Below are 113,012 nucleotides of genomic sequence, written 5' to 3' on the forward strand. Positions count from 1 at the left end.
ACAGCCTCGCACAGTCGAAGCGACATGGCGCAAGGCTGGTGAAATGCTCGACTGCTTCTCGCCAGCCGAATGCGCAAACTACCTCACAAACTCAGGATATGCTTCCGTATGAAAGCAGCAGGCTCTAATCAGGCGCTGTCGATCAGCTGCCTTATATAGTCGAGCTTCGTGACGACCGGCGGCGAGAGGATGAAGGGATAGGAATCCGGCTGTCCCATGCTGCGCTGGATGGAATTGATTGCCACGCTCAAGGGGATCCAGGCCTTGACGAGCTGTTCGGCGCTTTGAGCCTCGTAGGGATTGAAATCCACTTCCGCCGCCATGTCGTGATAGTGATAAGGGTCGATCGCCAGGCCGAAGGAACGCGCCGTTTCCAGCGTATCGACGATATGCAGATAATGCGCGAAGCATTCGGCAAAATCCTCCCACGGATGGGTGCTTGCATAGGCGCTGATGAAGCTCTCCTGCCAGTTCGCGGGCGGGCCGTTGTCGTAATGGGTCTGAAGCGCCGTGCCATAATCGGCGCGTTCATCGCCGAAGACGGCGCGAAAGCCATCGAACTGCCCGCGGTCGCGAACAAGCTTGTTCCAGATGAAATGGCCGGTCTCGTGGCGGAAGTGGCCCAGCAAGGTACGATACGGCTCGTTCATGGAGGTGCGCGTCTGTTCGCGCGTCACGTCATCCGCCTCAGCCGCACGAATAGCGATCAGCCCTTCCTCGTGGCCGGTCATGGCCGGGACGACGGTGCCGCCCTGCATTTCATCCTCGAGAAAATCGAACACCAGGCCACCATCCGGATCCTGCTGCCGATCGGGATGCGGCAAATTCCAGCGTAGCAGGGAATAGAATAGATGCCTCTGCGCCTGACCGATACGCCGCCAACGGTCTATACCCTGCTGCGTGCCGGTATTCGGTACCAGCCGATTATGACGGCAGGCGGCGCAATACGGCTGGGGATCATCGGCATCGACGAGCCAGTTGCAGATGTCGAGTTCGGCGTTCGCGCAGAAGCGCACATGCCGCTCGGGCTCGGAAACCGGATGCCATGTCACATCGTCTTCGACGTCGAGTGCATAGATCGCCAGACGGTTGGGAATGAAGCCGAGCTGGTGGCCGCAGCGGACACATTGCCTGTTGTCGAAATGGACGGGCTGACCGCAATGGTCGCAGGTGAAAAGCCGCATGCTCCCCTCGGAAAAGATAGATTGGCGAGAACAAAGAGCCCGCCACGTTTCCGTAACAGGCTCTTCCTCCCAACATCGCTGCTACAACGTCAATTCAGACGGAGCAGCGACCATGGATTGACAAATACAAACAGCCGGTCACATCCGGTCGACTGCGCCTTTGACCTTGTCCTTGGCCTTGCCAACGGCGGTCTGCATCTTGCCCTTGGCTTCCTGCGCAGCGCCCTTGGCGCGCATGCTCTTGTTGTTGGTCGCCTTGCCGGTCATCTGCTTGGCCTTGCCGGCGATTTCGTTCACCTTACCGGACACCTTGTCGGTCGTGCTGCTCATGTCTGACGCCTCCCTGGCTGGCACGGCGGAATTGCCGTTGCGCTACCGGGAAAACGTCGCACCTGCTATTTCGTTCCGAAACAGCACAAATCGGCTCAGCTATGGCCGGCGTGCGGCGACAGCATTGCGGGGTTGATGCCCATGAGCGCCAAGGCCCGATCATACTTGTTGTCGAGGCTGCGGTCGAAGATCAGTTCTTCGTTCGCCGGGCAGTTCAGCCAGCCATTATTGCCGATCTCCGCCTCGAGCTGACCGGCACCCCAGCCGGCATAGCCGAGCAGCATCGTCGCGCGCTTCGGACCGCTTCCCTTTGAAATGGCCCGAACGATATCGAGCGTCGCCGTCAGGCTGATATCGTCACTGACCGGAATGCTGCTGTCGCTGATGTAATCGTCGGAATGCAAAACGAAGCCACGCCCGCTTTCAACGGGACCGCCGGTCTGGATGGGAAAATCTCGCGCGCCTTGCGGAAGCACGATGGCATCGTCGTCCTTGATCATTTCGAGATGGAAGAGGACGTCGGTGAATGTCAGCTTCTGGGCGCGATTGATGACGAAACCCATGGCACCCGCATCGGAATGGGCACAGATATAGATCACCGTCCGGTGGAAATTGCGATCCTCCATGCCTGGCATGGCGATCAGGAACTGACCGTCAAGAAAACCTCTTTCGCGTCTATTCTTCAGCGTCGATAGGGACATCGTGCCTCCTGACCGCAGTCTGCACCTGCACCGCCTATAATCAAGATGGGGCAATGTCATAAATCAATCAACTGAAAATGATCATTTCCCTCTTCTGTTATGCTGGCTCCTGGCGGCCCGATCCATTAAATCCTTGTTTCATGATTGGAATAAGCACGCTTGCACGCCTGTCGGTATTGTTTGTCGCCACCCTATTCTCCGCCGCAACGGCCCATGCCGCCATGAGCGAATGGGTGGACAACCAAGGCGGACGCATGCGCCTGGTGGCGCTTGCGCCCGATGCGGAAGGGCATATCCGCGCCGCCCTGCAGATCGAACCGGAACCCGGCTGGATCACCTATTGGCGCGAGCCGGGCCAGGGCGGAATTCCGCCCCAGGTGACGCTGGCGCCCGATAGCGGCGTGACGCTGGAAAAGACCGGCTACCCCGTGCCGAAGCAGATCACCGTCGGCAATATCAAGGAGATCGGCTATGATGCGCCGGTGACCTTACCGCTCGATTTTCGCGTTACCGGCAAGGTACCGGCGAACCTCAAGCTGACCGCTTTCGTGGGTCTCTGCAAGGAGATCTGCATCCCCTTCCAGGCTGACTATTCATTGCCGCTGCCGGCGGGTGAGCAGCCGACATCGCATGAACTGGCCCTGCTGGATGCGGCGAAAGCACGGCTGCCGGAAACTCCTTCATCCGATTTCGCCATTCAAAGCCGCAAAATCTCCGCCGATGCTAAAAATCTTTCACTGCGCCTAACATTGCCGGAGGCAACCGGTGATGCGCCGACGATCTACGTGACGGGACCGTCCGGCTACGTGTTCTTCCAGCAAATGAATGCAAAGCGGGATGGGAGCAGCTTCTCGACCGATATCGAGATCGGCAAATTGCCGAAGAATTATGATCCGAAGGGCAAGAGTTGGGGCATTCTGGTCGTCGACGGCGACCGAGCGATGGAAACCACACTTGCGCTCGAATAGGCCGGACCTATAGTTTCCAGCATCCGCTTCAGATAATTGCCGGCGCAGCGGCGCCCCGAATTCACAACGCAAGGAGAGAACCATGTCCATCGCCATCGGCGACACGCTGCCTGCCGCCACCTTCAAGGAAAAGACCGCCGACGGCCCGGTCGAAATCAGCACCGAGCAATTGTTTGCCGGCAAGCGCGTCGTGCTCTTTGCCGTTCCCGGCGCCTTCACGCCCACCTGTTCGCTCAATCACCTGCCCGGCTATCTCGAGAATCGCGACACGATTCTCGCCAAGGGCGTCGATGACATCGCCGTGGTTGCCATCAATGACTGGCATGTCATGGGCGCCTGGGCGCAATCGTCCGGCGGTCTGGGCAAGATCCATTTCCTCGCCGACTGGGACGGCTCCTTCACCAAGGCGCTCGGCCTCGATGTCGACCTCTCCGCCGGCGGCCTCGGCATCCGCTCGAAGCGTTACTCCATGCTGGTGGAAGACGGCGTGGTGAAGACGCTCAACATCGAGGAAAACCCCGGCCAAGCCACGGTCTCGGGTGCTGCTGCGATGATCGAGCAGCTCTGATACTATTCAGATGGAAGAAGCAGAGCGTCTCAGAGGCGCTCTGCTTCATTCTTCTTCGTTGAAATGAGTATCGAAATCGCGATGTCCTTCGAGCACATTCAAAACCTCGAAAACATCATCAATATAGCGGAAGAAGATTACATAACCACGAAATGCAAAGCTGCGCATATCGTCTCTCAGCTCCGGCCGCAGGCGGCCCATTTGGCCCGGCAAAGCCGCAAGACTTGCGCACTTACGGCGCAGTTGCTCAGTAAATTTCAAAGCGACTTTTTGGCTGCCACTTTGGCGCGCTATATATACAAGAATATCAAGGATATTGCTTTGAGCATCGGCTGTATAACGAAGCCGAGCCACTTAATAGCCTTCTTTTGCCAGTTCAGCAGCCTTGGCTTCCAAAGCGGCACCGAGCTCCTCATCTGATATATCGCCTCCACGGGCGATCGATGCCTCCAGAGTATGCCGCAAAGCCGCTATTTTCGCCTCACGTTCCTCCACGAGCCGGAGACCTTCCCGTACAACTTCGCTGGCGGAGCTGTAACGTCCCTCTTCCACCGTTTTCTCCACGAATTTCTCCCAGCGCTCGCCGATAGAAACATTCATAGGCGCCTCCCTTATAGGCCGATCAAGTGACCAATAACAAATAATGCGCCATATATAGCATCAACGGCACAAAGCGCCAATTGCTGGTGCTCAACGAGCATCAATCTAGTCTCCGCCTCTTTTTTGCCGTATTTCATCGGCTACTGCGTGTAATGTTATTACATAATTGAAAGCCCCCAAAAAAATGCCTTTTGATCGTGATCCTTTTGCGCCGTCCCTTATGGGGCGCTCCGCCTTGACACGCCTTGCCTATGTCGCGATCGGCATTGCGGTGCTCTGGGCGGCGATCGGCTGGGCGGTGGCCTTGGCATGAACGATCTGATCCGGCTCAGCAATCTCACCGTCACTTATGAGCGTCACCCGGCCGTGCATCATATCTCGGGCGGATTTGCCGCAGGCAGCCTGACGGCGATTGCCGGGCCGAACGGGGCTGGCAAGTCGACGCTTCTGAAAGCGATCGTCGGCGAATTGCGGCCGGCGGAGGGCTCGATCGATCGCGGCGCGCTGACACGCAACGATTTCGGCTATCTGCCGCAGGCGGCCGATATGAACCGCCGCTTTCCGATTTCGGTTGCCGATACCGTCATGCTTGGCGCCTGGAAGAATGCCGGCGCTTTCGGCCAGTTTTCCCGAAAGGATGTCGAACGTGCGCGCGAGGCGCTCGGCATCGTCGGCCTGTCAGGCTTCGAAAACCGGCATATCGGCTCGCTTTCGGCCGGGCAGTTCCAGCGCGTGCTCTTTGCGCGGCTGCTGCTGCAGGACGCGCGCGTCATCCTGCTGGACGAACCCTTCACCGCGATCGATCAGCGCACGACTCGCGATCTTCTCGACCTCGTGCTCCGATGGAACCGGGAGGGACGCACTGTCATCGCCGTGCTGCACGATTTCGAGCAGGTGCGAACCTATTTCCCCGAAACGCTGCTGATCGCCCGCGAACTTGTGGGATGGGGCAACACGCAGGATATCATGAGCTCCTCAAACCTCATCAAGGCGCGCGCCATGGCCGAGCGCTGGGATGAAGAAGACGAAGCATGCCTGCCGGAAGAAGAGCATGACGACGGCCTGGTGAAGCGGGAGCCGGCCGAATGACCGTCTACGATATCTTCCTCGCACCTTTCGCGGATTATGGCTTCATGCGGCGCGCGCTGATTGCCTGCGTCTGCCTCGGCCTCGGCTCCGGGCCGATCGGCGTCTTCCTGATGCTCAGGCGCATGAGCCTGATGGGCGATGCCATGAGCCATGCCGTTCTGCCTGGAGCGGCCATCGGCTATCTCATTGCCGGCTCGCTGTCGCTGACGGCCATGGGGCTTGGCGGCCTTGTGGCCGGCCTTTCGGTGGCGCTGCTATCAGGCCTCGTCAGCCGCGTGACGGTGCTGCAGGAGGATGCGAGCTTTGCCAGCTTCTATCTCACCTCGCTGGCACTCGGCGTCCTCATCGTGTCGCTGCGCGGCTCCAACATCGATCTGCTGCATGTGCTCTTCGGCACCATTCTCGCAATCGATGCACCCGCCCTCTACCAGATCGGCGCGATTGCGACGGTAACGCTGCTCGCACTCGCCGTCATCTATCGGCCGCTGGTCATGGAATGCTTCGATCCCGGCTTTCTGCGCGCCGTCGGTGGGCGCGGACCGCTCTATCATTTCCTGTTCCTGCTGCTGGTCGTGCTCAATCTGGTCGCCAGCTTTCAGGCGCTCGGTACGCTGATGGCCGTCGGGCTGATGATGCTGCCGGCGGCCGTGGCGCAGCTCTGGTCGCGCAGCCTGCCCGCCATGATGGCGATCGCAACAGGCACGGCGATGGCTTCAGGCTATCTCGGCCTCATTGCCTCCTATCATCTCGAATTTGCATCAGGTCCGACCATCATCATCACCGCCAGCCTGATCTATGGCTTCTCCATTCTCTTCGCACCTTCGGGCCTTGCCCGGCGGTTCTTCCCCCGTCCCCATCTCCGGGGCTAATCCGAACAAGGAGACTTTCATGAAAAAACAGAGACTGCTTCTCTCTGCGGCAGCAACGGCCTTCGTCGCCTTCGCCGTCGCCGCGCCCGCCTCCGCCGAAACGCTCAATGTCGTCGCGTCCTTCACCGTGCTTGCCGATGTCGTCAAGCATGTCGGCGGCGACCACGTGAAAGTGTCGAGCCTCGTCGGCCCGAATGGCGATCCCCATGAATTCGAGCCCTCGCCGGCCGATGCCAAGACACTGAATGCCGCCAAGGTCGTCTTCGTCAGCGGCGAAGGCCTGGAGGGCTGGATGGACCGCCTGATCAGCGCCTCCGGCTACAAGGGAACGCCTGTTGTCACCTCCGATGGCGTCAACACGCGCACGATGGTCGACGACGGCAAGACGGTCACCGATCCGCATGTGTGGAACAGCCCGGTCAATGTGAAGATCTGGGTCGCCAATATCGAGAAGGCTCTGTCATCAGCCGATCCGGCCGACGCCGCCGATTTCAAGGCCAACGCCGAGCGCTATACAAAGGTGCTGACCGAGCTCGATGCCTATGCGCACGGCAAGTTCGACAAGATCCCGGAAGACCGCCGCAAGGTGCTGACCAGCCACGACGCCTTCGGATATTTCGGCCGCGAATACAAGGTCAGCTTCCTGTCGCCGCTCGGCGTTTCCACGGAAACGGAAGCATCGGCCGCAGAGGTCGCCAAGCTGATCGAGCAGATCAAGACCGAACACGTGAAGACCTATTTCTTCGAGAATTCGAACGATCCGCGCCTAGTCAAGCAGGTCGCCAAGGCCACCGGCGCCGAGCCCGGCGGCGAGCTTTATGTCGAATCGCTTTCCAAGACAAACGGGCCAGCTTCGACTTACGAAAAAATGTTCCGTTATAACGTTGATCAGCTCGCCGCAGCGATGGCGAAATCCAGCTGATCGACCGGAGCCGGTCGCAGGCATACCCCCTGCGACCGGCTCCTGGCAGTTTTAGAGATTGAAATCAAAGACCATCAGACCGGCCAGGCCGCCATCCGTGGACGATACGATCCGCTCGCCGACAGCGACATGATCGGGATGCACCAGATAGGCATCGCGCGCTTCGACACTTTCGAAGGTGACGACAAATCCATCGGCGAAACCGCCATGCAGGCCCTCGGGCGAGACGTTCGGCCCATATTTCACGTCGACAATGCCCGGAATGACCTTCTGCAAGGCCGCGACGGAATCGAAGAGCACCCTCTTCTCGTCCTGTGTCATGGCGGATTTGAGCCGAAGAAAAACGCAATGCAGGATCATAAGTCAATCTCCCTGGAAATCGGGAGCAGCATAGAGGGAAAGGGCAGCGGGGCAAGGCACCGATTCGCGAACATTGCGTTCCAGGTGACAGGGCGAATGGCAACGTATTCATCGCGAAGCATAGCTCACGCTGACAGATGGTATTTGGCCGTCACGGTTATCTCACGCGTCAATTCGGCAAGCCGATCGGCGGCGAGACGGCTCACCTGCCAATATAATGGAATGTCCAACGGGGTGTTGGGAATAAGTTCTATCAGGCGCCCGGCCTGCAGATGTTCCCGTACGAGCTGGATGGGATTCATGCCCCACCCCATGCCTGCAAGACTGGCATCGACGAAACCCTGGGTCGACGGCAGCCAGTGGCTCGGATAGGCAAAATCCTTTCCGAATGTCTGGCGTATCCACTGGCTTTGAAGCCTGTCCTTTTGGTTGAAGGTCAAGGCCGGCGCATTCATGATCGCTTCCGGCGTCACGCCCGCTTTAAAATACCGGGCAATGAAATCCGGGCTTGCAGTCGCATGATAGCGGAGCGCGCCAAGGGATGTGCGCCGGCATCCCTGGATCGGTTTTTCCAGGCCGGTGACGGCCGCAATCACCCGCCCCCGCTGCAGCCATTCGGCGGTATGATCCTGGTCATCGATGGCGATATTCAGCAGATAGGGAGAGCGCTTGGCAAAACCCGATATGGCCTCCACGAACCACGTCCCAAGGCTGTCGGCATTCGTGGCAATGTGAAGCGTTACTTTTTGCTTGGGCTCGCCCGGATCGATGAGGGCCGGCAGACGGTCGAACAGCTCGTCTTCCAGCATGCCGACATTTTCCATATGGCGGCAGAGCCATTCGCCCTTTTCCGTCGCGGTGCAGGGGTTGCCCCTGACGATCAAAACGACGCCGAGGCGCTCCTCAAGCTGTTTCACCCGCTGCGAGATGGCGGAGGGCGTCACGTTCAGAATGCCCGCGGCCTTTTCGAAGCTGCCGGTTTGCACGACCATGGAGACGGCACGGAGAGCGGAATAATCGAGCATGGCTTAGTTTTACTTAATCCGGGTTAGCAACATTAATTAGCCTAAATCGGCATATGGCGATACCGAAATGCTCATTCGTTTCGGAGCATTTCGCCAAGCATGAATTTTTCGATTTACCTGACAGGCCTCACGATGGGGCTCAGCCTGATTGTCGCTATCGGTGCGCAAAACGCCTTCGTCCTGCGCCAGGGCCTGCGCAACGAACATGTGTTCGCCGTTTGCCTTGCATGTGCCCTCTCCGATGCCGCGCTCATCGTGCTTGGGGTGACGAGCTTCCGCCAGATCGCCGCCCTCCTGCCCTGGCTCGATCCGGTCATGCGTTATGCGGGAGCGGCTTTCCTGATCTGGTATGGAGCCAAGAGCCTCTATTCCGCCTTGCGTTCGTCTGCGGTGCTGACTGCCGGAGAGGCGAAATCATCGAGCTTTCGCCAGACGCTTGCCATGTGCCTGGCGCTAACCTGGCTCAATCCGCATGTCTATCTCGACACCGTTGCCCTGCTTGGCACGATCTCGACCCGGTTTCCGGGGAACGAGGCTTCATTTGCGGTGGGTGCCATGACGGGCTCCTTCCTGTTCTTCTTTTCGCTCGGCTTTGGCGCGAGGTGGCTGAGGCCGATCTTCGCGAAACCCGCGTCCTGGCGCATTCTGGAAACGCTCATTGCTCTTACGATGTGGATGATCGCCACCAAGCTGCTGCGCGGAGTATGATTTCTGCGGCATATTCATGGACAGTCACACGGCGCTAAGCGTAGGACGATTTCAGCTTCTGCTTTTCGAGCGCTATCGCTGGTCGGAGCCTGACAGAGAAGGAAAACAATCGTGACACTCTTTACTGGCCTTTCGGCCTTTCCGATTACCCCGACCGATGCTTCCGGACACGTTGATATTGTAGTGCTCGTCCGCCTGCTCGAACGCATCCAACTGGCCGGCGTTGATTCCATCGGGTTGCTCGGCAGTACGGGCGGTTACGCCTTCCTGTCACGCGACGAGCGCCGGCGGGCTGTCCAGGCCGCAACAGCCAGCGTCGGCGGCAAGATCCCCGTCATCGTTGGGGTTGGAGCGCTGCGAACCGACGAAGCGCAGGCATTGGCGCGCGATGCCAAGGCGTCCGGTGCGGATGGGCTGCTGTTGGCCCCCGTATCCTATACTCCACTCACGGAGGAAGAGGTCTACCAGCACTTCGCAGCCGTCGCGGAGGCCGGCGAACTGCCGCTTTGCATCTACAACAATCCCGGCACAACAAAATTTACATTCAGCGATGGGCTGATTGCCCGCCTGGCAAAGGTGACGAATATCGTGGCGGTGAAGATGCCTCTGCCGCAAGGAGGCGATTTCGAGGGAGAGATAGGGCGTCTGCGCCAAGAAACGCCAAAGGGTTTCGCCATCGGCTATAGCGGCGATTGGGGAGCGGCGGCCGGGCTGCTGGCCGGTGCCGATGCCTGGTACAGCGTGGTCGCCGGCCTCCTGCCCGCCGAGGCGCTGGCGCTCACACAGGCTGCGCAAGCCGGCGATACCGCCGAAGCCGAACGTCTCGATCAGAAGTTTCAGCCGCTATGGAACCTATTCAAGGAGTTCGGCAGCTTCCGCGTCATGTATGCGATTGCCGAACTGCTCGATCTTTGCAGGATCGATCCGCCGCGTCCGATCCTGCCCTTGCCCGCCGCCGCGAAGCCGAGAGTGAGAAGCGCGCTCGATCACATTTTGGCATGATCGAGCTCTGTGCGACACGGCTAATCCGAGTTTGTCGCCGACGAGCTACTTCCTCTTGAAAGGCTCCATGCCCTTGCGCGCCAGCTCGTCGGCCCGTTCATTCTCCGGGTGTCCGGCATGGCCCTTGACCCAATGCAGCGTCACCTTGTGCCTGTTGTAAGCTTCGTCCAGCGCCTGCCACAGCTCGGCATTCTTCACAGGCTTCTTATCCGCAGTCTTCCAGCCGTTCTTCTTCCAGCCGAAAATCCACTTGGTGATGCCGTCCTTGACGTAAACGCTGTCGGTATAGAGATCGACCTCGCAAGGCGCTTTCAGAGCGCCGAGGGCTGAAATCGCCGCCATCAGCTCCATGCGGTTGTTGGTCGTATCCGCCTCGCCACCGGACAGTTCCTTCTCCACCTCGCCATAGCGAAGCACGGCGCCCCAGCCGCCTGGACCGGGATTGCCCGAGCAGGCGCCGTCGGTAAAAATATCGACGTGCTTCATGCCTTCAGCCCGTATTCGGCTGATGAGGCGATCTGGCGGTGGAAGCGCAGCTTGCGCAGATATTCGATCGGGTCTTTCTTGGTGACCATGGCGCCGGCCGGCGTCGTCAGCCAATCATAGAGCCGGGTCAGGAAGAAGCGCAGCGCCGAGCCGCGCGCAAGCGTCGGCAATGCCGCGATTTCTGTTGCACTCAGCGGCCGCACGCTCTGATATCCCTCAAGCAGCGCCATGCCCTTGGTGATGTTATAGGCGTGATCCTTCTCGAAGCACCAGGCATTGAGGCAGATCGAGACGTCATAGGCGAGCTGATCGTTGCAGGCAAAATAGAAATCGATCAGGCCGGAGAGCCTGTCACCCAGGAAGAAGACATTGTCCGGGAAAAGATCGGCATGAATAACGCCCTCGGGCAGATCCTTCGGCCAATGCTTTCCAAGGAAATCGAGTTCGCTGCGGATTTCGCCCTGCAGGCCGGATTCAACCTCGTCCGCACGCGCCTCGGACTTTTCCCAAAGCGCCTGCCAGCCCTCCAGCGAGAGCGCGTTCGGGCGGCGGATGTCGAAGCCCTCGCCGGCGATATGCATGGCGGCCAGCGCCTTGCCGACTTCGCGGCAATGATGCGCCTCCGGCTTGCGCAGCCACATGCCCTCAAGGAAGGAGATCAGGGCGGCAGGGCGGCCGGAGAGATGACCGAGCAAGGCGCCATCACGGCGCGGCAAGGGCAGCGGGCAGGACAGGCCGCGGCTCGCCAAGTGCTGCATCAGGCCCAGGAAGAATGGCAGGTCGCCCTTGTCGACGCGCTTCTCGTAAAGCGTCAGGATCAGCGGCTCGCGGCTCGTATGCAGCAGGAAGTTCGAATTCTCGACGCCTTCGGCAATGCCCTTGTAAGAGAGCAACTCGCCGACATCATATTCGGTTAGGAACCACTTCAAATCGTCTTCGGTAATATCGGTATAAACAGCCACGCACTATTCCCTGCTTGATACACGCCAGCCACCGTAGCCGCCCCGCCCTAGTGGTTCGAGACGGCCCTTTAGGCCTCCTCACCATGAGGGCTGATCTCCTTGGCGGCTGGCGTCGAAACTCTTGCCCCCTCATCCTGAGGTAATTTGCCGATGCAGCGTCCGCGCAAGCGGCAAGGCCTCGAAGGACGAGGTACGCCTTCTTCAATCCCCGTTGACGAAAGCCATGTCCGCCGTCGTCAGCTCGATACCGCGCAGCTCGCGATTGACGAGGAAATTCTCGGTTTCCTTCACAGTTTCAGCGAGCTCCACGACGGCATTGTAGCGGGCGCGGAAAGCTTCGATGATCTCGTTGACGATGACTTCTGGCGCAGATGCACCAGCGGACAGACCAACCGTTTTGATATCGCCGATATTGTCCCAGTCGATCTCCGAGGCACGCTGGACGAGGACGGATTTCTTCGCCCCTGCCCTGAGCGCGACTTCGACGAGGCGCTTGGAATTGGACGAATTCGGCGCGCCGACGACGATGAAGAGATCGCAGCCCGGAGCCGCCTCCTTCACCACTTCCTGGCGGTTGGTCGTGGCGTAGCAGATCGAATCGGCTGATGGTGCGGTGAGATTGGGGAAGCGCTCCTGCAGGCGCGCAATGACACCGGCGGTATCGTCGACCGAAAGCGTCGTCTGCGTGACGAAGCCGAGATTGTCGGGGTCGGCCGGCTGGTAGACGTCGGCATCCTCCACCGTCTCGATCAGCGACACGGTGCCCTCCGGCAGCTGGCCCATGGTGCCGATCACTTCCGGGTGGCCGGCATGACCAATCAGGACGACGTGGCGGCCGAGGCGATTGTGCCGCATGGCCTGCTTGTGCACCTTGGAAACCAGCGGACAGGTGGCATCGAGATAGAAAAGATTGCGCGCATCGGCATCGGCCGGCACGGATTTCGGCACGCCATGCGCCGAGAAGACGACAGGCTGGGCACGATGTTCGGCCGGGATTTCGTCCAGCTCCTCGACGAAGATGGCGCCCTTGGCCTCCAGCCCTTCGACGACATAGCGATTGTGCACGATCTCGTGGCGGACATAAACAGGCGCGCCATAGGCCTTCAGCGCCAGAACGACGATCTGGATGGCGCGGTCGACACCGGCACAGAAGCCGCGCGGCCCGCAAAGCCGGATGGTCAGGTCAGGTTTGGAAACGGCTATGTTCATGTCTCTTCCGAAATCCGCAAGCGATGGCTCAGCCAAAGATAGGTGCGCTCTGCCGCCTGCTCCATTTAGTCCGCACGATCTTGTCCAAAAACCACTGCGCACTTTTTGGGATCATGCTCTAGCCGAATATTCCATCGAATTGAAGCTATTCTATTGCATATCTCTACTGCAGGGCCTCTATTGTGAGGGTGCATCCGGATGGCGCTTGCGCCACCAGGATATCGCGACAATGGCAGCCAGCGCGACCGCCAGCCCATACCATGTCACCGCATATTGCAGATGATTGTTCGGCAGATCGATGAGGGTGACGCCGCCGACCGGCAGACCTTGGGGATTGGGCGTCTTGTCGGCATCGATGAAGAAAGGCAGCACCTGGTCCTTCGGCAAGCCGACGCTGGACGCCATGCTATCCAGATCCTTCCAGAAGAAGATGTTCTTGCCGAGATCATTATCCGGCATGCCGTCGGGCCGGCCGGTGAGTTTGGCGCGGGCAAGGCCAGTGACGGTCTGTTCGCCCGTAAGTTCGCCTCGCTCGCGCTTTTCGGGCTCCTTGGCCTCGGTGGGCACGAAGCCTCGATTGACGAAGACGTAGCGTCCATCGTCCAGCTGCAATGGCGTGTAGACATGAAAGCCGGGATCGCCGTCATAGGTAGCGAGGAAATGCCGCTCCTTGTCGTTGAGGTAATGGCCGGCGGCGGTCACCACGCGGTATTCGATATCGCCGCCGGAGGCAGCCATCGCCTCGATTGCCGATAGCGGCGCGGCCGGCGTGTCCTTGCGCGCGGCGATATCGGCCAGCAGGCCTTCCTTCCACTGCAGCCGCTCGACCTGCCAGGTGCCGAGCCCGATCAGGATGACGAGCGCAACGAACAGGAGCAATGCCTTGCCGATCTGCCACACGGGATTGGCGCGACGGGCCGGCATGCTTGACTCAGTCACGAGTGATGCGTCCTTCACTGGCATTGTTACGGTACTGCAGCGCGATCAGAATGCCCTTGCACCAGCGCAGGGAGAGTAGCGACAGGATGATGGTCAACGGCGCGAACAGCACGATATAGACCCAGATAGGCGGCGCATAATTGATCTGCGTCCACAGAACCAAGCCGATGACAATGAAACCGACGATCAGGATGACGAAGACGGCCGGGCCATCGCCGGCATCGGCGAAGGCGTAGTCGAGATCGCAGGCGGCGCAGCGCGGCTTCAGCGACAATAATCCATCGAAGAGCTTGCCCTGGCCGCAACGCGGACAACATCCCTGGATGCCGACTTTGAACGGATCGACGGGCGCAAAGAGAGCGCTGTCGCTATGCGGTGTCCCGTCGGGCGTCTTGTCTTGCTCTGAGTCCAAAGTTCTGTCTCTGTCGGCCTGTCATTGCGGGCGACCATGTGGATCTCGCCCCTGTCACCATCAGTAACCGCGATGCACGCATCCGTCCAATCGAAAAGCTCTGACATCCTCGTCATCGGTCTGGAAAACATGTCAAAAGGATTGAATTCATGGCAGTCAGCGAAGACACACCGCCCGGCCACATCGTCATTCTGAACGGTGCGCCGCGATCCGGAAAAAGCAGCATCGTCGAGCTTATTCAGGCTGAATTCGAAGGCGTGTGGGTCAATCTCGGGGTCGACGCCTATGTACGGCATGTCACGCCCCCGCGCTATCGCCCAGGCATCGGCTTGCGCCCCGGCGGCGAGCGGCCGGATCTCGAGCCGCTGGTTCAGCGCTTTTATGCCGCACTCTATGCATCGATCGCCGCACACAGCCGCATGGGGCTGAATGTCGTCGCCGAATTCGGCCATCACGACGCTTATTCGCAGCCGCTTGGCATCCTTGCCGATTGCGCCCGGCGACTGGCGGGGCTGCCCGCTTTGTTCGTCGGCGTGCGTTGCCCGCTCGATGTCGTGATGCAGCGGCGGCTGGCGGAAGGACCGGAAAGACAAGGAACTTATGTGAGGGTTGAGGCTGGCGTGCCCGCCCCCGCGCCGGTCGTTGCCTGGCAGGAGCAAGTGCATCGGCCCGGGATCTACGATCTGGAAATCGACACGTCCGTGAGCAGCCCCGAGGCCTGTGCTGAGCAAATCCGACGATTGCTCGCTAAAGGCCTGCCTCATCCGACGGCATTCGAGAAGATTGCTTCAAGGGATTGAGGACACAAAAACAAAAGGCGGACGTTAGCCGCCCGCCTTTTACTATCGAAAGATCGAAGCCGATCAGCCGGCCGCGACCGGCGCGCCCCAGCTGCCCCAGATATAGATGCAGAAAAACAGGAACAGCCAGACGACGTCGACGAAGTGCCAGTACCAGGCGGCCGCTTCGAAGCCGAAATGCTGCTTCGGCGTGAAATCGCCCCTGATGGCGCGGACCAGGCAGACCAGCAGGAAGATCGTACCGATCAGAACGTGGAAGCCGTGGAAGCCGGTCGCCATGAAGAAGGTCGCGCCATAGATCGAGTTCTTGAACGCGAAGGGTGCATGCGCATATTCGTAGGCCTGCACGCAGGAGAACAAAGCGCCGAGCAGGACCGTCAGCGTCAGGCCCTGGATCAGCCCCTTGCGGTCGCCATGCAGCAGCGCATGATGCGCCCAGGTGACCGTGGTACCCGACAGCAGCAGGATGATGGTGTTGTAGATCGGCAGGTGCCAGGGATCGAGAACCTCGACGCCCTTCGGCGGGAACTGGCCGCCGAGGAACGCCGTTCGCGAGGCCTGGATCGCCTCGTTCGGGAACAGACTGACGTCGAAATAGGCCCAGAACCAGGCGACGAAGAACATCACCTCGGAGGCAATGAACATGATCATGCCGTAGCGCAGATGCAGCGACACAACGCGGGTATGCGCGCCCGCATGCGCCTCCTTGATCGTATCGGCCCACCAGCCGTACATGACGTAGAGGATCACGGCGAGGCCGATGAAGAACAGCCAGGGCTGCGCCCAATTGATCCCGAACAGATGCACCGCGCCGCCATTGAGATAGCGCATGAAGCAGACACCGCCGAAGGTGATCACGAAGGCCCCGATGGCCGCGGTAATCGGCCAGGCGCTGGGCTCGATGATGTGATAATCGTGTTTTCTCTGATGCACTTCGGCCATATCAGCAATCCCCGAATAACTTTTCCCATATTGCTTCCGGTCAAACCGAAAGCACTCTCCATCAAAGTTTCTTTTCCACCGGCTTCGCAGCGCCGTCATTGGATGCCACGGGCTTAGCGCCCTCCCGCGGGTAGTAGGTGTAGGACAGTGTCAGCGCGTTGATCGTCTTGGTTTCCACGGCCTTGGTGATCTCGGGATCGACATAGAAAACCACCGACATCTCGCGCTTTTCCCCGGGCGCGAGATCCGTCTCATTGAAGCAGAAGCACTGGACCTTGTTAAAATAGACCCCGGCTTCCAGCGGCGAGACGTTGAAGATCGCCTGGCCGCGCTCCATCTTGTCCGACTTGTTCTCGATTTCGAACTTGACCTCGACCGTCTCGCCGATCTTCGGACTTACCGATTTCTGCAGCGGCTTGAAATCCCAGGGCAGACCGGGTGCGACATTGGCGTCGAAGGAAACCTGGATCTGCTTGTCGAGAATGAGGTTGGATACCTGCTCGACGCGCTGCGTCGTGCCGTTATAACCCGTCACCTGGCAGAACATGCGATAGAGCGGTACGGCAGCGGCGCACATGGCGCTCATGCCGACGACGAAGCTCAGGCACATGGCAACGATCATCCCGTTGCTACGGCCGCTGCTTCTCGTGCTCTTTGTGACCTCCCCCACCATCACGCCTCCTCAAACGTGTCCGGAGCCGACCTTGATGATGGTAATCGCGTAGAACAGCACCACCAGGCCAGCAAGCACCAGGCCGAGCGCTATATTGCGCCCGCGCCGCGATTTCCTCTGCGCTTCCGTGAGCTTAACCAGTTCGATCATAGCCAGCCTCCGACGCCGCCCGATATCGGCACGGCAACGAGACGGTCGATCAGCAACGCGGAAAAGATCGCGAAGAGATAGAAGATGGAAAAGCCGAAAAGCTTCTTTGCCGGCACCATCTTCACGTCGCCGTCGGCCATGCGCCAGACGGCGATGGAACAGTGTACGAAGACCGCACCCAGCAGCGCGGCGACGACGCCATAGCCCAGGCTCGCAAAGCCCATGAAGGCCGGGACGACGCCGACAATGGCCGTCAGAACGGCATAAACGACGATCTGATTCTTGGTCGTCGGAATACCAGCGACATTCGGCAGCATCGGCACGCCGACGGCCTCGTAGTCGCCCATCTTGAACAGCGCCAGCGCCCAGAAATGCGCCGGCGTCCACAGGAAGATGATGAGGAAAAGCACGATGCTCTCGATCGTCACGCTGCCGCTCACGCAAGCCCACCCGATGACGGGCGGAAAGGCGCCGGCCGCGCCGCCGATGACGATGTTCTGCGGCGTCGAACGCTTCAGCCACATCGTATAGACGACGGCATAGAAGAAAATGGTGAAGGCGAGGATGCCCGCAGAAAGCCAATTGATGGCAAGGCCGAGGATCACAACCGAGAAGCCCGACAGCACGAGCCCGTAGGCCAGCGCTTCCGATGGCTTGATGCGACCCGCAGGTATCGGCCGGCGCGCAGTTCGGCTCATCACGGCGTCGATATCGGCATCATACCACATGTTCAAAGCGCCGGAGGCGCCGGCACCGACGGCGATGCAGAGAATGGCGATGAAGCCGAGGACCGGATTGATGTGGCCGGGAGCCAGCACCAGACCGGTGAAAGCGGTGAAGACGACCAACGACATGACGCGCGGCTTCAAAAGCTCGAAATAATCGCGCGCACTCGCTTCCGACAGGCCGGTATCGCCTTGCTTTGCGAGCGCTTCGTGATTGTCGATGAGCGTCATTCTTTCTTCCAATTGTCAGTTGAGCCGGACGCCGTTTATCACGGCGTCCGGAAACAGGCTACTTGATGCGCGGCAGCTCTTCCCACTGGTGATGCGGCGGCGGCGACGAAAGCTGCCACTCGAGCGTGGTTGCGCCCTCGCCCCAGGGATTATCGCCTGCAACGCGCTTCTTCGAGAATGCATCTATAACGCCCCAGAAGAAGAAGCAAAGGCCGACGGCTGCGACATAGGAGCCGATGGAGGAGACGAAATTCCAGCCGGCATAGGCATCCGGATAGTCGATGTAGCGGCGTGGCATGCCCGCACGACCCAGGAAGTGCTGCGGGAAGAACACCATGTTCACACCGATGAAGGTGATCCAGAAGTGCCAGTTGCCGATCCGCTCATTGTACATGTAGCCGGTCATCTTCGGGAACCAGTAGTACCAGGCGGCAAAGATGGCGAAGACGGCGCCGAGCGACAGAACGTAGTGGAAGTGTGCCACAACGAAGTAGGTCGCATGCAATTCACGGTCGAGACCGGCATTGGCGAGCTGAACGCCGGTCACGCCGCCAAGCGTGAACAGGAAGATGAAGCCGAGCGCCCAGATCATCGGCGTGCGGAACTCGATCGAACCGCCCCACATCGTCGCGATCCAGGAGAAGATCTTCACGCCCGTCGGGACAGCAATAACCATCGTGGCGAACACGAAGTAACGCTGCGTGTCGAGCGAAAGGCCGGTCACATACATGTGGTGAGCCCAGACGACGAAGCCGACGGCGCCGATCGCAACCATGGCGTAGGCCATTCCGAGATAGCCGAAGATCGGCTTGCGCGAGAAGGTCGAGATGATGTGGCTGATCATGCCGAAGCCGGGCAGGATCAGGATGTAGACTTCCGGATGACCGAAGAACCAGAACAGGTGCTGGTAGAGCAGCGGGTCGCCGCCGCCTTCCGGCGAGAAGAAGGTCGTGCCGAAATTGCGGTCAGTCAGCAGCATGGTGATGGCGCCGGCCAGAACCGGCAGCGACAGCAGCAGCAGGAAGGCGGTGATCAGCACCGACCAGGCAAACAGCGGCATCTTGTGCAGCGTCATACCCGGCGCGCGCATGTTGAGGATCGTCGTGATGAAGTTGATCGCGCCGAGGATCGAGGAGGCACCCGCGATATGCAGCGCGAAGATGACCAGATCGATCGCCGGGCCGGGATGGCCGACCGTGCCGGACAGGGGTGCATACATCGTCCAGCCGCCGCCCGCGCCATAGGCGCCTGCCGGACCTTCGACGAACATCGAGAGGATGAGCAACAAGAAGGCCGGGACGAGAAGCCAGAACGAGATATTGTTGAGGCGCGGGAAGGCCATGTCAGGCGCGCCGATCATGATCGGCACCATCCAGTTGGCGAAACCGCCGATCATCGCCGGCATGACCATGAAGAAGATCATGATCAGCGCATGGGCGGTGACGAAGACATTGTACATCTGCTTGCCGCCATCAATGGCGGCATCGCCCGAAAAACCATAGACCATCGACGCCAGACCGCTGAAGATCTGAATGCCGGGCTCCTGCAATTCCATGCGGATGGCCACGGACAGGAGGAAGCCGATCACGCCCGCGAAAATCGCGAAGATCAGGTAAAGCGTGCCGATGTCCTTGTGATTCGTCGAATACAGCCAACGCTCGGCGAAGGTCGGCGTGTGCGCGTGATGATCGTCGTGCGCGTGCGCGTCTTGAAGATCGTGCGAGTGATCGTCGTGTGCCTTGGATCCAGCCATTGTTCCTATCCCTCTTACTTGGCCGTGTTTTCGGCGACCTTGACGGTCGTCGGTTCGTCGACGGCGGCCATCAGAGCCTTGTTCGCCTTGTTCAGATCAGTCGCGGCTGAGGCCAGCCACTGCTTGTACTGATCGTCGGAGACGACGCGGATGGCGATCGGCATGAAAGAGTGATCCTTGCCGCAAAGCTCGGAACACTGACCATAAAACAGGCCTTCACGGTCGGCCTTGAACCATGTTTCGTTTAGGCGGCCGGGAATGGCGTCGATCCTGACGCCGAAGGAAGGCATTGCGAAGGAATGAATGACGTCGGCCGGCGCGGCCGTGACGAGGACGCGGACGTTCTTGCCGACCGGCACAACCATTTCGTTGTCGACGGCGAGAAGCCGCGGATATTTCGACTTGTCGTCCTTGCCGGCGGCGGTGCGATCCTGGTCCTTCAGCATGAAGGAATCGAAAGCGACCGGCGTGGCGCCGCTGTTCTCATACTCGTAATTCCACTGCCACTGCGTCGCCGTCGCCTTGACGGTTACATCGGTCTGCTCCGGGAATGTCAGCTGATCGGTGAGAAGATTGAAGGAGGGAATGGCCAGAAAGAGAAGAACGAGGACCGGGCCGATGGTCCAGATGACTTCGATCAAGGTGTTGTGGCTCGTCCTGGACGGAACCGGGTTCCTGGAAGCCCGGAACTTCACCATGACCACCACCAGGAGGACGAGAACCAGCAGCGTGATCGGAATGATAAACCAAAGCGTGTATGCCTCAAACCAGCGGATTTGATGCATGTTGCCGGTCGCCGCCTGCTGCATACCGGTTTCCCAGGGTCTCGGCTGATCGGCATAACTGCCTGTCGCAAAAAGCAGACAGATCATAGCCGTCAGAGCCGCGTAAGCTCTTTTAATCACGATGTCTCTCCCTCCAGCGTTTGATCCCAGATCTTCCTCAAACGCAGTATCCCTACAATCCATTGCGCTTCAAACCACAGTTTGGGGTGCTCCGCAACAACTCAAGAGATTTGTTAGTGCGGCATTTTTGCGCGAATATCTCCCCCGATACCAGCCAGACATGGCAAGCATTTCATCATCATACGAAAAATTGCATGATGGTCCATGGCGCCACCGGGACAAAATGGAGTAGAGGTCGTATTTCCGCCGTAGTCGGTTGGAATCCAGCAGCCGGGGCTTTTCATTTGCCGGCCTGGGCTTCAACAATAGCGGCACTGATTCGAATCTAGAGGTTTCCATGGGTTTTCGTTCCCTCGCCCGGCTTTTGCTTGTTACCAGCAGCGTCGCTGCTGCAGCCGCGGCACCCGTATGGGCGCAGCAGGCACAACAGACCCAGCCGCCGGCGCAGCAGACCCAGCAGTTGCAGCCCGAACAGCAGGGCAAGCCGCAGCCGCATACGCAGCAGGTTCCCACGAGCCAGGTTCCGCAGCCGCCGGGCACCGTGCGTTCCAGCCACGGCGCATGGTCCGTCGTCTGCGACAAGCCGGCCGGCGCCTCGGCCGAGCAATGCGCGCTGATGCAGAACGTGATCGCCGAGGATCGTCCGGAAATCGGCCTTTCCGTCGTCGTGCTGAAGACGGCCGACCGCAAATCGAAGATCCTGCGCGTGCTTGCGCCGCTCGGCGTGCTGCTGCCGAACGGTCTGGGCCTCAATATCGACGGCAAGGATATCGGACGCGCCTATTTCGTGCGCTGCTTCTCCGATGGCTGCTATGCCGAGGTCGTGCTCGAGGACGAGTTGTTGAAGACGCTGCGCAGCGGCGCCACCGCAACCTTCATCGTCTTCCAGTCGCCGGAGGAAGGTATTGGTATTCCTGTGGACTTGAAGGGCTTCGCGGACGGTTACGACGCCCTTCCCTGATGGGATGGGCTTGCTCTTGCGCCATGCGAAGCCTACATCGGCTCTGAACGGAGCACATGACCCATGAATACCGATCTCCTTACTCTTTTCGATGCTGACGAAGCCAAGCTGCGCGGCATCGTCGCCGAAGCGCTGTCGGGCGCCGATGACGGCGAACTCTTCATCGAACATGTCCAGGCGGAATCGCTGACGTTCGACAATGGTCGGATGAAGGGCGGTAGCTTCAACACGGAACAGGGCTTCGGCCTTCGCGCCGTTGCCGGCGAGGCCGTGGGCTATGCCCATGCCGGGGATCTTTCGGAAGCCGCCCTGAAACGCGCCGCCGATGCCGTGCGCGCCGTCACTTCCGGCTATGCCGGCTCCTACGCGGCAGCTCCGCAGCGCACCAACAAGGTGCTTTATGGCGACGAAAACCCGATCGGCACGCCGAGCTTCGAGGAAAAGGCAAAGCTCCTGCAGAGGATCGACAGCTATCTGCGCGACAAGGACGACAAGGTGCGCCAGGTGACGGCATCGATCGCCGCGAGCTGGCAGGTGGTCGACATCCTTCGCGCCGACGGGCATCGCGTGCGCGATATCCGCCCGATGACGCGCATCAACATCTCTGTCATCGTCGGTGACGGCGACCGCCAGGAATCCGGCTCTTTCGGCACCGGCGGCCGCATCGGCTTCGGCGATTTCGTAACGCAGGACAATTGGCACCACGGCGCCGACGAGGCCCTGCGCCAGGCGCTGGTCAATCTCGAGGCGATCGAAGCCCCGGCAGGTACGATGGATGTCGTGCTCGGCTCCGGCTGGCCGGGCGTCATGCTGCACGAAGCCGTCGGGCACGGGCTGGAGGGCGATTTCAACCGCAAGAAGACATCGGCTTTCGCAGGACTGCTGGGCCAGGTGGTCGCCGCACCCGGCGTCACGGTCGTCGACGACGGCACGATCGAGAACCGCCGCGGCTCGATCACGGTAGACGACGAAGGCACGCCTTCGGCCTATAACGTGCTGATTGAGAACGGTAAGCTCGTCGGCTACATGCAAGACCGGCAGAATGCGCGGCTGATGGGCATGAAGGCGACCGGCAACGGCCGCCGCCAGGGCTACGCCCATACGCCGATGCCGCGTATGACCAATACCTACATGCTCGGCGGCGACAAGACGCCGGACGAGATCATCGCCTCGGTGAAGAAGGGCATCTATGCCGTCTCCTTCGGCGGCGGCCAGGTGGACATCACGTCGGGCAAATTCGTCTTCGGCTGCACCGAGGCCTATCTCATCGAGGACGGCAAGATCGGCGCGCCGATCAAGGGCGCCATGCTGATCGGCAACGGACCGGATGCCATGAAGCGCGTTTCGATGATCGGCAACGACACGAAGCTCGATACCGGCATCGGCAATTGCGGCAAGGCGGGCCAATGGGTGCCCGTCGGCGTCGGTCAGCCGCATCTGCGGATGGATCAGATCACGGTCGGCGGCACCAAGGCCTAAATCCGCCTTCCCTATTCGTGCGGGCGGAAGCGCCACTTCCGCTCGACAGCGGCATTGAGATCAAGGCCGTTGCGGTGTGCGAAGAGAAGGATATGGCCGAACACATCAGCCGTTTCATCCGCCAAAGCCGTTGCCAACTCTGATTCGCTCATGCCCTTGCGGCGTCCGCGGCCTGTAACCTTGTTCCAGATCTGGATCAATTCGCCCATTTCCTCCTGAAGCTTCAGGACGAACCAATCGTCGTCGCGTTCCAGGTCGTTATCGGCGGCATAGGTTGCCGAAGCCGCTTCGAATTGCTTCATCAGATCTGACAGCATCGATGTCGTTCCTCTTATGTTCTCAACATAGATGAACGATTCCTGCAAAAAAGTCGAGCCGGCGGAGGTTTGCCCCGCCGGCTCGCTTTTATCCAATTGGGACTCTGCTCAGCCCTTGCTCGGCAGCAGCATGCAATCGAAATCCTTGCGCTTCAGAGCGGAGCAGGCGGAATTCGCATCGTCACGGCTTGCGAAACCGACGAAGCGGGCGCGATAGACCGTGTTGCCGCCCTTGCCGACAGCTTCGGTATAGGGTGACGCATTGGCGAGCGCATTGCCGGCCCGGGACTTGGCTTCGGAGAGCAGATCCTTGGCGGCCTGGGCGGTCGGCGTTGCGGCAATCTGCACCTGCCAGCTGCCGGTCGCCGCCGCCGGCTTGTTGGCAACGAGGATCTCATCCATCGCAGCCGGGCGATCCATCGGCACGGTGACGTTCGAGGCCGCGGCGAATGCCATCGGCACGACCTCGACGCGCTTGCGTGCCGGCGTCGTCGTGGCCGTGGTCTGGGTATCGACATCGACCCCAACATCGTCGGAAGCGGAGGCCACTTCGACCTGCTGCGGAACCTTGCCGCCGCCGATACTTGCAACCAGCCGCGATGACGAAACGGAGGTTGCCTTCGGGATATTGCGATCCAGCAGCGATGCCATCAATGCGTCGCGACCGCGCGCTGTGGCGCCGCCCATGACGACACCGATCACCCGGCGATTGCCCTGGCGTACGGCGCTGACGAGATTGAAGCCGGAGGCATTGGTATAGCCGGTCTTGATCCCGTCCATGCCTTCGTAGCGGTACATCAGATTGTTGTGACCACGTACGCTGCGACCACGATAGTTGAAGCTCGTCTGCGAGAAGAGCCGGTATTCCTGGGGATAATTATTGATGAGCGCGACGGCCAGCGTCGACATATCGCGTGCCGTCGTCACCTGCTGCATGCTCGGAAGACCGGAAGCATTGACGAAAACGGTGCGGCGCATGCCGATTTCCCGCGCCTTCTGCGTCATCAGCCGGGCAAAGCCGCTTTCGCTGCCGCCGAGCGCTTCCGCCATGGCGGCTGCAGCGTCATTGGCGGACTTGATGATCATGCCGTCGACCGCTTCGCGGACAGTCACCGTGCTGCCGGGCTTCAGACCGAGCTTGGTCGGCGGCTTGGCGGCGGCGGCGCGCGATACAGGGATCCTTGTGTTCCAGCTCAGCTTGCCGCGATGGATCGCCTCGAAGGCCATGTACAAGGTCATCATTTTGGTCAGCGATGCCGGATGGTTGAGGTCATCGGCATTGCTCGATGCCAGTACCTTGCCGGTCTTCGCATCCATGATGAAATAGGCGCTGCCCGCAAAGCTCGCCGCAGGAGCGCTCAACAGCAAGACGGCCGCAGAGAGAGCCATCAGAAGTCTTTTCATAATTGTCCCCAACCGAAAGAATGCCCACACACCGCATCAATCCCTGTATGATTTTGCGACAAAAAACCTGATATCGGTGCGATATTGAGGCAACAGCCTCGATAGTTCTTCAATTTTGCCGTTCCTGGTAAAATAACCATTAACGCATTGGAAATTATGGCAAAGATTCAGTAAGGTTTAACGGGGATGCGCTACAGCGTTGACGTTGGTCAACCGGGTTAATCCGCATGGAACAGGGCATCAAGGTCCGCCTCAAGCGCACGATGATTTCCAGCGGGCTGGAGGCTGCCGCTATTCTGAAGGGTGCCGGCCTGATGCGCGATGTCGCGGGCCTCGGCGCCATCTTCGCCCTTCACCATGTCCGCCCTGCCCTTTCCCGCCGCTTTGCGCCCAATGCGCATCTCGAGGTTTCGCCCGATTTTCTCGACCGCGCGATCGCGCGGTTGAAAAAGGATGGCTATGAATTCATCGCGCTTGACGCTGTTCCATCACGGCTGGCGAATGCCGTGGGCAAACCGCCCTTCGTCGCCTTCACGCTCGACGACGGCAATCGGAACAACCTCGATCACGCCCTGCCGGTCTTCGCCCGTCACGATGCGCCCTTTACCGTCTTCGTCGCCCAGGGGCTCTCGGAGCGGACCCACAGCATATGGTGGGAAACGCTCGCAGAGCTGCTCGGCCGGCTGGATCGGCTGATATTCGATTTCGGAGCCGGCGAGGAATTCCTGCCGCTTGGCAAGGAGAGCCAGAAGCACATAGCATTTGCGCGCTTTGCCGCCTTGGTTCACGGCAACGACGAAAGCGAAGCCGTCCGCCGGATCGACGAGCTTGCGCGGCGCCACGACTTGGAACCGCTCGACATTGTCAACGCATCGATCATGGATCGGGGCGAACTAAGGCAACTCTCTCACCATCCCCTCGCATCGCTCGGCGCGCATACGGTGAGCCATCGTGGGCTGGCGAGGCTGCCCGAAGCGGAGGCAGCGGCGGAAATGGCGCTTTCGGCCGATTATATCGCCGATATCACCGGACAGCGGCCGATCTCGATCGCCTATCCCTACGGCACGCTTGAGGCCGTATCGCCGCGCGAAGGCAGGCTCGTGGCGGAACTCGGCTTTTCCGTCGGCGTCACGACGCGCCCCGGTACGATCATGCCGACGAATGGCACTACGCCCATGCTCCTGCCGCGGCTCTCGCTGAACGGCCATTACCAGAAGCCCCGCTACGCATCGGCGCTTGCCTCCGGCATCCCTATGCGATTGATGGGGCGCCGGGAAACGGCATAGGGCTCAAGGATACATCCGCACCTTCTGCCAAGCGCCTTCCGGCACTTCACGGCGAAACTCGATGCGATCGTGCAGACGGAACTGGCGATCGTGCCAGAACTCGATCGACAGCGGCCGGATGCGGAAACCGGACCAGTGGGACGGGCGCGGAATGTCGCCGATGGCATAGCGGGCGGTATATTCGGCAACCGCCTTTTCCAACGCAAAGCGGCCTTCGAGCGGGCGGGATTGCTTCGACGCCCAGGCGCCGATGCGGCTGCCGCGCGCCCTGGTCTTGAAATACTCATCCGCTTCCTGGTCGCTCACCACTTCAACCACACCGCGCAGGCGCACCTGGCGGCGCAGTGATTTCCAGTGGAAACACATGGCCGCTTTCTTGTGGTAAAGAATTTCTTGACCTTTCTGGCTTTCGAAGTTCGTATAGAAGACGAATCCGTCGCTATCAAAACCCTTCAGAAGAACCATGCGGACATTTGGCAATCCATCCTTATCCACCGTTGCCAAGGCGACCGCGTTCGGATCGTTCAGCTCCGTGGTCTCTGCTTCGCGCAGCCAAGACGCGAAAAGAGCGAAAGGTTCGTTCTGCTCTGTGAAGTCACCGGTTGTTAACTCGTTTTCCGACATATTAGTTCAAATACTCCGCAATTCCTAATAACCGCCGGCCCCTCTGGCTGGCCAAAAAACGCTCGGGTGGAAGTCATAGCAAAGTCGACCGTTCATACAAAGCGCAAGCTTGCAAAAGGCGTGACGATGGCTGTCGTCCTTGTCTCCCTTTTCACCCTTGGCGGCTGCGTCGGCGGCGGCATGGACTACCTAAGCTCGGCCAAGGTGGATCGCAGCGTATCGACGGGCACAGTGCCGACGGCGCCTGTAACCACGGACAGCATCTCCGACGAAACCACGGTGCGCAATGCCGTCACCTCGGCGGATCTCCACAAGCTCAACGGCCAATCCATCCCCTGGGCGAACGCTTCCACTGGCAGCGCCGGCGTCATCGACGCGATCGTCGAAAGCAATGCATCCGGCGTAGTTTGCCGCCAGTTCCGCACCAGCCGCCATTCCTATCAGGGCATCGCCAACTTTTCCGGCAGAACCTGCCTCGTCGGTCAGGGCGAATGGCAGCTGCTGAGTTTCCAACAGGCCGGCTGATCGCCTTTTCACCCTCTTTTCCCCGCGCCATCGACCCGGCCGTACGGCGGAATGATAGACCCATCATGCCGTTATGACTTCCTGGCATTCATCGTTAGCGATCGGCTAACCATGCGCCGAAATGGGAGCCGACGGTCCCCGTGCGGCTAACGCCTGATTAGCAACTCTTCCCGCAGGATCGGTTCATACGCGCATCGGCCATGCCTCCCTACCGGGAAGCAAGGCATGAAGCGCGATCAATTGGTGCTTTGCTTGGGATGCCGCGATGGGGCTTGGCATACCCATGAACAATGGCGGGAAAGATGCGCGATCCTTACAAGGTGTTGGGCGTTAAGCAGGATGCCGGAGCCGACGAAATCAAGGCTGCCTGGCGCAAACTGGCAAAATCGGTGCATCCGGATCACAATCAGGGCGATCCGACGGCGTCGGAGCGTTTCGCCGAAATCGGCCGCGCCTACGAGACGCTGAAGGATCCGCAGAAACGCAGCCGCTACGACCAGATCGCGCGCATGGCGGAAGCGAAAGGCCAGAGCCGGGAGCAGACGATCATGCAGCAGCGGCAGGCGGCGCGTGACGCTGCCGAGCGTGCCAAGGCCGCACGCGCCAATGCCGAGAAGATCATGGAGGAACTCGCCCGGGCGAATGCACGCAAGGCAGCCGCTTCCGCCGCATCCGACCAGCAGGCGGGCGCAAGCGAGTCACCTGAAGACGTTGTCGAACGCATTTTCGGGGTTAAGGCCGGCCGCACGCAGCAGAACCAGGCCGCAGCCGAGACGGTTGCGCAGCACGCCGAGAAGCAGCAGGAAGCCAACGCGGCCGCCGCGGAAGAACTGCCCGCGGAGGAGGAACTGCTGGCGACGGGAACCTCTGCCGCCGGTCCACGCTCCACCTTCGGCATTCTCGGTTCGCTCGTGCGCCGCTTTACCGGCGCCAATATCCAGGAGAAGCCACCGGAAAAGACGCCCGAGGTGGCCGCCGAAACCACCGTGACGCTCGACGACATGTTGAAGAGCCGCTGGATCACCGTTCCGCTGTCGGATGGCCGCGAGGCACGCTTCCAGGCGACGACGGATATCGCCAACGGCCAGGTGCTGCATCTGAAGGGTCAGGGACTGAAGCTGCAGGGCATGCTGCGTGGCGATGTCGCCATCACCGTCCATCTGTCGACCGACGGACGCTTCACACTCGACGGCAGCGATGTGCGCACGATATTGCCCGTCACCATAGAAAATGCGGTCCTCGGCTGCGAAACGACCGTCGAAGGGTTGAACGGGCCGGTCAGGATCACAGTGCCGGCCTGGTCCGGCTCGGATCAGGTCATTCGCATCTCCGGCGAAGGATTACCCGATGGCAATGGCGCAAAAGGTGATCTCGTCGTCGAATTGCGGCTGATGCTGTGGGAAAAACCTGACGATAAGGTCACGGATCTGATGCGCAGCATGCGCGAAGGGCTTTTCCTGTGAAATTTTGGTGACAACAGCACCCTTTGTTACGATCCCTAACAGTTGATGATCTTTACGATGCTTGAACAGGGGAACGGCCTATGCCATAGGCAGGATCATTCGAAAGTTCAAGGGAGCAGAATATGGCTCAATCCACTGGCCTCATGGCAGGCAAGCGCGGCGTCATCCTCGGCGTAGCAAACAACCGTTCGATAGCGTGGGGTATTGCCAAAGCCTGCTCGGATGCCGGAGCCGAAATCGCATTGACGTGGCAGGGCGACGCCCTCAAGAAGCGCGTCGAGCCGCTTGCTCAGGAACTCGGCGCCTTCATGGCAGGCCATTGCGACGTGACCGAACCGGCAACGATCGATGCGGTCATCGACACGCTGGAAGCGAAATGGGGCAAGATCGATTTCGTCGTGCACGCCATCGCCTTCTCAGACAAGGACGAGCTGACCGGCCGTTACCTCGATACCAGCCGCGACAACTTCACGAAGACGATGGACATCTCCGTCTATTCGTTCACGGCGGTTGCACAGCGCGCCGAGCGAATCATGAATGACGGCGGCTCGATGATCACCCTCACCTATTACGGTGCGGAGAAGGTCATGCCGCACTACAACGTCATGGGCGTTGCCAAGGCGGCTCTGGAAGCAAGCGTGCGCTATCTCGCCGTAGACCTCGGCGGCCGCGGCATTCGCGTCAATGCGATTTCGGCAGGCCCGATCAAGACGCTCGCAGCCTCGGGCATCGGTGACTTCCGCTACATCCTGAAGTGGAACGAGTACAACGCGCCACTGAAGCGGACTGTGACGATCGACGAGGTCGGCAACTCCGCCCTCTACCTTCTGTCCGACCTGTCAACGGCCGTCACCGGTGAAATCCACCATGTCGATTCCGGCTACCACACCGTCGGCATGAAGGCCGTGGACGCGCCTGACATTTCCGTCGCGAAGGACTGACCAACAGGAATCTGACCGTGTCGCCCATCCTCTATGTGATACGTCACGGTCAGACCGACTGGAATGCCGAGCGCCGCCTGCAGGGGCAGAAAGACATCGATCTCAATGCCATCGGCCGCGAACAGGCGCGGCAGAACGGCATCGATCTCGCCGAAATCCTCGCCTTCGAAAACCGGCCCTTCGATTTTATCGCCAGTCCCCTGCGCCGCACGCGCGAGACCATGGAGATCGCCAGGGACGCCATGGGCCTGCCGCCCAAGGACTACAGCACCGACGACAGGCTGGTCGAGCTGTCCTTCGGTGCCTGGGAAGGCTTCACCCTCAAGGAACTGAAGGCGACTGACCCCGATCGTCTTGCCGAGCGCAAGGCGAACAAATGGGATTTCATCCCGCCCGGCGATGATGCCGAAAGCTACGAAATCCTCTCCTGGCGCGTCGGCTCATGGCTGACATCCGTAGACCGGCCGACGGTCTGCGTCACGCATGGCGGCGTCATCCGTACGCTGTTCCGTCTGATCGGGGATGTCGAAAAGGAAGAGGCGGCGGAAATCCCGATCCATCAAGACCAGATCCTGAAAGTCGATCCGGAAATGAAGATTATCGGCTGGATGTAACGCTATTATCCGGTAGTTGCGACAACTTTTCCGGAATTCGGTAACGACGGCTCGTATTCAGTCGTCAAATGCCATCTTCGCCGCAGCCAGCAGAAGAACCGCCGGCCGACGAAGATTTATCGATAGTGCAGGTCGCTCGTTCAAAAACTCTGGAAGAGGGCTTGGCTCGCCAAGATGATTCAGCCGAAATCCTGCCCTGAGTAGGGTCGTTACATACGTTTCAACGGTACGATGGTATTTTTCGACACCATCGATGAACCATTTCGTATGGCGGATGCCTTCAGTTTGGTAATTGTCCAACGGCCAGTTGAGCGGATTGCCATCCGCATCCTTCGTCCAACCAACCGGATTTGCCGTACAGACGGGATGCTCCACGGAGAAGATGAACTGACCCTTGTTGGGAAGGCACGCATGCACACTCAGCACCATGGAAGCGTAGTCATTAACATAGTGAATGGCCATTGAGGAAACGACCAGGTCAAAACTTTCTGGAGGAAATGCGATTTCCTCAATCGAGCCGCAGAGGTATTCGATTTGAGAATCATTGGTGAGAACCCTCGCCTCTGCGATCATGTTCTCAGACACGTCCAATCCGGTGACCGAAGCGGCACCACACGATCTGGCATAGCGAGCAAAATCGCCAAAGCCGCATCCCATATCGAGGACGCGAAGCCCGGCGAGATCAGGGAGCGCCGCACGAAGAGCCGGGACCTCCAAAGCCCCATTTATGCCGGTGTCGTTCAGTCGGAGCTTCTTGTAACCTTCAAAGAAAATGGGCTCATTGTAAATATTCTGCGGCATGGCTCACCATGGGAAATTCGCTACCTAAAAGAGAATAGACTATTTCGGTATCGCCGCAATGATCGCCGTTGGAGCGAAGCAGTCGCCAGAGACACATCCAAAGCTGGAGGCATTTTCCGCTTGATTGCACCATTTTCGGTAACGAATTTCTTAAAATACTCTAAAAGCCGCGGGCGGCAATCACACGCTATTCACTGGACGATATCCAGATCATTGACGACGCGCTTGCCGTCGACTTCCGTATAGAAGACCACGACCTTCACGCCGGCCTGAAGGCCATTGAAATCGAAATCCTCCGGCACTTGATAGTTCTTGCCATCATCCAGGGTGATGCTGAAGTTCTTCGCATCGACCTTCTTGATCGTTGCCTCGACGTCGGCGCTTTCGGCAAAGCCTGCGACGGGCGCAAGCAGGCTTGCCGTGGCCAAAAGCGTCGCTACAAAAAAGCGCATGGTGGTTACCCTTCAGGTCGTTTTGATTGTGATTTCTTATGCGGCCTAGAAAACACGGCGAATATGGCGGAAGTTGCCCCCAATAGTGGCTTCGCTCGCCCAATTGGTGAATGTGCCGTCACAATCCACAGTGCGGATTAATCTTTGTTTACCATGCCGATGAACGGCGGAAGCCGGCGTCGAACGGCGCTTCCGTGGCAGCGAAAGAAAGATTTTGTCTTGCCGGCTTTTTGGCCCCTCCGGATAATCGAGGTCAAACCGGCCTCGATCATCCGGCATGGGAATCAAATAAGTAGAGCATGATGTCACCCGAAAACCGCTTACACTTTTCGGCATCATGCTCTATGAGTGGGCCGCAATTGCAAGAGACAAGACGCAGCCTGCCGGCAGGCTGCAGCAAACCGGTCATTTCCCATGTCGCACAATACATTCGGTCACCTTTTCCGCGTCACTACCTGGGGCGAAAGCCATGGTCCGGCGCTCGGCTGTGTCGTCGATGGCTGCCCTCCCGGCCTCCGCTTCAAGCTCGCAGACATCCAGGCCTGGCTCGACAAACGCAAGCCCGGACAATCGCGCTTCGTCACGCAGCGGCGCGAGGACGATCTCGTCAAGGTTCTCTCGGGCGTGATGATGGACGAGGACGGCGAGACGATGATCTCGACCGGCACGCCGATCTCGATGCTGATCGAGAATACCGACCAGCGCTCGAAGGATTATGGCGAGATCGCGCGGCGCTACCGGCCCGGCCATGCCGACTATACCTATGACGTCAAATACGGCATCCGCGACTATCGCGGCGGCGGGCGCTCGTCGGCGCGCGAGACAGCCGCACGCGTCGCGGCCGGCGGCATTGCCCGCCTCGTCGTGCCCGGCGTGACCATCCGCGGCGCGCTGGTGCAGATCGGCAAGCACAAGATCAACCGCGCCAACTGGGACTGGGCGCAGGTGGACCAGAATCCATTCTTTGTGCCCGATCCGGAAATCGTGCCGGTGTGGGAAGAATATCTCGACGGCATCCGCAAGGCCGGCTCCTCGATCGGCGCCGTGGTTGAAGTCGTGGCCGAAGGTGTGCCGGCGGGTCTCGGCGCCCCGATCTACGGCAAGCTCGACCAGGATATCGCCTCGCTGCTGATGTCGATCAACGCCGTCAAGGGCGTCGAAATCGGCGAAGGCTTCGCCTCCGCTGAACTCACAGGCGAGGAAAATGCCGATGCGATGCGCATGGGCAATGACGGCAAGCGCATCTTCCTGTCCAATCATGCCGGTGGCATACTAGGCGGCATTTCCACGGGCGAGCCGATCGTTGCGCGCTTCGCCATCAAGCCGACCTCCTCGATCCTGACGGAACGCCAGTCGATCGATGCCGACGGCAACAATGTCGATGTGCGCACCAAAGGCCGCCACGATCCGTGCGTCGGCATTCGCGCCGTGCCGATCGGCGAGGCAATGGTTGCCTGCGCCGTTGCCGACCACTATCTGAGGGATCGCGGCCAGACGGGCCAGCAGAGGTAGGAATTTCGAGATGTCTTACGACCAGAAGCGCGTTGTCGATGCCATCCGGGCTTTCGAGGCCGGCGAGATCGTCGTCGTCATGGACGATAACGACCGCGAAAACGAAGGCGACCTGATCGTTGCCGCCGTTCACTGCACGCCCGAAAAGATGGCCTTCATCGTCCGGCATACCTCCGGCATCGTCTGCACGCCGATGCCGCGCGAGGAAGCCAAGCGGCTCAACCTCAACGCCATGGTGGCGGAAAACGATTCCGCGCATACGACGGCCTTTACAGTCTCCGTCGATTTCAAGCACGGTACGACAACAGGCATTTCCGCCGACGACCGGACGTTGACGGTGCGCAACCTGGCCAACCCGAACATCGGCGCAAGCGATTTCGTCCGGCCCGGCCACATCTTTCCGCTCATTGCACGCGAAGGCGGCGTGCTGATGCGTTCTGGCCATACGGAAGCCGCGGTCGACCTCTGCAAGCTCGCCGGCCTGCCGCCGATCGGCGTCATCAGCGAGCTCGTCAATGACGACGGCACGGTGACGCGCGGCCAGCAGGTCGTCGAATTTGCCGAGCAGCACGGGTTGAAGCTTGTTTCCGTCGCCGATCTCATCGCCTATCGCCAGCGCAAGGAAACCCTGATCGAGCTCGGCACCAGCTTCGATATCGAGACGCCGTTCGGCAAGGCGCGCGCGCATACCTATTCCCTGCCCTGGGATCCGATGCAGCATCTCGCCGTCGTCTTCGGCGATATCCGCGACGGTGTCGACATCCCGGTGCGCCTGCATCCAGAAAGCGTCGCCGAGGATCTGTTCGGCAAGCGCCGTCCGGTCGATTTCTATATGAAGAAGATCGCCGAGGAAGGCCGCGGCATCATCGTCTATCTGCGCGAAGGCTCCGTCGGCGTCGGCCATTTCGACAATGGCCGCAAGGCGCGCCAGGCCGAACGCGAAAGCCATGCCGAGGCGCAGGCGCGCGACAGCGAGTGGTTGGAAATCGGCCTTGGCGCACAGATCCTCAAGGATCTCGGCGTCAGCTCGATCAAGCTGCTCACCAGCCGCGAGCGGCACTATGTCGGCCTCGAAGGCTTCGGCATCAAGATCGCCACGACGGAGATTTGCTGATTCCACCCTCCCCTTCAAGGGGGAGGTGATTGAAGCTGTCGGCCCTCAAACTCGGCTCATCTCCGCAACTTATGAATTTTGCGCCAGGCCGGGTCTGCCCGATTTCCCGTTGCGAGCCGCCCAGCTTCTAAGACGCAGCCCGTTGAGCTTGATGAAGCCTTCGGCATCCTGATGGTCGTAGATGCCCGAACCTTCCTCGAAGGTAACCAGATCCGCCGAATAGAGCGAATGGGGTGAGCTGCGTGCGATGACACTCGCCGACCCCTTGTAGAGCCTGACCGTCACCTCGCCGCTGACGTAAGTTTGGCTCACATCGATCAGCGCCTGCAGCATTTCGCGCTCCGGCGCATACCAGAAACCGTTATAGATGAGCTCCGCATAGCGGGGCATGATCTCGTCTTCAGGTGAGCAGCCGCGCGGTCGAGCGTGATCGACTCGATCCCGCGATGAGCTGCCAGCAAGATCGTGCCGCCCGGTGTCTCATAGACCCCGCGGGACTTCATGCCGACAAACCGGTTCTCGACCAGATCGAGCCGCCCCACTCCATGTCTGCCGCCAAGTTCGTTGAGCGCTGTCAGAAGGGCTGCCGGAGACAGCTTGTCGCCGTTGAGCGAAATCGCGTCGCCCTTCTCGAACCCAATGGTAATGACCTCCGGCAGGTCGGGTGCATCCATGGGATCGGCCGTGCGCTGATAGATATACTCGGGCGCGATATCGGCCGGGTCCTCCAGCACCTTGCCTTCGGTCGAGGTATGCAGCAAATTCGCATCGACCGAGAAGGGCGCCTCTCCTCGCTTGTCCTTGGGGACGGGTATCCGATGCCTTTCAGCGTAGTCGATAAGCTGCGTCCGGGACTGAATGTCCCATTCGCGCCATGGCGCGATGATCCCGATCGAGGGATCGAGCGCATTGGCGGTTAATTCGAAGCGGACCTGGTCGTTGCCCTTGCCGGTCGCTCCGTGGGCAATAGCGTCCGCGCCGACTTCCTGCGCAATGCTGACCAGATGCTTCGCAATCAGCGGACGGGCGATAGAGCTGCCAAGAAGATACTGGCCCTCGTAGAGCGTATTGGCGCGGAACATCGGGAAAACGAAGTCGCGCACGAATTCCTCGCGGACATCCACGATCCGGATATCCTTGATCCCAAGCATTTCAGCCTTCTTGCGTGCCGGTTCCAGCTCCTCGCCCTGGCCCAGATCGGCGGTGAAGGTTACGACTTCACATTTATAGGTCTCCTGCAGCCATTTCAGGATGATCGACGTGTCCAGACCGCCCGAGTAAGAGAGCACGATCTTCTTGAGCTTTTTCGGCATGAATGAGTTTCCATCTTCGCGTTGAACGGATGGAATGTTAGGCTAACTTGCGCGCAACGAGCTTGCGAAGAATGCAGGGAAGGTTCAGGAATTGGCATAAAATGCCAAATTCTACGGATTGAGAGGCCGAAAACGCCAATGAATTTAGACGATATTGACCGCCGCATCTTGCGAGTACTTCAACGAGATGGGCGTATTTCCAATGTGGAACTGGCGAAGGAGGTCGGGTTGTCGCCTTCACCCTGTCTTCGCAGAGTACGCCTGCTGGAGGAAGCAGGCGTCATCGACCGCTACGTTGCCGTGCTCGATCCGACAAAGGTCGGCGCCAGCCTTACGGTCTTTGCTCGTGTCTGGTTCAAAACACAGGATGCCGAGATAACGGTCCAGTTCGGTGAGGCAATCCGGCGCTTTCCGGAAGTGATGGAATGCTACCTCACGACCGGGGAATGCGATGCGATCCTGCGGATTGTCACCGCGGATCTACACAGCTATTGGCGCTTCCAGGCCGATTATCTGACACGCATTCCCAGCATTTTGAATGTCAAGACGGATGTGCCGATGGAAACGCTGAAGCAAAGCTTCGAGCTGCCGTTGAGATAAAGAATGGTGGGCTCCTCGAACCTCGTTTGCGAAACTGCCGCGAAGAGCGGAAATCCTGCATCCGCTTTTTCTTGCACGGCGACGACTTTTTCAGGCCGCCGAATTCCAAGTTCAAATTAGGGGTGGCTTCCCGACAGGAATTCTCGATCCAGCAGGCCCATCATGATGTCGTCGTGCCAGCTGCCGTTGACGTAGGCGGTCTCCCGCTCTCTTCCTTCGACAATAAAGCCGCATTTTTCATAAGCGCGGATGGCACGTTTGTTGTAGGCGAGCACGCGGATTCCGATGCGATGCAATCCCATCTCGCCGAAGGCATGGCCTAGCAGAAGCGTGATTGCTTCCGTGCCAAAGCCTTTGCTAAGCAAGGCTGGATTGTTGATACCGATTGCCATCGTCGCGCGCCTGTCCTGGCGATTGACGTTGTCCAATCTGATTTCGCCGGCAAAGACGCCATTGATTTCGATGACCCACGCATGCGGATGATCGGTGAGCCATTGCAGCCAACGGGCGGCGCCTTCCCGGGTAACGGGCTTCATGTCGTCCTTGTTTACGCCGTACATCTCCGCGATCTCGGCATGGCTCCCCAAGGCGAGACGCGTTTCCATATCGTCATTGCAAGGTAAGCGAATCTTGACATTCTTACCCACTAGAACGGCTGACAACAGCAAACCCTCCGCACTTTAAAGATATCCGTTTCGAGCCGACCCGATTTCTGCAAAACGCAGGAATTTTACGAAATGGCGGTCAGCTCTATGGCCATGTGAGGCCGAATACGCGAAGCCAATTATCATAGGCGAATTTTTGCAGGATCGGTTCATCGAACCCGCTTTTGCGCATGGCCTCCATGAGATGGGGCAAGCCGCTTGCATCCTTGATCTTACGAGGCATGACAGCCCCATCAAAATCCGATCCAAGAGCGACCCCATCCGTTCCAACCCGGGCAATGAGATAATCAATCTGACGAACAACGGCTTCAAGCGGGGTATCTTCCTCAAGATGGGCGTCCGCGCGAATGTCATTGACGGCCAAGTTCAACCCGACGACCCCGCCGGTATCGCGGATGGCATCCAATTGCCGATCGGTGAGGTTACGGGTCGACGGACATATGGCATGGGCGCAAACGTGCGTAGCCACCAGCGGAGCGGTGCTCAATGCCGCGACATCCCAAAATCCGCGCTCGTTCAGATGCGAAACATCGATCATTATCCCGAGTTCATTGCATCTTCTGACCAGGCTCTTTCCTAAATCGGTCAGTCCCGGTCCCGTATCGGGCGATCTCGGATAGGCGAACGGAACGCCATAGCCGAAGATATTCGGGCGGCTCCACACGATGCCCAGGGATCGAAGACCGACATTGTACAGGCTATCCAGATAGCCGAGATCGGGGTCGATGGCGTCGGCCCCTTCCATGTGAAGTACGATGGCAAAGGCGGCGTCATATCGTGCCGCTTCAATCTCGCTGACGCTCGTTGCAAGACGTATTTTATCACCCGAGCGCCCAATCAGCTTCCTTACGGCTGAAAGCTGCCCATCGATCTGCAGCCGAGCATGGTCGGGACGCACGGCTTCTGCATAGCGAACCTCATATCCATCGTCCGTGATCGTCAGATCATCCACCGGCTCATGCTCCGGCGAGGCATGCATCGCGAACAATCCGCCGGCCAAGCCTCCTTCGAGCGCTCGCGGAAGATCGAGATGCCCGGCCTCCGATCGAGCCAGAAAATCGCGGCCCTCAGGCCTATAATCCAGCATGAACTGGACCGCATCATTATGCCCGTCGAAGATCCGAATAGTGTCCATGCGATCGCAGTCCCCATAGGTCAGAGGCAGTTTCGCTTACGCGTCAAGGCAATTGGCTGTCGATCTCCCGAAAAGAAGGAGGCCGATCATCCCCGCCAGCCCTCGAGAAACACCACTTTCTCGACGCCGGCAAAGCGCGCGACACGCTCTAGCTCGGCTTCGAGCTTTTCCAATCGGCCTGCCGATGCCTTGATACCCGGTTCCAGCCACAGGCGTTTGACATCCAATGTTCCCGCCTTGCGGTCGGCCTTCATGTCGATCCGTCCGATCAGACGGTCTCCTTCCAGCAATGGGAAGACGTAATAGCCGTATTCGCGCTTCGGTTCCGGCACGAAAATCTCGATGCGGTAGAAGAAGCCGAACAGTCGTTCGGTGCGGTTGCGGTCGCGCAAGGTCGGATCGAAGGGGCTGAGAACGCGGATGCGCGCCGGCGCTTCCGCATAGTCGTCCAGCGTCGCATGGAAATCGAGGAAGGCAAAGGAAGGCCGCGGCTTACCGCCGCCGGCGGGTTCGATCAACACATCGATCAGTTCGTCCCGATGCGTCTCGACCCAGCTCTTTGCCTCTTGCGGTGTCACCAGATCCCAGAAGGCCGCGATTTCGCCCGACGTGGCAAAACCCAGGCGCTGCAATGCGCTGCGACAGGCCCAGTCGACGAATTCGTCATGTTCCACCTCCGGCTCGTGGAAATGGCTCGGCAGCACGCGTTCGACAAGGTCATAGACCTTCTGGAAATTGGTGCGGCCGGCGATGGCGAATTTGCCGGTGCGCCAGTAATATTCGAGCGCCGTCTTGTTCGGATGCCAGTTCCACCAGCCGCCGGAGACATGATCCTCCGCCTTGACCTCGCGGGCGGTGATCGCGCCGTTCTTCAGCACGCGCTCGTAGGTTTCCTCGAAAGCCGCCTCGAACCCCTCGCCGCGCCATTTGCGCCAACGTGCGATAATCGCCTCGTCCTCGCGGCGGAAGCGATGCTTCCAGTAGACGAAGAAGGCGCTCGGCAGGATGGAGGCATCATGAGTCCAGTTCTCGAACAGCGCACCATCCTTTTCCAGAAGCTCCGTCAGATGCTCGCGCCGATAGGTCTGGTTGCGCGAAAACAGGATCTGGTGATGGGCGCGCTCGACAGTCGAGATGCTGTCCACCTGCACGAAACCGATGTCGTGGATGAGCTGCAGCAGGCCCGCTTTGGTCAAGGCGCGGTTCGGCGGATTGGCAAGCCCCTGCTTGGCAAGGAACACGCGGCGGGCATCACGATTCGAGAGCAGATTCGTCATGGGCGGATCATAGGCATAAATTCCCATGCTTTCAAAGAGGCCCTGATTTGATAAATCGGCGCGATGCGCTATAGCTCCGCGATAGAGCAATTCCAGGAAAAGTGCGTAGCGGTTTTCCGTCCGGGATTGCGTGAAAACAACAGGCTGGAGCGGCACCGAGGTTCCGTGAAACGCTGAACCGCTCCAGCTTATCGAACAGGGAAACCGCTTGGATATCCGCTTCGACAATGCCGGCGTCGATTACGGCACGCGCACCGCGCTGTTTCCGCTGAGCCTGACGCTTCAGGAGCGTCGCATCGGAGTGATCGGCCTTAACGGTTCCGGCAAGACGACCTTCGCGCGGCTGATCAACGGGCTCGTCAAGCCGACGACGGGACGTGTCACCGTCAATGACCTCGATACGGTCGGCGACGCCGGCAAGGTCCTTGGCAAGGTCGGCTATATCTTCCAGTCGCCGCAGAACCAGATCATCCTGCCCATCGTGCGCGACGACATCGCCTTTGGGCTCAAGGCGCGCGGATACGGCAAGGCCGAGATCGAGGCGGCCGTCGAGGGCATTCTCAGCCGGTTCGGCGTCGGCCATCTTGGCGCGCGGCGGGCACACGAGCTTTCCGGCGGCGAATTGCAGATGGCGGCCCTTTGCTCAGTGCTGGTGACCGGCCCCGACATCCTCATTCTGGACGAGCCGACGAACCAGCTCGATCTGAAGAACCGGGCACTGGTGCAAAAGACCATCATGGGCCTGCCGGAAAGCACCATCGTCATCAGCCACGACCTGCCTCTGCTCGAGGATTTCGAGCGGGTACTGCTGTTCGACCAGGGCCGGCTCGTCGCCGACGCTCCCGCGGCGGAAGCGATCGCGCGCTACAGGGAGATGGCGGGCTGATGCAGACGCTGCATGTCGACGTCGATACCTGGCTGCACCGGCTCTCGCCGCGCGTGAAGCTCCTGGCACTCGCCGCACTTGGCATTCTGCTGTTTCTGACGAATTCTATTGCGGTGCTTGCCTGTGCAAACCTCATTGGCGCAGGGCTCTATTTCAGCACGGGCCTGCCGATCCCCAGCGCATTGATGCGGCTGCGGCCGATCCTGATCTCGATTGCCGTGCTGGCAATTTTCGCGGCCCTGGTCGGTCCGCTGCAGGCCGCAATCGTCACCGCGCTACGGCTGACGGCACTGGCGCTGTTTGCCGCCACGGTGACGGCGACGACATCGATGGCCGCTTTCATCGACGAGATCACCGCCCTTGCAATGCCGCTCGAAAAACTCGGCCTGCTCAAAGCCGCCGATATCGGGCTTGCGATCGGTCTCGTGATCCGTTTCGTGCCCGAGATTCTCGATCGTTACCGCGCGATCCGCGAGGCGCATGAGGCACGGGGAATCAAGATACGCCTGGCAACCACGCTCGCGCCGCTGATCATCCTGACGCTGCGCGATGCGGACAATATCGCGGCGGCGATTGACGCGCGCGGCATTCGGCGTCAATGAACATGGGTCTTTTCGAAGGAGCCGCCATGAATACCCGCGATCTCGTCCTCTCGGCGCTTTTTGCCGCCATCATCGTGGCACTCGGCCTCTTGCCGCCGATCCCGATCGGCATCATTCCCGTGCCGATCACCGCGCAGTCGCTCGGCGTCATGCTCGCCGGTGTCGTGCTCGGCGCCAAGCGCGGCACGATCGCGGTGCTGCTGGTCGTCGTGCTCGTCACCATTGGCCTGCCGGTGCTGTCGGGCGGGCGTGGCGGTCTTGCGGTGTTTGCCGGTCCGACGGCGGGCTTCTTCGTCGGCTGGATCTTCGCGGCCTTCGTCACCGGCTATTTCTCGGAGAGGCTGGTGAAGCCGGAGCAGAGCGGCCTCGTTCAGGGCACCGGCTTCTTCATCGCCGCCGTTATCGGCGGTGTAGTCGTGCTCTATGCGTTCGGTATCGCCTGGCTGGCCCTCAACATCGGCTTCAGCAAGGCGTTTCTGGGCTCCTTGGGCTTCGTGCCGGGCGATGTCATCAAGGCTGTCGTCGCAGCGCTCGTCGGCCGCGCCGTCATGGCCGGCTACCCGCTTCTGCCGCAGCGGAGCTGAAGCACATCGCGTAAAAGCGTGCAGCGGTTTTACGGTAACGACATGCGGCTAGCCCGGCTCAAGCCAGATATTTGTAGAGCCAGTCGCGCGTGTCTTCCGGCAGCGGCGCGGGATCATGTTCATCGCCACGAACCGCCAGCCAGAGAATTTCCACCTCCGCCGCCAGCTCGTTGCCGGTCTCGACCATGACGACGAAGCCGATCGACTTGCCGCCGATCTTGTTGACGCTGATCGAGAAGCGGGCGAGATCGTCGTAGTGCAACGCCCGGTGCAGCGAACAGGATGCCTTCCTGGCGATATAGAGAGGCTCATCGTCGACCAGCGGCCGCGTGCGCCAGAAATTCGAAAGCGCCGTTTCCGCCTGGGAGATATAGGAAGCGATGAACATCTGGCCGTGCCGGTCGACATCGCGCGGCGGCACCCTTACCTCGATGACATCGGATCGTTCTGTTCTCGCCATCACGCAATAACCTCGGCCGACGCCATACCCGCCTTAATGAAAGCTTAACACCGCGCCCCGATATGTAAACGGGCGCCATTCAGAGTGGTTAAGATGGGTTGTTGACATTGTAGTGACATTGTCCATGTCCTGTAATAGGCGTCACACCTCATTTATAGATTGGCCCCATGAGCACACGTCTTTACGAACACCCGATCTTTCTTGAACATATTGTTCCGCCAGGCCACCCGGAGCGCCCTGACCGGCTGCGCTCGCTGAATATCGCGCTGGAGCATCCGAATTTCGAGCGGCTGGACCGGCGAAAAGCCCCACCCGCCCATGAGGATGCGATCCTACTCGTGCATCCCGAAAAGCATCTGGATTTCGTGCTGCGATCGATACCGGACAGAGGCGGCGACGGCGAGATCAACCAGCTCGAGGCCGACACCTATGCCAGCCCGAAGACGCTGCAGGCGATCATGCACGGCGTCGGCGGCGCCATGGCGGCGGTGGACGACGTTTTCTCCGGTGCTGCGGACAATGTCTTCGTCGCGGCCCGTCCGCCCGGGCACCATGCCGAGAAGACCAAGGCCATGGGCTTCTGTTTCTTCAACAATGCCGCGATCGCCGCACGCCATGCGCAAAAGGCCCACGGCGCCGAGCGCGTCGCCATCGTCGATTGGGATGTGCACCATGGCAATGGCACACAGGACATTTTCTGGGACGATCCGTCCGTGCTCTTCTGTTCCACCCATCAGATGCCGCTCTATCCGGGCACGGGCAAGAAGGAGGAGTGCGGCGCGCACAACACCATCGTCAATGCGCCGCTGTCGCCCAATACCGGCGGCGATCATTTCCGCGAGGCCTTCAAGTCACGCGTCCTGCCGGCGCTCAATGATTTCCGCCCCGACCTCATTATCATCTCGGCCGGCTTCGACGCCCATCATCGCGATCCGCTGGCGCAGCTGAACCTGACGGGCGAGGATTTCGACTGGGCGACGGGACGGCTGCTTGAGGTCGCCGACCGCAGCGCCAAGAACCGGGTCGTCAGCCTGCTCGAAGGCGGCTATGATCTGGAAGGCCTCGCCGAGTCGGCGGGGATGCATATTCTACGCATGATGAAAGGTTGACGATGAGCGAGAGCGCCAAGGCAGATGTATCAGGCTATTCCTTCGAGAAGGCCGTGGCGGAGCTTGAAAGCATCGTTGCGCGGCTGGAACGCGGCGATGTGGCGCTGGACGAATCCATCGCCATCTACGAGCGCGGCGAAGCGCTGAAGAAGCACTGCGAGGCGCTGCTCTCCGCGGCGGAAAACCGCATCGAGAAGATCCGGCTCGACCGCGCCGGCAAGCCGCAGGGCACGGAAGCGCTGGACGGGTAGTAAGTGCAGGCACCTACAGGAAAGGCCGCCTTTTCAGCCTCGAGAAAATGGTTCGATGCGGCTGAGCGATTTCGTCAAGGCGACATGAACTGTATATAGCCATCGTGATTGAGCGAAAAACCGAAACTGGTCCGCTTCCCGTTTATGGACACGTGATACTCATGGCCTCTATCGCCGATTTTGAACGCATCCGGATATTTCGTTCTGATGACGTCTGCGAACTGACGCTCGATTGTCTCATCGTCCGCCATCCCCGGATGGCGTCGATATTTCGTGTCACATAGTCCGTCAGGATTGATGATAACAATCAGCGACCGGTCGTCTGTTGCTCCCTCAAGATATGTATATTTGCCGGAGATCAAACTCGAGCCTTGCTTGGTTTCGAACGTCTTAACCCCATATCGAGCCGCAGCCGCGCGAGCCTGCGTGTATGGCGGCCTATAAGCAAAGCAAATATCGCGAAACGCAGCAACCGCAGGCTCAATTGCCGTCGGGCCGGCCGGTTTTTTTGTAGCCTGCTGCTCAGGCGCACCATTCGTTGTGCTGCATGCGGCGAGCATCCCTCCCAAGAGAACGGCAACCAGCGCTTTGCTTCCATCAATGTCCATGCTTATTCGTCTCCCCAAATTACCCGGCTGTTCACATAGGACGCAATGTTAAACAACCCTTTGAAACAACCTTTACAAACGCATCTAACAGCAAAATTTGAGTTTCCCAGCCTTTCTCGCTAGGTTGAGTCCCAACCGAAAGGAGAGCCTTCATGTCCTTCTTCCCAGGCAACGATCCTCAAGCCGGTGATGCCTTCGCCTGCGATGCGATCGAGAACCTTATCATTCCGCGCACCAGCGACCTTGGCGGCTTCTCCGTGCGGCGCGCGCTTCCGAGCAGCCGGCGGCGGCTGGTGGGGCCGTTCATCTTCTTCGACCGCATGGGGCCTGCAATTTTGCGGCCGGGCCAGGCGCTCGATGTGCGCCCGCATCCGCATATCGGGCTTTCCACCGTTACCTACCTGTTCGACGGCGAAATCCGCCATATGGATAGCCTCGGCACGGCCAAGGTGATCCGTCCCGGCGACATCAACCTGATGACGGCCGGGCGCGGCATCGTGCATTCCGAGCGCACGCCGGAGAACCTGCGCGACCACGCATTCGCCATGTCCGGCCTGCAGACGTGGCTGGCGCTCCCCGACGAAAAAGAAGAGATCGATCCTTCCTTCGCCCATACGGAAAAAGACGACTTGCCATTCATCGCCGATGGCGGCGTGACCGGACGGGTGGTGATCGGCGACTTCGAAGGCCTCAAATCGCCGGTAAAGTCCTTCTCCGACACGCTTTACGTCGATCTGCAGCTGCAGCCGAACACGACGTTTCCTTTTGGGGCAGCGCATGAGGAGCGCGCGGTCTACATTCTCTCCGGTTCGCTTGTCGTCGCCGGCGACCGTTTCGAGCAGGATCAGCTCCTCGTCTTCCGTCCCGGCGATGCTATAACGCTGGAGGCTGCCGAAAAAGGCTGTCATCTTATGCTTTTTGGCGGTGCAGCGCTCAATTCTAAGCGCTATATCTGGTGGAATTTCGTCTCGTCCTCGAAGGAGCGCATCGAAAAGGCCAAGGAAGAATGGCGCACCGGCCGCTTCGATATCGTACCGGGCGACGAGGAAGAGTTCATTCCCCTGCCGGAAGGCTAACGGGTTCATAACACTCCCACATGTTTCTTGTTCGGGAGCACCTTGAATTCGGCGTCTTTTGTCGCAATCTGTTTTGACAAGGCGGGCAACCGCCCAAGAATAGCAAGAAAGAGGCATCAGCCTTGACACAAATGCCACAGACGCCGCTGCTGGACCGGGTCCAAAATCCTTCCGACCTGCGAAAGCTGGAGGACCGCGAATTGCCGCAGCTCGCCCGCGAACTTCGCGACGAGATGATCGATGCGGTATCGCGTACCGGCGGACATCTCGGCGCCGGCCTCGGCGTCGTCGAACTGACCATCGCAATCCACAGCGTCTTTAATACACCAGACGATCGCCTGATCTTCGATGTCGGACATCAATGTTATCCGCACAAGATCCTGACCGGGCGGCGCGACCGCATCCGTACGCTGCGCCAGGAAGACGGCCTTTCCGGATTTACCCGCCGGGCCGAAAGCGAATACGATCCCTTCGGGGCCGCGCATTCCTCGACATCCATTTCTGCCGGTCTCGGCATGGCAGTTGCCGCCGAGCTCGATAATGCCGACCGCCGCGTCATCGCCGTCATCGGCGACGGTGCCATGTCGGCCGGCATGGCCTACGAGGCCCTGAACAATGCCGGCGCGCTCGATGCACGGCTGATCGTCATCCTCAACGACAACGACATGTCCATTGCCCCTCCGACAGGGGCAATGAGCGCCTATCTTGCCCGCCTCGCCTCCGGCCGCACCTATATGGGCTTCCGGGATTTCGGCAAGAAGCTGACGGCTTATCTCGGCAAGAAGGTGGACCGTGCGATCACGCGAGCGGTCGAGCACGCACGGGGCTATGTGACCGGCGGCACCATGTTCGAGGAGATGGGCTTCTACCATATCGGCCCGATCGACGGCCATTCCTTCGAGCATCTGCTGCCAGTGCTGCGCAATGTGCGCGACAATGCGCAAGGCCCAGTGCTGATCCATGTCGTGACGCAGAAGGGCAAGGGCTATCCGCCGGCCGAAGCGGCTGCCGACAAATATCATGGCGTCAATAAGTTCGACGTCATCACCGGCGCACAGACGAAGGTGAAGCCGAATGCGCCGAGCTACACAAGCGTCTTTGCGGACGCTTTGGTGCAGGAAGCGACGCTCGACGACAAGATCGTCGGCATCACCGCCGCCATGCCGAACGGTACCGGCCTCGATAAGCTGCAGGAATTCTTCCCCAAGCGCTGTTTCGACGTCGGTATCGCCGAGCAGCATGCCGTAACCTTTGCCGCCGGCCTTGCCGCCGAAGGCTACAAGCCGTTCGCCGCACTCTATTCCACTTTCCTGCAGCGCGCCTACGACCAGGTAGTGCATGACGTGGCGATCCAGGGCCTGCCCGTCCGCTTCCCCATCGATCGTGCCGGTTTCGTCGGCGCCGATGGCCCGACGCATGCGGGCTCCTTCGACACGGCTTTCCTTGCAACGCTGCCGGGCTTCGTCGTCATGGCCGCTTCCGACGAGGCGGAGCTGAAGCATATGGTGCGCACCGCCGCCGCCTACGACCTCGGTCCCATCTCCTTCCGCTATCCACGCGGAGAAGGTGTCGGCGTCGAGCTGCCGGAACGGGGTCAGATCCTCGAAATCGGCAAGGGACGCGTGGTGAAGCAGGGTTCGAAAGTCGCGTTGCTGTCCTTCGGCACGCGCCTGGCCGACAGTCTTGCCGCGGCCGAGGATCTCGATGCCGCCGGGCTTTCGACGACGGTCGCCGATGCGCGCTTCGCCAAGCCGCTCGATCACGACCTCATCCGCCAGCTTGCCGCCCATCATGAGATGCTGATCACCATCGAGGAAGGTTCGGTCGGCGGCTTCGGCAGCCAGGTCATGCAGTTTCTCGCCACTGAGGGCCTGCTCGACAATGGCCTGAAGATCCGCTCGCTCGTCATGCCGGACATCTGGATGGAGCAGGCAAAGCCCGAAGCCATGAATGCCAGGGCCGGTCTCGACCGTGCCGGCATCGTGCAGACGGTATTCCGCACACTCGGCCACGGCCGCATCGTCGAAGCCGCCAGCTAGAGCGCTTCCGCTTTTCTTCGAATCGCGAAAACGCTCTACGCTCTTGTTTTTACGCATTCCGGACGGAAAACCGCTGCGCACTTTTCCTGGAAATGCTCTAGTTTTTTCCTTCTCCCCTCGGGGAGAAGGTGCCTGAAGGGCGGATGAGGGGGCATTCCAGCATACTCGAAGTCGCCTTTCGCTCACCGCTCAAGGCACTCGTCGCCGGTGCTCCGAGGCCCCCTCATCCGGTCCCTCACGATTTCGTTTCACTCAATCGTTCGCGCCCACCTTCTCTCCGCCGGAGAGAAGGTGTTCGTCAATCAGAACTCCTCCCAATCGTCACGGGCGGCGGCGGCAGTCGTCGCCGTTGCCTTGCCGCCGAAAGCCTTGGCGACGGTGCGCCCAAGGGCACGGGCCGGAGACGCAGCCGGCCTCGAACGTGCTGTCGCCGCGACCGGACGCGCGGATACGGCCTGAACGGCATCGCCGAGGCGGAATTGCCGCAACAGCTCGTTGAGTGCCGCGGCTTCGCGGGCGAGCGCATGGCTTGCGGCCGTCTGTTCCTCGACCATGGCGGCATTCTTCTGCGTGCCTTGATCCATGTTGTTGACGGCCGTGTTGATCTCCTGCAGGCCGGTCGACTGTTCGCGGGTCGCGGTGACGATCGCGCCGACATGGCGGTTGATCTCTTGCACTTCGGAGACGATCAACTGGAGGGCCTTGCCCGTTTCGCCGACCAGCGAGACGCCGGTGTTGACCTGATCGCTCGATGTCGTGATCAGCGCCTTGATCTCCTTGGCGGCATTGGCGGAGCGCTGGGCGAGCTCGCGCACTTCCTGGGCAACGACGGCGAAGCCCTTGCCGGCCTCGCCGGCGCGGGCGGCCTCGACACCGGCATTCAGCGCCAGCAGGTTGGTCTGGAAGGCGATATCGTCGATGACGCTGATGATGTTGCTGATCTCGCCCGAGGACTTTTCGATCTGCTGCATGGCCGAGACGGCATTGCGCACCACTTCGCCGGAGCGTTCCGCGCCGAGGCGGGCGCGCTCGACGAGATGGCCGACATCTTCGGCGCGCTTGGCGGAGTCGCGAACCGTTATAGTGACCTGCTCCAGTGCGGCGGCCGTTTCCTCGACTGCGGCAGCCTGCTGCTCGGTGCGGTGCGCCAGATCGTCGGCGGCCGAGCGGATCTCGTCGGCGCCAGCATTGATGGCGGAGGCATTGCGACCGACGGACTGCAGAGCGGCTTCCAGCTTTTCCACCGCATTGTTGAAGTCGGCGCGGACGCTGTCGAACTGCGGCGCGAAGCTATTGCGCAGGCGGGTGGCGACATTGCCGGAAGACAGGGCGGAGAGGCCGTCCGCGAGCGCTTCCATGGCAAAGCGGATTTCGCCCTCTTCGCGCGCCTTCTGCTCATCGTTCATCTGACGCTCGCGCTCGGCATCGCCGCGCATGCGCTCGGTTTCGCCCGAGAGACGCAGCTTTTCGATCCCCGCCTGCTTGAAGACCAGGACGGCATCGGCCATGCGGCCGACTTCGTCGCCACGGCCGACCGCCGGAACTTCGACATCATGCTCGCCGTTCGCCAGCCGGCCCATCGCAGCCGTCATGCCGACGATCGGGCGAACGATGAGGCGCGACAACAGCCAGGCAAGCACGGCGGCTGCGAACGAGGCAAAGATGCCGCCGACGATCAGCGTCAGGCGCAGATCGCCGTTGGCGTCGTCCTGCATGGCTGCCAGGTCGCTGGCCTTGGCACGGGCGGCCTGCTTGATCTTGGCGGCAGCGTCGCGGAAGCCATCGAGCTGGCCCTTGGTCTCGTTCTGGCCGATCTTGACGATCTGGTCGAGCGGCATATCGGTTTCCTTGCGGGCCTTGGTCTGCGGCTCCGCAAGCTGATGGAAATAAAGATCGGCCGCCTTCTGCATGTTGTCGATGGCCTGCAGCAGATCCGGTGAATCGGCGGCGGCCTGCTTGGCCGCGGCGATGCTCTTCAACATCCGTTCGCGATTGTTGAAGACATCGCCATAGGTGCTGTCGCTGCGCAGCAGCAGGAAGCCGCGCAGATTGACCGCCTGTTCCAACATGGCCTGCAGGGAATCGTCGATCAGGCTGACGAGCTGCTGCGACTTGGCCTGCTCGAGGGCAGCACCGGCAGATACTTCTTCCTTGGAATAGACGAATGCGGAAACGCAGGCGAAGACGGCGATCAGCGCCGTAAACGTGATGGCAAGCTTGCCATTCAGCGAGAGTTTTTTCGCAAACATGGGCGAGCGCCTCCTGAGCGCCGGTCCTGGCGAGCATCATCGGACGCGCTTGGGAGGGGACGCGGCCGTTGCTCGGAGAATTCACGGAGGGGCATGATTGGGACGCAGACGCGCGAAGCCTTCATGGCAGGCGATGACCTCGAAATGGATCACCGCAATCACAGGCATCAGTAGAGACTTGGACTTTAAATTTATTTAATTGCGCGAGGCCGCATTGAAGTGCAGTCGAACGACCGCGCACCCTCCTTCAAACAGCCCTAATTCACCGGCACGGCAGCGAGAATGAGGATATCCAAATCGTGTTCGGGATAGAAATCCTGCGCCGCCATCTGGAAGGTGGTCGCGCCGATCTTTTTCACGTCCTTGCCGCAGAAGCTGATGTAATTGTCGGGGCTGCCCTTATCGACCGTCAGCTCGAAATGCTTGATCGGACCGGACCAGTTGGCACCCGTCGTCAGCACGTAGGAGATCCAGCTTTCGGTGTAGCCGCGTCCGCCCTTGTCGGCTGCGGCAGCGAGCTTGACCGCCGTCTTGAGGAAGGGTTCATCGAGACAGTACTTGGCGCGATAGGTCTGCAGCTGCTGCTTCTGATAGTCTTCCTCGCCAGCGAAGGTGATGGCGACAGTGCCGCCGACGCTGGGCTTGTAGCGATGCTCGACCGCGATCCTGGCCTTGGCCGGGAACTTCGTGCGCCACCAATAGGTGGTATGCAGCGTCCACATCGGCGTCGGGTGATGCTTCATGCCCTGGCCGTCCGTGTCGTATTCGTCATCGGCGATCAGGCCGCGGGCCGTCCAATCATCGAGCACGTCGGCGGGCAGCTTGGCGACGGCCTCCGTCGCCGCCTTGCTCAGCGGCAGCAGCGGGATGCCGCGAGCATTCAACTCATCCGTCATGTCGACGCCGGCAACCGATACGCGCTGCTGCAGGGTCGGCACAATGGGCTTGCCGTCCTGCAGCACGGTAAAGCCGAGGAAATTGTCGGCGTCGACATTTCCGGCGTCGACCATGCTGTCTATGTCACCCTTGATATCGGGCATGGGAAAGGCGACGACGCTTTCGACATCCTTGTCTGAGGTGTTTTCGAAGATGTAATCGACGCGGACCTGCTCTGCCGAAATGAACAGCTTTTCCTGCGCCATGCTGATATCGCCGGTGCGGACATAGGCGAGACCGCCCGTTCTCAGCTCGGCCATGGTGTCATTCGCCATAGCCGGAACGGCGAACATCGCCATTAGCGCCGCATAGCCACCGATCTTTCGCATGATGCCCCTCGCCTGTTGATTGCGGCGATTATGGCCGGTTGCGATCCGGCGTCAACGCCGATATCAGCATAAAAGGCTTGCAACATAACGCATTGCCCGGCATGGACAGCCCATGTCCGAACCGCAACGCCTCGACCAGCTTCTCGTCACCCTTTCTCTCTTCGCCAGCCGCTCGCGCGCTCGCGATGCGATCCAGCGCGGCACGGTGACCGTGAACGGCAAGGTCGTGACAAAGCCGGGTGCGCTATTCACCGAAGACGCACAGATCAGCATCGATGATCCGGCGCAGGATTACGTCTCGCGCGCGGCATTGAAGCTGGTGGCGGCACTCGACCATTTCGGCCTCGATCCGCGCGGGCAGCACTGTCTCGATGTCGGCGCATCGACGGGCGGCTTCACCGAAGTGCTGCTGCAGCGGGGTGCCGCGCGTGTGACGGCGATCGACGTCGGTCACGACCAGATGCATCCGCGCATAGCGGCCGATCCGCGCGTGACCAATATCGAGGGGCTGAACGCACGCAACTTGACGACAGAGGATATCGGCGCACCTTTCTCCTTCGTCGTTTCCGATGTCTCCTTCATTTCGCTGAAGCTGGCTCTCACGCCGGCGCTTGGGCTTGCCGAAGCCGGCGCGCGGGCGGTGCTGCTCGTAAAGCCGCAATTCGAGGCGGGTCGCGATGCGATCGGCAAGGCCGGCCTCTTGAAGGACCCCTCCTCCGCTCCGGCGGTTGCGGCCGAACTCGAGCGCTGGTTCACCGAAGACATGGGCTGGCGCAGCCTCGGCCTCATCGCCTCGCCGATCGCAGGCGGCGACGGCAACCATGAATTTCTTCTCGCAGGGATCAAGCCATGAGCACTGAAAACGTCACCATCCAGAAGCTCGGCGCCCAGGGCGACGGTATCGCGCAGGGCGCCGATGGCCCGATCTACGTGCCCTTCACGCTGCCCGGCGAAAGCGTCGCCATCGCGCGGATGAAGAGCCAGGGCACGCTGATGTCGATCGCGTCTGCCTCGCCGGACCGGCAGGAACCGCACTGTCGGCACTTCGGTCCGGACGGCGTCAACGGTACCTGCGGCGGCTGCACCCTCCAGCATTATGCCGACGCACCCTACCGCGCCTTCAAGCGCCAGCTCGTCATCGATGCACTGCGCTCGAAAGGCCTGACGCCCGAGGTGGACGATATCGTCGCCGCGCATCCTGGCGAGCGCCGCAGGGTCGTCTTCGCCGCGCGCAACACCGAAAAGGACATGTTGATCGGCTTCAACCAGGCCGAAAGCCATCATATCGTCGCCATCGAGGAATGTCCCATTGCTTCGGCCGGCATCATGGCCCGCTTGCCGGCGATCAAGACGATCGCGGCGGCGATCGCCATCAACGCCGAAGCCTTCCGCATCTCGGTATTGGAGACGCAGACAGGCCTCGATCTCGCCGTCGACGGCATCAAGTCGCTTTCTGACAAGCAGCGCCGCAGCACGATCGAAACCGTGCTGTCGCTTCGCGGCATTGCCCGTCTTTCGCTGAACGGCGAGATTCTTGTGGAGCCGGCGAAGCCGATCATCGATTTCGGCGGCGTGCCGGTCTCTCCGTCGCCGGGCGCCTTCACACAGGCGACGAAGCAGGCCGAGGACGCCATGGCCGAGCTGGTTGCAGCCCATGTCGGCAAGGCAAAGCGTGTCGCCGACCTCTTTGCCGGCAGCGGCACCTTCTCGCTTCGCCTGGCGCGGATTGGGCGAGTGCATGCGGTGGAAAGCGAGGAAAAGCCGCTCGCGGCACTCGACCAGGCCGCACGCACCATACAGGGGCTGAAGCCCGTGACCGTCGAACGCCGCGATCTCTTCCGCCGTCCGTTGATGACGCAGGAGCTGAAAGCCTACGACGCCGTCGTCTTCGACCCGCCGCGCGCGGGCGCGCAATTCCAGAGCAAGGAACTTGCCCGTTCCCAGGTCAAGAAGATCGTCGCCGTCTCCTGCAATCCGCTGACACTCGCCCGCGATCTAGCCCTGCTGGTCGAAGGCGGTTACCGCATCACGCGGGTGACACCGATCGACCAGTTCCTGTGGACCTCGCATGTCGAAGTGGTTGCGGCACTGGAGAAGTAGTTCTCTTGAGGGCGGGTTGAGCTTCACCGCTTCATAAAGGCCTCGAAAGCCGCGCGGGCCTCGGCGCTTTTCAGCTGGGCGGCGAAATGCTCGGCCTCTTTCTGGATTCGATCGAGGACGGCATCCGGGGGGCCGCGCATCAGGTCGCGCGCGATCCGCAAAGCCTCGGGTGGTTTGGCGGCGAGCTTAACGGCCAGCGACAGTGCTTCGGCCTCTACCGCTTCCGGTGCTGTCACCTTCCAGATGAGGCCGGCTTCTTTTGCTTCCAAAGCTGAAAAGCCTTCACCCAGCGCAAGCAGGGCGAAGGCGCGCTGATGCCCCATGACGCGCGGAGCAAGCAGGCTCGAGGCTGCTTCGGGAACGAGCGCGAGATCGACGAAGGGTGTCTTGAACAGGCTGCGATCGGAGGCAACCGTCAGGTCGCAATGCAGATGGATCGTCGTGCCGATGCCGATCGCCAGGCCATCGACGCCGGAGACGACCGGCTTCTTCGTGCTCGCCAGCGCGACGAGAAAATCAATCACTTCGCGTCCCATGTTGCCGCTCATGGCGAAGGCAAGGAAATCGGCCAGGTCGTTGCCGGCCGAGAAGCAGCCTTCCGTGCCGAGGAAGGCATGAACGCGGATGTCCGGCGCATCCTCAGCCGCCTTCAACGCCTCGGTCATGGTTTGATACATGGCGCGGGTGATGGCATTCTTCTTTTCCGGCCGGTTGAACCGGATGATCTGGACCTTCGGCGCGGTTTCGGGGCGTTCGATGAGGATATGGTCGGTCATCATATGTCCTTAGGCAAGCGCGATGCGGGCGGCTTCGAGGCTGCCGGCTCCGGCAATGACACGGTCGGCAAGGGCGGCGGTTTCGGCCAGGAGGTTCTCGGCGGCGAAGCGGCAAAGCGCGATGCGCTTGCCCCCTTCGCCGTCTCCCGCATCGGCGAGGCCTCCCTTGGCCAGATAGCTTCCGGTCAGCACCAGTCCGAAGAGCCGCTGGTAGGGTGTGGCGCCCGCCAGCGCTTCAGCGACGGCGCCCTCGGCCTGCCTCGACAAAAGCCAGTCGCTCGCCTTCTCGAGATCGGCAATGGCCGCCTGCAGCCGCGACGCGGTCTCGCCGAAACCTTCGAGATTGGATTTTGCGACCGTATCGGCGATCTCAAGCAATTCGGCGATGAAGCCACGCACATGATCGCCATTGGCGATCGTCAGCTTGCGCGTCACCAGATCGATCGCCTGAATGCCGTTGGTACCCTCATAGATCGGTGCGATACGAGCATCACGCAGCAGCCGCGCCGCACCGGTCTCCTCGATGAAACCCATGCCGCCATGGACTTGAATGCCGAGCGAGGCGACATCGACGCCGGCGTCGGTGGAGAAGGACTTGGCGACCGGCGTCAGCAATGCGGCGCGTTCCTGCCAAAAGCTGCCCCTCTGCGGATCGCGATGCGACATGTCGATCGCCTCGGCGCAGGCGTAGCAGATGGCGCGCGAGCCCTGCGTCAAGGCTTTCATCGTCAGCAGCATGCGCGCAACGTCGGGGTGCTCGATGATCGGGCTCATGCCCGACGAGGTCGTGCCCGGCGCGCGGCCCTGGGTGCGCTCCCTGGCATAGGCAATGGCTTTCTGCGTCGCAGCCTCGGCAATCGCAACCCCCTGGATGCCGACGGCAAGACGCGCATTGTTCATCATGGTGAACATACAGGCGAGGCCCTTGTTCTCCTCACCGACGAGCCAGGCGACGGCGCCGTTCTCCGGCCCGTATTTGCCATCGCCGTAGATCATCGTGCAGGTCGGCGAACCATGGATGCCGAGCTTGTGCTCGAGCGAATGGGCGAAATAGTCATTGCGGGCGCCGAGCGAGCCATCGTCGTTGACAAGGAATTTCGGCACGAGGAACAGCGAAATGCCGCGCGTGCCGGCCGGTGCATCCGGAAGACGGGCGAGGACGAAATGGACGATATTCTCCGCCGCCTCGTGATCGCCCCAGGTGATGAATATCTTCTGGCCGAACAGGCGATAGGTGCCGTCGTCGCGGCGTTCGGCGCGGGTGCGCAGCGCCCCGACGTCGGAGCCGGCATGCGGCTCCGTCAGGTTCATCGTGCCTGACCATTGCCCCGATACGAGCTTTTCCAGATATGTCTTCTTGAGGTCGTCGCTGCCATGGGCAATCAGTGCCTCGACCGCTCCCATGGTCAGCGTCGGCGCAAGGCCGAATGCCATGGAAGCCGAGTTCCACATTTCCAGCGTCGCGACATTCAACATATGCGGCAGGGCCTGCCCGCCGAATTCCTCGGGCGCGGTCAAGCCGTTCCAACCACCGGCGATCCAATCGCGATAGAGTTTCTCCCATCCATCGGGAAGCACCACTTTGCCATCGACCAGACGCGCGCCCTGCCGGTCACCGATCTCGGCAAGCGGCTCCATCTCATCTCCGGCAAAACGGCCGGCTTCCGACAGAATGGCATCGACGACATCGGCGCTCAGATCGCCGAGGATGCCCTCCTCCATCGCGCGTTCCATGCCGGCGACATGCTTCAGCGTGAATGCGATTTCTTCGACTGGCGCCTTGTACATGCTGCTTCCTCCGCATTGGTGCCGGCAATGATCCGCCTCACCCGGATCATCGCTCATCTGTGGTCATAGCTAGTTTATTTTTACGTAAACGTCAATTTTATCGAAGCGGCAAAGATGTTGATTTCCACCCTCTCGCGAACCCCGACATCATATACGTCTTGCGCGCGCTGCGCGGCTGTGACATCGCCGCTCGCAGCCGCGATTATTCGACCAAAGCGCGGACTTGCATAAACAATCGTCATGAACGAAGACTAAGGCAACTGTTCGGACAACGCGAATGATACGGCCATGAACACGATCACGTCAGTCAACACGATACCCGGCTTCATATGGGCCTATCGTCTCCGTCCAGGCGAAACCAAGCCGGAACGGCTGCCCGACGATACCGATCGTTCAGCGCTCTTTACGGATGACGGTTTCCTGTGGCTGCATCTCAATCTTGTCGACGCACGCGTACCGGCTTTTCTCGAGGATGCACCGAGCCTGAATGAAGCTGCCCGCATAGCGCTGACAAGTCATGAGACGCATGCGACGGTCACCGTCGACGATCAGATGCTCTTCGGCACGCTAGTCGATTTTCAGCGCGACTTTGCCAGAGACACGCACGATATCGGCTGGCTGCATTTCGCCGTGACCGACCGCATGCTCATCACCAGCCGGCTGCAGCCGCTTCGCAGCCTGGATCGCGTGCGAATGCTGATCGACAAGAATGCCACGAGGTTTTCGCGGCCGCTCGACATTTTCGAGCTGCTGGTCGTCGAATTCCAGCGCACCCTGATTTCGATCGTCATCGAGATCAGCGAAGAGCTCAACCTCATTGAGGACTTCGTCCACGGAAATACGTCACGCGACGAACGCGCGCGGCTGCCGCCCGTGCGGCGGACGATCGTGCGGCTGCACCGGCATCTGCGCACGGTCCTGTCGCTGATGCGCCATGCGGCCGCCTCCGACGACGAGGAAATGCCGCTCGGTTTCGAGGATGTTGCCGGGCGCTTGACGGGCCGGCTCGAAGCAGTCGAGCACGATGTCTATGCATTGCAGGAGCGAGCCAGGCTGCTGCACGAAGAAATCGACTCGAAGCTCGGATCCGAGATCAACCGCCATCTCTACATCCTGTCGATCATGACCGCGTTTCTGCTGCCGCCGACGCTGGTGACCGGCTTCTTCGGCATGAACACCTCGAACCTGCCGCTTTCAGGCGGCGCGGGTGGTACGGAATATGCCGTCGGCTTCATCGTCGCCTCCATGCTGCTGGCATGGTGGCTGCTCAAGCGGGTCAACATTCTCTAAGGTCGAAACATGCACAAGCCGCCCGGCATAGGCCGGACGGCTTGTGATTGTTTTGCAATTCCGGACGGAAAACCGCTCAGCACTTTTCCTGGATTTGCTTTAGAAATACGGCGAGTAGCACTGGCGGCGCGGACCGTAGTTCGGCTGGAACGTGTTGTCGTAAGCACGGTAGGAGCGATAGCGCGACTCGCACCAATCAACGTGACGCGGATTGATGCCGACGCTCGGGGCCGGAGCCGGCGCATAGTAACGCGGCTGGCTGGCGATCGCGCCGCCGATAAGCGCGCCGGCGCCGAAGGCAGCCAGCGGGAACCAATAGCCGTCGTGATAGCGATAACCGTGACGGTAGCCTGAATAGCCGCGATAGCCTCCATACCAGCCACGACGATAGTAGCCGCCGTGACGCCATTGAACCTGTTCGACATTGCCGGGCGCCGCCTGGGTGGGCACGGTCTGACTGGCGATCGGTGCCATGGGCATCTGCATGGCGAAAGACGGTGTGAAGCTCGTCAGAGCGACGGCGGCCGTGACGGCGACGGTCGCGATTTTTGCACGGAAACCAAGCATTTTCATCTCCATTCCCTGGTTCGACTTGGTACTCAAGCCTATAGCGTTTCATGTCGGGAATGCTTCCCGAGCAAGGTTTCGCCGCCTGCTTCGTCGCATATCCGAGTAAACGACAAGAAACGCGGCAGCGCGTTATTTAGTTCCTCAAATCCCTACCAATTTAAGGAGTTATGCAGGGCTCCACGATGAATTTATAGTGATTGCATTCTTAACCCAAGATTAACCAGCAATCCTTACTATTATTTCATGAAGGGATACCGGAAGAGTAACCTCCTGATGTGCGGCTTGCTGACGATCCTGACCCTCATGGGGCCGGTCTCCAAGCCTTCGGCCGGCGAAAGCCAACCCTGGACCGATCCAAAAAATGTCCTCATCGTCGATGCTTACGAGCTGAACACCATCGACTGGAACGCGTTTCTGCAGGACAAACGGATCGCAGGCTTCATCTCCAAAGCCTCCGACGGATTGCCCGAAAGCTTCAGCTGCACCGGCGACCACGGCGGCGATACGGTGGCCCATTGCAGGACGATGTGGCGCAAATATGCTGTCAGCCGCGAGCTGTTCCAGACGCGGCGCATGCTGGCAAAGACGAATGGCCTATTATGGGGCGCCTATCATCTGGGGCGACCCGGCAATCCGATCGATCAAGCCAATCATTTTCTCGACTATGCCGATCCGCAGCCGGACGAGCTGATGGTGCTCGACATAGATGGCATGGACACGGCGCAATTCATGTCGCTGGAGGATGCCCAGATCTTCGTTGCCCACATCAAGGTCAGGACCGGGCGCTACCCCATTCTCTACATCAACCACAACACGGCGCGATACATCGCCGATCATCGGGACACCTATCCGCTGCTGTCGCGGCTCCCCTTGTGGTACGCGCGTTACAAGCCCGATGTGAAAGGCACTTTCCCGCTCGGCAACTGGGACAGCTATGCCATCTGGCAGTTCGCTTCTTCGGACAATTGCTCCGAAAAGAGCTGTCCCTATCGCGTGCCGGGCACGCTCACTGATATCGACGTCAATGTCGTGCCGATGACGCAAGTTCAGCTCGCGAAGGTCTGGCCGCAGGGCGATCTCCTGCCGGCCAAGCCGCTGCCCGCGCCCGATCTGATGATCGCACAGGCGCCGACATGCAACGGGCCGCGACAAACGCTGGTTTCGCTCATGGTCGACGTCGACCCAGTCGTCACGGCGTCAACGCCGCAATCGAAGCCGGTCGAGATCAACGAGCTGAACTACCAGGATTTTTAAAGCGCGCCGTAATCTTTCAGATTCGCCTTTCGCGCTTTGGGTCTTTGATTTTGCGCATGTCGTTACCGCAAAACCGCTGCGCAATTTTGCGCGACATGCTTTAGGCCTCGACCTGGACATCCGTCTTCGGACGGGAGCAGCAGGCGAGGATATAGCCCTCTTCGATCTCGTCATCGAGGATGCCGCCATTGTGGCTCATCTCGACTTCGCCCGAAAGCTTCATCACCCGGCATGTGCCGCAGAGCCCCGACTCACAGGCCGCGCCGATGCGAACGCCGGCGCCTCGCGCGGCCTGAAGCACGGTCTGCCCCGCCGCGCAAACGACATCCTTGCCGGCCATGGTGAAGCGGATCGTCGTTGCGGCCTCACCCGATGCATCGTCGGAAACCTCCGCAAGCGGCGTTGCCGCATTCGCCGGCTGGAAGCTCTCCTGATGGTAGCGCGACATGTCGAAGCCATGCGCCTCCAGCATGGAGCGCACGGCATCCATGAAGACTTCCGGGCCGCAGCAGAAGATGGTCCGATCCATGAAATCGGGCGCCAGCAGGCCGATCTTCGCCTTGTCGATGCGGCCCTTCAATCCGGACCAGAGATCGGTGCGGCCACAGCCCTCGACGATCAAGCCGAGATTGAGGTTCGGCATGAAACGGGCGAGATATTCGAGCTCGGACCGGAAGATGATGTCGGCCGGGCCGCGCGAGCAATTGACGAAGGTAATATCCGACAGCGGTGCGGTATCAGCCATGTAGCGCGTCATCGACATCATCGGCGTGATGCCGGAGCCGGCGGAGACGAACAGATATTTTTCGCCGGGATGACGGATATGGCTGAAATCGCCGAGCGGACCGAACGCCTTGATGCGCATGCCCGGCTTCAGGTTCTCGAACATCCAGCGGGTGCCGATGCTGTCCTTCTGTGCCTTCACCGTCACGGCGACCGAGAAGGGCCGCGATGGCGTCGACGACAGCGTATAGGTGCGCATGACCGGCTCCGGAGCCGTCGGCAGCTCCAGCGTCACGAACTGGCCCGGCAGATAGCGGAACCAGTTGTCCTTGTCGGACCGGAACGTGAAGGTCATCACGTCGGGCGCTTCGGGCGTTGCCGAGAGGCATTCGAGCAGATGCTGCCTGTCGCTCCAGGGCTGCATCTGGTCGAGGTGGCGGTGCGGAAGGGAGACGGTCATATTCATGCTCAGGCAACCGCCGACAGCTTGGCCTGGTCGCCTTGCAGCCGGTTGATCATGAACGTCGTGTACCATTCGACGAACTGCATGACGCCGCCTTCATGGATTTCCGAATAGGGGCCGGGCTCATAGGCCGGCGAGCGGATACCAAAGGCATTCTCCTCGACGATGCGGCGGTCCTGATCGTTGGTTTCGGTCCAGACGTGCGTCAGCTCCTCGAGATTGTAGTCGACGCCCTCGACGGCATCCTTGTGGACGAGCCACTTCGTGGTGACGGCGGTTTCGTCGGCGCTGATCGGCAGGACGCGGAAGGAAATCGCATGGTCGCCGAGGATGTGGTTCCACGTCGTCGGGTAATGGAACAGCAGCATCGTGCCGATGCCGTTGATCGTCACATCCGGCGAAAGCGGCCGCCTGACGGCGTTCTGGCCGGACATGGTGTAGCTCTCGGCCCCCTCGATCAGCGGCATGCGCGCGGCGCGGAACTGTCCATCCGGCGAGATCTTGAACTCGCTCGGCAGGCCGGCCGCTTCGCAGCGCTGCCAGTGTTCGGTGATGACGGGGTCGTTCATCGCGCCCTGCACGCCGGTCACGGTCGGCGCTTCCGGGAAAGTGCGGCAAAGTTCGGGATGATTGGCCGCGCAATGGTAGCATTCGCGGTTGTTTTCCCAGACGAGCTTCCAGTTCCCCTTCTCAATGATGGTGCTCTGGAAGGCAACCTTGGCTTCGCTGATGCGATGCGGTGCCATGTAAGGTTCGATCGCGGCGCGAACCGGCTTGAAATCCGGCGCGTTCTGCGCGAGGCAAATGAAGATGTAGCCGCCGACGCTTTCGCAATGAACCGGCTTCAGCGAATGCTGGCTCTTGTCGAAATCCTCGGCCATCTGGCGGGCAAAGAGCAGAGAGCCGTCGAGCTCGTAGGTCCACTGATGATAGGGGCAGACAAGCTTTGCCGAGGAGCCGCGCTCGGTCGTGCAGACGCGCGAGCCACGATGGCGACAGCTATTGTGAAAGGCGCGGATGACCTGATCGCGGCCGCGGACGATCACGACTGGATAGTCGCCGATCTGGACGGTGAAATAATTGCCCGCGCGCGGCACTTCGCAATCATGGCCGATAAACAGCCAGTCGCGATAGTAGATCGTCTCCATATCGAGCTTGAAGTAGTCCGGATCGGTATAGAACGGTTGCTCCAGGCTCAAACCTGTCCGGTGGTTCTTCAATTGCCGCAGAACTTTGCTGCCAATATCCATTTGCCTATCCTTCGCAGTACCAGGAAACGGGCGCAGGACATGCGTGGCTGGTTGAAGACAGCCCAAAGCAATGCCCCGACCGCCCGCCGCGGTCAGTAAACCATATGTGCCCAAGGCTGGTTTCCGGGCTCTGGAGCGGCCCTGTTTCCAGGGCCCCATGGCACCTTCCCAGGTCGATCGACCCAGTGGCTTTATTCGCCATGCCTTACTCCACTACCGTTGCGGGGGCAGCGCCGGATTTTGACCGGCTTCCCAATTCTCCGTCTCCCTAGCAGACGGCACCTTGAGATTGATTTCATCATATCCCTCGGCCCGATCGGCCGCTGTGCTGCAATGCGACATCGGCTTCGAAATTGACGACAGACGGAACCGGACGATGGGACGGTTGCCTGTCGTTACAATATGGAGAGACAATTCAATCTCTTAGGCGCTTGCATGGGAGATGGCCCGCGCATCGCATGCGCATTCCGCCAATGGCGCTTTATCTTGATTGCGACAGATCCGCGAACGGCTGATAATCAGGGGAATGATTGGGCGGCGGAGAGCGACGGCAGAGCCGCCATCGAGAGCCGTCGCTCCGGCGCGATTAAGCTCGGCTCAAGCTCCATGATCCATCATGACGCCCAGAGAGTTTTATAGCGAGATCCGGCATGGCCAAACTCAGATATTTCGACGCTGGGAAGCCCGCCGAGCCCGAACCGGCGCCAGCGGTATCGACGACGGGGTACAGCGAATTCCTGCGTACCGGCCGCATCAACCGCAACAGGCCGCATTGGCTGGCGGAAGAGCGGGAATACCTCAGCCATGAGCAGGTGGCCGAGCGCACGGCGCTGAAGCTGCGGGACGCCGGTGAAAAGACCCATGACCGGCTCAACAATTTCCACAAGTCCATCCGCTTTCCGAAACTCATTTTTCATCACACGCTGAAGGACACGCCGCATCTCGGCTATTGTCACGTTACCGCCGCGCGGACCCAGTTCGCACGATATGAGGAAGTGAACTGGGCCTTCTATATCGCCAACTTCTTTGCCCGAATCGGCCAGGAAGAAAACTTCTTCGAAGACATCAGCCTGAAATATTCGCGGATGTATTTCGCCGTTGCCATCCATCCGGACAGGCAAGCGGAAGATAAGAAGCTGACGATCAATCGCGACATTCGCGGCAACGGCGTGCTGTTCCACACTCACGATCCGCAGATCGCCATCCGCAATGTTCTCCTGCTCGGCGCGCGCAACGAGCAGCTTCGCGACATCATTCGCCAGCTTTGACGATTGATCCGAAAACTCGAAGAGCATAAGAACGGCCTGAACTGCAAGTAGGCAGGCCATGGCACGACACATAGATATTCTCGAACATCCGCAAACGGCGATAGAGGTTGCGACGGTAACGCTTGCCGAAGGGCTGCCGATCGGTCTGCCGACGGAGACGGTCTACGGTCTCGCCGCCGATGCCACCAATCCCACAGCCATTACCCGGATCTACGAGACGAAGGGGCGGCCGCGCTTCAACCCGCTGATCTGCCATATGAGCGATCTCGCCATGGCGGAACGCTACGCGGTCTTCGATCTCGTCTCGCGCAAGCTGGCGGAGGCCTTCTGGCCCGGCCCGCTGACGCTGGTTCTGCCGCTCAGACCCGATAGCGGTATCCATCCGCTGGCGACCGCCGGGCTCGACACGGTCGGCATCCGCGTGCCCCAGGGCTTTGCCGGCGAGCTGATCCGCGCCTTCGACAGGCCGCTTGCCGCGCCGAGCGCCAATACGTCGGGCAAGATCAGCGCCACCAGCGCAGATCATGTCGATGACGATCTCGGGGAGCGGATCACGCTCATCCTCGACGCCGGGGCCTCGATCGTTGGCGTAGAGTCGACCATCGTCAAGGTCGAGGACGGCGAGTTGCGCCTCCTGCGGCCCGGTGGCCTTGCGGCAAGCGAGATCGAGCGGGTGGCGGGCAAGCCGCTGAAGCGCAGGAAGAAGGCTTCGGCCGCCATTGAGGCACCCGGCATGCTTGCCTCGCATTACGCACCGGGGGCTGCCGTGCGGCTCGACGCGACGGATGTCTCCGCAAACGAGACGCTGATCCGCTTCGGGACGCCCGAGATTGCCGGCATCGATAAAGCCGTCGCCGTGCTGGACCTGAGCGCCACTGGCGACCTTTCGGAGGCCGCCGCAAACCTTTTCGACTTCATGAAGCGCGCCGATGCTACGGGTGCTGCGACCATTGCCTTTTCGCATATTCCCGACGAGGGCCTCGGCGAGGCCATCAACGATCGGCTGCGCCGTGCCGCCGCGCCCAGAGAATAAATCCGGTAAAGGACACGCCATGAGCAGCTCCGCCCCCTCTCCCGACCTCCTTGACCGCTTCGCCGCCATCGTCGGCGAAAAACATGCAGTGCGGGGCCCGGCGGAGATCGCACCGCATCTCGTTGAAAATCGAGGGCTCTATCACGGCGCTTCGCCCATGCTGCTAAAGCCCGGTTCGGTGGAGGAGGTCTCCGCTATCCTCAAGCTTGCCAGCGAGACCGGCGCGGCGATCGTTCCGCAGACCGGCAATACCGGCCTTGTCGGCGGCCAGACACCGCGCGACGGAGGCTCCGATATCATCCTGTCGCTGGAGCGCATGAACCGGGTGCGCGACATCGATCCGGTCGGCAATACGATTGTTGTCGATGGCGGCTGCATTCTTGCCGATGTCCACAAGGCGGTGGCGGAGCATGACCGCATGTTTCCGCTTTCGCTCGGCTCGGAAGGCTCCTGCCGCATCGCCGGCAATCTTTCCACCAATGCCGGCGGCACGGCCGTTCTTGCCTATGGCAATATGCGCCAGCTCTGCCTCGGCCTCGAAGTCGTGCTGCCGACGGGCGAAATCTGGAATGGATTGCGCCGGCTGAAGAAGGACAATACCGGCTATGATTTGCGCGATCTCTTCATCGGCGCCGAAGGCACGCTCGGCGTCATCACCGGCGCGGTGCTGAAGCTCTTTCCGCAACCGCTCGGACATCAGGTCGCCTTTGCCGGCCTGCAATCGGTCGATGACGCGCTGAGCTTGTTCAAGAACGCCTCCAGCCTGTGCGGCACGGCACTGACCGGCTTCGAGCTGATGCCGCGCATCGGCGTCGAATTCACCACACGGCATATTCCGGGGGTGCGCGATCCGCTGGAGACGGCTCATCCCTGGTATGTGCTGATCGATATCTCCACCTCGGATTCGACTGAGACGGCCGAGCGGATGATGACGACGCTGCTGGAAAAGGGCTACGAGGACGGCCTCATACAGGATGCGACCATCGCCAGCTCCGAGGCGCAGCAGAAGGCCATCTGGCACATGCGCGAGAGCATGTCCGACGCGCAGAAGCCGGAAGGCGGCTCGATCAAGCACGACGTTTCCGTGCCGGTGGCGCAGATCCCGCAATTCATGGCGGAAGCCGAAAAAGCCGTTGTCGCCGCCATGCCGGGCGCGCGCGTCTGCGCCTTCGGCCACATGGGCGATGGCAATATCCACTACAACATCTCGCAGCCTGTCGGCGCGGACAAGGCGGAGTTCATCGGTCGCTGGCGCGAGATCAACAAGATCGTGCATGGGCTGGTGCTACAGCACGGCGGTTCGATCTCCGCAGAGCACGGCATTGGCCAGCTGAAGCGCGACGAGCTGGCGACGATCCGCTCCGATATCGAGATGGACCTGATGCGCCGGATCAAGACGGCCTTCGACCCGGCCGGGATCATGAATCCCGGGAAAGTCCTCAAGGTCTGATCCTAGACGGTCACCACGACCCGCTCGGAAGCAAAGCAGCCGACCTGGCAGGAAATGACCGTGCCACCGGCATCGATGTCTTCGCCGGCATAGGCAAGCACGGGCGTCAGGCGCGATTGCTGCAGAAGCCGCGCCTCGGTTTCCGTGGGCATGCGCGCCGTGATGTCGGTGGAACGGCGCCAATAATCCGTCACGCCGTACTCCTTCAGCGCCGCCGTGAACGAGCCCATTGCGGCGAATTTCTCCGCGAGGCCGGGAAAGTGCTTTGCCGAGCAGCTGCGCATGACGACCGAGACGGGAAGCGCGTCGGCATAGGCGACCAGGCACATTTCCAGCACAGTATCGCCCGGCTGCAGGTTCAACCTCGCGGCAATATCGGCGGTTGCCGGAACTTCCCTTGCCGAAGGAACCTTGCGGGTGAGGTTTGCATCCGTCGCGGTGAGATCCTTGCTGAAGCGCACCTTGTTGCCCAGTTGGAAGCGGACAGGCATGTCGGCGCGGACATAGGCGCCGCTGCCGCGCGCCACGCGCAAGAGCCCCTCGCCCTCCAGCTCGGCAATCGCGCGCCGCATCGTCACCCTGGAGACGCCGAATTGTTCGGACAAAGCACGCTCGCTCGGCAGGCGGCTGCCCGGCGCATGCCGGCCCCCATCAATGGCGCGTCTGAGTTCGGCGGCAACAGTCGCCCAGCCTCCCACAGCTTTTGCACCTTCGTCCCGTTGATTTTTCTCATCCATCACAAATCTGTCACCTTGAAATTGGTATATACCAATTTATAAAGATCCAGATTGTTTATGGAAGGGTTCGGCATGGGCGACAAGCGCATATATGTGACCTCGGTCAGCAGCAGCGGCGTGCACGAGTTCAGCAAGCAGATCAGAGATCATATTCAACTGCTGACGGGGCTCGGCGTGGAAGGAGATGCGCATATGGGGGTGACGGTGAAGCACCGCTCCCGCGTCGCGGTCGATCCGACGCAGCCCAATCTGCGCCAGGTGCATATCATCCATGACGAGCTGTTCGACGAACTAGCCGAAAAGGGATTTTCCGTTGCGCCGGGCGACATGGGTGAGAATATCTCGACCAGAGGGATCGACCTGCTTTCCCTACCTCAAGGCACGCGCCTGCATATCGGCGAGGAAGCGATCGTCGAGGTGACCGGCTTACGCAATCCCTGCAAGCAGATCGACAACTTTCAGAAAGGCCTGCTGCATGCGGTGCTCGATAAGGATGCCGATGGCGGACTGGTTCGCAAGGCCGGCATCATGGGCATCGTCTCGCAGGGCGGCCGGGTGCGGCGCGACGATACGATCCGTGTCGAGCTGCCGCCGCTGCCGCACATCAAGCTTGAGCGGGTTTAATATCGAGATCAATCTGACGCCCTCCACCTGAGGAGAAGCCAGCTCTGAGTTTGCTGAGCGTCCGATACCCCCCTCTGTCCCTTTCGGGACATCCCCCCACAAGGGGGAGATTGTTGGGAGTATGTCGCACCACTTCACTAAGTCAGCGCATTTTGGTTTCTGCGGGCGAGACGTTTGTTTGAGGCAGGCATGTGCCGCTGGTCACCAATCTCCCCCCCTGTGGGGGAGATGTCCCGAAAGGGACAGAGGGGGGTGCACACTCTCCGCGATTATCGCAGCCAATGTCATCCCCCAATTATACTAATCGAAATCGTCCTGACCCGAATTGCCGCCGCCATTGCGGTTGCCGGTGATGATCTCGCGCTTGCCGACATGGTTGGCGGGGCCGACCAGACCGTCCTTTTCCATCCGCTCGACGAGCGAGGCGGCGCGGTTGTAGCCGATGCCGAGGCGACGCTGGATGTAGGAGGTCGAACACTTCTTGTCGCGCATGACCACCTTGATCGCCTGCTCGTAAAGATCGTCGCCGTCTTCCGAGGCAATCGCGCCCTTATCGAAGACTGCGGTATCTTCTTCCTCGTCTTCTTCGTCCTCGTCGGCGGTGACGGTGTCGAGATATTCCGGACGGCCCTGCAGCTTCAGGTGAGCGACGACCTTCTCGACTTCCTCATCGGACACGAAAGGACCGTGAACGCGGGAGATGCGGCCGCCACCGGCCATATGCAGCATGTCGCCCTGGCCGAGGAGCTGTTCGGCACCCTGCTCGCCAAGAATGGTGCGGCTGTCGATCTTCGACGTGACCTGGAAGGAGATGCGCGTCGGGAAGTTCGCCTTGATGGTGCCAGTGATGACGTCGACCGAGGGACGCTGCGTTGCCATGATCAGGTGAATACCGGCGGCACGCGCCATCTGCGCCAGACGCTGGATCGCACCTTCGATCTCCTTGCCGGCGACCATCATCAGGTCGGCCATCTCGTCGACGATGACGACGATATAGGGCATCGGCGTCAGGTCCATTTCTTGGCTTTCCTCGATCGGGGCACCGGTACCCTTGTCGAAGCCGGTCTGGACCATGACGTGGATCGTCTCACCCTTTTCCTTGGCGGAGGCAACGCGGCTGTTGTAGCCGTCGATGTTGCGAACGCCGAGGCGCGACATCTTCTTGTAGCGATCCTCCATCTCGCGCACCGCCCATTTCAGCGCCATGACGGCCTTCTTGGGATCGGTGACGACGGGGGTCAGGAGGTGCGGGATGCCGTCATAGACGGAAAGTTCCAGCATCTTCGGATCGACCATGATGAGGCGGCACTGTTCCGGCGTCATGCGGTAGAGCAGCGACAGGATCATCGTGTTGATCGCGACCGACTTGCCCGAGCCGGTGGTGCCGGCAACCAGCAGATGCGGCATCTTCGCCAGCTCCGCGATGACGGGCTCGCCGCCGATGGTCTTGCCGAGGCCAAGCGCCAGCTTATAGCCGCTCTTCTCGAAATCGGGCGAATCGATCATCTCGCGGAAATAGACGGTCTCGCGGTTGACGTTCGGCAGTTCGATGCCGATGACGTTGCGGCCGGGAACGACGGCGACGCGAGCCGAAAGAGCCGACATCGAACGGGCGATATCGTCGGCGAGGTTGATGACGCGCGAGGATTTGACGCCTGGCGCCGGCTCAAACTCATAAAGGGTGACGACCGGGCCTGGACGGACATGGATGATCTCGCCCTTGACGCCGAAGTCCTCCAGCACGCTTTCCAGAAGGCCGGCATTCTGCTCCAGCGTTTCCTGCGTCATGATCACGCCGGAACGAACGGCAGGTTCCTGTAGCAGTTCGCGCGGCGGCAGCTCGTATTCGCCGTCAGCGGAGCGGGCGATCGGCCGCCATTCGGGCGGCGTCAGCGATGCGGGCCGGCGCGGCGAGATCCGCGATGGTGGTGCGTCGATCAAACGCTGAGCGGCGGCTTCGACCGCGGGGATCGTCGGCGCAGCCTTGGCGACCGGTTGGGCAGCAGCCGGCGCGGCGGCCTTGGTCGGCATCGGCGCCACGACCATGACAGGCGCGGGCCGGGTTTCAGCTTCGGCACCATAGACGGCGGTTACGAAAGCGGGCGGCACGAATGTTTCGGCCGGCTCCGCGACGGTCCGCGGCTCGGCCGCAGGTGCTTCGACGATGACGGGGTCCGCCTCGACGACCGGGGCCAGAACGGCGGCCTCAAGCGCGGCAAGCTCGTCCATGGCCGGCGTGCTCAGATCTGCCTCCAGTAAGCTGGAAGCGGTTCCGACGGGGGCAATCGTTTCGGCGACCGAAGACGGCACGACAATGGGTTGTGCCTCGACAGCGGCGGCCGGACGGCGGCACTCGACGACGCGGAACTTCGCAATGATCGATTCGGCATCGACTTCCGGCTTGGGCGGCATTGCCGGCTGCTTCGGCCCACCCTTGAGGGCAGAGACGAACTCACCGTCGAACGGCATCGCATCCCAGAAGGCGAAATCGGAAAGATGGACAAGACGCGACTCGACCACAGGCGCGGCTAGGGACTCGGGAACACTTGACTGTACAGGGGAAGCATCCAGCGCGATCGCGGGAGCTTTCGAAAATGCGGTAGCGATAACGGTCATCTCCAATGCGTCCGGCTCGGTTGCCGGAGAATTCTGAATTAGTGAGGGCATGTAGCCCCCGACCGCAAAAGGCATGTCCTCAAGCGGCGGCAGGTGGAACTCGTCCTGCCGCGCGGGCGGAACGACAATGGTTGCAGCCGGGGTTGCAGCCGCCTCGACGACCGGCGACTCCATCACGCGCATGGTAGCGTGCGCGGAGACCTGCGGCCTGACTTCGGCCTTCGGCTCGGCCGGCGGACGGCGGCTGATGATTTCGTTTTCGCGCGTGCGGGTGAAGCGCACGTTCGGACCCATCAGGAAGGCATTCTGCCAGCCGGGCGATGCGAGATCTTCCGCGGAGATTCCCTGCGGCAGAATGGCCATTTCCTGCTCGCTCGTAGCGGCGGCTGCCTGCAGCGCTTCCACGACCGGCGGCGGTGCGGCGGCGGTGCGCCGTCTCACCTCTTCGGCAAGGCGCTTTTCCTCGGCGCGGCGCTGTTCTTCAGCCTTGCGCTTGGCTTCGCGGGCGTTGCGAATCTTCTCTTCCAGAAACGCGCGGCGAGCGGCGATCTGCTCGGACCGGCGCGCCTCTTCGGCTGCCTGCTCCGGGTCGAGATCGCCCTCCGGCTGGACGCCTTGTGACGCATTGGAAACTGTCGTTCGGGAAAGACGCATGAGACCTGCAACCCAGTCATTGATATTGCCGTTGGCTTCCCAAATCGAATAGGGCAAGGATGGTTAATAAGTTCCTTCCTGCCGTTGTGGAAAGCAGCCATCCCGCCCCGGTCGAACGACCCCTGCGCATCCCGGTAAACCCCACGGAAACAAGCGCATGGCGGTCCTTTACCGGCGCGAAACCGCGACGAGGAGACAGGTTAAATTTTTTGCGGGAGCCTGCTATCGCGACGAGGACAGTTGCGCGATGGAAAGCAGCGTGTCGGCGCTGATGCCGGCGCTGGAAGAGGAGCCGGTGAGAATCGAAAGCGCCGGAGATGTCGAGGAGGTCGTATTGTTCTCGAGGTCGTACATCGCGGAGAATCGCTGCAGCAGCTTGTTGACCTTGTCGGGGTCCTGCAGGTCGGTAACGTCGACGAATTTGCTCAGCATCTTGGCCTGGGTATCGACATCCATGTTGGAGATCGAGCTCGGCAGATTGTAGGTCGTGGTGATGACCTCATAAAGCGCCGAATCGCCCATGATGTCATAGACCGAATTGATATCCGGCGCTTTGCGCTGGAAGTAGAGGGCCAGGCGCACGCCGGCATTGGTCTCGCCTTCCTGATCTTCCAGCGTCTGATGCAGGTAAAGATCGTTGGTTGCGGCGAGCGTGCCCTGGTTTTGCGCCGTGCCCAACTTACTGTCGGTCAGGTTTCCGTCGGTGTCGAAATTGAACGCTTCGACGATGCTCTTGAACTTGGCACCGTCATCCGTGTTGATGAAGCTCTTCGAATCGGACAGATCCGAAGCAAACGCCTTCTTCAACGTGGCCGTATCGACGGTCTTCGGATCGATGCCGTTGGCAGTCAGGATGAAATTGGTCAGTTTGCTGTCGGCCAGCAGATCCTTGAGGCTGGTGACCTTGACGATATTGGTCGCAAAATAGGTGCCGGCGTCCTTGGCGTCGCTGGTCGCCTTGGTCAGCTCGGCGCCCGTCAGACCGGCCGTGGTCCGGCTGGAATAATCGGAGATATAGCTGTTGACCTGCGTCTGCGACAGGGACTGGATCGGCGCCTTCAGATTGCCCTTGCTGTCGAAGTTGAAGGCCTTGGCAAGCTCGGTAAAGCGTGGATCCTTCAGCGAATTGACATAGCTCTTCGGATCGTAGGGGTCGCTTTCGAGGATCTTCGTCAGCTGGGACTTGGTGACTTCGTTCTCGCTGATCCCATAAGCCCGTAGCGCCATCTCGTAGAGTTCCGGCGCGCTGTCGTTGGTGGTATCGCTGTCGGCGGTGTTGCTCGTGAAGAAATCCTTGATGGTCTTCACGTCGGAGATGCGGTTCTTGTAATTGTTGACGGCATCCGTCGTCAGCGTCGACTGCGACGACTGGTAGCTGCTCATATAGGCCTTGGAGGCCGCGTCGATCTCATCCTGTGACTGCGCGGTTTGGCCGGAGGCGAGCGTGCCGTCCGATTGGAAATTGAACTGCGAAACGACATCAGTCAGGCCGAATATGGCGGCGGTCGACGGATCGCCGAAAGCATTCTTGAAGACGACCGCCGGCGTCGTCGGATCGATGTTGTAGGCCTGCCTGATGTAGTCGAAGAGGCGCGTATCAGAGGTCAGCTGGTCGACGGAGGTGATCGAACCGATGTGGTTCTTGTAGTAAAGGTCATTGTCGGCCGCACCGACGCTCGTGACGAACGAGGGCACGGTGGAATTATAGGCGCTCATCACATCGGCCTGCTGGCCGAGGGTCTGGGGGCCTCTCGGATAGTTTGCGGTATAGGCTGTCGTCGTGGCGCTGATCTGATCCGCGGTCTGCGCCTGCGAGCCGGAGGCGACTGTTCCATCGCTCTCAAAGTTGAACTTGGCCATGACATCCGTCAGCCCGTTCGAAGTCGCCGTACCCGCATCCTCGGCCGAAGCGTTGAACTGATCGGCCGTGATATAGGCGGGGATATCGAATGCCGTCTTGACGTATTGGAACAGCTGCGGATTGGACGTCAGCTGATCGACGGAGGTAATCTTGCCGATATTGGCCTCGTAATAGGCCGTATCGCTGTCCGCCGTCGATGTCTTGACCGTGCCGTCGGCATTGAAATTGAATTCCGCCACCAGGGCCTTGTCGGCGGCGCTGCCGTTCTGATTGACGTAGCTGTTGGGATCGCTGGGATCGCTCGTCAGCATCTGCTTCAGAATGGAGTTCGACGCATAGGTCGGGTCGATGCCATAGGCCTGCAGCACATAGTTGCGCAGGCGAGTGTTGCCGAGGAGATCATCGACCGTCTTAACGGAGCTGATATTCTGGCTGTAGTAGTTCGTTTCGGTCGCCGCGGCCGTCTCCTCATTCGTAAACGACTGCTGATAAAGGCCGATGAGATCGTCTTCCTGCGTGCTGGTCTGTGCCGTATTCGTGCTGCCCGTACCGAAATTGAACGCGGCCGCGAACTGCTTGTAGCGCGGATCGGTCAGCTTATTTGCGAAACTGCTGGAGTCGCTGAGGTCGCTGGTCAGCACCTGTTTCATAAAGGCCTTGGCATAGGTCATGTCCGAAAGCCCGTAGGCTTCCATGGCGTAACTGTATAGCTGATAGTCATTCAGGAAGTCATCGACATCGGTTACTTTGCCGATATTGGCGTTGTAATAGTCGATCAAACGCTTGTTTTGCGACTGTGATGCCACCTGGTTGAGCGAGGTCGCCATATCTCTGGTTGCGATCGTATAACCAAGATAAGTGGAAATCATCAGCAGGATCCCAATAGATCTCTAATAAAGGGGACGAATCTATTTGCCATTATTGCATACAAACCTTACCTGAGACTTACACAGGCTCGCCTTATGCGTGCACTATATTGGCGCGCTGCCCTGCCGTGTGTTCATCTTATGGAAACCCTGATGCATTCGATTTTGCTAACCATTTGAGGACGCAAAGTTTTCTTAACCTCGATTTTTAAGCTGTCTGGAAGGGACGGCGCCTAATCTGCCCAACAACGAGAGGACAAAAGTTCTCCGAGAGAAGACCGGAAAAACCGGCTCTCAGGTAAAGCAAGGGTAGAAAATCGATGACAAATACCGTCCTGAAGCCCGATTGGGCTGGAACCACACTGCGGCTCGATCCGGCGCGCTTCCCGCAACAGGTCAGCTATGCCATGCGCGGTGCCGTTGGTGATGTCACCATTACGATCGACGAGCGCGGCGCTGTGCTGCGCAAGATCCTGCCGTCCAGCGGCCTGCCGCTGTCCGTCGCCTTGCCGAAACGTGCCTTCAAGGGCGTCGCCGCCCGCGCCATCGACCATGGCGACGGCGAAGTCACCGTCACGCTGGAACTGCATCACTCCGATCCGGATCTCTGCATTCCCCTTCTCGTCGCCCACGACCTGAGCGACATCGCCGCCGACTGGCGTTCCTGGTCGGAAGCCTTCCGCATTCCGATGCTGATGATCGAAGCCGACGGCGTCGCCCGCCCGCTGGAAGAACATCTGGGCGGCGTCCGCTCGCAGGACAGCCAGCCGCGCCGCCGCCACTCCTATTTCGCCGATCGCCGCCCGCGCTTCCTCGTGCGCCGCACCACAGGCAAGCTCGGCGTCAAGATGAAGATCGAAGGCCGCGAGATCATCGCAAGGCGTTGAGCCGCATTCGCCGAAATCCGGCCATTCTGAAAGACCGGCTGTGGGACGAACAATCCCACGGCCGAAATCTTTTATGGTGTCAGCAAGATTTGCTGTCCGCTTCAGCTTGGAACAATTCCCTCACGGGATCAGAAACAGGAACGACAGGAAGAGACCGGCAAAGATGATCAGGCCGACCCGATTGTTCGATTTAAACAGGGCAAGGCATTGCTCGCCATCTTTGATGTCAAGCACGGCAATCTGGTAGGCGAACATGCCGCCGGCGACAAGCAGGCCGAGATAGGCAAGCCAGGTCGCTCCGGCCAGCGCAAAGGACGTCAGCATCAGAAGCAGCGCGGCACCATAAAGGCCGACCAGCCAGAGGCGCGTCCGATCGCCAAAAAGACGGGCCGTCGAGCGCACGCCGATCAGCTCGTCGTCTTCCTTGTCCTGGTGGGCGTAGATCGTGTCGTAACCGATCGTCCACAGGATGGAGGCGAGATAGAGCACGATCGGAGCAAGCGACAGGCTGCCGAAAAGGCCCGCCCAGCCCATCAGAGCACCCCAGGAAAAGGCAAGACCGAGGAAGAATTGCGGCCAGTCGGTGAAGCGCTTCGCAAAGGGATAGAACGCGACGATGCCGAGCGACAGCACGCCGAGAACGACGGCAAACCAATTGAACTGCAGCAGCACCAGCAGACCGACCAGGGCCTGCAGCGCGATGAAGGCCTTGGCCTGCGCGCGCGTCACACGGCCCGATGGCAGCGGACGCGAGCGCGTGCGCGCGACCGACATGTCGATCTCATGATCGACCAGATCATTGTAGGCGCAGCCGGCGCCACGCATGGCGACCGCGCCGATAAAATAGAGAACGAGGTGATAGATCACCACGAAGCCTGGCGAGCCGTGCCCCATGGCGACGGAAGCATTGGCCGCCAGCGCGACCGACCAGAAACACGGCCACATCAGAAGCTGCCAGCCGATCGGCCTGTCCCAGCGCGCAAGCTGGGCATAGGGCCACAGCCAGGGAGGCAGGACGCGATAGACCCAGTTGCCGGATGGCGCGTCAGCAACGCGCCCATTGATGTCGCCCGTGTTTTGCATAGGCGAGTAGTAGTGACATCCGGCGCCGGAGGTCAAGCGGCGGGGCGTTAGAGTCGGATGATTTTAGGTCGCAGCGACCTAAAATCTGAATCCGCCCTAAAATCAAAGAATTAGAGCATGATGTTGTCCGAAGACCGCTCAAACACCTTTCAGCATCATGCTCTGGCCCCGCCCATTTCTCAATGCGTCGTGAAATTGAACTTGTAGCTGGCCGAGACGCCGATCAGCAGCTGGTTGCGGTCGCCGCGCTCGCGCACGAGGCTGCTGTCGGCAGCCGGGCCGGTGAGCCGGGTATATTCCAGGAAGGTGCTGGTGGTCCAGTTTTCCGATGCCTTCCAGGTCAAGGCGCCGCCGACACCAACGGACTTCACCCCGCCGCCGGGATTGTAGCGGCCGAGGCCGGAAGCGGCGGATTCACGCGCGTCAACGCCGTAGTAGGTATTGAAATAGTCGTTGGTGGCCATCGTCATGCGCGGCCCGCCCGAGAGGCGCAGCTCCGGCGTAATATCGGTAAAGGCGTCGATGGCCGCATCGGCGACGAGGCCACTGTGGGAACGAATGCCCTGCCGCACTTCGATGCGGGCGCGCAGCCAATCGGTCGGATAGGCTTCAGCGAAACCACCGGCTTCGGCACCCCATTTCACCTTCTTCAGCCCCCTCAGTTCGCGCCCGTCGCTGCTGTCGCGGCTCGGCACGAACTTGCCGACGATACCGACACGAAAATCGTTGGTCTCGATCAGGGCGAAGGATGGATTGTCGTTGCGTGATGAAAAGCGCGGCCCGGGACCCTGCCGGCCGATCGAGACCAGCGGCGACCACTGCAGCTTGTTGTGCCTGCCGCCTTCGAATTTCGGCGCGGAGAAACCGGCCGCACCGACGCTTAGGTACCAATCACCCGACCAGAAATGCTGACCATCGGCGGCGGAGGCGGCACCGGCACAGGCAACGGACAGGCCAAAAACGAAAAGAAAACGCGACTTTGCAAACACACTGCAACTCCATGATACGCAATACAAAGGGCTATGAACGCAGCCCTAGAGTTGCCGCAAAATATTCGGATCGCGTTACCGCTCTCTTAACCACAAGACGCTGAATTCGATGAAAAGAACCAAATTCAGGTTGTGTGGGCGGTGGCATCGGGCATGCGGTGATCTGTCGCGGTGATTTAATTGCCGCATGAGTTACTCAATCACAGGTAACGGTCGGCATTTCCTTTGTCGCCCGCCATTTTGCAGCCCCCCTCGATTTTCAAAGAAGAGCAACGAATGAAGACCGTATCTCTGATTTCCTTAGGTCTGTTTCTCAGCGCTACCATGGCGTTTTCCGGCTGCGTCAGCGCCCCGATCGGCGGGGCAAAACAAAGCCAGTTTTCCCGCCAAATCGCGCCGGGCAAGAAGACGAAGATTACAAGCGCTTCTCTTGTGAAGCAGGACCGCACGTTTGCAGGGTTTCCCTATACGGGTGTCGTCAAGGCGCCTGCCCATGGCAAGATTGAGGTCGAGCACGGCCCGGTCGCAGCAAAGTTTCCGAAAGACAGCAACGCCTACCTGTGCTCGGGCAAGGCGGTTCAGGGAAACATTGTCTACTACACGCCGAACCCAGGTTTCTCGGGCACAGATCAATTCACCATGCGACTCACGGGACTGAATACCGACGGCACCGTGCAGGACGGCACGTTCATCGTCCATGTCGGCAAATAACGACCTTGCGGCTTGACGGAGCAAGACCAGAAACGCCGGATCATGGGCTTCCATGGCCCGGCGTTATGTCGACGGTCAGAACGTCACCTTCTCCAGAGGCGCGCGCGCTGCCTCGAATTCCTTCAGTTTCGCCTCGCGTTCCCAGATGTAATTGCGATTGTCCGGGACGGCGAACTGGTTCTTGGCGATCTGGATCTGCATGATGAACAACTCATCCCAGCGGAAGCCCATTTCGGAGCCGGCCAGATAGAACTCCCACATGCGGAAGAACTTCTCGTCGTAGAGCGCGACGGCATCGGCCTTGCGCGCCACGAAGCGATTGCGCCAGTGCCGCAGCGTGTAGGCATAATGCATCGGCAAGGTTTCGACGTCCCTCGTCAGCAGGCCAGCCTTCTCCAGCGGCGGCGTGGTCTCGCCGATCGACGGGATGTAGCCGCCCGGGAAGATATATTTTTCGATGAAGGCGTTGGTGGCATAGCTCGGCTTCGGACGCGCGATCGAATGCAGCAGCATGACGCCGTTGTCATCCAGAAGTTCCGAAACCTTGCGGAAGTACTTGCCGTAATCACCGATGCCGACATGCTCGAACATGCCGACGGAGACGATGCGGTCGAACTTCCGGCCGGTCATATAGCGATAGTCCTGCAGCTCGAAGCGGACGCGATCGGAGAGGCCACGCTTGGCCGCGCGATCACGCGATACTTTCAGCTGCTCTTCGCTGAGCGTAATGCCTGTCACATCGAGGCCGGGATAGGCCTCGGCAAGATACATGGCCATGCCGCCCCAACCGGAGCCGATCTCCAGCACCTTCTGGCCGGGTTCGACCAGCAGCTTCGCCGCGATATGGCGCTTCTTGGCCACTTGCGCTTCGTAGAGGCTGATGCCGGGCGGATTGAAATAGGCGCAGGAATATTGCCAGTCCTCATCGAGGAAGAGATCGAACAACTTCGCCGACAGATCATAGTGATGCGCAACATTATACTTGTTGCGGTTGACCGGCGAGCGGCTCTTGATCTGCTGCAAGGCGATGCGGCCGAGCAGCAACGCCGCCATGCGGAAATCGAAAATCTCGTTGGTGGTATTCTGCTTCACCAGCGAGAGGAATTCGTAGATATCCCCCTGCTCGAGGATGAAGCGGCCCTCCATATACATTTCACCGAGCTTGAGCGTCGGATCGCGCGCGACGGCATCTTCCGCCTGCTGATCGGCAAAACGAACGGCCACCGTCTCGCCGGTTCCGTCGCCGACCATATGGGTCTCGCCGGATGCAAGCGTAAGCCTGAGTGAACCTTTACGGATGAGTTTCTTGACGAGAGAAAAAAGTGCCGACGCCATGGACGCCTCGAATGTTATGACATGACATTAAGGCAAACTTTAACGCCTCACAGCATTGTGGCAAGCTTACCTTTTCACAGTCATTGGCACTCTGGCAACAACTCTGCCAGAGTGTGACATTCTTGCACAGAGTTCCGCTAAGTCCTTATTTTCGTTTAAGGGCATCGGCCAAAGCGGCTCCGAAACTACCCTGTTGTTCGGCCTTCGGACGGGTATCCCCCCTGACGCCAGCGTTGCGTGCGCTAGCCTGCTCGCGCGACTCACGCCCGGACGAAGCCGCCACAGTGCCGCCATCTTTGCGCATGGAGAGGCCGATTCGCTTGCGTTTCACGTCGACTTCCACAACCGTGACCTTGACGACATCGCCCGCCTTTACGACTTCGTGCGGATCCTTGATGAAACGGTCCGCCAGCTGCGAGACATGCACCAAACCGTCCTGATGGACACCAATATCGACGAAGGCGCCGAAGGCGGCGACGTTGGTCACGGTGCCTTCCAGCAGCATTCCAGGCTTGAGGTCGCCGATCTCGTTGACGCCTTCCGCAAAGGTTGCGGTCTTGAAGCTCGGACGTGGATCCCGGCCCGGCTTTTCCAGTTCGGAGATGATGTCGCGCACGGTCGGCAGGCCGAACTTATCGTCAATGAACTGCCTGGGATCGACTGCCTTCAGCATCGCCATATCACCCATCAGCGTGCGCAGGTCACGCCCGCAGGCGGCAACGATCTTCTTGGCGACGCCATAGGCTTCGGGATGCACGGAGGAAGCATCGAGCGGCTCCTTGCCGTTGGGAATGCGCAGGAAGCCGGCGCATTGTTCGAAGGTGCGCTGGCCGAGGCGCGCGACCTTCAAGAGATCACGCCGCGTCTCGAAAGGACCCTCGCCGTCACGATGCTTGACGATGGCATCGGCGATCGACGGGCCAAGGCCCGAGACGCGGGAAAGCAGCGGCGCCGAAGCCGTGTTCAGATCGACGCCGACGGCATTCACCGCATCCTCGACCACCGCATCCAGCGAACGTGACAGCTTCTGCTGGTCGACATCGTGCTGATACTGGCCGACGCCGATCGATTTCGGCTCGATCTTTACCAGTTCCGCCAGCGGATCCTGCAGGCGGCGAGCAATCGAGACGGCGCCGCGCAGCGAGACGTCGAGGCCGGGGAACTCCAGCGCCGCCGTTTCCGAGGCGGAATAGACCGATGCGCCGGCCTCTGAAACGATGACCTTGGTCGGCTTCGGCGCCGGCAGTTCGGCCAGCATGTCGGCCACAAGCTTCTCGGTTTCACGGCTGCCGGTGCCGTTGCCGATCGCGATCAGCTCGACCTTGTGCTTGCGGGTGAGCGAGGCAAGCGTGGCCTGTGTGCCGCGCACGTCGTTCTTCGGCGGAAAGGGATAGACGGTAGTCGTTTCCAGGAGCTTGCCCGTGCCGTCAACCACGGCAACCTTGACGCCGGTGCGGATGCCGGGATCGAGACCCATGGTGGCGCGCGAGCCGGCGGGGGCTGCCAGCAGTAAATCCTTCAGATTGCGAGCGAAGACATGGATCGCCTCCTCCTCCGCCCTCTCCCGCAACTCGCGCATCAGGTCGAGCGACAGCGACATCGAAAGCTTCACGCGCCAGGTCCAGCTCGCGACTTCCGTCAGCCAGCGGTCGCCGGGCCGGCTTGCGCCGATATCATAGGCCGAGATGACCATACGCTCGACCGGCTTATTGGGCGACACGGCATCGGTATCGACTTCGATGTTCAGCGTCAGAATTTCTTCGTTCCAGCCGCGCAGCATGGCGAGCGCACGATGGCCAGGAGCTGTCGCCCAGCGTTCCTGATGGGCAAAATAATCCGAGAACTTGGCGCCGGCTTCCTGCTTGCCGTCGACGACGGCGGCCTTCAGGGTGGCATTGGTCTTCATGTAATTGCGCAGCTTGCCGAGCAGATCGGCATTTTCGGCAATGCCTTCGGCGATGATATCGCGCGCGCCTTCCAACGCCGTCTTCACGTCGGGCACATCGGCCGTGATGAAACCTTCGGCCAGAGCGGAAGGCTCCTTCGAACGATCGGCAAGGATGGTATCAGCCAACGGGCCGAGGCCACGCTCTCTCGCAATCTCGGCGCGCGTGCGGCGCTTCGGCTTGTAAGGCAGATAGAGGTCTTCCAGCTCGGACTTGGTGGCAACGGTGGCGATCTTGCCCATCAGCTCATCGGTCATCTTGCCCTGGCCGGTGATGGATTCGATGATGGCGGCGCGGCGCGCTTCCAGCTCGCGCAGGTAGACAAGGCGCTCCGATAGCGTCCGAAGCTGCGTATCATCCAGGCCACCGGTCACTTCCTTGCGATAGCGGGCAATGAACGGCACGGTCGCGCCTTTATCGAGAAGCTCGATCGCAGACTTGGCCTGATCCGGGCGTGAATTGATCTCGGCGGCGATGGTTGCGGCAAGGGAACGGATATCGGCGGCCATGTGTCTCTCTGAACTGGACAATCGTTAGGGGACCATAAGCATGATCCCGCGGACATAAGAAGCGGTTTCGGCACGGAATACGCCAATCCGGGCATGGAGATGGCGTGAACCTGAAGCCGCTTCCGCTTTAACGGGATAAAAAGGCATGGCAATGTTGCCGGCCCTGCCTCCACAGGATTTGACGCTTGACCTTTGGCCCAACCCCGCTTAACCGCGCAAAAGGATACAACGAGAGGGCAAGCCATGAGAGTTCTGTTGATCGGATCGGGCGGACGCGAGCATGCGCTGGCCTGGAAACTGGCGCAATCGCCAGACATGACCGAATTCTACGCGGCTCCGGGCAATCCCGGCATTGCCGAGCACGCGACGCTCGCCGCGCTCGATATCGACAACCATGATGCCGTTGTTACTTTCTGCAAGGACAAGGCCATCGACTTCGTCGTGGTTGGCCCCGAAGCGCCGCTGGTCGCCGGCATTGCCGACAAATTGCGCGCCGCCGGCATTGTCGTCTTCGGTCCTTCCGCAGCCGCAGCCCAACTCGAAGGATCCAAGGGGTTCACCAAGGATATCTGCGCCCGCTATAATATTCCGACGGGAGCATACCAGCGTTTCAACAATGCACCGAAGGCGAAGGCCTATGTTCGCGCTGAGGGCGCTCCGATCGTCGTGAAGGCGGACGGCCTTGCCGCGGGCAAGGGCGTCACCGTTGCGATGACGATCGACGAGGCGCTTGCGGCGATCGACGATTGCTTCGAGGGTGCCTTCGGCGAGGCCGGCGCCGAAGTGGTGATCGAAGCCTATCTGGATGGCGAGGAGGCGAGCTTCTTCTGCCTTTGCGACGGCAAGCATGCGCTGGCGCTTGCGACAGCGCAGGACCACAAGCGCGTCGGCGACGGCGATACCGGCCCGAATACCGGCGGCATGGGCGCCTATTCCCCCGCCCCCGTCATGACGCCCGAAATGATCGAGCGCACGATGAAGGAGATCATCGAGCCGACGATGCGCGGCATGGCGGAAAGCGGCCATCCCTTCAGCGGTGTCTTCTTCGCCGGACTGATGATCACCGCCAAGGGTCCCGAGCTCATCGAATATAATGTCCGTTTCGGCGATCCCGAATGCCAGGTACTGATGATGCGGCTGAAGAGCGATCTGCTGCCGTTGCTCTTTGCCTGCGCCAACGGCACGCTGGATCAGGTGGCGGCCGAATGGAGCGACGACCCGGCGTTGACCGTCGTCATGGCCTCGAAGGGCTATCCCGGCACCTATGCCAAGAACACGCCGATCGCGGCGCTGCCGGCCGACGGCGAAGGTGCGAAGGTGTTTCATGCCGGCACAGGCCTGAAGGACGGCGCGCTGGTCGCAACCGGTGGCCGCGTGCTGAACATCACCGCGACGGGCAAGACGGTGGGCGAAGCAAAAAGACGCGCCTATGCCCTTGCCGGCGAGGTGAAATGGGAGAACGGCTTCTACCGCAGCGATATCGGCTGGCGTGCCGTCGAGCGCGAGACGTAAATATCTCTGCGCTTCTGCGGGCGCGGGTCCATTAAATGTTTACCTAATCTCCTGACGGGATGGAAATAAAGGCACGCTAAAGTCTTCGTCACTATAGGCGGAGTTGTTGTTATGCGTTCCTTCTTTCTGACCTTGGCATGCGTTCTGGCCAGCGGCCCCGCCATGGCCTCCTCCATCCAGTCTATCGATGGCACGATGCAGAGCGGCGACAGCAGCATCGTCGACAAGAGCTGCGCCAACTGCCCTCCCCTCAAGCCGAAAGTGGCTGAAAAGGAATATACAGTGCCGACATTGACGCCGGGCACGCAATCGATCGTGGTCCGCAGCGTTGACGGCGAAAAGAAGGTCGTGCGGACAGAGGCCTGGATGGGCGGATCCCCCGTCATGTTCGTCAGCAAGCCGACACCGGAAGCCTTGGCCGCCAGCAGTGAGCCGGTCGATGGGATCGACCTGGCGGTAAAGACCGCAGCCCTGCCTGGTATCACGGCGGTTCCCAAATCCCTCGATCTCTCCGGCTTCCAGCTGCGCCAATAGCTGCCGGGCCATCCGTTGCCACGGCATTCGCCGATCATTGCTCAGCCGAAGGAGCAACGGCTCGCAACACACCTATGATATACATTAGAAATATTTTGTTTTTCTAAATTACAAAGAAATGAATATGGATTAACTGAAGTTATTCGTAAGCCTGCATAAGTATTATTGGCAGCAAGGCGGCATATCTCCAGTTTCAGCCTGCGAAAAATACAACCATCCCCCTAAAATTAAAGATTTTTTAGACATAAACGGCGATTTTACTGATCACCGGACAGCAGCATGTCATTCGAGCGGCGGCAAGCGTATTGAGATTCTCTCAGGCGATCGCACAGGCGGTAGGATACCGCACCGGTATTCACCTACCTGTGAGAGGCACCATGAAGAATCTCAAGATTGCGCATCAATTATTTGCCCTGCTCGGCGTCCTGATGGCCGCCTTCGCCGTGGCCACCTATTTTCAGATCCGGTCGCAGGCCGATTCCATCTATGACGACCGCTTCGACATGCTGCGCACGCAGGTCGAATCCGGCATTTCCGTTTTGAACCAATACTATCAGCGCGAAAAAGCCGGCGAGATGACGCATGAGGCCGCCCAGGCCGAGGCCTTCAAGGTATTGTCGCATGTCAGCTTCGCGCCATCAGGCTATTTCTTCGGCTTCGACTATAATGTGGTGCAGCGCATTCACCCGAGCCCGGTCAATATCGGCAAGGACATGTCCGGCCAAGTCGACAAGAACGGCACGCATTTCAGCAAGGAAATGGTGGAGAAGGCCATCAAGGGCGGTGGCCGCACGATCTACTACTGGAACAAGCCTGGCCGTCCCAACAGCGATTTCTTCCTGAAGGGCAGCTACTCGGCCGCTTTCGAGCCTTGGCAAATCGTTCTTGGTTGCGGCGTCTACATGGACGACCTCGATGCGCAGATCAATGCGACGATGTGGCGTGCCCTGCTCATCTGCGGCCTCGTCTTCGTCATCGGCATCGGTGCAGCCCTCTACTTCATCCGCGGCATCACAAAGCCGCTCGCCGAGGTCCATACCGCGCTGAAGGCAGTCGCCGATGAAGACGTGAAGATGGCCATCCCCCATGCCGAAATGCGCAACGAAATCGGCCTGATGGCCAAGGCGACCCAGGCGCTGCAGGAAAAGATCCGCGAGCGCCACATGCTGGCCGATCGTCAGGCCGCGCAGGAACTCGAGATCAGCAACGAGCGCGAACAGAACCTGCGCCAGCAGCAGGACGAGGCCCACGAACAGGCGCGTGTCGTCTCGGTCATCGGCCGGGCACTTGAAGATCTCGCCCAGGGGAACCTGACGATACGCTGCGGCGATCTCGGCGCCAGCTATGCCGGCCTTCGCAGCAACTTCAACGAGGCGCTGTCGCATCTGGAAGCCGCGATGGGACGCGTCAATGCCAAGGGCAACGACATCGGCCTCAGCAAGGAAGAAATCCGTCGCGCTTCCAACGAACTATCTCAGCGCACCGAGCGCCAGGCTGCCAGCCTGGAAGAGACTTCGGCAGCGCTCGACGAGCTCACCGTTGCCGTCCGCCAGACAGCGGAAGGCGCTGATGAGGCCAGCAAGCGCGTTCATGCCGTCAGCGCCGAAGCATCGCGCAGCGATGCCGTGGTTGCCCAGGCAATCGAAGCGATGAGCGGTATCGAGAAGTCTTCGTCCGAGATCGGCAAGATCATCGGCGTGATCGACGAGATCGCCTTCCAGACCAACCTGCTGGCCCTCAACGCCGGCGTCGAGGCGGCCCGCGCCGGCGAATCCGGCAAGGGTTTCGCCGTCGTCGCCCAGGAAGTGCGGGAGCTCGCCCAGCGCTCCGCGGCAGCCGCCAAGGAGATCAAGGACCAGATCGCCCGCTCTTCCGGTCAGGTCGATCAGGGTGTGCGCCTCGTCGGCGAGGCCGGCGAAGCGCTGAAGCGCATCTCCGACCAGATCAAGGCTGCCAACGAAATCGTCTCGAAGATCGCCCACAGCGCCTCCGAGCAGGATACGACGCTGCGCTCGATCTCGTCTTCGATGAACCAGCTCGACGCGGCCACGCAGCAGAACGCCGCCATGGCCGAAGAGACCACAGCATCGGCCGAAACGCTCGCCGCCGATACGGAAGATCTTCTCGCCCTCATCCGCGGCTTCCGCGTCAACGAAGGTCGCTCCACTATGGATCACCGCCGCGCCGCTTGAGCCTTACAGGTCAGAAAATGAGAACCGCCGGGCTTGCGTCCGGCGGTTTTATTTTGAGCTGCGATTGTTGCTTCAGTCTGCGGCTTTCAGCCGCTCGACCAGTTTCTCTATCTCGCGATCGGAATAGACCTCGATACCGGCCTGCTTGAGCAGCGCCGCCGTGACGCCCCGGCCGCTCTGCCGGCCGCCGGAAAATGTGCCGTCATAGATGAAGCCGGAGCCGCAGGATGGGCTGCCGTCAATCAGGAGGGCATAATGGCAGCCGCTTTCTCGTGCAAGCGCCAGGGCATTTTCCGCCGCCTGACGGAATTCCTGCGTGACATCGCCGCCGGTAATCTCCAACACACGCGCAGTGCCGGCGAGTACATCTTCGCCGGTTCCGCCGCCTGCAATCTCGGCCGGCGGCCTTGGAACCGCCATGCCCGCGGACATTTCCGGACAGATCGTGACCAACAGCCCCTCCTCGCGCCAGCGATCGATCGCTGGATGCACGAGTGGCTTGGAGCGGCCGTCGTAGCGGACGGCGTGGCCCATGAGGCAGGCGCTGACGAGGATCTTTCCGGTCATCGCGCCCCCACGCCTTATCCCGCAATCTTCGAGAAGTCGGCGACCGTGCCGGTTGCTTCGCGGATCATGCGCAGCAGCGCCAGGCGATTGGCGCGGATGGCGGCGTCTTCGTCATTGACGAGCACGGCTTCGAAGAAACGGTCGACGGGTGCGCGCAGCTTGGAAAGGGCTGCCATGGCCGAGCGGAAATCTTCCTTGGCAATCGCATCGGAAGCCTCGGCGGAGGCAGACTTGACGGCGGCAAAGAGATCCTTTTCCGCATCGAGCTTCAGCAAGGCTTCCGAAACGCCGTCGGCAACGACCGTGCCCTTCTTCTCCTCGGCTGCCAGAAGCTGCGTGGCGCGCTTGGTGCCGGCCAGCAGGTTCTTGCCGTCCTCTGACGTGATGAAGGCCGTCAGCGCCTCGACGCGGCGGGCGACCATCAAGAGATCGTCGGCCTCCGGCGTCAGCACGGCGTCGATCAGGTCATGGCGGGCGCCGAGATCGCGCAGATAGACCTTGAGGCGATCATGGAAGAAGACGAGCAGATCGACATCCCTCGTGGTCGCGAGCAGCGGCAGGCGCACGCCACGCTCCAAGAGGATGCGGACGACACCGAGGGCGGCGCGGCGCAGCGCATAAGGGTCCTTCGAGCCTGTGGGCTTCTCGTCGATCGCCCAGAAGCCGACGAGCGTATCCAGCTTGTCGGCAAGCGCGACCGTGATCGCGACCTTGTCCTCGGGGACGCGGTCGGAAGGACCTTGCGGCTTGTAATGATCTTCGATCGCAGTAGCGACCGAGGCATCCTCGCCTTGCAGCGACGCGTATTTGCGGCCCATGAGACCCTGCAGCTCGGGGAATTCGCCGACAGCTTCGGTGCGCAGGTCGGCCTTGGCGAGCACGACGGCGCGGTCGACTAGAGCGGTATCGGCGCCGGTAATCCTGGCGAGTTCAGCGGCCAGCGCGCGGATGCGGGCAACACGCTCGCCCTGGCTGCCGAGCTTGGCGTGGAAAGTGACATCAAGCGCGTCAAGCTTTGCCATGCGCTGATCGAGCGGCTTCTTCAGATCGAGGCCGAATTTCGCGGCCGAGGCTTCCAGCGTTTCGAGATCGGGCAGATCGCCCTGGTCGCGCTTCCAGAAATGCAGCGCGTCGGACAGACGGGCGCGCACGACCTTGCCGTTGCCATGGATGATTTCCTTGCCGCCATCCGTCGCCTGGATATTGGCGATGAGAATGAAACGGTTGGATAGCGTCTCGCCGGCCTGCTGGCGCGTGACGAAACACTTCTGGTTGGTCTTGATGGTCAGGCGGATGATTTCCGACGGGATCGACAGATAGTCTTCCTCGAAGGAGCCCATCAGCACCTGCGGCCATTCGACGAGGCCGGATACTTCTTCCAGCAGGCTCTCGTCTTCCACCAGTTCGAGGCCGTTGGCGAAAGCGACGTCGCGGGCATCATGCAGGATGATATCCTTGCGGCGCTCGGCATCGAGAACGACCTTGGCCTTTTCCAGACTCGAGACATAGTCCTCAAAACGCTTGACCGTGATCGCATCGGGCGCATGGAAGCGATGGCCGTAGGTCACGTTCGAGGCGACGATGCCATCGATTTCGAAGGGGATGACTGCGGTTTCTTCATGCTCGGTGCCGAAGGTGCAGACGATCGACTGAAGCGGGCGCACCCAGCGCAGCGAGCCGGGTTTGGCCGATGCCTTGCCCCAGCGCATGGATTTCGGCCAGGGGAAGTTGCGGATGATATCGGGCATGACCGCAGCGACGATTTCCTCCGCGGCACGGCCGGGCTTGGAAATGATCGCGACGTAGAAATCGCCTTTCTTCGGATCGCTCTGCACCTGAGCCTCGGAAATCGAAGAAAGCCCGGCGCCGCGCAGGAAGCCTTCGATCGCCTTCTCGTTGGCATCGGTGCGCGGCCCCTTGCGCTCCTCGCGCACATCGGCCGAGCGCGCCGTCAAGCCGCGAATATCGAGCGTCAGCCGCCGCGGCGTCCAATATTCCCTCGCTCCCTCATAGGAAAGACCTGCTTCGATGAGGGCATCGGTCACCAGCTTCTTCAGATCGCCGGCGGCCTTGCGCTGCATGCGGGCGGGAATTTCCTCGGAGCGGAGTTCGAGAAGGAGATCGGGCATGTCAAGGTTCCTCACCCTCCCCTTGAAAGAGAGGGTCGGCACGGCGTGCCGGAGTGGGGTGAAAACGGTCGGCCTCTGCTAGCAAAATTTGCCGCTGCTGCACAATGGCAAATATCGTATCCAGAACAGCCTCGACCTTCATCCATGACCTCGGCATTCCAGAATCAGAGGACATGATAACCTTGGCGCTCAAGAAAGGCCGTTCTCCCGGCATCGTAACGCCTTGCCGTGTCCTGCCCATGCTGGCTGCCGTCAAGCTCGATGATCAGGCCGATCTGATGACAGGCGAAATCAGCGAAGTTGAACCGTTGGGACGAACACCTCCCCCCTCAAGGGAAGGGTGTCTGTTCACCATCCGCCACCACCGCCGCCACCGCCACCTCCACCGGAGGAACCGCCACCGCCGCCTCCCCCGTCGCCAAAGGCCGAGGAGGAGCTGGAGACGGGTGCGGGAATGGTCGAGGCGATGGTGGACGCCATGGAGGAGGAGAAGTCACCGATCGTTCCGCCGATATTGCCCGGGTTGAAGTTGCCGGAATACCAGACCGGCGCATAGGCGGCCGCCGCGGCCGCACCCGCAGCGGTGGCAAGCCAGGTCTCGAAAGCGCTGGACCACGGCTTTTCGACGCCGAGCGCGACTGCATAGGGCAGCAGCTTTTCGAAATGCTGCGGCGACATCTGCGGCGCGCCCTGCATGTTCATCCGGTCGCGCTCAGCCAGCGTCAGATATTGCCTGAGACCGGCGATGCCATCCATCATCTTGCGCCCGAGCGGCGTCGGCGCGCCCATCAGGAAATAGAAGACGACGTTCAGCGCGAAAATGCCGACAATGCCGGCCGTCAGCGGCAACAGGCCCGCTTCCCAGAGCGGCACGACCGCCGCGGCAAAACCACTGACGGCAATCGATACAAAGACGAAGCCGAAAAAGGCGAAGATCAAGACCGAAAGGATGCGCTGGGCGAGACCGGCGTCGTGGCGGCGGAATCTCCGTCCGATGATGCTGGTAAAGATCGTCACGAAGATCGACAGGAAGCCGGGCATGATGATGAGCGGCAGGGCATTCTCATGCAGTCGCCCGAAGATGACGATGGAGGCCAGAATGAGAATCGACAGCGCAATGCCGACAATGACATAGAGCGAATTGGCCTTGTAATATTCGTCGCGATGATCGCGCTCGATCGCGCTGCGGAACTTGGAGCCGAGCCGCTGCACCGCCTCGCCGTTTTCCTTGTCGATGACCAGCGGTGAGAACGGCCCGACGGCCTGCATAAGCACCTTGTCGCCGCCGCTGAGACCGCTGCCTGCCTTGCCCGTGGGGCGAATGACAACTTTTCCCTTCAGGTCGTCGAGAATGACATAGCCGCGCACCGCAAGATCGATCGCCGTCGCCGAGAATGCCGTCCAGCGGGAACTGGCGAAGCCCTTGTTGTCGATATAATTGACCAGCGCCGGCGAGATGCCTTCAGGCGGATCCCAGCGTGGAACCATGACGCCGGGCGCAGGATCGCGGCCCACCCTGATCCAGCTGCGCATATAATAGGCAAACAGCAGGATCAGCCCGCCGATGGCGATGGTCGAGTCGAGATGATCCCGAAGGAACCAGCCCCATTGCTGGCTGGCGCTCGGCGGCGCGATCGCCCCCTTCGCCAGCTTGACGGCGATCGTCAGGCCTTCGGCCATGGCGAGTGGCCTGGTCGTGACGAAAGTGACCGTATTGCCCTGTGCGCTGGCGCTTGCGTTCTTGCCGCTGGCGCCCAGCGGCCCGGTGAAGAAGGCAAGCTGCTGAGGCTCGACGCCATCTGGCAATGTAACGGTCGCCTTGGCATTGACGATCGGGAACAGCCAGCCATTGCCGGTGACGTTCCAATAAAGCTCGTCGTGATCGCCGAAATAGCGCATCTGACGATTAGTGTCGTAGGTGATGCGGAACGTATGCGGGCCTGGATTGAGACTTCGATCGGCCTTGCCGATGTAAATGCGCTCGCCGCCCTTGATGCGCTCGCTGTGCCAATCCTCCGGCTGGCCGTCGCGCTCGATGGACACGACCTTGAAATCCACCTCGATCTCGCGGCCGGCGGCATCGGTCATTGTCAACGGAAAATCCCGGAAGATGCCGCGGCGGATGTCACGTCCCTCCGCATTCACGGCAATCGTCTCGACGACCCGCATGGAGCCGTCATGGTGCAGGGCGATCGCCTGATCGAAACTGGTGATGAGCTCGGCTGCCGTTACCATCGTTGCGCAAAGCAGCAGGCACAGAGCCAGGAAGAACCCGCAAAGCCGTGTCATCACTCCCCCAAAAGGATAGCCGCGACGCCGTTGCCGGCGCCGCTTCACGTCAGGAATATGTCCGCGCTCAGCCTCCCCTGAGATGGCGAAGCGTCAGTCTTCGTAAGCGACACCGAGCGAAGCCAGCACGTTCCAGTAGGACGGAAAGGTCTTGGCGACGCAGTCGGGGTCGAGAATAGTGATGCCGCCGATCTTCAGGCCAGCCAGCGCGAAGCTCATGGCGATGCGGTGATCGGCGAAACTGTCGATCTCCGCAGGCAGGATTTTGCCGGCCAGGCTGGGATCGGATGCGACGATCAGATCGTCGCCCTCTTCGGTGCCGAGATTCGGAACAATGCGCGACAGGCCGCTCGACAGCGCGCGGATGCGATCGCATTCCTTGACGCGGAGGTTCTCGATGCCGACAAAACGCACTGGCGTGTCGTTGAAAGCGGCAAGGACGGCAAGCGTCGGAATGGCATCCTGCATCTGCGAACCGTCGATGACGGCCGGAAGATGCGGGAACTTCGAGATCAGATCATAGGCCTTCGCATCCGGCTGCGAGAACTGCTCCGCCGGCGTGCCGAGATCGATCTTGCCACCACCAAGCACTTCGGCCGCCCAGAGATAGGTCGCGGCGGAGGCATCCGGCTCGATCAGGAAGTCGGCGGCATGATAGCCGGTGGGCTCGACACGCCAGGCGACGGGGCTCACGCGCTCCACCTTGGCGCCGAAAGCACGCATGGCCGCAACCGTGAGATCGATGTAGCCCAGAGCGCCGATATGTTCGCCGAGCAGCTCGACATCAACAGCGCGGTCGCCGCCTGCGGCCATCATCAGTAGCGCCGAAACATACTGGCTGGACAGGCCGCCATCGATCTGCACGCGGTTGGCCTCGAAACGGCCGGTGCCGTTGACTATTACCGGCGGGCAGCCGGTTTCGGTCGAGGCATCGATGCCGAGCGAGCGGAGCGCGTCGACGAGCGGGCCGATCGGCCGCTTGCGCATATGGGCATCGCCATCGACGATGACCTTGCCTTCGACCAGGGCGGCGGCAGCCGTCAAAAAGCGCGTCGCGGTTCCGGCATTGCCGAGGAAAAGAGGAGCTGCCGGCGCCTGCAGCTTGCCGCTGCCGGTCACGATGAAGGTCGTGTCATCGGGTTCGTCGATGACAACGCCCATGGCGCGCAGCGCCTCGGCCATATAGCGGGTATCGTCGCTCTTCAGCGCGCCGGTCAGCCGGCTCGTGCCCTTGGCAAGGCCTGCCAGCAGCAGTGCGCGGTTGGTGATCGACTTCGATCCCGGCGGCATGGCGCGTCCGGTCAAAGGCTTGCCCGGCGGGATAATCGTGAGTTTGGCTCTACCCATCATCATTCTCTTTGGTCAGTCAGGAAGGCGGCCGATGGCCGTCGGTCGGCTTCCTTTACCGCCTCGCATGAAAAACCGATAGCGGGAATCTCAGAACTTTACTGTGGGAACGGCGCGATCCGCTTCGTTGGTGATCTCGAAATAGGCCCGCTTGGCAAAGCCGAAGGGGCCGGCGATGAGATTGTTCGGGAAGGTCTCGACCTTGACGTTCAGGTCGCGCGCGGCGCCGTTGTAATAGCGGCGCGACATCTGGATTTCGCCTTCCAAGCCCTCCAGCGAGCGCTGCAATTCGAGGAAGTTCGTATTGGCCTTGAGATCGGGATAGGCTTCGGCGAGCGCGATCACGCGGCCGAGTGCCTGCGACAACAAGCCCTCGACTTGACCTCGGGCAGCGACATCCCCAGCCGGCACGGCCTGCGCCTTGTTGCGGAGTTCGACAACCTCTTCCAAAGTCTGGCGCTCATGGCCGGCATAGCCTTTGACCGTCTCGATCAGATTGGGGATCAGATCGGCGCGACGCTTCAATTGCACGTCGATGCCGGACCAGGCCTCCTCCGCCACCTGGCGCGCGCGGACGAGCCCATTATAGGCGAAGACGACATAGAGCGCGGCCAGCACTATGATCGCGAGAAGAATAAGCATCTGAAATCCCCCGTGGCGACTGCAACCACAGGGACACTAGGCAGATTTGGCGGTAATGTCACCCGGCTTTAACGGCGGTGGAGGGCCAAGATTGGGCTAGCATTGCCCAATCCCGGGGAAATTGCCGGACGTTGAAAAAGGGATACTCTACGAACCGCGGCCTTGAGGAGCGCCCGTTCAAGCGCTCCGATCGCATTTCAGGCTCAAGCGGCCTGCTGGTTCCAATTGGCACCGCCGGCATCCGTCAGCAGGAAGGCCTCGCCGCAGGCCTTGGCCAGTGTGCGCACGCGCAGGATGTAGCTCTGACGCTCCGTTACCGAGATGACGCCGCGGGCATCGAGCAGGTTGAAGACATGGCTCGCCTTGATGCACTGGTCATAGGCCGGAAAGACGCATTTGTGCAGGCGATGGTTTTCGCTGTCACCGGGTGCGCCGGCGGCCAGCAAGGCCTGGCATTCCTTCTCCGCATCGATGAAATGGCGGTGCAGCATCTCGGTATTGGCATATTCGAAATTATGCCGCGAATATTCCTGCTCGGCCTGAAGAAAGACATCGCCATAGGTGATCTTGTCTTCGCCTTCGAGGCCGTTGAAGTTCAGGTCATAGACGCTGTCGACGCCCTGGACATAGGTCGCAAGACGCTCCAGACCGTAAGTCAGCTCGCCGGCGACGGGCGCGCATTCGATGCCGCAGACCTGCTGGAAATAGGTGAACTGCGAGACTTCCATGCCATCGCACCAGCATTCCCAGCCGAGGCCCCATGCGCCGAGCGTCGGGCTTTCCCAATCGTCCTCGACGAAGCGGATATCATGCAGCAGCGGATCGAGGCCGATCGCCTTCAACGAGCCGAGATAGAGTTCCTGCAGGTTCGGCGGATTGGGTTTCAGGATGACCTGATATTGGTAGTAGTGCTGCAGGCGGTTCGGGTTTTCGCCATAGCGACCATCGGACGGACGGCGCGACGGCTGGACATACGCGGCCCGCCAGGGCTTTGGACCCAGCGAGCGCAAGGTGGTGGCCGGATGGAACGTGCCGGCGCCGACTTCCATGTCGTAGGGCTGCAGAACCGCGCAACCCTTGTCGGCCCAATAATTGTGCAGCGTCAGGATCAGCGCCTGAAAAGAGCGCTTCGGGTTCATGTGGTCGGGCACATTGGCAGTCATGGGAATTGATTTCTTCTGCTAGCGAATAGTTGGGCGGACAGGTGCCACGGCGGGGCGAACGGGTCAAGGCTTTGCAGCGCAAACGCCCCTGCGCCTCACGTCACCGAGACAGGCGCATTCTATTCATCCTCACGCTTCACACGATATTCTCCCGTCTTCGGATCCTTGACCAGGGTTCCCATGGCGCCGGTGCGGCGTTCCGTTTCGGCGCGGCGTGATTTTTCGGCGAGCCTCCGGGCATCCCGCACAAAACGCCGATACAAGAACCAGATGCCGCCGACGGCGACGATGAAGAAGATGATCTGGGGCATCAGGCAGCGCTCCCGACTACAATCCGTACCGGCTCCACAATGCCTTGTCCTCTGCCGCTTCGGCAAGCCCGGATGCAAGCCCCACGCCGATGCCGTCCATGCCGCCAAGCGAAATGCCCGGAGCCTTGCGGCCAAAAAGGCTGCGCGGCGTGGTGACCAGCGTAGGCTTGACCTTGTCGCCGAAGCGCTTCCTCAATTCTTGCCGCATGTCGCCGAGGCCGTCGATCAAGCCAAGCTCCAGCCCACGATTGCCGGTCCAAAAGAGACCGGAGAACACCGTTTCGTCCGCCGAGAGCTTGCCAGTCCGCCGCTCCAGCACCATGTCGATGAAGACCTTGTGGATTTCGAGCTGCAGGCTCTTCAGATATTCGATGTCCTTTTCCTTCTCCGGCTGGAACGGATCGAGGATCACCTTGTTCTCGCCGGCTGTATAGACGCGCCGCTCGATGCCGATCTTCTTCAAGAGATCCGGAAAACCGAAGCCACCGGACACGACGCCGATGGAACCGACGATCGACGTGGAGTCGGCAATGATCTCATCGCCTGCCAGCGCGATCATATAGCCGCCGGATGCCGCGACGTCCTCGACGAAGACCAGAACCTTCTTGTTTTTCTCGGCGGCAAGATCGCGAATGCGATTGTAGATCATCCGCGACTGCACTGGAGAACCACCCGGCGAATTGACGATGATGGCAACGGCCGGCGCCGTCTTCATGTCAAACGCCTTTTCAAGCGCTGGCGACACGCCCGCCAGGTTCAGCGATTGCCGCAGAGGCCCACCTCCGGAAGAGATGACGCCGCTCAGGCGGACAACGGGTACGATCACCTGCTCCTTGCGGAAGCGCTTCGGAAGCATGCGTCTCAAGAACTCAACCATTCGTCATCCCTGAATCATGATGTTTGCTGCCCCGTGATGTATGCACGGAAACGGCAAACGCAACATTGCGGATCGTATTTCGTGCCCTGATGCCTAAGCGACGATAGGTTATCGGCGCGGATAGGCGGCGCGGCCATTATTCAGATCGTCGACGAAATCGGAAAATTTATGCGTTCCCTCGCCATGCATGATCAAGGGCGCACGCAGCGCCAGCCTCGCTCGCGAGCCCTTTATTCCCGTCACCAGGATGCGCACGGCATTCTCGCCTTCGCGCGGATGGATCGGCGTGATCTCGATACCGCCGAAGCGGCGGCCGCAGGCGGCAATAATCTCGCCGATGGATTCCGGCCGCGCGATGAGCGAGAGCTGGCCGCCGGGGATCATGATCGCACCTGCCGTGCGGATCCATTTTTCGAACAGCCCGTCCGTCATGGCATGCGCCTCGGCCTTCAACGCATCTGGCGTCAGCCTGTCGCTTGCGTCGTTGAAGGGCGGGTTCATGATGACGTGATGGAAGCTGTCGTCGACCAGGCCCGCCTCGTTGCGATCCTTGCCGGTCAACGTAACGTCGGCTTCGATGACCGAGACACGGTCCGCAAAACGCGCATTGTCAGGCAGAAGCAGGCTTTTGCGAGCGAACTCGGCCATATCGGGCGAGCGCTCGAACAGCACCACCTCCGCCTGGTCGAGCCGAGACGCGACGGCCATTCCAGCGGCCCCCGCACCCGCGCCGAGATCGGCTACCCTGATTGCGCGGTCGTCCGCCACGAGTGCCGCCAGCAGCATGGCATCCATGCCGGAGCGGTGCCCCCTGCCCTTCGGCTGGACGATGTGGAAAGCGCCGCGATGAAAGGCATCGATGGTTTCGGAGGGGCTGCCGGTCATGGCGAACCTCAGGTCCGCGCCGGGCGCAGCTCGTCGCCGAGACCGGCATCGATCAGGATACGCCGCGCCTGATCCGCACGCTCTTCCTCCACCAGAAAACGGCGCGGCAGCATGCCGAGAGATCCCTCCAGGATGCTCATCGCCTGATCCGCCACCAGGCAATGAATTCCGGCATCCTTCATCAGGCTCTCCGCAAAGGAGAGAAGGACCGGGTCATTGGTGCGGATCAGCTCGTGCATAAGCCCTAGAATTCCTGTCAAATTTACGCGACGAGACAATTCGCCTCTTGCCGCCTCTTTCGCCCCTTCTTATTGTGCTTTGCAGAAAATGAACAGGAGTCCGGATCGTTGGGCGTCGTGATACCGCTGGAAGAAAGCAAGAATAAACTGGCATCCATCAAGCCATTGGTGGATCTGACCAAGGCGGACATGGAACGCGTCAATCAGCTCATCCTGTCCAAGGCCGGCTCCGATGTGCAGATGATCCCCGAGGTTGCGGAGCATCTCATCTCCTCCGGCGGCAAGCGCCTGCGGCCGATGCTGACGATCGCCTCCGCCGCACTTTACGGCTATCAGGGCGACAATCACATCAAGCTGGCGACATCGGTCGAATTCCTGCACACAGCCACGCTGCTGCATGACGATGTGGTCGATGAAAGCGATCTGCGCCGCGGCAAGTCCACTGCCCGCATGATCTGGGGCAACCAGGCGAGCGTTCTGGTCGGCGACTTCCTGCTCGGCCAGGCCTTCCGCATGATGGTGGAAGTCGGCTCGCTTGATGCGCTCGACGTCTTGTCCTCGGCTGCCTGCGTCATCGCCGAGGGCGAAGTGCTGCAGCTCTCGGTCTCCAAGAACATGGAAACGACCGAAGACGATTATCTTTCGGTCATTCGCGCCAAGACCGCCGCACTTTTCGCCGCTGCGGCCGAAGTCGGACCGATCGTCGCCAACGCCGGCAAGGCGGAGCGCAATGCGCTGAAGTCGTACGGCACCAATCTCGGCCTCGCTTTTCAACTCGTCGACGATGCGCTGGACTACGGCGGCAAGGCTGCCGATCTCGGCAAGAATGTCGGCGACGATTTCCGCGAGGGCAAGATCACGCTGCCGGTGATCCTCGCCTATCGCCGCGGCACCGAAAAGGAACGCGCCTTCTGGCGTGACGCCATCGAAACCGGCAACAACAGCGACGAAAATCTTGAAAAGGCCCTCGGCCTGATCACGAAATACGGCGCGTTGGCCGACACAATTGCCCGTGCCGTGCACTACGGCACCATCGCGCGCGACGCTCTGGCGCCTATGCCGGAAACGCCCTGGAAATCGGCACTTCTCGAAGTGATCGATTTCTGCATCGAACGCGTTAATTGATAGCGGCGACCCGAATTTGTTGCAGGGCCGCTTCAAAAAAGCCATCCTGTTGTGAATCAGTTGACAGGAATGCGTTATGCCGCCGGCGACTTCGCCGGCCGTTTCCTTGATGAAAGGCTTTCTAATGCGGCAGAGACTTGCCATCCGTTTCCTTTCGGGCGTAGCCTTGGCGGCAATCCTTTCGGTGCCCGCCCTGACTGGCGCGCGCGCGGAGGACAAGCCGGCGGCAGCGGCGCCGGAGGCCAGCGCTCCGGTTGCTTTCGATCCCGATGGCGTCGATACGTTCGCAGGCGCGTTTCTCGCCGCCCGCACGGCCGATGTCGACCACGACTACGACACCGCCATCGCGCTTTATAAAAAGGCGCTGATGATCGACCCCGGCAATCCGGAAATCCGCCAACGGCTGATGATCTCGCTGCTGCTCAACGGCAATCTGGAAGAGGGCGTCAAATACGCCAACGAGTTGAAAAACGATCCTTCGGTCGAGCGCGTCACCACGATCGTGCGCGGCATGGATGCCATTCGCCGACACGAATACCGGACGGCACAGGAAATTCTCAAATATAACGGTCCGAACGATCTCGACCGGATGATGACCAACCTGCTCTCCGCCTGGGCCCGCGCCGGATCCGGCCGCGGCAAGGAAGCGATCTCGATGATCGACAAGATGAAGGGACCGGATTGGTTCAACATCTTCAAGAACTATCATGCCGGCGCCATCGCGCTGACGTTGGGTGACCTTAAATCGGCACGCTCGCATCTCAACGACGCGATCCTCGACAAGACGGGCGGCGCAACGGCACCCGATACCTTCATGCGCGCGGTCATGGCGCTTGCACGCCTCGAAGCCAAGGCCGGCGACAAGCAGAAGGCGCTGGATGCGATCTCGGTCGGCGACAATCTTGTCAGCAATTACGCACCGCTGAACGCGCTGCGTGACAGCATCACCAAGGGCGGTACGCCGGACCAGCAGGTCACCAATGCGAGCCAGGGTGCAGCTGCCGTGCTCTTCACCATCGGCGCCGCGCTGAACCGCGACGGTGCCGAAGATGTCGTCTCGCTCTACCTGCAGATTGCCAATTCGCTCGATCCGAAGGCTGCCGATACGCTGGTACTCCTCGGCGGACTGGCTGAAAAGCAGGAGCAGACCGATCGCGCCGTCGCCTTCTACAAGAAGGTGCCGGATGATTCGCCGATGGCCCGTATTTCCGAGCTGCAGCTCGGCCTTGCGCTTGCCCAGTCCGGCAAGGTCGACGATGCCCGCAAGCATCTGAAAGCATTGATCGATTCCGATCCCAACGACGTTCGTAGCTATCTCGCCTATGGAAGCGTCCTTTCCGACGCCAAGGATTTCCAGGCCATGGCCGATAACTACGACAAGGCCGTGCAGATCATCGGCCCGGTGCCGAAGCGCAGCGATTGGGCCGTGTTCTTCCAGCGCGGCATCGCCTATGAGCGGCTGAAGAAGTGGCCGGATGCCGAGCCGAACTTCAAGAGGGCGCTGGAGCTCAACCCGGATCAGCCGCAGGTGCTGAACTATCTCGGCTATTCCTGGGTCGACATGAATATGAACCTCGACCAGGGCCTGGACATGATCAAGAAGGCCGTCGACCTGAAGCCGGATGACGGCTACATCGTTGATTCCCTTGGCTGGGCCTATTTCCGCCTGAACCGCTTCGACGACGCGGTGAACGAGCTGGAACGGGCAGCGCAGCTGAAAGCCGGCGACCCGACGATCAACGATCACCTGGGCGACGCCTATTGGCGTGTCAATCGCAAGCTCGAAGCTGTCTATCAGTGGAACCGCGCGCTCGCCTCGAAACCCGAAGAAGCCGATATTCCGAAGATCAAGGAAAAGGTCGAGAAGGGCCTGCCCGTGCTCGATAACGATCCGAGGACCGTCGACAAGAGCAAGCTACCCGACCCTGCGCCCGCGCCTTCGCCCGACACGAACGCTCCGGCGCCGGTCGACAAGAAGTCCTAAGTCTTCCGATGAACACGGTCTTGGCAGCGGGCGATTTCGACCTCGTGGAGGAAGCGCCCGCAAAGATCAATCTTGCACTGCATGTTACGGGCCGCCGCGCCGACGGCTATCATCTTCTCGATATGCTGGTGAGTTTTGCCCGCCATGGCGATCGCCTCGCCTTTCGCGCCGGCGATTATGACGACTTCAGCCTCTCCGGGCGCTTCGGCCCGCTACTGTCGGCCGATGGCGAGGCTGGCGACAATCTCGTGCTCAAGGCGCGCGATCTGCTGCGGTCGGCTGCCCACGCAGCGGGCTTCGACGCGCCCGCCGTTCACATCCATCTTGAAAAGAACCTGCCGATCGCATCGGGTATCGGCGGTGGCTCGGCGGATGCGGCCGCCACATTGCGCGGGCTAATACGGCTGTGGCGGCTCGCGCTGCCTGACGAGAAGGTCACGGCCATCGCCTTGAAGCTTGGCGCCGATGTGCCGATGTGCCTTGCCAGCAAGCCGCTGGTGGCGCGCGGAATTGGCGAGGCGATAGACTTGCTGCCGGCGTTTCCCTCTTTCCCCATGGTTCTCGGCAATCCGCTCGTCGGCATCTCCACGCCGGACGTATTTCGCCATCTCTCCCGCAAGGACAATCCGCCATTGCTGTTTCCATCGCAGATGCCGCAAGGATATGGCGAGTGGATCGAGGTGATCCGGAATCTGCGCAACGATCTCGAACCATCGGCACGCTCGATCTGCAGCGAGATTTCGATGCTGTCCGGCTTGATCGAAAGCCAAAATTCGATCGTGACCCGCATGTCCGGCTCCGGTGCTACTTGCTTCGGGATTTTCGAAAGCACCGAACGGGCGGAGGAGGCCGCCGCCTCGCTTCACAGGCAGAAGCCGGGCTGGTATTTCAAGGTGACGGAAACGATTGCGGGAGAGGCATGATGGCAGGCTCAGTCAGCGAAAGATCCTTCATTCCCGTCGGCATCGCCGTGCTGACCGTTTCCGATACGCGCACGCCCGCCGACGACAGGTCCGGCGATACGCTGGTCGCGCGCATCGCAGAAGCCGGCCATAGGCTGGCGGCCCGCGCCATCGTTCCCGACGACAAGGAGCGCATCCGCGCGCAAGTGGAAGCCTGGACGAAGGACGATGCGGTCGACGTGGTGATCACCACCGGCGGCACGGGCTTCACCGGCCGCGATGTCACTCCCGAAGCGCTGGAGCCGCTGTTCGAGAAGCGCATGGACGGCTTCTCCGAGGTCTTCCATCGCATCTCCTACGACAAGATCGGTACGGCGACGATCCAGTCGCGGGCAACTGGCGGTGTCGCCAACGCCACCTTCATCTTCGTACTGCCGGGATCGCCCGGCGCCTGCAAGGACGCCTGGGATGGCATTCTCAAGGCGCAGCTCGATTACCGCCATATGCCCTGCAATTTCGTGGAGATCATGCCGCGCCTCGACGAGCATCTGAGGCGCGGCGGCTCTACCGCATAATTCCCCAAATCGGAATCGAGTTGGGAGAAAGATTAATGACTTATCCCGTTCACACAGGTGCTAATCCCATCTAGCGTTCTCGCATGACGTGTCTACCCTGCTTCGATATAGGGGCTGGATGAGTGAGAGCCTGTTTCCGACGCGCTGGGCAAACGACAAGCCGCCATCGCTGGAGAAGTTCACATCGGACCTCCCAGACGATTATGCCTATGCGGAGGATCTGGCGAAGAACCGGTGGCGAAGTGGCTTCAGGCGCCCAAAGTGCGCCAACTTCAAGAGATCGAGCTAGGGGACCTACCACGGCGTCCGCGACAAGCATGTCGACATCTACGCCAACGAGTTCGTCTTCCGCGGCAACCGGAGGCGGCACTTCCAGTGATGAAAGACCGCTCCGACCAAAAACGAACTCGCAGCTCTCACCAAACACTTGAGATATGCTATACAATACGCAGATTGCAACCGATGCAGAGATGGCCATGTCGACCTTCCGGAATGCAGTTGTGTCCTTGCCAGGCAAAGAGCGCGTAGCAAAAACCCCATTTGGTGCAAAGGTTGTTATCCATGCCACGGCCGCCGAGACTGGCGGCGCATTCGGGATGTGGGAAACCTTCACTCCACCGGGACACGGTCCAGCGCCTCACATCCACACGCGGGAGACCGAAGTCTTTCGCGTCATCCGTGGACTCTATCGCTTCCAATGCGGTGACGAAGAGTTCGATGCGCCTCCCGGCACCGTCGTCGTTCTGCCGCCGCATGTTCGACACGGTTGGCGAAATATCAGCGACGAACCAGGCCAGATGTTCGGCACCGTCACGCCAGGCGGTTGCGAGCAACTGTTTATCGACATCGAGGCATCATGTGCGGATACGCCGGAGAAAATTGCGTTGATTGAAGGGCGTCTAGGGATCATCAACGATATGACGCTGGCCCTCGGATTGGTAGCCCCGCCGGATTCGCGCTGATTGATCAGCACGTCTACCTACCGCTCAGCGCGGCTTTTCAGTCTCGAAGCCGAGGAACCGCAAGGCTCTTGTACAACTACTGGCGTGACCCTGTGCGAAAGGGATAAGCCAAAAAATTAGGTAGCATTTCAAAGTATAGCAGCGCCGCGCGTCTTGAAAGACGCGCGGCGCTGTCAGTAGATCCTGCGCATGGCAAGGCATTATCAGCCTGCTATGCCTTCGGCCCCGGCAATATAGGAACTAATTCCCAATTGTCGCCACTGAGGATGATGCAGCTCCGGCCCGAAGCGTCGCTGATCAATAGTGTCCAGCTACCGCTTTCGGCGGCGTAGATCTCCACGATCGTATCGGCACCAAGCTTGCCGACCGCCGAGAGCTTTTCAGAGAGATTGTCGCCAAGAAAGGCAACGATATCGACGCGCTGGGCGCAAACCAGCATCGCCTGGGAGTTTGCAACGCCGGGAAAAAGAATTGCACTTGACATGAGAGCCATTGCCAAGAGGCGGTAAAGCATCGTGCGTTTCATGACGCACCTCCTTTCGCCGGTATCCCGGCGGACAAGGAGTGTGCCGCTGACCTGTTCCGCCGCATATCGGCATCTTCATGGTCGGTGCCCGACGCGACACGCGTAAGGTGCCGCCACAGGAAAATTATCGCAGGTATTTGCAGCTTTTCAAATGGAATCTGGAACGGAAGCGAAGCGCTATCGTGCCGCGCGCGCCACCCACGAGGGTATGAGCTCGCTTGAAAGGCTCCGGCTCTTCCGGCCCTCGGCAAATTCGGCCAGCCGCATCCCGGTTCTGGCGGCGGCGATGGCCTGCGCCTTCGACAAGAGCAATCCCAGCTCCAAAGGCGGCATGCCTCTGCGAATGCGCTGCAGGAAAGGCCGGCGATAACCGCGCGATGCGGTGAAGCGTGCCGGCGCCTTGTTCAGGGAGACATATTCCGCGATCTCGTCGATCCACCCCGCCTGCGGCCGCGCACCGGGCTCGACCAGCAGCAGCCAGTCACCGCGTGCCGAACGCAGTATGTCCTTGATATCCCATTGCGAATAGAAGCGGCATCCGGCGGCATCCGCCACCCGCGACGTGCCGTCCCTGGAACCATGATCGAGCACGACGACATCGCAGACCAGCCCCTCGACCGCGCCTGCCACCAATGCCGCCAATGTCTGCGCCAGCTCCGGTTCGTGATCCTGGCATTCGATGATGACCGTCAACATTGCCCATTTATAGAGCGACGCACAATTTATTGCCAGCACCTAACCCTCGAGGCCTGACGTTTAAGAAAAGCGTGATACATCGCCCCGAAATCGCGGCGCGCCCATCGCCAAACGCTTCGAATGCGTGAGGCGGAAGATGATGATTCCGGATTTTGTTCTTGCAATGTTCTCATTTGTCGGATAGGAATTTAATCATCTTAGACGCGGCATGCGATGGCATGAACCGCCCTGGAGCGACCGATGAACGAGCAGTCCCTTGCAGGGCAGGCCGCATTCGCGCCTGCCAATACGGCAGACGTTGCCAACGCTTTGATCGCCGACGCCGGTCTCAGGATCGACGTGGAGCGCCGGCGCGGACGTGGCGCCGGATTGAATCCGAGCGGCCGGTTCGAGCCGCAGCAGCGTGAGACAGTCGACGACGGCTGGCAGACATGGGAAGAGCTCCCGCCCTTCAAGACCGAGGTGCAGGTGGAAAAGCCGCGCACGGCGATCACGCGCAACGAATCCCCCGATATTCCCTTCGATCGTTCCATCAATCCCTATCGCGGCTGCGAGCATGGCTGCATCTATTGCTTCGCGCGGCCGACACATGCCTATATGGGCCTGTCTGCGGGTCTGGACTTCGAATCGAAACTGTTTGCCAAGCCGGATGCGGCCAAGCTGCTGGAGCGCGAGCTGGCAAAGCCCGGCTACAAGCCACGCGTCATCGCCATCGGCACCAATACCGACCCTTATCAGCCGATCGAGAAGGAGTGGCGGATCATGCGCCAGGTCCTCGAGGTACTGAACCGGGCCAACCACCCGGTTGCCATCGTCACCAAATCGGCGCTGATCATGCGCGATATCGACATCCTCCAGGAAATGGCCGCCAAGAACCTGGTGCGGGTGGGATTGTCGGTGACGACACTCGACCGGAAGCTGGCGCGCACCATGGAACCACGGGCAGCGACACCTCCGCGGCGGCTGGAGGCGATCCAGGCGCTCAGCGAGGCCGGCATTCGCACCTCGGTCATGGTGGCTCCGATCATCCCGGCGCTCAACGACCACGAGATCGAACGTATTCTCGATGCCGGCAAGGCCGCCGGCGCGCTGGAGGCAAGCTATGTCATCCTACGGCTGCCGCTGGAGGTGAGCCCACTGTTTCGCGACTGGCTGCTGCAGCACTATCCGGACCGCTATCGCCATGTGATGTCGCTGATCCGCTCGATGCGCGGCGGCAAGGATTATGATGCCGAATTCGGCAAGCGCATGAAGGGCGCCGGCCCCTATGCCTGGCAGATCAGCCGCCGCTTCGAAATGGCGACGCGCCGGCTCGAACTCACGCGCCGCAATATCGCATTGCGCGATGACCTGTTCGTGCCGCCCGACGGCAGCGGCGTTCAGCTGTCCTTGCTCTGACATTCCTTGCGGGTTTTCCCTGTACCCGCTGGAAAAGCCCCCCGGTTCGCCGCCCTGATCCACCGGGGGCTTGCAGGAGATCGGGTGGTGTGCGAGCTTCGCCGCATGCCACGCAGCACACCACCCGATTCTCCAATGCTATTCGAGGACATCCCGCTCGTCCCGACCTTCGAGCTGGAACTGATCGCGCGCCGGGCCGGACATTGGCCGGTCGCCGGGGCAGACGAGGCTGGCAGAGGTCCGCTCGCAGGACCGGTCGTGGCGGCCGCCGTCATTCTCGATCCAGACCGCATTCCGAATGGGCTGAACGATTCCAAACAGTTGACCACCGCCAGGCGCGAGGAGCTGTTCGTCGAGATCCTTGCGACGGCGACAATCTCCATCGCCTCATCGAGTGCTACCCGCATCGACACGACCGATATCCGCAAGGCAAGCCTGGATGCGATGCGGCGCGCCATTTGCGGGCTGGCGGTTCCGGCAAGCTATGTGCTGACCGACGGGCTCGATGTGCCCGCTGGGCTAGCCTGCCCCGGAAAAGCCGTGGTCAAGGGCGATGCGCGCTCCTTCTCGATCGCAGCCGCCTCGATCGTCGCCAAGGTAACGCGAGACCGGATGATGGCACGCGCAGGCGTCGTCTTCCCCGCCTATGGCTTTGCCGCCCATGCCGGCTACGGTACGCCTCAGCATCGCGCCGGCATCGAGCAACACGGTCCCTGCTCCCTGCATCGCATGAGCTTCCGCCCGCTCAAGAGGGAAGCCGTCTGAGACCTCAATTCGTCAACCCCGCGACGATCTGAGGCGACCATTTCGTAACATAGGCAATGTCTTCCCTGTAGATCCGGTCATGCCCATCCTGCAGATTCCGGCGGTAACGCTCGATGCCGCGCGCAGCTTCCCGTTCCATGAAGGTCAATAATGCCTCAAGCCGCTCGACGATGGCGGCCGGAAGGGAACTGCGCTCCTCAAGCCGCATCCCATAGGCGTCGACGAAGATGCGCGCACGCTGGATTTGGCTGGCAAGGCTATCCAATCTTTCCACTGCCATGCTTGAGGACAATGGCGCCCAGCGATAGACCGCATAGGACAGATCCCAAATCCGCGGACCTGGATGGGCTGCCTCGAAATCGATGACCCCGGTCACCTCGCCGTCGTTCACGACGACATTATAAGGCGCGAAATCGCCGTGGCAGATGACCTCGGACGGCAGGCGGGGCGGCAGTTGCCACAGATAGGCCGCGGCAAGATCCCGCTGGACCAGAGCGGAACTATGATGATACCGGCGCAGCAATCGGGCGGCCGATTGCAGAATCTGCTCCGAGCGCATCTCGATGTTGCTATCAAGGTCGCCCGTGACTCCAGGCAGATAGGTCACTCTTTCCCAAACGTCGTCAAATCCGTCCGGCTGCGGAGCGGCATCAAAGCCACGCGGCGGCAAGGCAGCCAGCAGAGCATGCACGCCCTGGGTCCAGGGGCGAACGGGCCGCACGATAAGATGGCCTTGGCGAAACGGCTCTTCGTCCATTATTGCCTGCATCTGTCCTCCCCTAGACTCCTCATCTAGCCGCTCGTTGCGGCGATGATTAACCTGCGAGAAATCGAATAGCCACTATTAAGAGGGATTTGTCTGCGTTTCTTCAGCACCCGACCCCTTCGACAAGCTCAGGAGCCTGCGCATCCCACCATAAGGACTAACCTCCTGCGCAAAACTGCGCATTGAACCGGCGTCATGCGGCAGCAATCGGCTCTACATGACGGCGTGCCCTCTCCCCAATAAAAAAGCCCTGCCGAAGCAGGGCCTTGTCAAATTTCGATGTTCCGCAGCTCAATTCAGCCGCGTCTTCACTTCCTTGACGGCATCGTTGAAGAGGCCGGACTGGACGCTGCCATCGGCCTTTTTCGCAAGCACCGATTCAGCAGCGGCGATCGCCAGATCGACGGCGGCGGAACGAACCGCCTTCATCGCATCGGCTTCAGCCTGCTTGATCTTCTGCTCGGAGAGAGCCGTACGGTTGGCGACGAATTCCTCCGTCTTCTTCCGGGCTTCCGTCGTTAGCATGTCAGCTTCGCGCTCGGCTGCGGCGACGATATTCGCGGCTTCAGCCTCGGCTTCCTTGCGCTTGCGCTGATATTCGGCCAGCAGATGCTGAGCCTCTTCGCGCAGACGCTTGGCTTCTGCCAGCTCGTTGCGGATCTGGTCGGCGCGATCGTCCAGCGACTTCGCCATCATGCCCGGAACCTTCAGGTAGACGATGAGACCGATGAAGATGATAAGCGCGACGAATGCAAAGAAAGTTTCGTCAAGACCAAACGTCATAACTTAGCCCTCCCGCTTCGCGGATGCTACGGCAACAGCCGAAGCGACATCAGCCTTGCCGGCGACGTTGCCGACCAGCTGCTCGACGACGGCCGCAGCCGTCTCTTCAGCAATGGCACCGACATCGCCAAAAGCCTTCGTCTTGATCTCGGCAATGCGGGCTTCCGCAGCCTTGAGCTTTTCGGAAAGGCTTGCCTCGATCGTCTTGCGATCTTGCTCGGCCTTGACCTTGGCAGCGTCGCGGGCGCTTGCGCCGATCGAATTTGCCTTGGCGCGCGCGGCAGCCAATTCGCTTTCATAGGTCGCGACGGCGGCATCGGCTTCGGCCTTCAGGCGAGAAGCTTCTTCGATATCCTGAGCGATCCGGTCGTGCCGGCTTTCCAGGATGCGGCCAACGCGCGGAATGACGATCTTCTGCATGGCCACATAGAAGATGACGAAGGTGATCACCAGCCAAAGCAGCTGTGACGGATACGTCGTATGGTCAAACGGCGGAAAAACACCGGCGTGATGGCCTTCATTCGGCGCACCCGTTTCCGTATGCACCTCGCCGGCGGCCGGCGGTGCTTCTTCAGCATATGCCGGGGTCACAAACATGCTCACCTCCAGGTGGTCTGCAAATGCAAAGAATCACGGCTCGCTGCCCGCGAACCGTGATCTATGACGCCGCTGATATCAGACGGCGAAGAGCAGGAGGAGAGCGATGAGCAGCGAGAAGATGCCCAGAGCTTCCGTAACGGCGAAGCCGAATACCAGACGGCCGAACTGGCTGTCAGCAGCCGACGGATTGCGCAGTGCGCCGGACAGGTAGCTGCCGAAGATATTGCCGAGGCCGAGAGCCGTGCCGGCCATACCAAAGCAAGCCAAACCTGCGCCGATGAACTTTGCTGCTTCCGCGTCCATGTTGAACTCCTTTGAAATGGTTGTGCGGTGAATGACTGACGCCCTTAGACGCCAATGTCTTTATCCTTAGTGGCCACCCGGATGGATCGCGTCGTTGAGGTACATGCAAGTCAGTACCGCAAAGACGTAAGCCTGGAGGAAGGCGACAAGGAACTCGAGACCGGTGAGGGCGACGGTCATGATGAGGGGAAGAATTGCGCCGCCAATGCCAAGCGCGCCAAGGGCTCCGAGCGAGGCGACGAAGCCTGCGAACACCTTGAGCGTGATATGACCGGCCAGCATGTTGGCGAAAAGACGAACGGAGAGCGAAATCGGCCGCGACAGGAAGGAAATGATCTCGATCACCACCACCAGCGGCAGAAGGATACCCGGAACACCCTGCGGCACGAAGAGCTTGAAGAAGCCGAAGCCGTGCTTAATCAAGCCGTAGAGAATGACGGTGAGGATGACCAGCAGCGCCAGAGCGAAGGTGACGATGATTTGGCTGGTGACCGTATAGAAATAGGGAACCATGCCGAGCAGGTTTGCCGTCAGCACGAACATGAAGAGCGAGAAGACCAGCGGGAAGAACTTCATTCCCTTCGTTCCCGCCCCTTCCTTCAGCATCGAGGCGATGAATTCGTAGGCCATCTCCGCAACCGACTGAGCGCGGCTCGGAATGACGCTGCGCTGCGCGCTGGCAAAATAGAGGAAGCCCGCGGAAATCACTGCGGAGGCGACCATGAACAAGGAAGCGTTGGTGAACGAAAAATCAATTCCACCGATATCGATCGGAATAATCTTGAAGATCAGGAACTGATGGGTAGGTCCGTTTGCCACCGCTGGTTCTCTTTCATTTTCCCGCTCGAGCGAGCGGATGCCTCTCACCTGGAAACGGCGCCGCAGCGTCGCTTCCGCTCATTTCTTGTCTCGGTCTTGCTCATTCAGCTCCGGTGTCGCCACCTTGCCCGCAGAGCGCAGCACATTCAGCACGCCGGCACAGAATCCGAGAAGCAGCAAGATAATCATGCCCCACGGCGCCGTACCGACAAAACGGTCGAAGACATAGCCCAGAACAGCGCCAACGATAATGGCGGCAATGAATTCACTGGAAAGCTTCATCGCCTGAGCATAGCCTTTACGGCCCTCCTCGGCGCGAACCTCCCCGTATTCATCCTCTTTCGCGGCAGCGCGCTTGCTCGCCAATTCGGCTCCCAGCTGCGCCCGCCGCTGTTCCAGACTTTCGTCGCGGTCGTCCGTCATGGTGATATCCTCCCCCTTTTCGTCGCGCGTTATCCCTATACCCCGGTCAACGCGTAAACGAACAGCAGGTTTCGCCACCTTCCGGCCCGTTTTGAAGTCGCGCGCAACATAGTTTTAGGAAAAAGCATAGTCAAGGCGTAGACGCCATCTGTCCAGCCATAAATTAGCCCAATTAAATCATAACGTTAGATTGAAAGAGCCGTGCCGGACGAAAACTGAGCCGAAGATTCCTCTTCAGCCCATGCTTTTCTATGGCTTTTTTGCCAGTCGCCACTGCGCTCCTTAGGACCAATCCACAAACTTCGAATGCTTCAGCTCCAGCCGCCGCCATAAGTGCGGTAGAAGATATGCATGCCGATGCGGCCGACCTTCACCATCTCGGCCGCCCATTTCGGCCGGACGTAGACGGCATGGTAGTGAGTGGCGGAGCCGACTTCCGGCAACCAGATCTTGCCGGCCGTTACCGCCATCGCGACCTGACGGGCGATGCGCCAGTGTTCCGGCGAATTGACCCGATCCTTGACGCTGTCGCAGGCAAAGGAGAACTGGCAGGCATTGCGCCAATCCTCGTTCTGATAGACCACGCCGCAGATGGTTTTGGGATAGGCGGGATTGCGAACGCGATTGAGGATGACCTGGGCGACGGCCGCCTGCCCTTTCACGGACTCGCCGCGCGCCTCGAAATAGATGCCGGTCGCAAGGCATTGCTGCTCATCGGACGAGAATACCGATGGCGGCAGGACATTGGCCGCCCACAGATGATCCTTCGGTCCGATCTGCGGCACGAAACGGCCTTCGCCGTCCTGATCCTTGGCAAGGATGGAATCGAAAGGCGAAACCCGGGCATAGTCCGGTGTCGGCGATGCATAGGCAGCAGCCAGAACATCGGCATTCTGATTGGTGATGAGGTTTGCCAGATAGGCCGGCACTTCGTCGTCCAGCTTCGGCGGCTGCTTCTTGTAGAAGGCGGTGGCAATCTGGATTTCCTTGCCGTCGAGCTTCGGCTTCAGGAAGGCGGTGCGCTCACCGGTATCGGATTCCGGCCGAAACAGCATGCTTTGCCGCTCCAATACCGAGCCCGCGGAGAAATCCTTTGGCGGCTGCATCGGCGCAACGGCAACGATGCGGCCTTTCTTGTCCTGGCGGTTGATCCGCTCTTCATCTGGTCTGGGATCGCTGCCCTTTTGCTCCGACTGGAAAGCAACCCGCCGCCCGTCCGGCAGCACCAGGCCGCCGTCGCCCACCGCGGCCGCCGTCTTGGCATCGCCGAAGGCCAACTCCGCCTGGTGAGTGGAGCCGGCCGGCGAGGCGGTCATCACCATGCGCCAATTGGCCCCTTCCCTGTCGATGCCGGAAAGGAGGCCGGCAAGATCAGCGTAGGCGGCTGGAGATGGGAAGATCAGCCAGGCACAGAGCCCGAAGACGGCGGGCGAAGTCCAGTTTTTCGGCAAGAAACTCAATTTTCGGCTGACATAACGCGAGCGGGACAACACCGGACTCCAAACGGCACTCGAAACCAGGAGCCGGAATAATCTCCCATTAACCTTGATGGATGGTTAATTCGGGCAAATCTGTGGTCGTGAATACCGCGAGCTCGCAGCCCTAAGAGAAAAGGCCCGGCGGATATCCACCGGGCCTTCGAAGGAAGAGCAATCTTGCCGAGCTCAGATGATGACGTGCGAGCCCAGTTCCACCACGCGGTTGGCCGGCAGGCGGAAGTAGTCTGAAGGGTCGGTCGCGGCATTGGCGAGCGCGATGTAGAGCCGGTCCTGCCAGTGCGGCATGCCCGACTTGGCGTCCGGTACCAGCTTGCGGCGACCGAGATAGAAGGAGGTCGACATGATGTCGAACTTCAGACCGGTCTTGCGCAGGGTCGCGAGCGCCTGCGAAACGTTCTGCGATTCCATGAAGCCGAAGCGCAGCTCGACGCGCGAGAAGCGGTCGGAAACCTTTTCGACCGAATAGCGGTCCTCCTGGAGGACACGCGGCTTGTTGGTGGTACGGATCGTCAGGATCACGTTCTTGTCGTGCAGGACGTGATTGTGCTTCAGATTATGCAGCAGTGCGGCGGGCGCGGATTCCGGATCGCTGGTCAGGAAGATCGCCGTGCCCGGCACATGGGCGGGCGAGTGGTCGCTCTTGCGCTCGATGGAGCTCACGAAGGACGACAGCGGGATATCGGTGTGCCGCGTCTTTTCCATCAGGATCGCGGTGCCGCGGCGCCAGGTCCACATAATGACGGTGAAGGCGGTTGCGATCAGCACCGGAACGTAGCCGCCATCATGGATTTTCAGCAGGTTGGCGCCGAGGAAGACGAATTCCAAGAGCAGCAGCGGCGTGAGCACGGCAACAGCCATGGGCAGCGTCCAGTTCCAGCGAACGCGGACGAATTCGAAGGCCATGATCGAGGTGACGACCATCGCGCCGGTGACCGAGATACCATAGGCCGTCGCCAGGGCGTCCGACGTCTTGAAGGCCAGGACCAGGAAGATGACGCCGAAGAACAGGACGGTGTTGACCGACGGCAGGAATATCTGGCCGGTATTGGTCTCGGAGGTGAACAGGATTTCCATGCGCGGCAGGAAGCCGAGATGGATAGCCTGGCGCGTGAGCGAGAAGGCGCCGGTGATGACGGCCTGGCTGGCGATGATCGTCGCCATGGTGGCGAGAATGACCACCGGCAGGATCGCCCAATGCGGAAACATCAGGAAGAACGGATCGGACATGGCCATGGGCTCGCGCAGCACGAGGGCACCCTGGCCGAAGTAATTCAGCGTCAGCGACGGGAACACCAGCACAAACCAGGCCCACTGGATCGGGCGGCGGCCGAAATGGCCAAGGTCGGCATAGAGCGCTTCAGCGCCCGTCACGGTCAGGAACACCGCACCGAGCACCACGACGCCGAGGAAACCTTCCCGCATGAGGAAGCTCACCGCATACCAGGGATTGAGCGCCGTCAGGATGCTGTAGTCATCGGAAATGTGCATGATGCCGACTACACCCATGACGATGAACCAGAGGGCGGTGATCGGCCCGAAGAAACGGGCCACCGCGCCGGTGCCATGCGACTGTATCGCAAAAAGCAATGCAAGGATCGCAACCGATATGGGGACGATATAGTCCGACAGCTGCGGGGTAACCAGCTTCAGGCCTTCGACGGCGGACAGAACCGAAAGCGCCGGGGTGATCATCGCATCGCCGAGGAAGAGTGCGGCGCCCAGCAGGCCCAGCAGCATCAGAATGGCGGTATGGCCGTTCGCCGTCTTCATCAACAGCGCCAGCAGCGACAGCGTGCCGCCTTCGCCGTCATTGTCCGCGCGAAGCAGAAAAAGGACATATTTGATCGTGACGATGATCGTCAGCGTCCAGAACATCAGCGACACCACGCTGATGACTTCGCCGCGCGTCAAACCATCAGCGGCTACCGGCTTCAGGGCCTCGCGAAAGGCATAGAGCGGGCTCGTGCCGATATCGCCATAGACCACGCCGACCGAACCGAGGGCGAGGTATGCGAGTTTACGAGCGTTCATTTTCCCGTCGGGAGAATGATGGGTTTCGTTAGACATTCAGGATCACTAGACTCTCAGAGCCAGCCTTTCCAGCGAAAAAAGAAAAACGGAACGATGGCGGAAACCACCATCAACAACAACGATGCCGGGTAGCCGTAGGCGAAATGCAGCTCGGGCATATGCTCGAAATTCATGCCATAGACGGACGCCACGAGCGTCGGCGGCAGGAACACCACGGAAGCGATCGAAAAGATCTTGATGATGGCGTTCTGCTCGATATTGATCAGCCCGAGCGATGCATCCAGCAGGAAGGTGATGTTTCCCGCGACAAAGGATGCGTGCTCGGACAAGGACTGGACATCCCGCGAGACATTGCGACACAGGTCCTTGGCTTCATGGTCCTGCTGCATGGCGGGGATGGCGTGAAGGAAGGTCAGCAGCCGGGATAGCGAACTCAAGCTGTCACGCACCTTGCTGAGCGTGCGGTGATAGCCTGCGATGTCCTTGAGCTTCTCTTCCAGATAGTTTGCCGGGCGGCGGATTTTCTTCACACGATCGCCGAATACGTGCACTGACAATATATCGATACCGGCGACGGTCTGTTCAAGCACCTCGGCGGTACGGTCGACGATGGTTTCGAGAAGTTTGGCAAGCAGCGCGACGCCCGTGCGCCGCTCCTGCGGAATGCGCTGCAAGGCCGCGATGAACAATGCGAAGGATTTTGGCTGTGCGTAGCGGATGGTGACCAGCCGGTGTCCCGTCAGAATGAAGGCGACGTCGGTGAGCATCGGCAGATTGGTATCGGCCTTCCACAACAGCGAAGCGGTCAGAAAGACCGAGCCGTTCTCGACATAGAGCCGGCTGGAAGGCTCTATGTCCTTCATGTCCTCGCGCGTCGGTACTTCGAACCCGAGCAGCCGCTCGATATCGGCTTCTTCCTCGCGCGTGGGATCGACCATGTCGATCCAAGTGGCATTGTCAGGCAACCGGTCGGCGGCCGAGAGATCGGGGAGCTGAAGCGGTTTGGAATCTGAGCAATAGGCAGTTATCAACTGCTTGCTCCCGCAGCAGCGGAGACGGCGCAAAGGCCGAGGCACTTTGCGCGCACTCGCTGCGATCCCACCAATGGCGAATGAAAAAAGCTCATAAAACCCCGGTCATATCCCGCCGGTCCGGCCGGAATCCGTGTCCATGTTCCATTGCGCTGCTGTACCAATCCTTCGTCCGTCCTGGCGAAGCCGCCTGCTCGGACGAAATAAAACCACCATGCGGCGGAGGGCGGTCATCGGAAACGCCCGGCCAGTTCCACGCCGGCGGCGCATATGCAGCAAAGCTCGCAAAGAATCAAGTCACAACCTCTTCATTGCGCGATTTCACCGCAGTTTCGATGATCTTGCGAAGTCATAGCACAGGATGCCGACAAGACAATCCGTCGCTATACAGAAAGCCGATACGTCTCCCGCGAATTATTCAAATACGATCGACGGGGCGGCGCGTTGCGGTGTGCCCTCCACTTGCTTCCAAACCTTGGCAGCGATCTCGCGATAAATCTTCGCAACGATACCGTCCGGCTCGGCAGCGACGAGCGGCGTGCCGGCATCCGAGGTTTCCCGGATTCCCATGGTCAGCGGCACCTCACCTAGGAAAGGCACGCCGATGCGCTCGGCTTCCTTCCGCGCGCCGCCATGGCCGAAAATATCGTATCGGGCGCCGGTATCCGGCGCGATGAAATAGCTCATATTCTCGACAATGCCGAGGACAGGAACCTCGACCTTGCGGAACATGTTCAAGCCCTTGCGCGCATCGATCAAGGCCAGGTCTTGTGGCGTCGAGACGATGACGGCACCGGCAAGCGGCACCTGCTGCGCCATGGTCAGCTGCACGTCGCCCGTGCCGGGCGGCATATCCACGACCAGGACGTCGAGCTCGCCCCAGGCCACTTCGCGCAGCATCTGCAGGAGCGCGGATTGCACCATCGGCCCGCGCCAGATCATCGCGGTCTCCTCCTCGACGAGGAAGCCCATCGACATGACCTTGAGGCCGTAATTCTCCATGGGATTGATGATGCGTCCGTCGATCTGGGTGGGACGTCCGGAAATCTTCAGGAGGCGCGGCATCGAAGGGCCATAGATATCGGCATCCAGAATGCCGACGCGCAGGCCGTTGGCAAGCAGGCCCAAGGCAAGATTGACCGCCGTCGTCGACTTGCCGACGCCGCCCTTGCCCGAAGCAACCGCAATGATGGCACCTACACCGGGTACACCGATCTTGGCGGCACGAGGCTGCGGCGGCGGCGCGTGCGGATGAGAATGCGAATGGCCGTGCGGGGCAGCTTGCGCCGGCGCCGGCCGGGCGGCGGGCGCGCCGGCCTTCTTGTCGGCCGTCAACGCGACCAGGGCGCCTTTGACACCGGGCATTTCCTTGATGACGCGCTCGGCGGCAAGACGCATCGGCTCGAGATCCTTGGCGCGCTCGGCCGGAACGGTAATGGAAAAATAGACCTTGCCGTCGGAAATGAAGACATCCGACACCATACCGAGCTCGACGATATTGTGCTCCAGGTCCGGGCCGCGAACCGTCTTCAACGTTTCCAGCACCTGTTCCTTGGTGATGTCTGCCATTCCATCCTCACTGCACAATCTTCATCCGGAGCGCAGCATCGGCCGCTCGGGCCATACGCTTTCCGGTTTAGATAGTGGAGCGGCGGGACTTCGCCAAACGAAATTCAAGGCGCTGCCGATAAAAAGCGCCTTCGTTGCGGCCGGCAAGTCCGCCGGGTCCATCTATGACCCCACCAGCCGCGGTCTCCCAATCCGGAAAGACGTTTCGCCGGCCGAAGTAGGGCAACCGCTCGGAAGAAATAGGGCAAGCCTGGGAAAATCGCCTCGTCGGCCGCTTCGATCCTTATGAGCGTGCCCAATAAGCAACAACCGCCGCCAACGCCCTTCGCCCGGAGAAGCTATGGCGACGGCATCGGCGACGGTTGTTTGATCCGCGCACGTTTCGTCGGCGCTGTTATCAAAGTCCCCTCTGGACCTCTGCCATTTAACAAGCAGGAAGCGTGCCAGTTTTCACAAAATGGAAAAAATCACCATATTTCAAATATTTGATGAGTAATGCCCGGCATGATGGGGCCTGACGTCGGCGATGCTCTTCATCATATTTTATTCGCAGCGCACAAAATTCATTCACGAGCTGCCCGAATCTCGATCAATACATTTAAGTCCTGCCGGCAATTGAAGCTGACGACGGCGGCACCTCAGCGAGCCGCAAGGATCATT

Annotated in this window: 113 protein-coding genes, 1 pseudogene and 1 riboswitch (1 of these 115 running past the window's edge); of the genes and pseudogenes, 46 read left to right on the plus strand and 68 right to left on the minus strand. The window is 60.5% G+C overall.

Annotated features, from left to right (window positions below; translation table 11 throughout):
• Positions 1–128: 128 nt before the first annotated feature.
• From HGP16_RS14735 to HGP16_RS14745, 3 genes are all read right to left on the minus strand, one after another.
• Positions 129–1,184, minus strand: a complete 1,056-nt coding sequence (locus tag HGP16_RS14735; protein ID WP_168840777.1) for a putative zinc-binding metallopeptidase — start codon at positions 1,182–1,184, stop codon at positions 129–131.
• Positions 1,185–1,322: 138 nt separating this feature from the next.
• Entirely contained in the window at positions 1,323–1,514 is a 192-nt protein-coding gene (locus HGP16_RS14740) for a CsbD family protein (protein ID WP_168840778.1), read from the minus strand.
• Between the two features lie 95 nt (positions 1,515–1,609).
• Positions 1,610–2,215: a YqgE/AlgH family protein gene (locus tag HGP16_RS14745; RefSeq protein WP_168840779.1), complete on the minus strand. Its 606-nt coding sequence runs from the start codon at positions 2,213–2,215 to the stop codon at positions 1,610–1,612.
• A gap of 140 nt (positions 2,216–2,355) precedes the next feature.
• Between HGP16_RS14745 and HGP16_RS14750 the strand changes: the two genes are divergently transcribed.
• Together HGP16_RS14750 and HGP16_RS14755 are read left to right on the plus strand one after the other, a co-directional pair.
• Positions 2,356–3,183, plus strand: coding sequence for a protein-disulfide reductase DsbD domain-containing protein (locus tag HGP16_RS14750; protein ID WP_168840780.1), 828 nt, complete (start codon positions 2,356–2,358; stop codon positions 3,181–3,183).
• Positions 3,184–3,265: 82 nt separating this feature from the next.
• Complete coding sequence (locus HGP16_RS14755) at positions 3,266–3,751, plus strand: peroxiredoxin (RefSeq protein WP_168840781.1); 486 nt, start codon at positions 3,266–3,268, stop codon at positions 3,749–3,751.
• A 45-nt stretch (positions 3,752–3,796) separates the two neighbouring features.
• Here HGP16_RS14755 and HGP16_RS14760 read toward each other — a convergent pair whose 3' ends face one another.
• Together HGP16_RS14760 and HGP16_RS14765 are read right to left on the minus strand one after the other, a co-directional pair.
• Positions 3,797–4,105, minus strand: coding sequence for a type II toxin-antitoxin system RelE/ParE family toxin (locus HGP16_RS14760; RefSeq protein ID WP_168840782.1), 309 nt, complete (start codon positions 4,103–4,105; stop codon positions 3,797–3,799).
• Positions 4,106–4,351, minus strand: a complete 246-nt coding sequence (locus tag HGP16_RS14765; protein WP_168840783.1) for a type II toxin-antitoxin system ParD family antitoxin — start codon at positions 4,349–4,351, stop codon at positions 4,106–4,108. It abuts the gene before it with no gap.
• 184 nt (positions 4,352–4,535) lie between these two features.
• Between HGP16_RS14765 and HGP16_RS34420 the strand changes: the two genes are divergently transcribed.
• Genes HGP16_RS34420 through HGP16_RS14780 form a run of 4 tightly spaced genes read left to right on the plus strand, consistent with a single transcriptional unit; the run spans position 4,536 to position 7,231 of the window.
• A complete protein-coding gene (locus HGP16_RS34420; protein ID WP_281408227.1) occupies positions 4,536–4,664 on the plus strand; it encodes a hypothetical protein in 129 nt (42 codons plus the stop codon).
• The gene (locus HGP16_RS14770; RefSeq protein ID WP_168840784.1) at positions 4,661–5,440 is read left to right on the plus strand and encodes a metal ABC transporter ATP-binding protein; all 780 of its coding nucleotides are present in this window, start codon (positions 4,661–4,663) and stop codon (positions 5,438–5,440) included. The genes HGP16_RS34420 and HGP16_RS14770 overlap by 4 nt, the downstream gene beginning before the upstream one ends.
• Positions 5,437–6,309 carry a metal ABC transporter permease gene (locus tag HGP16_RS14775; protein WP_168840785.1) on the plus strand — a complete coding sequence of 291 codons (873 nt, stop codon included), beginning with the start codon at positions 5,437–5,439 and terminating at the stop codon, positions 6,307–6,309. The genes HGP16_RS14770 and HGP16_RS14775 overlap by 4 nt, the downstream gene beginning before the upstream one ends.
• 19 nt (positions 6,310–6,328) lie before the next feature.
• Positions 6,329–7,231, plus strand: a complete 903-nt coding sequence (locus HGP16_RS14780) for a metal ABC transporter substrate-binding protein (protein ID WP_168840786.1) — start codon at positions 6,329–6,331, stop codon at positions 7,229–7,231.
• A 51-nt stretch (positions 7,232–7,282) separates the two neighbouring features.
• On the opposite strand, the gene HGP16_RS14785 is transcribed toward HGP16_RS14780, so the two are convergent.
• A complete protein-coding gene (locus tag HGP16_RS14785) occupies positions 7,283–7,591 on the minus strand; it encodes a Dabb family protein (protein ID WP_168840787.1) in 309 nt (102 codons plus the stop codon).
• A 125-nt stretch (positions 7,592–7,716) separates the two neighbouring features.
• Complete coding sequence (locus tag HGP16_RS14790; protein WP_168840788.1) at positions 7,717–8,616, minus strand: LysR family transcriptional regulator ArgP; 900 nt, start codon at positions 8,614–8,616, stop codon at positions 7,717–7,719.
• 99 nt (positions 8,617–8,715) lie between these two features.
• Here HGP16_RS14790 and HGP16_RS14795 point away from each other — a divergent pair, with 99 nt between their 5' ends.
• Positions 8,716–9,324 (plus strand): LysE/ArgO family amino acid transporter, encoded by a 609-nt coding sequence (locus HGP16_RS14795; protein WP_168840789.1) that lies wholly within the window; start codon positions 8,716–8,718, stop codon positions 9,322–9,324.
• A 111-nt stretch (positions 9,325–9,435) separates the two neighbouring features.
• The gene (locus HGP16_RS14800; protein WP_168840790.1) at positions 9,436–10,326 is read left to right on the plus strand and encodes a dihydrodipicolinate synthase family protein; all 891 of its coding nucleotides are present in this window, start codon (positions 9,436–9,438) and stop codon (positions 10,324–10,326) included.
• A gap of 45 nt (positions 10,327–10,371) precedes the next feature.
• Here HGP16_RS14800 and rnhA read toward each other — a convergent pair whose 3' ends face one another.
• The 5 genes from rnhA to HGP16_RS14825 all read right to left on the minus strand — a co-directional run bounded on the left by rnhA (position 10,372) and on the right by HGP16_RS14825 (position 14,334).
• The gene (rnhA, locus tag HGP16_RS14805; protein WP_168840791.1) at positions 10,372–10,812 is read right to left on the minus strand and encodes a ribonuclease HI; all 441 of its coding nucleotides are present in this window, start codon (positions 10,810–10,812) and stop codon (positions 10,372–10,374) included.
• Complete coding sequence (locus HGP16_RS14810; protein ID WP_168840792.1) at positions 10,809–11,774, minus strand: homoserine kinase; 966 nt, start codon at positions 11,772–11,774, stop codon at positions 10,809–10,811. Before HGP16_RS14810 ends, rnhA begins: the two co-directional genes overlap by 4 nt.
• A gap of 201 nt (positions 11,775–11,975) precedes the next feature.
• A complete protein-coding gene (gene ispH, locus HGP16_RS14815) occupies positions 11,976–12,983 on the minus strand; it encodes a 4-hydroxy-3-methylbut-2-enyl diphosphate reductase (RefSeq protein ID WP_168840793.1) in 1,008 nt (335 codons plus the stop codon).
• A 177-nt stretch (positions 12,984–13,160) separates the two neighbouring features.
• Complete coding sequence (locus HGP16_RS14820; protein ID WP_168840794.1) at positions 13,161–13,946, minus strand: SURF1 family protein; 786 nt, start codon at positions 13,944–13,946, stop codon at positions 13,161–13,163.
• Positions 13,915–14,334, minus strand: a complete 420-nt coding sequence (locus tag HGP16_RS14825; RefSeq protein WP_168840795.1) for a DUF983 domain-containing protein — start codon at positions 14,332–14,334, stop codon at positions 13,915–13,917. The genes HGP16_RS14820 and HGP16_RS14825 overlap by 32 nt, the downstream gene beginning before the upstream one ends.
• A gap of 149 nt (positions 14,335–14,483) precedes the next feature.
• Between HGP16_RS14825 and HGP16_RS14830 the strand changes: the two genes are divergently transcribed.
• Positions 14,484–15,134, plus strand: a complete 651-nt coding sequence (locus tag HGP16_RS14830; protein ID WP_168840796.1) for a chloramphenicol phosphotransferase CPT family protein — start codon at positions 14,484–14,486, stop codon at positions 15,132–15,134.
• Between the two features lie 63 nt (positions 15,135–15,197).
• On the opposite strand, the gene HGP16_RS14835 is transcribed toward HGP16_RS14830, so the two are convergent.
• From HGP16_RS14835 to coxB, 6 genes are all read right to left on the minus strand, one after another.
• Positions 15,198–16,076, minus strand: coding sequence for a cytochrome c oxidase subunit 3 (locus HGP16_RS14835; protein ID WP_168840797.1), 879 nt, complete (start codon positions 16,074–16,076; stop codon positions 15,198–15,200).
• Positions 16,077–16,137: 61 nt separating this feature from the next.
• Positions 16,138–16,749, minus strand: a complete 612-nt coding sequence (locus HGP16_RS14840; RefSeq protein ID WP_168840798.1) for a cytochrome c oxidase assembly protein — start codon at positions 16,747–16,749, stop codon at positions 16,138–16,140.
• A gap of 9 nt (positions 16,750–16,758) precedes the next feature.
• A complete protein-coding gene (locus HGP16_RS14845; protein WP_168840799.1) occupies positions 16,759–16,899 on the minus strand; it encodes a hypothetical protein in 141 nt (46 codons plus the stop codon).
• A complete protein-coding gene (locus tag HGP16_RS14850) occupies positions 16,896–17,855 on the minus strand; it encodes a heme o synthase (RefSeq protein ID WP_168840800.1) in 960 nt (319 codons plus the stop codon). Before HGP16_RS14850 ends, HGP16_RS14845 begins: the two co-directional genes overlap by 4 nt.
• Positions 17,856–17,913: 58 nt before the next feature.
• On the minus strand, positions 17,914–19,608 hold the full coding sequence (ctaD, locus tag HGP16_RS14855; protein ID WP_168840801.1) for a cytochrome c oxidase subunit I: 1,695 nt from the start codon (positions 19,606–19,608) through the stop codon (positions 17,914–17,916).
• 14 nt (positions 19,609–19,622) lie between these two features.
• Positions 19,623–20,513 carry a cytochrome c oxidase subunit II gene (gene coxB / locus HGP16_RS14860; protein ID WP_168840802.1) on the minus strand — a complete coding sequence of 297 codons (891 nt, stop codon included), beginning with the start codon at positions 20,511–20,513 and terminating at the stop codon, positions 19,623–19,625.
• Positions 20,514–20,850: 337 nt separating this feature from the next.
• Between coxB and HGP16_RS14865 the strand changes: the two genes are divergently transcribed.
• A complete protein-coding gene (locus HGP16_RS14865; protein WP_168840803.1) occupies positions 20,851–21,474 on the plus strand; it encodes an invasion associated locus B family protein in 624 nt (207 codons plus the stop codon).
• A gap of 63 nt (positions 21,475–21,537) precedes the next feature.
• Positions 21,538–22,953 (plus strand): metalloprotease TldD, encoded by a 1,416-nt coding sequence (tldD, locus tag HGP16_RS14870; RefSeq protein ID WP_168840804.1) that lies wholly within the window; start codon positions 21,538–21,540, stop codon positions 22,951–22,953.
• A gap of 11 nt (positions 22,954–22,964) precedes the next feature.
• Here the strand turns inward: tldD and HGP16_RS14875 are convergent, their stop codons facing one another.
• Together HGP16_RS14875 and HGP16_RS14880 are read right to left on the minus strand one after the other, a co-directional pair.
• Positions 22,965–23,270: a pyrophosphatase gene (locus tag HGP16_RS14875; protein WP_168840805.1), complete on the minus strand. Its 306-nt coding sequence runs from the start codon at positions 23,268–23,270 to the stop codon at positions 22,965–22,967.
• Positions 23,271–23,378: 108 nt separating this feature from the next.
• Complete coding sequence (locus HGP16_RS14880; protein ID WP_168840806.1) at positions 23,379–24,674, minus strand: D-alanyl-D-alanine carboxypeptidase; 1,296 nt, start codon at positions 24,672–24,674, stop codon at positions 23,379–23,381.
• A gap of 227 nt (positions 24,675–24,901) precedes the next feature.
• Here HGP16_RS14880 and HGP16_RS14885 point away from each other — a divergent pair, with 227 nt between their 5' ends.
• Entirely contained in the window at positions 24,902–25,960 is a 1,059-nt protein-coding gene (locus HGP16_RS14885; RefSeq protein ID WP_168840807.1) for a polysaccharide deacetylase family protein, read from the plus strand.
• A gap of 3 nt (positions 25,961–25,963) precedes the next feature.
• Here the strand turns inward: HGP16_RS14885 and pdxH are convergent, their stop codons facing one another.
• Positions 25,964–26,584, minus strand: a complete 621-nt coding sequence (gene pdxH, locus HGP16_RS14890) for a pyridoxamine 5'-phosphate oxidase (RefSeq protein WP_168840808.1) — start codon at positions 26,582–26,584, stop codon at positions 25,964–25,966.
• A 66-nt stretch (positions 26,585–26,650) separates the two neighbouring features.
• Here pdxH and HGP16_RS14895 point away from each other — a divergent pair, with 66 nt between their 5' ends.
• The 4 genes from HGP16_RS14895 (at position 26,651) to HGP16_RS14910 (ending at position 30,127) form a co-directional block, all read left to right on the plus strand.
• A complete protein-coding gene (locus HGP16_RS14895) occupies positions 26,651–27,109 on the plus strand; it encodes an RT0821/Lpp0805 family surface protein (protein ID WP_168840809.1) in 459 nt (152 codons plus the stop codon).
• 302 nt (positions 27,110–27,411) lie between these two features.
• Positions 27,412–28,572 carry a DnaJ domain-containing protein gene (locus HGP16_RS14900; protein ID WP_168840810.1) on the plus strand — a complete coding sequence of 387 codons (1,161 nt, stop codon included), beginning with the start codon at positions 27,412–27,414 and terminating at the stop codon, positions 28,570–28,572.
• 122 nt (positions 28,573–28,694) lie between these two features.
• Positions 28,695–29,513 carry an enoyl-ACP reductase FabI gene (gene fabI / locus HGP16_RS14905; protein ID WP_149637018.1) on the plus strand — a complete coding sequence of 273 codons (819 nt, stop codon included), beginning with the start codon at positions 28,695–28,697 and terminating at the stop codon, positions 29,511–29,513.
• Between the two features lie 17 nt (positions 29,514–29,530).
• Entirely contained in the window at positions 29,531–30,127 is a 597-nt protein-coding gene (locus HGP16_RS14910; RefSeq protein WP_168840811.1) for a histidine phosphatase family protein, read from the plus strand.
• Positions 30,128–30,184: 57 nt separating this feature from the next.
• Here the strand turns inward: HGP16_RS14910 and HGP16_RS14915 are convergent, their stop codons facing one another.
• On the minus strand, positions 30,185–30,928 hold the full coding sequence (locus HGP16_RS14915) for a bifunctional 2-polyprenyl-6-hydroxyphenol methylase/3-demethylubiquinol 3-O-methyltransferase UbiG (RefSeq protein WP_168840812.1): 744 nt from the start codon (positions 30,926–30,928) through the stop codon (positions 30,185–30,187).
• 191 nt (positions 30,929–31,119) lie between these two features.
• On the minus strand, positions 31,120–31,380 hold the full coding sequence (locus HGP16_RS14920; protein WP_112341176.1) for a DUF1344 domain-containing protein: 261 nt from the start codon (positions 31,378–31,380) through the stop codon (positions 31,120–31,122).
• A gap of 414 nt (positions 31,381–31,794) precedes the next feature.
• On the opposite strand from HGP16_RS14920, the gene aroC reads away from it, so the two are divergent.
• Together aroC and ribB are read left to right on the plus strand one after the other, a co-directional pair.
• Positions 31,795–32,892, plus strand: coding sequence for a chorismate synthase (gene aroC, locus HGP16_RS14925; protein ID WP_168840813.1), 1,098 nt, complete (start codon positions 31,795–31,797; stop codon positions 32,890–32,892).
• A gap of 10 nt (positions 32,893–32,902) precedes the next feature.
• Complete coding sequence (ribB, locus tag HGP16_RS14930; RefSeq protein ID WP_168840814.1) at positions 32,903–34,006, plus strand: 3,4-dihydroxy-2-butanone-4-phosphate synthase; 1,104 nt, start codon at positions 32,903–32,905, stop codon at positions 34,004–34,006.
• Positions 34,007–34,075: 69 nt separating this feature from the next.
• Here ribB and HGP16_RS14935 read toward each other — a convergent pair.
• Positions 34,076–35,319: pseudogene (locus HGP16_RS14935) on the minus strand (argininosuccinate synthase).
• A 138-nt stretch (positions 35,320–35,457) separates the two neighbouring features.
• Between HGP16_RS14935 and HGP16_RS14940 the strand changes: the two are divergent.
• Entirely contained in the window at positions 35,458–35,919 is a 462-nt protein-coding gene (locus HGP16_RS14940; RefSeq protein WP_168840815.1) for an Lrp/AsnC family transcriptional regulator, read from the plus strand.
• Between the two features lie 116 nt (positions 35,920–36,035).
• Here the strand turns inward: HGP16_RS14940 and HGP16_RS14945 are convergent, their stop codons facing one another.
• From HGP16_RS14945 to HGP16_RS14955, 3 genes are all read right to left on the minus strand, one after another.
• Positions 36,036–36,566, minus strand: coding sequence for a GNAT family protein (locus tag HGP16_RS14945; RefSeq protein WP_312862920.1), 531 nt, complete (start codon positions 36,564–36,566; stop codon positions 36,036–36,038).
• A gap of 103 nt (positions 36,567–36,669) precedes the next feature.
• The gene (locus HGP16_RS14950; protein WP_168840817.1) at positions 36,670–37,719 is read right to left on the minus strand and encodes a dipeptidase; all 1,050 of its coding nucleotides are present in this window, start codon (positions 37,717–37,719) and stop codon (positions 36,670–36,672) included.
• Positions 37,720–37,805: 86 nt separating this feature from the next.
• Complete coding sequence (locus HGP16_RS14955) at positions 37,806–38,996, minus strand: winged helix-turn-helix domain-containing protein (protein ID WP_168840818.1); 1,191 nt, start codon at positions 38,994–38,996, stop codon at positions 37,806–37,808.
• A 208-nt stretch (positions 38,997–39,204) separates the two neighbouring features.
• Between HGP16_RS14955 and HGP16_RS14960 the strand changes: the two genes are divergently transcribed.
• Genes HGP16_RS14960 through HGP16_RS14970 form a run of 3 tightly spaced genes read left to right on the plus strand, consistent with a single transcriptional unit; the run spans position 39,205 to position 41,068 of the window.
• Positions 39,205–39,882: an energy-coupling factor ABC transporter ATP-binding protein gene (locus HGP16_RS14960; protein WP_168840819.1), complete on the plus strand. Its 678-nt coding sequence runs from the start codon at positions 39,205–39,207 to the stop codon at positions 39,880–39,882.
• A complete protein-coding gene (locus tag HGP16_RS14965) occupies positions 39,882–40,484 on the plus strand; it encodes an energy-coupling factor transporter transmembrane protein EcfT (protein ID WP_168840820.1) in 603 nt (200 codons plus the stop codon). Before HGP16_RS14960 ends, HGP16_RS14965 begins: the two co-directional genes overlap by 1 nt.
• Positions 40,485–40,510: 26 nt before the next feature.
• Positions 40,511–41,068 carry a biotin transporter BioY gene (locus HGP16_RS14970; protein ID WP_168840821.1) on the plus strand — a complete coding sequence of 186 codons (558 nt, stop codon included), beginning with the start codon at positions 40,511–40,513 and terminating at the stop codon, positions 41,066–41,068.
• A 58-nt stretch (positions 41,069–41,126) separates the two neighbouring features.
• Here HGP16_RS14970 and HGP16_RS14975 read toward each other — a convergent pair whose 3' ends face one another.
• The gene (locus HGP16_RS14975; protein WP_168840822.1) at positions 41,127–41,528 is read right to left on the minus strand and encodes a thioesterase family protein; all 402 of its coding nucleotides are present in this window, start codon (positions 41,526–41,528) and stop codon (positions 41,127–41,129) included.
• Positions 41,529–41,695: 167 nt separating this feature from the next.
• Between HGP16_RS14975 and HGP16_RS14980 the strand changes: the two genes are divergently transcribed.
• Both HGP16_RS14980 and HGP16_RS14985 read left to right on the plus strand, forming a co-directional pair.
• Complete coding sequence (locus HGP16_RS14980; protein WP_168840823.1) at positions 41,696–42,637, plus strand: histone deacetylase family protein; 942 nt, start codon at positions 41,696–41,698, stop codon at positions 42,635–42,637.
• A gap of 2 nt (positions 42,638–42,639) precedes the next feature.
• Positions 42,640–42,888, plus strand: a complete 249-nt coding sequence (locus HGP16_RS14985) for an exodeoxyribonuclease VII small subunit (RefSeq protein WP_168840824.1) — start codon at positions 42,640–42,642, stop codon at positions 42,886–42,888.
• 74 nt (positions 42,889–42,962) lie between these two features.
• Here the strand turns inward: HGP16_RS14985 and HGP16_RS14990 are convergent, their stop codons facing one another.
• Positions 42,963–43,496 (minus strand): hypothetical protein, encoded by a 534-nt coding sequence (locus HGP16_RS14990; RefSeq protein ID WP_168840825.1) that lies wholly within the window; start codon positions 43,494–43,496, stop codon positions 42,963–42,965.
• A 152-nt stretch (positions 43,497–43,648) separates the two neighbouring features.
• Here HGP16_RS14990 and HGP16_RS14995 point away from each other — a divergent pair, with 152 nt between their 5' ends.
• Positions 43,649–44,572, plus strand: coding sequence for a pirin family protein (locus HGP16_RS14995; protein WP_168840826.1), 924 nt, complete (start codon positions 43,649–43,651; stop codon positions 44,570–44,572).
• A gap of 122 nt (positions 44,573–44,694) precedes the next feature.
• On the plus strand, positions 44,695–46,611 hold the full coding sequence (dxs, locus tag HGP16_RS15000; protein ID WP_168840827.1) for a 1-deoxy-D-xylulose-5-phosphate synthase: 1,917 nt from the start codon (positions 44,695–44,697) through the stop codon (positions 46,609–46,611).
• A gap of 302 nt (positions 46,612–46,913) precedes the next feature.
• Here the strand turns inward: dxs and HGP16_RS15005 are convergent, their stop codons facing one another.
• A complete protein-coding gene (locus tag HGP16_RS15005) occupies positions 46,914–48,860 on the minus strand; it encodes a methyl-accepting chemotaxis protein (RefSeq protein WP_168840828.1) in 1,947 nt (648 codons plus the stop codon).
• 257 nt (positions 48,861–49,117) lie between these two features.
• Positions 49,118–50,125, minus strand: coding sequence for a DUF4424 domain-containing protein (locus HGP16_RS15010; RefSeq protein WP_168840829.1), 1,008 nt, complete (start codon positions 50,123–50,125; stop codon positions 49,118–49,120).
• 112 nt (positions 50,126–50,237) lie between these two features.
• Between HGP16_RS15010 and HGP16_RS15015 the strand changes: the two genes are divergently transcribed.
• Together HGP16_RS15015 and HGP16_RS15020 are read left to right on the plus strand one after the other, a co-directional pair.
• Positions 50,238–50,978, plus strand: a complete 741-nt coding sequence (locus HGP16_RS15015; RefSeq protein ID WP_168840830.1) for a TlyA family RNA methyltransferase — start codon at positions 50,238–50,240, stop codon at positions 50,976–50,978.
• On the plus strand, positions 50,975–52,225 hold the full coding sequence (locus HGP16_RS15020; protein WP_168840831.1) for a class I SAM-dependent RNA methyltransferase: 1,251 nt from the start codon (positions 50,975–50,977) through the stop codon (positions 52,223–52,225). Before HGP16_RS15015 ends, HGP16_RS15020 begins: the two co-directional genes overlap by 4 nt.
• 23 nt (positions 52,226–52,248) lie before the next feature.
• On the opposite strand, the gene HGP16_RS15025 is transcribed toward HGP16_RS15020, so the two are convergent.
• Positions 52,249–53,001 carry a crotonase/enoyl-CoA hydratase family protein gene (locus HGP16_RS15025; protein WP_168840832.1) on the minus strand — a complete coding sequence of 251 codons (753 nt, stop codon included), beginning with the start codon at positions 52,999–53,001 and terminating at the stop codon, positions 52,249–52,251.
• Between the two features lie 9 nt (positions 53,002–53,010).
• On the minus strand, positions 53,011–54,789 hold the full coding sequence (locus tag HGP16_RS15030) for an acyl-CoA dehydrogenase (RefSeq protein ID WP_168840833.1): 1,779 nt from the start codon (positions 54,787–54,789) through the stop codon (positions 53,011–53,013).
• 288 nt (positions 54,790–55,077) lie between these two features.
• On the opposite strand from HGP16_RS15030, the gene HGP16_RS15035 reads away from it, so the two are divergent.
• Positions 55,078–56,079 (plus strand): transporter, encoded by a 1,002-nt coding sequence (locus HGP16_RS15035; protein ID WP_168840834.1) that lies wholly within the window; start codon positions 55,078–55,080, stop codon positions 56,077–56,079.
• 99 nt (positions 56,080–56,178) lie between these two features.
• Here HGP16_RS15035 and HGP16_RS15040 read toward each other — a convergent pair whose 3' ends face one another.
• Positions 56,179–56,646 (minus strand): BA14K family protein, encoded by a 468-nt coding sequence (locus HGP16_RS15040; RefSeq protein WP_168840835.1) that lies wholly within the window; start codon positions 56,644–56,646, stop codon positions 56,179–56,181.
• A gap of 306 nt (positions 56,647–56,952) precedes the next feature.
• On the opposite strand from HGP16_RS15040, the gene HGP16_RS15045 reads away from it, so the two are divergent.
• The gene (locus HGP16_RS15045; protein ID WP_409526845.1) at positions 56,953–57,903 is read left to right on the plus strand and encodes a glycoside hydrolase family 25 protein; all 951 of its coding nucleotides are present in this window, start codon (positions 56,953–56,955) and stop codon (positions 57,901–57,903) included.
• 100 nt (positions 57,904–58,003) lie between these two features.
• Here HGP16_RS15045 and HGP16_RS15050 read toward each other — a convergent pair whose 3' ends face one another.
• A complete protein-coding gene (locus HGP16_RS15050; RefSeq protein ID WP_168840837.1) occupies positions 58,004–59,092 on the minus strand; it encodes a hybrid-cluster NAD(P)-dependent oxidoreductase in 1,089 nt (362 codons plus the stop codon).
• A 2-nt stretch (positions 59,093–59,094) separates the two neighbouring features.
• The gene (locus HGP16_RS15055; protein ID WP_168840838.1) at positions 59,095–60,339 is read right to left on the minus strand and encodes an SRPBCC family protein; all 1,245 of its coding nucleotides are present in this window, start codon (positions 60,337–60,339) and stop codon (positions 59,095–59,097) included.
• A 96-nt stretch (positions 60,340–60,435) separates the two neighbouring features.
• Positions 60,436–60,640, minus strand: a riboswitch (cobalamin riboswitch).
• Between the two features lie 349 nt (positions 60,641–60,989).
• On the opposite strand from HGP16_RS15055, the gene HGP16_RS15060 reads away from it, so the two are divergent.
• From HGP16_RS15060 to HGP16_RS15070, 3 genes are read left to right on the plus strand one after another with little or no spacing between them, the layout of a single operon-like run.
• Positions 60,990–61,607, plus strand: a complete 618-nt coding sequence (locus HGP16_RS15060; protein ID WP_168840839.1) for a DUF6656 family protein — start codon at positions 60,990–60,992, stop codon at positions 61,605–61,607.
• A 58-nt stretch (positions 61,608–61,665) separates the two neighbouring features.
• Complete coding sequence (locus tag HGP16_RS15065; protein WP_168840840.1) at positions 61,666–62,640, plus strand: L-threonylcarbamoyladenylate synthase; 975 nt, start codon at positions 61,666–61,668, stop codon at positions 62,638–62,640.
• A gap of 19 nt (positions 62,641–62,659) precedes the next feature.
• Positions 62,660–64,090: an FAD-binding oxidoreductase gene (locus tag HGP16_RS15070; RefSeq protein WP_168840841.1), complete on the plus strand. Its 1,431-nt coding sequence runs from the start codon at positions 62,660–62,662 to the stop codon at positions 64,088–64,090.
• 2 nt (positions 64,091–64,092) lie between these two features.
• Here HGP16_RS15070 and phnF read toward each other — a convergent pair whose 3' ends face one another.
• Positions 64,093–64,827 (minus strand): phosphonate metabolism transcriptional regulator PhnF, encoded by a 735-nt coding sequence (gene phnF, locus HGP16_RS15075; protein WP_168840842.1) that lies wholly within the window; start codon positions 64,825–64,827, stop codon positions 64,093–64,095.
• Positions 64,828–64,899: 72 nt separating this feature from the next.
• On the opposite strand from phnF, the gene HGP16_RS15080 reads away from it, so the two are divergent.
• Entirely contained in the window at positions 64,900–65,451 is a 552-nt protein-coding gene (locus HGP16_RS15080; RefSeq protein ID WP_168840843.1) for an MOSC domain-containing protein, read from the plus strand.
• A 300-nt stretch (positions 65,452–65,751) separates the two neighbouring features.
• Here HGP16_RS15080 and HGP16_RS15085 read toward each other — a convergent pair whose 3' ends face one another.
• Complete coding sequence (locus tag HGP16_RS15085) at positions 65,752–68,721, minus strand: DNA translocase FtsK (protein WP_205926573.1); 2,970 nt, start codon at positions 68,719–68,721, stop codon at positions 65,752–65,754.
• Between the two features lie 222 nt (positions 68,722–68,943).
• On the minus strand, positions 68,944–71,451 hold the full coding sequence (locus HGP16_RS15090) for a DUF1217 domain-containing protein (protein WP_168840845.1): 2,508 nt from the start codon (positions 71,449–71,451) through the stop codon (positions 68,944–68,946).
• A 317-nt stretch (positions 71,452–71,768) separates the two neighbouring features.
• Here HGP16_RS15090 and HGP16_RS15095 point away from each other — a divergent pair, with 317 nt between their 5' ends.
• Complete coding sequence (locus tag HGP16_RS15095) at positions 71,769–72,335, plus strand: DUF6101 family protein (protein WP_168840846.1); 567 nt, start codon at positions 71,769–71,771, stop codon at positions 72,333–72,335.
• 120 nt (positions 72,336–72,455) lie between these two features.
• Here HGP16_RS15095 and ubiA read toward each other — a convergent pair whose 3' ends face one another.
• Both ubiA and HGP16_RS15105 read right to left on the minus strand, forming a co-directional pair.
• Entirely contained in the window at positions 72,456–73,418 is a 963-nt protein-coding gene (gene ubiA, locus HGP16_RS15100; RefSeq protein ID WP_168840847.1) for a 4-hydroxybenzoate octaprenyltransferase, read from the minus strand.
• Positions 73,419–73,597: 179 nt separating this feature from the next.
• Positions 73,598–74,371, minus strand: coding sequence for a MipA/OmpV family protein (locus tag HGP16_RS15105; RefSeq protein ID WP_205926572.1), 774 nt, complete (start codon positions 74,369–74,371; stop codon positions 73,598–73,600).
• A 312-nt stretch (positions 74,372–74,683) separates the two neighbouring features.
• On the opposite strand from HGP16_RS15105, the gene HGP16_RS15110 reads away from it, so the two are divergent.
• Positions 74,684–75,118, plus strand: a complete 435-nt coding sequence (locus tag HGP16_RS15110) for a hypothetical protein (RefSeq protein WP_168840849.1) — start codon at positions 74,684–74,686, stop codon at positions 75,116–75,118.
• Positions 75,119–75,193: 75 nt separating this feature from the next.
• Here the strand turns inward: HGP16_RS15110 and HGP16_RS15115 are convergent, their stop codons facing one another.
• Positions 75,194–76,453, minus strand: a complete 1,260-nt coding sequence (locus tag HGP16_RS15115) for an SAM-dependent methyltransferase (RefSeq protein ID WP_168840850.1) — start codon at positions 76,451–76,453, stop codon at positions 75,194–75,196.
• 145 nt (positions 76,454–76,598) lie between these two features.
• The gene (locus HGP16_RS15120; RefSeq protein WP_168840851.1) at positions 76,599–78,908 is read right to left on the minus strand and encodes a Tex family protein; all 2,310 of its coding nucleotides are present in this window, start codon (positions 78,906–78,908) and stop codon (positions 76,599–76,601) included.
• 243 nt (positions 78,909–79,151) lie between these two features.
• Here HGP16_RS15120 and purD point away from each other — a divergent pair, with 243 nt between their 5' ends.
• The 3 genes from purD (at position 79,152) to HGP16_RS15135 (ending at position 83,146) form a co-directional block, all read left to right on the plus strand.
• Positions 79,152–80,420 carry a phosphoribosylamine--glycine ligase gene (gene purD, locus HGP16_RS15125; RefSeq protein WP_168840852.1) on the plus strand — a complete coding sequence of 423 codons (1,269 nt, stop codon included), beginning with the start codon at positions 79,152–79,154 and terminating at the stop codon, positions 80,418–80,420.
• 111 nt (positions 80,421–80,531) lie between these two features.
• Entirely contained in the window at positions 80,532–80,954 is a 423-nt protein-coding gene (locus tag HGP16_RS15130; RefSeq protein ID WP_168840853.1) for a plant virulence effector HPE1-like domain-containing protein, read from the plus strand.
• A 377-nt stretch (positions 80,955–81,331) separates the two neighbouring features.
• On the plus strand, positions 81,332–83,146 hold the full coding sequence (locus tag HGP16_RS15135; protein ID WP_168840854.1) for a methyl-accepting chemotaxis protein: 1,815 nt from the start codon (positions 81,332–81,334) through the stop codon (positions 83,144–83,146).
• Between the two features lie 72 nt (positions 83,147–83,218).
• Here HGP16_RS15135 and HGP16_RS15140 read toward each other — a convergent pair whose 3' ends face one another.
• The 12 genes from HGP16_RS15140 to HGP16_RS15195 all read right to left on the minus strand — a co-directional run bounded on the left by HGP16_RS15140 (position 83,219) and on the right by HGP16_RS15195 (position 93,595).
• Positions 83,219–83,713, minus strand: a complete 495-nt coding sequence (locus tag HGP16_RS15140; RefSeq protein WP_168840855.1) for a DUF523 domain-containing protein — start codon at positions 83,711–83,713, stop codon at positions 83,219–83,221.
• Between the two features lie 14 nt (positions 83,714–83,727).
• The gene (gene glyS, locus HGP16_RS15145) at positions 83,728–85,842 is read right to left on the minus strand and encodes a glycine--tRNA ligase subunit beta (protein WP_168840856.1); all 2,115 of its coding nucleotides are present in this window, start codon (positions 85,840–85,842) and stop codon (positions 83,728–83,730) included.
• 1 nt (position 85,843) lies between these two features.
• Positions 85,844–86,035 (minus strand): hypothetical protein, encoded by a 192-nt coding sequence (locus HGP16_RS15150; protein WP_168840857.1) that lies wholly within the window; start codon positions 86,033–86,035, stop codon positions 85,844–85,846.
• Positions 86,007–86,117 carry a DUF559 domain-containing protein gene (locus HGP16_RS34685; protein WP_168841095.1) on the minus strand — a complete coding sequence of 37 codons (111 nt, stop codon included), beginning with the start codon at positions 86,115–86,117 and terminating at the stop codon, positions 86,007–86,009. The genes HGP16_RS15150 and HGP16_RS34685 overlap by 29 nt, the downstream gene beginning before the upstream one ends.
• A gap of 73 nt (positions 86,118–86,190) precedes the next feature.
• Positions 86,191–88,134 (minus strand): DUF2207 domain-containing protein, encoded by a 1,944-nt coding sequence (locus tag HGP16_RS15160; RefSeq protein WP_409526840.1) that lies wholly within the window; start codon positions 88,132–88,134, stop codon positions 86,191–86,193.
• A 90-nt stretch (positions 88,135–88,224) separates the two neighbouring features.
• Complete coding sequence (locus HGP16_RS15165) at positions 88,225–89,481, minus strand: 3-phosphoshikimate 1-carboxyvinyltransferase (protein WP_205926570.1); 1,257 nt, start codon at positions 89,479–89,481, stop codon at positions 88,225–88,227.
• Positions 89,482–89,568: 87 nt separating this feature from the next.
• Entirely contained in the window at positions 89,569–90,120 is a 552-nt protein-coding gene (locus HGP16_RS15170) for a LemA family protein (protein WP_168840860.1), read from the minus strand.
• A 203-nt stretch (positions 90,121–90,323) separates the two neighbouring features.
• Positions 90,324–91,283, minus strand: a complete 960-nt coding sequence (locus HGP16_RS15175; RefSeq protein ID WP_106996775.1) for a glycine--tRNA ligase subunit alpha — start codon at positions 91,281–91,283, stop codon at positions 90,324–90,326.
• Between the two features lie 119 nt (positions 91,284–91,402).
• Complete coding sequence (locus HGP16_RS15180; protein ID WP_168840861.1) at positions 91,403–91,594, minus strand: NfeD family protein; 192 nt, start codon at positions 91,592–91,594, stop codon at positions 91,403–91,405.
• A gap of 16 nt (positions 91,595–91,610) precedes the next feature.
• The gene (locus HGP16_RS15185; protein WP_168840862.1) at positions 91,611–92,471 is read right to left on the minus strand and encodes a S49 family peptidase; all 861 of its coding nucleotides are present in this window, start codon (positions 92,469–92,471) and stop codon (positions 91,611–91,613) included.
• Positions 92,472–92,579: 108 nt separating this feature from the next.
• A complete protein-coding gene (locus tag HGP16_RS15190) occupies positions 92,580–93,356 on the minus strand; it encodes a tRNA1(Val) (adenine(37)-N6)-methyltransferase (RefSeq protein ID WP_168840863.1) in 777 nt (258 codons plus the stop codon).
• An 8-nt stretch (positions 93,357–93,364) separates the two neighbouring features.
• Positions 93,365–93,595: a DUF2007 domain-containing protein gene (locus HGP16_RS15195; RefSeq protein ID WP_168840864.1), complete on the minus strand. Its 231-nt coding sequence runs from the start codon at positions 93,593–93,595 to the stop codon at positions 93,365–93,367.
• A 108-nt stretch (positions 93,596–93,703) separates the two neighbouring features.
• On the opposite strand from HGP16_RS15195, the gene HGP16_RS15200 reads away from it, so the two are divergent.
• From HGP16_RS15200 to HGP16_RS15220, 5 genes are all read left to right on the plus strand, one after another.
• Entirely contained in the window at positions 93,704–94,720 is a 1,017-nt protein-coding gene (locus HGP16_RS15200) for a polyprenyl synthetase family protein (RefSeq protein WP_168840865.1), read from the plus strand.
• Positions 94,721–94,844: 124 nt separating this feature from the next.
• Positions 94,845–96,704: a tetratricopeptide repeat protein gene (locus HGP16_RS15205; RefSeq protein ID WP_168841096.1), complete on the plus strand. Its 1,860-nt coding sequence runs from the start codon at positions 94,845–94,847 to the stop codon at positions 96,702–96,704.
• An 8-nt stretch (positions 96,705–96,712) separates the two neighbouring features.
• On the plus strand, positions 96,713–97,627 hold the full coding sequence (locus HGP16_RS15210) for a 4-(cytidine 5'-diphospho)-2-C-methyl-D-erythritol kinase (RefSeq protein WP_168840866.1): 915 nt from the start codon (positions 96,713–96,715) through the stop codon (positions 97,625–97,627).
• Complete coding sequence (gene moaB / locus HGP16_RS15215) at positions 97,627–98,181, plus strand: molybdenum cofactor biosynthesis protein B (RefSeq protein ID WP_168841097.1); 555 nt, start codon at positions 97,627–97,629, stop codon at positions 98,179–98,181. Before HGP16_RS15210 ends, moaB begins: the two co-directional genes overlap by 1 nt.
• Before the next feature lie 470 nt (positions 98,182–98,651).
• Positions 98,652–99,143: a cupin domain-containing protein gene (locus tag HGP16_RS15220; RefSeq protein ID WP_168840867.1), complete on the plus strand. Its 492-nt coding sequence runs from the start codon at positions 98,652–98,654 to the stop codon at positions 99,141–99,143.
• Between the two features lie 211 nt (positions 99,144–99,354).
• Here the strand turns inward: HGP16_RS15220 and HGP16_RS15225 are convergent, their stop codons facing one another.
• Both HGP16_RS15225 and HGP16_RS15230 read right to left on the minus strand, forming a co-directional pair.
• Positions 99,355–99,669 carry a hypothetical protein gene (locus HGP16_RS15225; RefSeq protein ID WP_168840868.1) on the minus strand — a complete coding sequence of 105 codons (315 nt, stop codon included), beginning with the start codon at positions 99,667–99,669 and terminating at the stop codon, positions 99,355–99,357.
• A gap of 177 nt (positions 99,670–99,846) precedes the next feature.
• A complete protein-coding gene (locus HGP16_RS15230; RefSeq protein ID WP_168841098.1) occupies positions 99,847–100,365 on the minus strand; it encodes a glycosyl transferase in 519 nt (172 codons plus the stop codon).
• Between the two features lie 240 nt (positions 100,366–100,605).
• Here HGP16_RS15230 and HGP16_RS15235 point away from each other — a divergent pair, with 240 nt between their 5' ends.
• Positions 100,606–101,763, plus strand: coding sequence for a PA0069 family radical SAM protein (locus HGP16_RS15235; RefSeq protein WP_168840869.1), 1,158 nt, complete (start codon positions 100,606–100,608; stop codon positions 101,761–101,763).
• A gap of 105 nt (positions 101,764–101,868) precedes the next feature.
• Complete coding sequence (locus HGP16_RS15240; RefSeq protein ID WP_168841099.1) at positions 101,869–102,528, plus strand: ribonuclease HII; 660 nt, start codon at positions 101,869–101,871, stop codon at positions 102,526–102,528.
• A gap of 4 nt (positions 102,529–102,532) precedes the next feature.
• Here HGP16_RS15240 and HGP16_RS15245 read toward each other — a convergent pair whose 3' ends face one another.
• The 11 genes from HGP16_RS15245 to HGP16_RS15295 all read right to left on the minus strand — a co-directional run.
• Positions 102,533–103,297: a phosphotransferase gene (locus HGP16_RS15245; protein WP_168840870.1), complete on the minus strand. Its 765-nt coding sequence runs from the start codon at positions 103,295–103,297 to the stop codon at positions 102,533–102,535.
• A 288-nt stretch (positions 103,298–103,585) separates the two neighbouring features.
• A complete protein-coding gene (locus HGP16_RS15250; protein ID WP_168840871.1) occupies positions 103,586–104,077 on the minus strand; it encodes a F0F1 ATP synthase subunit B in 492 nt (163 codons plus the stop codon).
• Between the two features lie 3 nt (positions 104,078–104,080).
• Positions 104,081–104,674: a F0F1 ATP synthase subunit B gene (locus HGP16_RS15255; RefSeq protein WP_168840872.1), complete on the minus strand. Its 594-nt coding sequence runs from the start codon at positions 104,672–104,674 to the stop codon at positions 104,081–104,083.
• A gap of 78 nt (positions 104,675–104,752) precedes the next feature.
• Entirely contained in the window at positions 104,753–104,980 is a 228-nt protein-coding gene (locus tag HGP16_RS15260; RefSeq protein WP_004109844.1) for a F0F1 ATP synthase subunit C, read from the minus strand.
• 66 nt (positions 104,981–105,046) lie between these two features.
• Positions 105,047–105,799, minus strand: a complete 753-nt coding sequence (locus tag HGP16_RS15265; protein ID WP_168840873.1) for a F0F1 ATP synthase subunit A — start codon at positions 105,797–105,799, stop codon at positions 105,047–105,049.
• Positions 105,800–105,877: 78 nt separating this feature from the next.
• Positions 105,878–106,222 carry an AtpZ/AtpI family protein gene (locus HGP16_RS15270; RefSeq protein ID WP_168840874.1) on the minus strand — a complete coding sequence of 115 codons (345 nt, stop codon included), beginning with the start codon at positions 106,220–106,222 and terminating at the stop codon, positions 105,878–105,880.
• Between the two features lie 311 nt (positions 106,223–106,533).
• On the minus strand, positions 106,534–107,712 hold the full coding sequence (locus tag HGP16_RS15275) for a cell wall hydrolase (protein ID WP_168840875.1): 1,179 nt from the start codon (positions 107,710–107,712) through the stop codon (positions 106,534–106,536).
• A gap of 174 nt (positions 107,713–107,886) precedes the next feature.
• Positions 107,887–109,752, minus strand: coding sequence for a potassium transporter Kup (locus HGP16_RS15280; protein ID WP_409526841.1), 1,866 nt, complete (start codon positions 109,750–109,752; stop codon positions 107,887–107,889).
• A 53-nt stretch (positions 109,753–109,805) separates the two neighbouring features.
• Positions 109,806–110,783 (minus strand): magnesium transporter CorA family protein, encoded by a 978-nt coding sequence (locus HGP16_RS15285; protein ID WP_168840877.1) that lies wholly within the window; start codon positions 110,781–110,783, stop codon positions 109,806–109,808.
• Positions 110,784–111,197: 414 nt separating this feature from the next.
• Positions 111,198–112,352 carry an iron-sulfur cluster carrier protein ApbC gene (gene apbC / locus HGP16_RS15290; protein WP_168840878.1) on the minus strand — a complete coding sequence of 385 codons (1,155 nt, stop codon included), beginning with the start codon at positions 112,350–112,352 and terminating at the stop codon, positions 111,198–111,200.
• A gap of 655 nt (positions 112,353–113,007) precedes the next feature.
• Positions 113,008–113,012, minus strand: partial view of a helix-turn-helix transcriptional regulator gene (locus tag HGP16_RS15295; protein WP_409526842.1) — the 3' end only. The gene runs 736 nt beyond the window's last position; only the last 5 of its 741 coding nucleotides appear in the window; its start codon lies off the right edge, out of view; its stop codon occupies positions 113,008–113,010.

The sequence above is a fragment of the Rhizobium sp. P40RR-XXII genome, assembly GCF_012641405.1.
Classification (GTDB): domain Bacteria; phylum Pseudomonadota; class Alphaproteobacteria; order Rhizobiales; family Rhizobiaceae; genus Rhizobium.

Excerpts from the sequence above, each read along its gene's own strand:
- HGP16_RS14735 (WP_168840777.1), bottom strand. The coding sequence starts at position 1,184 with ATGCGGCTTTTCACCTGCGACCATTGCGGTCAGCCCGTCCATTTCGAC.
- HGP16_RS14740 (WP_168840778.1), bottom strand. The coding sequence starts at position 1,514 with ATGAGCAGCACGACCGACAAGGTGTCCGGTAAGGTGAACGAAATCGCC.
- HGP16_RS14745 (WP_168840779.1), bottom strand. The coding sequence starts at position 2,215 with ATGTCCCTATCGACGCTGAAGAATAGACGCGAAAGAGGTTTTCTTGAC.
- HGP16_RS14750 (WP_168840780.1), top strand. The coding sequence starts at position 2,356 with ATGATTGGAATAAGCACGCTTGCACGCCTGTCGGTATTGTTTGTCGCC.
- HGP16_RS14755 (WP_168840781.1), top strand. The coding sequence starts at position 3,266 with ATGTCCATCGCCATCGGCGACACGCTGCCTGCCGCCACCTTCAAGGAA.
- HGP16_RS14765 (WP_168840783.1), bottom strand. The coding sequence starts at position 4,351 with ATGAATGTTTCTATCGGCGAGCGCTGGGAGAAATTCGTGGAGAAAACG.
- HGP16_RS34420 (WP_281408227.1), top strand. The coding sequence starts at position 4,536 with ATGCCTTTTGATCGTGATCCTTTTGCGCCGTCCCTTATGGGGCGCTCC.
- HGP16_RS14770 (WP_168840784.1), top strand. The coding sequence starts at position 4,661 with ATGAACGATCTGATCCGGCTCAGCAATCTCACCGTCACTTATGAGCGT.
- HGP16_RS14775 (WP_168840785.1), top strand. The coding sequence starts at position 5,437 with ATGACCGTCTACGATATCTTCCTCGCACCTTTCGCGGATTATGGCTTC.
- HGP16_RS14780 (WP_168840786.1), top strand. The coding sequence starts at position 6,329 with ATGAAAAAACAGAGACTGCTTCTCTCTGCGGCAGCAACGGCCTTCGTC.
- HGP16_RS14785 (WP_168840787.1), bottom strand. The coding sequence starts at position 7,591 with ATGATCCTGCATTGCGTTTTTCTTCGGCTCAAATCCGCCATGACACAG.
- HGP16_RS14790 (WP_168840788.1), bottom strand. The coding sequence starts at position 8,616 with ATGCTCGATTATTCCGCTCTCCGTGCCGTCTCCATGGTCGTGCAAACC.
- HGP16_RS14795 (WP_168840789.1), top strand. The coding sequence starts at position 8,716 with ATGAATTTTTCGATTTACCTGACAGGCCTCACGATGGGGCTCAGCCTG.
- rnhA (WP_168840791.1), bottom strand. The coding sequence starts at position 10,812 with ATGAAGCACGTCGATATTTTTACCGACGGCGCCTGCTCGGGCAATCCC.
- ispH (WP_168840793.1), bottom strand. The coding sequence starts at position 12,983 with ATGAACATAGCCGTTTCCAAACCTGACCTGACCATCCGGCTTTGCGGG.
- HGP16_RS14820 (WP_168840794.1), bottom strand. The coding sequence starts at position 13,946 with ATGCCAGTGAAGGACGCATCACTCGTGACTGAGTCAAGCATGCCGGCC.
- HGP16_RS14830 (WP_168840796.1), top strand. The coding sequence starts at position 14,484 with ATGGCAGTCAGCGAAGACACACCGCCCGGCCACATCGTCATTCTGAAC.
- HGP16_RS14835 (WP_168840797.1), bottom strand. The coding sequence starts at position 16,076 with ATGGCCGAAGTGCATCAGAGAAAACACGATTATCACATCATCGAGCCC.
- HGP16_RS14840 (WP_168840798.1), bottom strand. The coding sequence starts at position 16,749 with ATGGTGGGGGAGGTCACAAAGAGCACGAGAAGCAGCGGCCGTAGCAAC.
- HGP16_RS14845 (WP_168840799.1), bottom strand. The coding sequence starts at position 16,899 with ATGATCGAACTGGTTAAGCTCACGGAAGCGCAGAGGAAATCGCGGCGC.
- HGP16_RS14850 (WP_168840800.1), bottom strand. The coding sequence starts at position 17,855 with ATGACGCTCATCGACAATCACGAAGCGCTCGCAAAGCAAGGCGATACC.
- ctaD (WP_168840801.1), bottom strand. The coding sequence starts at position 19,608 with ATGGCTGGATCCAAGGCACACGACGATCACTCGCACGATCTTCAAGAC.
- HGP16_RS14865 (WP_168840803.1), top strand. The coding sequence starts at position 20,851 with ATGGGTTTTCGTTCCCTCGCCCGGCTTTTGCTTGTTACCAGCAGCGTC.
- tldD (WP_168840804.1), top strand. The coding sequence starts at position 21,538 with ATGAATACCGATCTCCTTACTCTTTTCGATGCTGACGAAGCCAAGCTG.
- HGP16_RS14875 (WP_168840805.1), bottom strand. The coding sequence starts at position 23,270 with ATGCTGTCAGATCTGATGAAGCAATTCGAAGCGGCTTCGGCAACCTAT.
- HGP16_RS14880 (WP_168840806.1), bottom strand. The coding sequence starts at position 24,674 with ATGAAAAGACTTCTGATGGCTCTCTCTGCGGCCGTCTTGCTGTTGAGC.
- HGP16_RS14885 (WP_168840807.1), top strand. The coding sequence starts at position 24,902 with ATGGAACAGGGCATCAAGGTCCGCCTCAAGCGCACGATGATTTCCAGC.
- pdxH (WP_168840808.1), bottom strand. The coding sequence starts at position 26,584 with ATGTCGGAAAACGAGTTAACAACCGGTGACTTCACAGAGCAGAACGAA.
- HGP16_RS14900 (WP_168840810.1), top strand. The coding sequence starts at position 27,412 with ATGCGCGATCCTTACAAGGTGTTGGGCGTTAAGCAGGATGCCGGAGCC.
- fabI (WP_149637018.1), top strand. The coding sequence starts at position 28,695 with ATGGCTCAATCCACTGGCCTCATGGCAGGCAAGCGCGGCGTCATCCTC.
- HGP16_RS14915 (WP_168840812.1), bottom strand. The coding sequence starts at position 30,928 with ATGCCGCAGAATATTTACAATGAGCCCATTTTCTTTGAAGGTTACAAG.
- HGP16_RS14920 (WP_112341176.1), bottom strand. The coding sequence starts at position 31,380 with ATGCGCTTTTTTGTAGCGACGCTTTTGGCCACGGCAAGCCTGCTTGCG.
- aroC (WP_168840813.1), top strand. The coding sequence starts at position 31,795 with ATGTCGCACAATACATTCGGTCACCTTTTCCGCGTCACTACCTGGGGC.
- ribB (WP_168840814.1), top strand. The coding sequence starts at position 32,903 with ATGTCTTACGACCAGAAGCGCGTTGTCGATGCCATCCGGGCTTTCGAG.
- HGP16_RS14940 (WP_168840815.1), top strand. The coding sequence starts at position 35,458 with ATGAATTTAGACGATATTGACCGCCGCATCTTGCGAGTACTTCAACGA.
- HGP16_RS14950 (WP_168840817.1), bottom strand. The coding sequence starts at position 37,719 with ATGGACACTATTCGGATCTTCGACGGGCATAATGATGCGGTCCAGTTC.
- HGP16_RS14955 (WP_168840818.1), bottom strand. The coding sequence starts at position 38,996 with ATGACGAATCTGCTCTCGAATCGTGATGCCCGCCGCGTGTTCCTTGCC.
- HGP16_RS14965 (WP_168840820.1), top strand. The coding sequence starts at position 39,882 with ATGCAGACGCTGCATGTCGACGTCGATACCTGGCTGCACCGGCTCTCG.
- HGP16_RS14970 (WP_168840821.1), top strand. The coding sequence starts at position 40,511 with ATGAATACCCGCGATCTCGTCCTCTCGGCGCTTTTTGCCGCCATCATC.
- HGP16_RS14975 (WP_168840822.1), bottom strand. The coding sequence starts at position 41,528 with ATGGCGAGAACAGAACGATCCGATGTCATCGAGGTAAGGGTGCCGCCG.
- HGP16_RS14980 (WP_168840823.1), top strand. The coding sequence starts at position 41,696 with ATGAGCACACGTCTTTACGAACACCCGATCTTTCTTGAACATATTGTT.
- HGP16_RS14985 (WP_168840824.1), top strand. The coding sequence starts at position 42,640 with ATGAGCGAGAGCGCCAAGGCAGATGTATCAGGCTATTCCTTCGAGAAG.
- HGP16_RS14990 (WP_168840825.1), bottom strand. The coding sequence starts at position 43,496 with ATGGACATTGATGGAAGCAAAGCGCTGGTTGCCGTTCTCTTGGGAGGG.
- HGP16_RS14995 (WP_168840826.1), top strand. The coding sequence starts at position 43,649 with ATGTCCTTCTTCCCAGGCAACGATCCTCAAGCCGGTGATGCCTTCGCC.
- HGP16_RS15005 (WP_168840828.1), bottom strand. The coding sequence starts at position 48,860 with ATGTTTGCGAAAAAACTCTCGCTGAATGGCAAGCTTGCCATCACGTTT.
- HGP16_RS15010 (WP_168840829.1), bottom strand. The coding sequence starts at position 50,125 with ATGCGAAAGATCGGTGGCTATGCGGCGCTAATGGCGATGTTCGCCGTT.
- HGP16_RS15015 (WP_168840830.1), top strand. The coding sequence starts at position 50,238 with ATGTCCGAACCGCAACGCCTCGACCAGCTTCTCGTCACCCTTTCTCTC.
- HGP16_RS15020 (WP_168840831.1), top strand. The coding sequence starts at position 50,975 with ATGAGCACTGAAAACGTCACCATCCAGAAGCTCGGCGCCCAGGGCGAC.
- HGP16_RS15025 (WP_168840832.1), bottom strand. The coding sequence starts at position 53,001 with ATGACCGACCATATCCTCATCGAACGCCCCGAAACCGCGCCGAAGGTC.
- HGP16_RS15030 (WP_168840833.1), bottom strand. The coding sequence starts at position 54,789 with ATGTACAAGGCGCCAGTCGAAGAAATCGCATTCACGCTGAAGCATGTC.
- HGP16_RS15035 (WP_168840834.1), top strand. The coding sequence starts at position 55,078 with ATGAACACGATCACGTCAGTCAACACGATACCCGGCTTCATATGGGCC.
- HGP16_RS15040 (WP_168840835.1), bottom strand. The coding sequence starts at position 56,646 with ATGCTTGGTTTCCGTGCAAAAATCGCGACCGTCGCCGTCACGGCCGCC.
- HGP16_RS15045 (WP_409526845.1), top strand. The coding sequence starts at position 56,953 with ATGGGGCCGGTCTCCAAGCCTTCGGCCGGCGAAAGCCAACCCTGGACC.
- HGP16_RS15050 (WP_168840837.1), bottom strand. The coding sequence starts at position 59,092 with ATGAATATGACCGTCTCCCTTCCGCACCGCCACCTCGACCAGATGCAG.
- HGP16_RS15055 (WP_168840838.1), bottom strand. The coding sequence starts at position 60,339 with ATGGATATTGGCAGCAAAGTTCTGCGGCAATTGAAGAACCACCGGACA.
- HGP16_RS15060 (WP_168840839.1), top strand. The coding sequence starts at position 60,990 with ATGGCCAAACTCAGATATTTCGACGCTGGGAAGCCCGCCGAGCCCGAA.
- HGP16_RS15065 (WP_168840840.1), top strand. The coding sequence starts at position 61,666 with ATGGCACGACACATAGATATTCTCGAACATCCGCAAACGGCGATAGAG.
- HGP16_RS15070 (WP_168840841.1), top strand. The coding sequence starts at position 62,660 with ATGAGCAGCTCCGCCCCCTCTCCCGACCTCCTTGACCGCTTCGCCGCC.
- phnF (WP_168840842.1), bottom strand. The coding sequence starts at position 64,827 with ATGGATGAGAAAAATCAACGGGACGAAGGTGCAAAAGCTGTGGGAGGC.
- HGP16_RS15080 (WP_168840843.1), top strand. The coding sequence starts at position 64,900 with ATGGGCGACAAGCGCATATATGTGACCTCGGTCAGCAGCAGCGGCGTG.
- HGP16_RS15085 (WP_205926573.1), bottom strand. The coding sequence starts at position 68,721 with ATGCGTCTTTCCCGAACGACAGTTTCCAATGCGTCACAAGGCGTCCAG.
- HGP16_RS15090 (WP_168840845.1), bottom strand. The coding sequence starts at position 71,451 with ATGATTTCCACTTATCTTGGTTATACGATCGCAACCAGAGATATGGCG.
- HGP16_RS15095 (WP_168840846.1), top strand. The coding sequence starts at position 71,769 with ATGACAAATACCGTCCTGAAGCCCGATTGGGCTGGAACCACACTGCGG.
- ubiA (WP_168840847.1), bottom strand. The coding sequence starts at position 73,418 with ATGCAAAACACGGGCGACATCAATGGGCGCGTTGCTGACGCGCCATCC.
- HGP16_RS15110 (WP_168840849.1), top strand. The coding sequence starts at position 74,684 with ATGAAGACCGTATCTCTGATTTCCTTAGGTCTGTTTCTCAGCGCTACC.
- HGP16_RS15115 (WP_168840850.1), bottom strand. The coding sequence starts at position 76,453 with ATGGCGTCGGCACTTTTTTCTCTCGTCAAGAAACTCATCCGTAAAGGT.
- HGP16_RS15120 (WP_168840851.1), bottom strand. The coding sequence starts at position 78,908 with ATGGCCGCCGATATCCGTTCCCTTGCCGCAACCATCGCCGCCGAGATC.
- purD (WP_168840852.1), top strand. The coding sequence starts at position 79,152 with ATGAGAGTTCTGTTGATCGGATCGGGCGGACGCGAGCATGCGCTGGCC.
- HGP16_RS15130 (WP_168840853.1), top strand. The coding sequence starts at position 80,532 with ATGCGTTCCTTCTTTCTGACCTTGGCATGCGTTCTGGCCAGCGGCCCC.
- HGP16_RS15135 (WP_168840854.1), top strand. The coding sequence starts at position 81,332 with ATGAAGAATCTCAAGATTGCGCATCAATTATTTGCCCTGCTCGGCGTC.
- HGP16_RS15140 (WP_168840855.1), bottom strand. The coding sequence starts at position 83,713 with ATGACCGGAAAGATCCTCGTCAGCGCCTGCCTCATGGGCCACGCCGTC.
- glyS (WP_168840856.1), bottom strand. The coding sequence starts at position 85,842 with ATGCCCGATCTCCTTCTCGAACTCCGCTCCGAGGAAATTCCCGCCCGC.
- HGP16_RS15165 (WP_205926570.1), bottom strand. The coding sequence starts at position 89,481 with ATGATGGGTAGAGCCAAACTCACGATTATCCCGCCGGGCAAGCCTTTG.
- HGP16_RS15170 (WP_168840860.1), bottom strand. The coding sequence starts at position 90,120 with ATGCTTATTCTTCTCGCGATCATAGTGCTGGCCGCGCTCTATGTCGTC.
- HGP16_RS15175 (WP_106996775.1), bottom strand. The coding sequence starts at position 91,283 with ATGACTGCCAATGTGCCCGACCACATGAACCCGAAGCGCTCTTTTCAG.
- HGP16_RS15180 (WP_168840861.1), bottom strand. The coding sequence starts at position 91,594 with ATGCCCCAGATCATCTTCTTCATCGTCGCCGTCGGCGGCATCTGGTTC.
- HGP16_RS15185 (WP_168840862.1), bottom strand. The coding sequence starts at position 92,471 with ATGGTTGAGTTCTTGAGACGCATGCTTCCGAAGCGCTTCCGCAAGGAG.
- HGP16_RS15190 (WP_168840863.1), bottom strand. The coding sequence starts at position 93,356 with ATGACCGGCAGCCCCTCCGAAACCATCGATGCCTTTCATCGCGGCGCT.
- HGP16_RS15195 (WP_168840864.1), bottom strand. The coding sequence starts at position 93,595 with ATGCACGAGCTGATCCGCACCAATGACCCGGTCCTTCTCTCCTTTGCG.
- HGP16_RS15205 (WP_168841096.1), top strand. The coding sequence starts at position 94,845 with ATGCGGCAGAGACTTGCCATCCGTTTCCTTTCGGGCGTAGCCTTGGCG.
- HGP16_RS15210 (WP_168840866.1), top strand. The coding sequence starts at position 96,713 with ATGAACACGGTCTTGGCAGCGGGCGATTTCGACCTCGTGGAGGAAGCG.
- moaB (WP_168841097.1), top strand. The coding sequence starts at position 97,627 with ATGGCAGGCTCAGTCAGCGAAAGATCCTTCATTCCCGTCGGCATCGCC.
- HGP16_RS15220 (WP_168840867.1), top strand. The coding sequence starts at position 98,652 with ATGGCCATGTCGACCTTCCGGAATGCAGTTGTGTCCTTGCCAGGCAAA.
- HGP16_RS15225 (WP_168840868.1), bottom strand. The coding sequence starts at position 99,669 with ATGAAACGCACGATGCTTTACCGCCTCTTGGCAATGGCTCTCATGTCA.
- HGP16_RS15230 (WP_168841098.1), bottom strand. The coding sequence starts at position 100,365 with ATGTTGACGGTCATCATCGAATGCCAGGATCACGAACCGGAGCTGGCG.
- HGP16_RS15235 (WP_168840869.1), top strand. The coding sequence starts at position 100,606 with ATGAACGAGCAGTCCCTTGCAGGGCAGGCCGCATTCGCGCCTGCCAAT.
- HGP16_RS15240 (WP_168841099.1), top strand. The coding sequence starts at position 101,869 with ATGCCACGCAGCACACCACCCGATTCTCCAATGCTATTCGAGGACATC.
- HGP16_RS15245 (WP_168840870.1), bottom strand. The coding sequence starts at position 103,297 with ATGCAGGCAATAATGGACGAAGAGCCGTTTCGCCAAGGCCATCTTATC.
- HGP16_RS15250 (WP_168840871.1), bottom strand. The coding sequence starts at position 104,077 with ATGACGTTTGGTCTTGACGAAACTTTCTTTGCATTCGTCGCGCTTATC.
- HGP16_RS15255 (WP_168840872.1), bottom strand. The coding sequence starts at position 104,674 with ATGTTTGTGACCCCGGCATATGCTGAAGAAGCACCGCCGGCCGCCGGC.
- HGP16_RS15260 (WP_004109844.1), bottom strand. The coding sequence starts at position 104,980 with ATGGACGCGGAAGCAGCAAAGTTCATCGGCGCAGGTTTGGCTTGCTTT.
- HGP16_RS15270 (WP_168840874.1), bottom strand. The coding sequence starts at position 106,222 with ATGACGGACGACCGCGACGAAAGTCTGGAACAGCGGCGGGCGCAGCTG.
- HGP16_RS15280 (WP_409526841.1), bottom strand. The coding sequence starts at position 109,752 with ATGAACGCTCGTAAACTCGCATACCTCGCCCTCGGTTCGGTCGGCGTG.
- apbC (WP_168840878.1), bottom strand. The coding sequence starts at position 112,352 with ATGGCAGACATCACCAAGGAACAGGTGCTGGAAACGTTGAAGACGGTT.